The 112,359-nt window shown below is 68.1% G+C and carries 104 protein-coding genes and 2 pseudogenes; 53 read left to right on the top strand and 53 right to left on the bottom strand.

Annotated features, from left to right (window positions below):
• Window positions 1–241: 241 nt before the first annotated feature.
• Together CEG14_RS22640 and CEG14_RS22635 are read left to right on the top strand one after the other, a co-directional pair.
• Window positions 242–541, top strand: coding sequence for a type II toxin-antitoxin system RelE/ParE family toxin (locus tag CEG14_RS22640; protein ID WP_218831355.1), 300 nt, complete (start codon window positions 242–244; stop codon window positions 539–541).
• On the top strand, window positions 542–865 hold the full coding sequence (locus CEG14_RS22635) for a hypothetical protein (RefSeq protein ID WP_094828674.1): 324 nt from the start codon (window positions 542–544) through the stop codon (window positions 863–865).
• 137 nt (window positions 866–1,002) lie between these two features.
• Here the strand turns inward: CEG14_RS22635 and CEG14_RS22630 are convergent, their stop codons facing one another.
• The 4 genes from CEG14_RS22630 to dkgB form a co-directional block, all read right to left on the bottom strand.
• Window positions 1,003–1,401, bottom strand: a complete 399-nt coding sequence (locus CEG14_RS22630) for a YybH family protein (RefSeq protein WP_094828673.1) — start codon at window positions 1,399–1,401, stop codon at window positions 1,003–1,005.
• A 254-nt stretch (window positions 1,402–1,655) separates the two neighbouring features.
• Window positions 1,656–2,555, bottom strand: a complete 900-nt coding sequence (locus CEG14_RS22625; protein ID WP_094828672.1) for an alpha/beta fold hydrolase — start codon at window positions 2,553–2,555, stop codon at window positions 1,656–1,658.
• 121 nt (window positions 2,556–2,676) lie between these two features.
• Window positions 2,677–3,633 carry a TIGR03571 family LLM class oxidoreductase gene (locus CEG14_RS22620; protein WP_094828671.1) on the bottom strand — a complete coding sequence of 319 codons (957 nt, stop codon included), beginning with the start codon at window positions 3,631–3,633 and terminating at the stop codon, window positions 2,677–2,679.
• Between the two features lie 12 nt (window positions 3,634–3,645).
• Window positions 3,646–4,449: a 2,5-didehydrogluconate reductase DkgB gene (dkgB, locus tag CEG14_RS22615; RefSeq protein ID WP_094828670.1), complete on the bottom strand. Its 804-nt coding sequence runs from the start codon at window positions 4,447–4,449 to the stop codon at window positions 3,646–3,648.
• Between the two features lie 96 nt (window positions 4,450–4,545).
• Between dkgB and CEG14_RS22610 the strand changes: the two genes are divergently transcribed.
• From CEG14_RS22610 to CEG14_RS22600, 3 genes are all read left to right on the top strand, one after another.
• Complete coding sequence (locus CEG14_RS22610) at window positions 4,546–5,448, top strand: LysR family transcriptional regulator (protein ID WP_094828669.1); 903 nt, start codon at window positions 4,546–4,548, stop codon at window positions 5,446–5,448.
• A gap of 321 nt (window positions 5,449–5,769) precedes the next feature.
• Window positions 5,770–8,274, top strand: a complete 2,505-nt coding sequence (locus CEG14_RS22605; protein WP_094828668.1) for an AsmA family protein — start codon at window positions 5,770–5,772, stop codon at window positions 8,272–8,274.
• Entirely contained in the window at window positions 8,271–8,657 is a 387-nt protein-coding gene (locus CEG14_RS22600; protein WP_094828667.1) for an MOSC N-terminal beta barrel domain-containing protein, read from the top strand. The genes CEG14_RS22605 and CEG14_RS22600 overlap by 4 nt, the downstream gene beginning before the upstream one ends.
• 73 nt (window positions 8,658–8,730) lie before the next feature.
• Here CEG14_RS22600 and CEG14_RS22595 read toward each other — a convergent pair whose 3' ends face one another.
• The 4 genes from CEG14_RS22595 to rsmD form a co-directional block, all read right to left on the bottom strand.
• Window positions 8,731–9,942, bottom strand: coding sequence for a benzoate/H(+) symporter BenE family transporter (locus CEG14_RS22595; RefSeq protein WP_094828666.1), 1,212 nt, complete (start codon window positions 9,940–9,942; stop codon window positions 8,731–8,733).
• On the bottom strand, window positions 9,939–10,190 hold the full coding sequence (locus CEG14_RS22590; RefSeq protein WP_094828665.1) for a YfhL family 4Fe-4S dicluster ferredoxin: 252 nt from the start codon (window positions 10,188–10,190) through the stop codon (window positions 9,939–9,941). The genes CEG14_RS22595 and CEG14_RS22590 overlap by 4 nt, the downstream gene beginning before the upstream one ends.
• A gap of 97 nt (window positions 10,191–10,287) precedes the next feature.
• Window positions 10,288–10,797 carry a pantetheine-phosphate adenylyltransferase gene (gene coaD, locus CEG14_RS22585; RefSeq protein WP_094828664.1) on the bottom strand — a complete coding sequence of 170 codons (510 nt, stop codon included), beginning with the start codon at window positions 10,795–10,797 and terminating at the stop codon, window positions 10,288–10,290.
• Between the two features lie 58 nt (window positions 10,798–10,855).
• The gene (rsmD, locus tag CEG14_RS22580; protein ID WP_094828663.1) at window positions 10,856–11,449 is read right to left on the bottom strand and encodes a 16S rRNA (guanine(966)-N(2))-methyltransferase RsmD; all 594 of its coding nucleotides are present in this window, start codon (window positions 11,447–11,449) and stop codon (window positions 10,856–10,858) included.
• A 402-nt stretch (window positions 11,450–11,851) separates the two neighbouring features.
• Here rsmD and ftsY point away from each other — a divergent pair, with 402 nt between their 5' ends.
• The gene (gene ftsY / locus CEG14_RS22570) at window positions 11,852–12,970 is read left to right on the top strand and encodes a signal recognition particle-docking protein FtsY (RefSeq protein ID WP_179280665.1); all 1,119 of its coding nucleotides are present in this window, start codon (window positions 11,852–11,854) and stop codon (window positions 12,968–12,970) included.
• A 72-nt stretch (window positions 12,971–13,042) separates the two neighbouring features.
• Here ftsY and CEG14_RS22565 read toward each other — a convergent pair whose 3' ends face one another.
• From CEG14_RS22565 to phnD, 5 genes are all read right to left on the bottom strand, one after another.
• Complete coding sequence (locus CEG14_RS22565) at window positions 13,043–14,701, bottom strand: CYTH and CHAD domain-containing protein (protein ID WP_094828662.1); 1,659 nt, start codon at window positions 14,699–14,701, stop codon at window positions 13,043–13,045.
• A gap of 179 nt (window positions 14,702–14,880) precedes the next feature.
• Complete coding sequence (gene phnE / locus CEG14_RS22560; RefSeq protein ID WP_094828661.1) at window positions 14,881–15,702, bottom strand: phosphonate ABC transporter, permease protein PhnE; 822 nt, start codon at window positions 15,700–15,702, stop codon at window positions 14,881–14,883.
• Entirely contained in the window at window positions 15,699–16,565 is an 867-nt protein-coding gene (phnE, locus tag CEG14_RS22555; protein ID WP_094828660.1) for a phosphonate ABC transporter, permease protein PhnE, read from the bottom strand. Before phnE (CEG14_RS22555) ends, phnE (CEG14_RS22560) begins: the two co-directional genes overlap by 4 nt.
• On the bottom strand, window positions 16,553–17,323 hold the full coding sequence (gene phnC, locus CEG14_RS22550; protein ID WP_094828659.1) for a phosphonate ABC transporter ATP-binding protein: 771 nt from the start codon (window positions 17,321–17,323) through the stop codon (window positions 16,553–16,555). Before phnC ends, phnE (CEG14_RS22555) begins: the two co-directional genes overlap by 13 nt.
• A 2-nt stretch (window positions 17,324–17,325) precedes the next feature.
• Complete coding sequence (gene phnD / locus CEG14_RS22545; RefSeq protein ID WP_094828658.1) at window positions 17,326–18,330, bottom strand: phosphate/phosphite/phosphonate ABC transporter substrate-binding protein; 1,005 nt, start codon at window positions 18,328–18,330, stop codon at window positions 17,326–17,328.
• A gap of 390 nt (window positions 18,331–18,720) precedes the next feature.
• On the opposite strand from phnD, the gene CEG14_RS26720 reads away from it, so the two are divergent.
• Window positions 18,721–18,969 carry a hypothetical protein gene (locus CEG14_RS26720; RefSeq protein ID WP_256985928.1) on the top strand — a complete coding sequence of 83 codons (249 nt, stop codon included), beginning with the start codon at window positions 18,721–18,723 and terminating at the stop codon, window positions 18,967–18,969.
• Window positions 18,970–18,999: 30 nt separating this feature from the next.
• Entirely contained in the window at window positions 19,000–19,332 is a 333-nt protein-coding gene (locus tag CEG14_RS26715) for a pentapeptide repeat-containing protein (protein WP_256985926.1), read from the top strand.
• A 179-nt stretch (window positions 19,333–19,511) separates the two neighbouring features.
• On the opposite strand, the gene CEG14_RS22535 is transcribed toward CEG14_RS26715, so the two are convergent.
• From CEG14_RS22535 to CEG14_RS22505, 7 genes are all read right to left on the bottom strand, one after another.
• Window positions 19,512–20,156, bottom strand: a complete 645-nt coding sequence (locus CEG14_RS22535) for an HAD family hydrolase (RefSeq protein ID WP_179280656.1) — start codon at window positions 20,154–20,156, stop codon at window positions 19,512–19,514.
• A 205-nt stretch (window positions 20,157–20,361) separates the two neighbouring features.
• Window positions 20,362–21,576, bottom strand: a complete 1,215-nt coding sequence (locus tag CEG14_RS22530) for a CvpA family protein (protein WP_094828656.1) — start codon at window positions 21,574–21,576, stop codon at window positions 20,362–20,364.
• Between the two features lie 632 nt (window positions 21,577–22,208).
• Entirely contained in the window at window positions 22,209–23,414 is a 1,206-nt protein-coding gene (gene prpF, locus CEG14_RS22525; RefSeq protein WP_094828655.1) for a 2-methylaconitate cis-trans isomerase PrpF, read from the bottom strand.
• A 57-nt stretch (window positions 23,415–23,471) separates the two neighbouring features.
• Window positions 23,472–26,066, bottom strand: coding sequence for a Fe/S-dependent 2-methylisocitrate dehydratase AcnD (gene acnD, locus CEG14_RS22520; protein ID WP_094828654.1), 2,595 nt, complete (start codon window positions 26,064–26,066; stop codon window positions 23,472–23,474).
• A gap of 453 nt (window positions 26,067–26,519) precedes the next feature.
• Window positions 26,520–27,323 carry an aldolase gene (locus CEG14_RS22515; protein ID WP_094828653.1) on the bottom strand — a complete coding sequence of 268 codons (804 nt, stop codon included), beginning with the start codon at window positions 27,321–27,323 and terminating at the stop codon, window positions 26,520–26,522.
• Between the two features lie 9 nt (window positions 27,324–27,332).
• Window positions 27,333–27,983 carry a glutathione S-transferase family protein gene (locus CEG14_RS22510; RefSeq protein WP_094828652.1) on the bottom strand — a complete coding sequence of 217 codons (651 nt, stop codon included), beginning with the start codon at window positions 27,981–27,983 and terminating at the stop codon, window positions 27,333–27,335.
• Window positions 27,984–27,995: 12 nt separating this feature from the next.
• Window positions 27,996–28,916, bottom strand: a complete 921-nt coding sequence (locus tag CEG14_RS22505; RefSeq protein ID WP_256985925.1) for a Bug family tripartite tricarboxylate transporter substrate binding protein — start codon at window positions 28,914–28,916, stop codon at window positions 27,996–27,998.
• A 158-nt stretch (window positions 28,917–29,074) separates the two neighbouring features.
• On the opposite strand from CEG14_RS22505, the gene CEG14_RS22500 reads away from it, so the two are divergent.
• The gene (locus tag CEG14_RS22500) at window positions 29,075–29,602 is read left to right on the top strand and encodes a helix-turn-helix domain-containing protein (RefSeq protein WP_094828650.1); all 528 of its coding nucleotides are present in this window, start codon (window positions 29,075–29,077) and stop codon (window positions 29,600–29,602) included.
• Between the two features lie 47 nt (window positions 29,603–29,649).
• Entirely contained in the window at window positions 29,650–30,720 is a 1,071-nt protein-coding gene (locus CEG14_RS22495; RefSeq protein WP_094828649.1) for a hypothetical protein, read from the top strand.
• Window positions 30,721–30,780: 60 nt separating this feature from the next.
• Here CEG14_RS22495 and CEG14_RS22490 read toward each other — a convergent pair whose 3' ends face one another.
• Window positions 30,781–32,280, bottom strand: coding sequence for an FAD/NAD(P)-binding protein (locus tag CEG14_RS22490; RefSeq protein WP_094828648.1), 1,500 nt, complete (start codon window positions 32,278–32,280; stop codon window positions 30,781–30,783).
• 61 nt (window positions 32,281–32,341) lie between these two features.
• On the bottom strand, window positions 32,342–33,319 hold the full coding sequence (locus CEG14_RS22485; RefSeq protein ID WP_094828647.1) for a Bug family tripartite tricarboxylate transporter substrate binding protein: 978 nt from the start codon (window positions 33,317–33,319) through the stop codon (window positions 32,342–32,344).
• Window positions 33,320–33,521: 202 nt separating this feature from the next.
• Here CEG14_RS22485 and CEG14_RS22480 point away from each other — a divergent pair, with 202 nt between their 5' ends.
• From CEG14_RS22480 to CEG14_RS22460, 5 genes are read left to right on the top strand one after another with little or no spacing between them, the layout of a single operon-like run.
• Complete coding sequence (locus tag CEG14_RS22480) at window positions 33,522–34,688, top strand: CaiB/BaiF CoA transferase family protein (protein ID WP_094828646.1); 1,167 nt, start codon at window positions 33,522–33,524, stop codon at window positions 34,686–34,688.
• Complete coding sequence (locus CEG14_RS22475; protein WP_094828645.1) at window positions 34,685–35,401, top strand: enoyl-CoA hydratase/isomerase family protein; 717 nt, start codon at window positions 34,685–34,687, stop codon at window positions 35,399–35,401. The genes CEG14_RS22480 and CEG14_RS22475 overlap by 4 nt, the downstream gene beginning before the upstream one ends.
• Before the next feature lie 51 nt (window positions 35,402–35,452).
• Window positions 35,453–36,286: a CoA transferase subunit A gene (locus tag CEG14_RS22470; protein ID WP_094828644.1), complete on the top strand. Its 834-nt coding sequence runs from the start codon at window positions 35,453–35,455 to the stop codon at window positions 36,284–36,286.
• Window positions 36,279–37,013: a CoA-transferase subunit beta gene (locus CEG14_RS22465; RefSeq protein WP_094828643.1), complete on the top strand. Its 735-nt coding sequence runs from the start codon at window positions 36,279–36,281 to the stop codon at window positions 37,011–37,013. Before CEG14_RS22470 ends, CEG14_RS22465 begins: the two co-directional genes overlap by 8 nt.
• 21 nt (window positions 37,014–37,034) lie before the next feature.
• Window positions 37,035–38,537, top strand: a complete 1,503-nt coding sequence (locus tag CEG14_RS22460) for a class I adenylate-forming enzyme family protein (RefSeq protein WP_094828642.1) — start codon at window positions 37,035–37,037, stop codon at window positions 38,535–38,537.
• A gap of 39 nt (window positions 38,538–38,576) precedes the next feature.
• Here CEG14_RS22460 and CEG14_RS22455 read toward each other — a convergent pair whose 3' ends face one another.
• The 5 genes from CEG14_RS22455 to CEG14_RS22435 form a co-directional block, all read right to left on the bottom strand.
• Entirely contained in the window at window positions 38,577–39,326 is a 750-nt protein-coding gene (locus CEG14_RS22455; protein WP_094828641.1) for an IclR family transcriptional regulator, read from the bottom strand.
• A 136-nt stretch (window positions 39,327–39,462) separates the two neighbouring features.
• A complete protein-coding gene (gene argE, locus CEG14_RS22450) occupies window positions 39,463–40,638 on the bottom strand; it encodes an acetylornithine deacetylase (RefSeq protein ID WP_094828640.1) in 1,176 nt (391 codons plus the stop codon).
• Between the two features lie 22 nt (window positions 40,639–40,660).
• Window positions 40,661–41,638 (bottom strand): LysR substrate-binding domain-containing protein, encoded by a 978-nt coding sequence (locus CEG14_RS22445; protein WP_094828639.1) that lies wholly within the window; start codon window positions 41,636–41,638, stop codon window positions 40,661–40,663.
• A gap of 118 nt (window positions 41,639–41,756) precedes the next feature.
• Complete coding sequence (locus tag CEG14_RS22440; protein ID WP_094828638.1) at window positions 41,757–42,428, bottom strand: DUF1028 domain-containing protein; 672 nt, start codon at window positions 42,426–42,428, stop codon at window positions 41,757–41,759.
• 19 nt (window positions 42,429–42,447) lie between these two features.
• Window positions 42,448–42,861: a RidA family protein gene (locus CEG14_RS22435; RefSeq protein WP_094828637.1), complete on the bottom strand. Its 414-nt coding sequence runs from the start codon at window positions 42,859–42,861 to the stop codon at window positions 42,448–42,450.
• A 270-nt stretch (window positions 42,862–43,131) separates the two neighbouring features.
• Here CEG14_RS22435 and CEG14_RS22430 point away from each other — a divergent pair, with 270 nt between their 5' ends.
• The 3 genes from CEG14_RS22430 (at window position 43,132) to CEG14_RS22420 (ending at window position 45,926) form a co-directional block, all read left to right on the top strand.
• Window positions 43,132–44,157, top strand: a complete 1,026-nt coding sequence (locus CEG14_RS22430; protein WP_094828636.1) for an ABC transporter substrate-binding protein — start codon at window positions 43,132–43,134, stop codon at window positions 44,155–44,157.
• Window positions 44,158–44,248: 91 nt separating this feature from the next.
• Complete coding sequence (locus CEG14_RS22425) at window positions 44,249–45,103, top strand: ABC transporter permease (protein ID WP_094828635.1); 855 nt, start codon at window positions 44,249–44,251, stop codon at window positions 45,101–45,103.
• Window position 45,104: 1 nt separating this feature from the next.
• A complete protein-coding gene (locus tag CEG14_RS22420; protein ID WP_094828634.1) occupies window positions 45,105–45,926 on the top strand; it encodes an ABC transporter permease in 822 nt (273 codons plus the stop codon).
• A gap of 71 nt (window positions 45,927–45,997) precedes the next feature.
• Here CEG14_RS22420 and CEG14_RS22415 read toward each other — a convergent pair whose 3' ends face one another.
• The 5 genes from CEG14_RS22415 to CEG14_RS22395 are packed head-to-tail and all read right to left on the bottom strand — an operon-like array spanning window position 45,998 to window position 50,228.
• Window positions 45,998–46,957, bottom strand: a complete 960-nt coding sequence (locus CEG14_RS22415; protein ID WP_094828633.1) for a 2-hydroxyacid dehydrogenase — start codon at window positions 46,955–46,957, stop codon at window positions 45,998–46,000.
• Window positions 46,958–46,966: 9 nt separating this feature from the next.
• Window positions 46,967–47,422, bottom strand: coding sequence for a type II 3-dehydroquinate dehydratase (locus CEG14_RS22410; RefSeq protein WP_094828632.1), 456 nt, complete (start codon window positions 47,420–47,422; stop codon window positions 46,967–46,969).
• A gap of 5 nt (window positions 47,423–47,427) precedes the next feature.
• Window positions 47,428–48,054 (bottom strand): glutathione S-transferase, encoded by a 627-nt coding sequence (locus tag CEG14_RS22405; protein WP_094828631.1) that lies wholly within the window; start codon window positions 48,052–48,054, stop codon window positions 47,428–47,430.
• Between the two features lie 31 nt (window positions 48,055–48,085).
• Complete coding sequence (locus CEG14_RS22400; protein WP_094828630.1) at window positions 48,086–49,084, bottom strand: NAD(P)H-quinone oxidoreductase; 999 nt, start codon at window positions 49,082–49,084, stop codon at window positions 48,086–48,088.
• A gap of 28 nt (window positions 49,085–49,112) precedes the next feature.
• On the bottom strand, window positions 49,113–50,228 hold the full coding sequence (locus CEG14_RS22395) for an ABC transporter ATP-binding protein (protein WP_094828629.1): 1,116 nt from the start codon (window positions 50,226–50,228) through the stop codon (window positions 49,113–49,115).
• 344 nt (window positions 50,229–50,572) lie between these two features.
• Here CEG14_RS22395 and CEG14_RS22390 point away from each other — a divergent pair, with 344 nt between their 5' ends.
• Window positions 50,573–51,826: a flavin-containing monooxygenase gene (locus CEG14_RS22390; protein WP_094828628.1), complete on the top strand. Its 1,254-nt coding sequence runs from the start codon at window positions 50,573–50,575 to the stop codon at window positions 51,824–51,826.
• Window positions 51,827–51,859: 33 nt separating this feature from the next.
• Here CEG14_RS22390 and CEG14_RS22385 read toward each other — a convergent pair whose 3' ends face one another.
• A complete protein-coding gene (locus CEG14_RS22385; protein WP_094828627.1) occupies window positions 51,860–52,729 on the bottom strand; it encodes an IclR family transcriptional regulator in 870 nt (289 codons plus the stop codon).
• Window positions 52,730–52,734: 5 nt separating this feature from the next.
• Window positions 52,735–53,538, bottom strand: coding sequence for an HAD-IIB family hydrolase (locus CEG14_RS22380; protein ID WP_094828626.1), 804 nt, complete (start codon window positions 53,536–53,538; stop codon window positions 52,735–52,737).
• Between the two features lie 138 nt (window positions 53,539–53,676).
• On the opposite strand from CEG14_RS22380, the gene ribBA reads away from it, so the two are divergent.
• The 6 genes from ribBA (at window position 53,677) to CEG14_RS22350 (ending at window position 58,083) form a co-directional block, all read left to right on the top strand.
• A complete protein-coding gene (ribBA, locus tag CEG14_RS22375) occupies window positions 53,677–54,858 on the top strand; it encodes a bifunctional 3,4-dihydroxy-2-butanone-4-phosphate synthase/GTP cyclohydrolase II (protein WP_094828625.1) in 1,182 nt (393 codons plus the stop codon).
• A 9-nt stretch (window positions 54,859–54,867) separates the two neighbouring features.
• Window positions 54,868–55,401, top strand: coding sequence for a 6,7-dimethyl-8-ribityllumazine synthase (ribH, locus tag CEG14_RS22370; protein WP_094828624.1), 534 nt, complete (start codon window positions 54,868–54,870; stop codon window positions 55,399–55,401).
• The gene (gene nusB, locus CEG14_RS22365; protein ID WP_094828623.1) at window positions 55,370–55,879 is read left to right on the top strand and encodes a transcription antitermination factor NusB; all 510 of its coding nucleotides are present in this window, start codon (window positions 55,370–55,372) and stop codon (window positions 55,877–55,879) included. Before ribH ends, nusB begins: the two co-directional genes overlap by 32 nt.
• A 56-nt stretch (window positions 55,880–55,935) precedes the next feature.
• Complete coding sequence (gene thiL / locus CEG14_RS22360; RefSeq protein WP_094828622.1) at window positions 55,936–56,901, top strand: thiamine-phosphate kinase; 966 nt, start codon at window positions 55,936–55,938, stop codon at window positions 56,899–56,901.
• Between the two features lie 115 nt (window positions 56,902–57,016).
• Window positions 57,017–57,520 carry a phosphatidylglycerophosphatase A family protein gene (locus tag CEG14_RS22355; protein WP_176461548.1) on the top strand — a complete coding sequence of 168 codons (504 nt, stop codon included), beginning with the start codon at window positions 57,017–57,019 and terminating at the stop codon, window positions 57,518–57,520.
• Window positions 57,517–58,083 carry a CinA family protein gene (locus CEG14_RS22350; protein ID WP_094828620.1) on the top strand — a complete coding sequence of 189 codons (567 nt, stop codon included), beginning with the start codon at window positions 57,517–57,519 and terminating at the stop codon, window positions 58,081–58,083. Before CEG14_RS22355 ends, CEG14_RS22350 begins: the two co-directional genes overlap by 4 nt.
• 41 nt (window positions 58,084–58,124) lie before the next feature.
• Here CEG14_RS22350 and pyrF read toward each other — a convergent pair whose 3' ends face one another.
• The 3 genes from pyrF to CEG14_RS22335 all read right to left on the bottom strand — a co-directional run bounded on the left by pyrF (window position 58,125) and on the right by CEG14_RS22335 (window position 60,760).
• A complete protein-coding gene (pyrF, locus tag CEG14_RS22345) occupies window positions 58,125–58,943 on the bottom strand; it encodes an orotidine-5'-phosphate decarboxylase (RefSeq protein ID WP_094828619.1) in 819 nt (272 codons plus the stop codon).
• A gap of 31 nt (window positions 58,944–58,974) precedes the next feature.
• A complete protein-coding gene (locus CEG14_RS22340; protein ID WP_094828618.1) occupies window positions 58,975–60,291 on the bottom strand; it encodes an NAD(P)/FAD-dependent oxidoreductase in 1,317 nt (438 codons plus the stop codon).
• A 70-nt stretch (window positions 60,292–60,361) separates the two neighbouring features.
• Window positions 60,362–60,760: a diacylglycerol kinase gene (locus tag CEG14_RS22335; RefSeq protein WP_094828617.1), complete on the bottom strand. Its 399-nt coding sequence runs from the start codon at window positions 60,758–60,760 to the stop codon at window positions 60,362–60,364.
• 468 nt (window positions 60,761–61,228) lie between these two features.
• Here CEG14_RS22335 and CEG14_RS22330 point away from each other — a divergent pair, with 468 nt between their 5' ends.
• From CEG14_RS22330 to CEG14_RS22280, 11 genes are all read left to right on the top strand, one after another.
• Entirely contained in the window at window positions 61,229–61,984 is a 756-nt protein-coding gene (locus tag CEG14_RS22330; protein WP_094828616.1) for a FadR/GntR family transcriptional regulator, read from the top strand.
• Window positions 61,981–63,015: an L-idonate 5-dehydrogenase gene (locus CEG14_RS22325; protein WP_094828615.1), complete on the top strand. Its 1,035-nt coding sequence runs from the start codon at window positions 61,981–61,983 to the stop codon at window positions 63,013–63,015. The genes CEG14_RS22330 and CEG14_RS22325 overlap by 4 nt, the downstream gene beginning before the upstream one ends.
• Window positions 63,016–63,093: 78 nt before the next feature.
• The gene (locus CEG14_RS22320) at window positions 63,094–64,068 is read left to right on the top strand and encodes a sialic acid TRAP transporter substrate-binding protein SiaP (RefSeq protein ID WP_094828614.1); all 975 of its coding nucleotides are present in this window, start codon (window positions 63,094–63,096) and stop codon (window positions 64,066–64,068) included.
• A gap of 62 nt (window positions 64,069–64,130) precedes the next feature.
• Window positions 64,131–64,781, top strand: coding sequence for a TRAP transporter small permease (locus CEG14_RS22315; RefSeq protein ID WP_094828613.1), 651 nt, complete (start codon window positions 64,131–64,133; stop codon window positions 64,779–64,781).
• 43 nt (window positions 64,782–64,824) lie between these two features.
• Window positions 64,825–66,234, top strand: a complete 1,410-nt coding sequence (locus CEG14_RS22310) for a TRAP transporter large permease (protein ID WP_094828612.1) — start codon at window positions 64,825–64,827, stop codon at window positions 66,232–66,234.
• Window positions 66,234–66,980 carry an SDR family oxidoreductase gene (locus tag CEG14_RS22305; RefSeq protein ID WP_094828611.1) on the top strand — a complete coding sequence of 249 codons (747 nt, stop codon included), beginning with the start codon at window positions 66,234–66,236 and terminating at the stop codon, window positions 66,978–66,980. The genes CEG14_RS22310 and CEG14_RS22305 overlap by 1 nt, the downstream gene beginning before the upstream one ends.
• A gap of 22 nt (window positions 66,981–67,002) precedes the next feature.
• Complete coding sequence (locus CEG14_RS22300) at window positions 67,003–67,869, top strand: fumarylacetoacetate hydrolase family protein (RefSeq protein WP_094828610.1); 867 nt, start codon at window positions 67,003–67,005, stop codon at window positions 67,867–67,869.
• 29 nt (window positions 67,870–67,898) lie between these two features.
• A complete protein-coding gene (locus tag CEG14_RS22295; protein WP_094828609.1) occupies window positions 67,899–69,437 on the top strand; it encodes a UxaA family hydrolase in 1,539 nt (512 codons plus the stop codon).
• 44 nt (window positions 69,438–69,481) lie between these two features.
• A complete protein-coding gene (gene manD, locus CEG14_RS22290) occupies window positions 69,482–70,693 on the top strand; it encodes a D-mannonate dehydratase ManD (RefSeq protein ID WP_094828608.1) in 1,212 nt (403 codons plus the stop codon).
• Between the two features lie 5 nt (window positions 70,694–70,698).
• A complete protein-coding gene (locus CEG14_RS22285; RefSeq protein WP_094828953.1) occupies window positions 70,699–72,207 on the top strand; it encodes a mannitol dehydrogenase family protein in 1,509 nt (502 codons plus the stop codon).
• Window positions 72,204–73,253 carry an Ldh family oxidoreductase gene (locus tag CEG14_RS22280; RefSeq protein ID WP_094828607.1) on the top strand — a complete coding sequence of 350 codons (1,050 nt, stop codon included), beginning with the start codon at window positions 72,204–72,206 and terminating at the stop codon, window positions 73,251–73,253. Before CEG14_RS22285 ends, CEG14_RS22280 begins: the two co-directional genes overlap by 4 nt.
• Window positions 73,254–73,415: 162 nt before the next feature.
• Here the strand turns inward: CEG14_RS22280 and CEG14_RS22275 are convergent.
• From CEG14_RS22275 to CEG14_RS22265, 3 genes and pseudogenes are all read right to left on the bottom strand, one after another.
• Window positions 73,416–74,294, bottom strand: a pseudogene (locus CEG14_RS22275) (YihY/virulence factor BrkB family protein); the annotation flags it as partial.
• A 156-nt stretch (window positions 74,295–74,450) separates the two neighbouring features.
• Window positions 74,451–75,410, bottom strand: a complete 960-nt coding sequence (locus CEG14_RS22270) for a 2-hydroxyacid dehydrogenase (protein ID WP_094828605.1) — start codon at window positions 75,408–75,410, stop codon at window positions 74,451–74,453.
• A gap of 11 nt (window positions 75,411–75,421) precedes the next feature.
• Window positions 75,422–76,624, bottom strand: a complete 1,203-nt coding sequence (locus CEG14_RS22265) for a mandelate racemase/muconate lactonizing enzyme family protein (RefSeq protein WP_094828604.1) — start codon at window positions 76,622–76,624, stop codon at window positions 75,422–75,424.
• A gap of 137 nt (window positions 76,625–76,761) precedes the next feature.
• On the opposite strand from CEG14_RS22265, the gene CEG14_RS22260 reads away from it, so the two are divergent.
• Both CEG14_RS22260 and CEG14_RS22255 read left to right on the top strand, forming a co-directional pair.
• Window positions 76,762–77,457 carry a FadR/GntR family transcriptional regulator gene (locus CEG14_RS22260; protein WP_094828603.1) on the top strand — a complete coding sequence of 232 codons (696 nt, stop codon included), beginning with the start codon at window positions 76,762–76,764 and terminating at the stop codon, window positions 77,455–77,457.
• Between the two features lie 144 nt (window positions 77,458–77,601).
• Entirely contained in the window at window positions 77,602–78,612 is a 1,011-nt protein-coding gene (locus tag CEG14_RS22255; protein WP_094828602.1) for a Bug family tripartite tricarboxylate transporter substrate binding protein, read from the top strand.
• Between the two features lie 172 nt (window positions 78,613–78,784).
• On the opposite strand, the gene groL is transcribed toward CEG14_RS22255, so the two are convergent.
• The gene (groL, locus tag CEG14_RS22250) at window positions 78,785–80,434 is read right to left on the bottom strand and encodes a chaperonin GroEL (RefSeq protein WP_094828601.1); all 1,650 of its coding nucleotides are present in this window, start codon (window positions 80,432–80,434) and stop codon (window positions 78,785–78,787) included.
• Window positions 80,435–80,464: 30 nt separating this feature from the next.
• Window positions 80,465–80,752 carry a co-chaperone GroES gene (gene groES, locus CEG14_RS22245; RefSeq protein ID WP_094801319.1) on the bottom strand — a complete coding sequence of 96 codons (288 nt, stop codon included), beginning with the start codon at window positions 80,750–80,752 and terminating at the stop codon, window positions 80,465–80,467.
• A gap of 244 nt (window positions 80,753–80,996) precedes the next feature.
• On the opposite strand from groES, the gene CEG14_RS22240 reads away from it, so the two are divergent.
• The 4 genes and pseudogenes from CEG14_RS22240 to CEG14_RS26830 form a co-directional block, all read left to right on the top strand.
• Complete coding sequence (locus tag CEG14_RS22240; protein ID WP_094828600.1) at window positions 80,997–81,386, top strand: BlaI/MecI/CopY family transcriptional regulator; 390 nt, start codon at window positions 80,997–80,999, stop codon at window positions 81,384–81,386.
• Window positions 81,383–83,125: a M56 family metallopeptidase gene (locus CEG14_RS22235; RefSeq protein ID WP_094828599.1), complete on the top strand. Its 1,743-nt coding sequence runs from the start codon at window positions 81,383–81,385 to the stop codon at window positions 83,123–83,125. The genes CEG14_RS22240 and CEG14_RS22235 overlap by 4 nt, the downstream gene beginning before the upstream one ends.
• Before the next feature lie 50 nt (window positions 83,126–83,175).
• Window positions 83,176–83,949, top strand: coding sequence for a class D beta-lactamase (blaOXA, locus tag CEG14_RS22230; protein ID WP_094828598.1), 774 nt, complete (start codon window positions 83,176–83,178; stop codon window positions 83,947–83,949).
• 13 nt (window positions 83,950–83,962) lie between these two features.
• A pseudogene (locus CEG14_RS26830) lies at window positions 83,963–84,256 on the top strand (acyltransferase family protein); the annotation flags it as partial.
• A 540-nt stretch (window positions 84,257–84,796) separates the two neighbouring features.
• Here CEG14_RS26830 and CEG14_RS26825 read toward each other — a convergent pair.
• Window positions 84,797–84,985: a hypothetical protein gene (locus CEG14_RS26825; protein WP_143277266.1), complete on the bottom strand. Its 189-nt coding sequence runs from the start codon at window positions 84,983–84,985 to the stop codon at window positions 84,797–84,799.
• 276 nt (window positions 84,986–85,261) lie between these two features.
• Here CEG14_RS26825 and CEG14_RS22220 point away from each other — a divergent pair, with 276 nt between their 5' ends.
• Both CEG14_RS22220 and CEG14_RS26455 read left to right on the top strand, forming a co-directional pair.
• On the top strand, window positions 85,262–90,565 hold the full coding sequence (locus CEG14_RS22220) for a sacsin N-terminal ATP-binding-like domain-containing protein (protein ID WP_094828597.1): 5,304 nt from the start codon (window positions 85,262–85,264) through the stop codon (window positions 90,563–90,565).
• A 432-nt stretch (window positions 90,566–90,997) separates the two neighbouring features.
• Window positions 90,998–91,414: a hypothetical protein gene (locus tag CEG14_RS26455; protein WP_094828596.1), complete on the top strand. Its 417-nt coding sequence runs from the start codon at window positions 90,998–91,000 to the stop codon at window positions 91,412–91,414.
• Between the two features lie 312 nt (window positions 91,415–91,726).
• On the opposite strand, the gene CEG14_RS22210 is transcribed toward CEG14_RS26455, so the two are convergent.
• The gene (locus tag CEG14_RS22210) at window positions 91,727–92,299 is read right to left on the bottom strand and encodes a helix-turn-helix domain-containing protein (protein ID WP_094828595.1); all 573 of its coding nucleotides are present in this window, start codon (window positions 92,297–92,299) and stop codon (window positions 91,727–91,729) included.
• Window positions 92,300–92,771: 472 nt separating this feature from the next.
• Here CEG14_RS22210 and CEG14_RS22205 point away from each other — a divergent pair, with 472 nt between their 5' ends.
• Window positions 92,772–93,101, top strand: a complete 330-nt coding sequence (locus tag CEG14_RS22205) for a hypothetical protein (protein ID WP_143277265.1) — start codon at window positions 92,772–92,774, stop codon at window positions 93,099–93,101.
• A gap of 57 nt (window positions 93,102–93,158) precedes the next feature.
• Here CEG14_RS22205 and CEG14_RS22200 read toward each other — a convergent pair whose 3' ends face one another.
• The 4 genes from CEG14_RS22200 to CEG14_RS22190 form a co-directional block, all read right to left on the bottom strand.
• Window positions 93,159–93,554 (bottom strand): hypothetical protein, encoded by a 396-nt coding sequence (locus tag CEG14_RS22200; RefSeq protein WP_094828594.1) that lies wholly within the window; start codon window positions 93,552–93,554, stop codon window positions 93,159–93,161.
• A gap of 158 nt (window positions 93,555–93,712) precedes the next feature.
• Entirely contained in the window at window positions 93,713–94,078 is a 366-nt protein-coding gene (locus tag CEG14_RS22195; protein WP_256985918.1) for a hypothetical protein, read from the bottom strand.
• A 148-nt stretch (window positions 94,079–94,226) separates the two neighbouring features.
• A complete protein-coding gene (locus CEG14_RS26120; protein WP_143277264.1) occupies window positions 94,227–94,496 on the bottom strand; it encodes a hypothetical protein in 270 nt (89 codons plus the stop codon).
• Between the two features lie 279 nt (window positions 94,497–94,775).
• Window positions 94,776–95,027 (bottom strand): hypothetical protein, encoded by a 252-nt coding sequence (locus CEG14_RS22190; RefSeq protein WP_094828593.1) that lies wholly within the window; start codon window positions 95,025–95,027, stop codon window positions 94,776–94,778.
• A gap of 467 nt (window positions 95,028–95,494) precedes the next feature.
• On the opposite strand from CEG14_RS22190, the gene CEG14_RS22185 reads away from it, so the two are divergent.
• The gene (locus CEG14_RS22185; RefSeq protein ID WP_094828592.1) at window positions 95,495–96,586 is read left to right on the top strand and encodes a type I restriction endonuclease; all 1,092 of its coding nucleotides are present in this window, start codon (window positions 95,495–95,497) and stop codon (window positions 96,584–96,586) included.
• Between the two features lie 482 nt (window positions 96,587–97,068).
• Here the strand turns inward: CEG14_RS22185 and CEG14_RS22180 are convergent, their stop codons facing one another.
• Window positions 97,069–97,854 (bottom strand): SDR family NAD(P)-dependent oxidoreductase, encoded by a 786-nt coding sequence (locus CEG14_RS22180; protein WP_256985916.1) that lies wholly within the window; start codon window positions 97,852–97,854, stop codon window positions 97,069–97,071.
• Between the two features lie 9 nt (window positions 97,855–97,863).
• The gene (locus CEG14_RS22175; RefSeq protein ID WP_094828590.1) at window positions 97,864–98,850 is read right to left on the bottom strand and encodes a Bug family tripartite tricarboxylate transporter substrate binding protein; all 987 of its coding nucleotides are present in this window, start codon (window positions 98,848–98,850) and stop codon (window positions 97,864–97,866) included.
• A 243-nt stretch (window positions 98,851–99,093) separates the two neighbouring features.
• Here CEG14_RS22175 and CEG14_RS22170 point away from each other — a divergent pair, with 243 nt between their 5' ends.
• From CEG14_RS22170 to CEG14_RS22150, 5 genes are all read left to right on the top strand, one after another.
• Window positions 99,094–100,059, top strand: coding sequence for a Bug family tripartite tricarboxylate transporter substrate binding protein (locus CEG14_RS22170; RefSeq protein WP_094828589.1), 966 nt, complete (start codon window positions 99,094–99,096; stop codon window positions 100,057–100,059).
• A gap of 250 nt (window positions 100,060–100,309) precedes the next feature.
• Window positions 100,310–100,948 (top strand): DUF1294 domain-containing protein, encoded by a 639-nt coding sequence (locus tag CEG14_RS22165; protein ID WP_094828588.1) that lies wholly within the window; start codon window positions 100,310–100,312, stop codon window positions 100,946–100,948.
• A gap of 97 nt (window positions 100,949–101,045) precedes the next feature.
• Entirely contained in the window at window positions 101,046–101,558 is a 513-nt protein-coding gene (locus CEG14_RS22160) for a sigma-70 family RNA polymerase sigma factor (protein ID WP_094828587.1), read from the top strand.
• Window positions 101,555–102,535 (top strand): FecR domain-containing protein, encoded by a 981-nt coding sequence (locus tag CEG14_RS22155; RefSeq protein WP_094828586.1) that lies wholly within the window; start codon window positions 101,555–101,557, stop codon window positions 102,533–102,535. The genes CEG14_RS22160 and CEG14_RS22155 overlap by 4 nt, the downstream gene beginning before the upstream one ends.
• 154 nt (window positions 102,536–102,689) lie before the next feature.
• Entirely contained in the window at window positions 102,690–105,170 is a 2,481-nt protein-coding gene (locus CEG14_RS22150; protein WP_094828585.1) for a TonB-dependent siderophore receptor, read from the top strand.
• A 64-nt stretch (window positions 105,171–105,234) separates the two neighbouring features.
• Here the strand turns inward: CEG14_RS22150 and CEG14_RS22145 are convergent, their stop codons facing one another.
• Window positions 105,235–107,634 (bottom strand): mechanosensitive ion channel domain-containing protein, encoded by a 2,400-nt coding sequence (locus CEG14_RS22145; protein WP_094828584.1) that lies wholly within the window; start codon window positions 107,632–107,634, stop codon window positions 105,235–105,237.
• Window positions 107,635–108,006: 372 nt separating this feature from the next.
• On the opposite strand from CEG14_RS22145, the gene CEG14_RS22140 reads away from it, so the two are divergent.
• The gene (locus CEG14_RS22140) at window positions 108,007–108,738 is read left to right on the top strand and encodes an SDR family NAD(P)-dependent oxidoreductase (protein WP_094828583.1); all 732 of its coding nucleotides are present in this window, start codon (window positions 108,007–108,009) and stop codon (window positions 108,736–108,738) included.
• A gap of 24 nt (window positions 108,739–108,762) precedes the next feature.
• Here CEG14_RS22140 and CEG14_RS22135 read toward each other — a convergent pair whose 3' ends face one another.
• Window positions 108,763–110,865 (bottom strand): DUF4344 domain-containing metallopeptidase, encoded by a 2,103-nt coding sequence (locus CEG14_RS22135; RefSeq protein ID WP_094828582.1) that lies wholly within the window; start codon window positions 110,863–110,865, stop codon window positions 108,763–108,765.
• A gap of 366 nt (window positions 110,866–111,231) precedes the next feature.
• Between CEG14_RS22135 and CEG14_RS22130 the strand changes: the two genes are divergently transcribed.
• On the top strand, window positions 111,232–112,035 hold the full coding sequence (locus CEG14_RS22130) for a hypothetical protein (protein ID WP_094828581.1): 804 nt from the start codon (window positions 111,232–111,234) through the stop codon (window positions 112,033–112,035).
• A gap of 102 nt (window positions 112,036–112,137) precedes the next feature.
• Here the strand turns inward: CEG14_RS22130 and CEG14_RS26450 are convergent.
• The coding region (locus CEG14_RS26450) for a hypothetical protein (RefSeq protein ID WP_176461543.1) at window positions 112,138–112,359 on the bottom strand (222 nt) is incomplete at its 5' end.

Here is a 112,359-nt window from a genome sequence, read left to right as displayed (position 1 = left end):
CTGCCGGCCGTGACGTCGCGGTCCTTCCGGTCCCCCCGAGGTGGGGACCCGTCCTGATCCTGAACGACCGGCCACGCGCGCGAGGCGCGTGCGGTGATGATACGAGTCGCGATGCGCCACGCCTGTGCGTGGCCCGCATTCGACCGAGGCGGTTCATGGTGGGCATTCAGTATGCGTTCCATCATTGTCCGTGCCAGGTGTTCGTTGCTCGATATAGAGCAGAGCCCCCGGCCGGCTGACGATGGATGTGCTCGAAATTATCCAAAGCGATGATTTCAGGGCATGGCACGACAGGCTGAGTGACAAGATTGCGTGGGCACGAATCCATGCGCGTATCCGCCTTGCATCCTGTGGAAGTCTGGGCAACTGGCGACCGGTTGCGGGGCGAGTCTCCGAGATGCGCATCGATGTGGGGCCCGGCTACCGCGTGTATTTCATTCGTCACCACGCTGCCATCGTGCTGCTTTGCGGTGGCAACAAGCGCACTCAGGATATGGACATTAGAAAGGCCAGCGTTCTGGCCCGCATGTGGAGATTTTGAATGTCGAGCCTCGCTGCAGTTCACAGCCCACCCGCGGGATTTTCCCGGTGGGACGCCGCTCAGGCGCTCGAGGCGGATGAAGCCGCCGCGATGTACCTCGCCGCTTGCCTGGCCGAGGACCCTGGCGATGGCCGACTGGTGCACGCGGCGCTGGGCGACATTGTGCGCGTGCGCGGCCTGGACCGCGCTGCGCAGCAGATATGCGTCGCACCGGAAACGCTAGGGCGCGCGCTAGTCGCCCACGAGAGTCCGGCCTTCAATGCGATCCTCGCGCAGATACGCGTGCGCGGCCGCAGTCTTCGCGTCGACATCGCCGGCGCCTGACGGTGCCGATTCCATCGGGTGGCAGCGTCAACGCGCGCGCGATCCGCGCAAGCATGCGTTTCCTGAGCCTGCGGCCCAGCGGGCGGATCGACGGGGCCGCGGCAAGCGCACACGCATGACGTGCACGCCCGTGGCCCTCATTGCGCGCTCAACAAATCCGTCCCGTACGAGTTGTCCACCGTGCAGCGCCACTGGCCGTCGGGGTCGTGGCGGAAGACGTAGGTGGCGCGGCGGGTGATGTGGGTGGGCGTGCCGTCGGCGGCGGGGATCTCGAGGTGCGTCTCCATGATGACCAGCGCGGTGCCGGCGCCTTCGATCACCTGCATCTCGCCCTGCGTAACCTTGAGCTTGTGCTGGAAGTGGGCGGCGATGGCGATGAAGGCCTGGCGGATGCGGTCCTTGCCGTGCACGACGTGGCCGGGCTGGATCACCAGCGCGGCGTCGTCCGCGTAGTGGGTCATCAGGGTGTCGTAGTCGGCGGCGGTGATCGCGCGGTCGCAGGCTTCGATGACGTGGCGCAGGGTATGGTCGCTCATGCGGGGCTCCTCGTGGGAAACAGGCGCCAGAAGAACGAAAAAACCCGCCTTCTGGCGGGTTGGTGTCGTGCGCAGCCCGCCGTTCAGGGAATGGCGGTAATGATGCGGCGGGCGGGCGCGGTGGGCTTCATGTGCCTGACTATACGGGGCGTTGCAGCGCCCCGCAAGCGCCATGGCCCGGCGCGGTGCTGCGGCTGCAGGGCTGCCGCCAGCCCGCCGATCCTTGCGGGCACTCGCGATGCCTCTGCATCGGCTCAGGAACCCGGCGCCGCTTCGGGCGGCCGACGTCGTTGCGCGAACAACCAATCGCGCCAGGGCTGGCCGGTGAGCATGTCGGGCGGCACGCGATGGTCCATGCCGGTGTAGGTGTGGAACTCGAGCGGCGCGCCGGCGGCGCTGAGGTCGCGATACCAGGCCTGGCTGCCGGCATAGGGGTTCTCGTCGTCGGCGTCGCCGTGCACCAGCCACAGAGGGACGGCGGCCGTCGCGGCCGCGGCGGCGCGCTTGGACGAGGGCGGCACCGCCGCGATGGCGACGATGCCGGCGAACAGATCCGGCTTGGCGAGCGCGGCCTGCAGGGCGGCGCTGGCGCCCATGGAGAAGCCCACGGCATAGATGCGCTGCGGATCGACGGCGTGGCTGTCGCGCACGTAGGCGATGGCGGCGAGCACGTCGGCCAGCGCCGGGCCGGCCTCGGCGGTGACCACGCCATGGCTGTCGCGCGAGTAGCGGGCCGTGCGCGTGCGCGTCTGCGGCACCAGCACGTACGCGGGGTAGCGGGTGCGCAGGTCGGGCGCGGCCCAGCTGCGGGCGAGGCCGCCGAGCTGGCTTTCGTTGTCGTTGCCCATGCCGCCCGAGCCGTGCAGCATCACGACAAGCGGATAGCGTTCGCCCGTCTTGATCTGCGGCGGCGGCAGCAGCCGGTACGACAGGCGCACGCCGTTGGACGTGGTGTATTCCAATGCCTCGAACGGCGCGATGGGCAGGCGGGCGGCCGCGTCCGCCGCGTCCTGGCCCGCCTGCGTGGCGACGAAGGCGGTGGCCGTTTCGCCGGCCTGCGCGGGCGCCCACGCCAGGACGCTGCAGGCGGACAGCAGGCAGGCCAGCGTGCGCACGGCGCGGCGGGCGGATCGGAGAGGGAAGAACGGGGGCATCGGGACTCCGGCGGACGGCAGGTCGGTCAGGCCGCCGCGCGGGGCGGCCTCGAGACCGGATTCTAGAGGCCGCCGGGCCGCGACGTGTGAAGTTGTGTAGCAGAAGTGTGGGTATCTGCGTTCAAGCGGCCTCGGCCTCGGCCCCCGCGACCGCGGGCGCGCGCTGCACCACCGGCATGACTTCCTGCGCCAGCTCGTGCAACGTTTCCTCGAGCGGGCGGCGGTTGCGCCGCAGTTGCAGGCCGACGTGGGCCACGCCCGCCGCGCGCATCGCCTCCAGCTCCTCGATCAGCGCACGACGGCCGGTGCGGCAGCCGAAGCGGTAGCGCTGCAAGGGGGCGTCGGGATCCTCGGCGAGGTCGAGGTGGATGAAGCTCACGTAGGGCTTGGCGCCCGCCACCTCGCGCCACAGCGCCGCGCGGCGCACGTGGTCCTCCGGCGTGCCGGGATAGGCGAGCCAGCCGTCCATGTGCTGCCCGACCCATTCCGGCGTCTGCTGTGCCAGCCCCGCCACCAGCAGCGGCAGCGCGGCCTGCGCGGGGCGCGGCAGCACGTCGATGCCCTCGGGCAGCGCGCCGCGGCCGCCGCGCAACTGCGCCACCTGTGCGCGCAACGCGGCGCCGCGCGTATCGAAGTCGCGGCCGAAGATCGGGTATTCCACCGGCCGGTCGCCGCTGGCGATGCCGAGCAGCAGCCGACCGCCCGAGAGCTGGTCGACGCTGGCGGCCGCCTTGAGCGTGAGCACCGGCTCGCGCAGCGGCAGCACCACGGCCGCGGTGCCCAGCAGGATGTTGCGCGTCACGCCCGCGAGGTAGCCGAGGTAGGTGAACACCTCGTGCACCTGCGCCGCATCGCCGAACGCCGGGTCATAGACCGGCACGTCGCGCAGCCAGAGCGCGCGAAAGCCGAGCTGGTCGGCCAGGATCGCGAGCGCATTCTGTTGCCGGATGTCCGGCACGCCGAACGGCCGGCCGTCGCGCAGACGGCGGGCTTCGCCATCGGGCGACCAATCGTTGTCGAGCGGCAGCTCCAGGCCGAGGCTGAAGCCGCCCTGGGTCAGGCGTTGCAGGGCGGACATGGGGCGCTCCGCTCAGTCCCAGGCGGGCGCGAGCCCGTCGGGATTGGCCTGGCGTTCGCCGCGATCGAGCGTGGCGATGCGGGCCATGTCGTCGGCCGTCAGGCGCAGGTCCTGCGCCTTGAGGTTGCCGGCCAGGTTTTCGCGCCGGGTCGACGAGGGGATCACGGCGTAGCCCAGCTGCAGGGCCCAGGCCAGCGCCACTTGCGCGGGCGTGGCGCCGTGCGCGCGGGCGATGTCGTTGAGCACCGGCTCGCCCAGCACCTTGCCGTAGGCCAGCGTCATGTACGAGGTCAGGTGCAGCCCGCTCTCGCGGGCATAGGCGGCGAGCCTGGCGTTCTGCAGATAGGGGCTGATCTCGACCTGGTTGGTGGCGATCGCGTCGGCGCCGGCCAGCGCCCGGGCTTCGCGGCTCAGGGCGATGGTGAAGTTCGAGATGCCGATGGCGCCGGTGAGCCCCTGGGCGCGGGCCTCGGCCAACGCCTGCAGGGTTTCGGCCAGCGGCACGGCCTGGCCGGGCGAGGGCCAGTGGATCAGCGTCAGGTCCATGCGATCGGTGCGCAGGCGCTGCAGGCTGTCTTTCAGGCTCGGGATGAGCGCGTCGCCGGCCAGGTTGTCGGTCCAGATCTTGGTGGTGAGATAGAGATCGTTGCGCGCGACACCGGATTCGGCGATGGCCTGGCCGATGTCGGCTTCGTTGCCGTAGATCTGCGCGGTGTCGATGGCGCGGTAGCCGACCTCGAGCGCGTTGCGCACCGAGTCGATGACGGTCTGGCCCTGCAGGCGGAAAGTGCCCAGGCCGATAGCGGGGATGCCCATTGCATGCTCCTAGTTTCGAATGGAGGCCAGTATGCGGGCTTTACATTTGCCGAAAAAGTCGTCTATAAGCCAAATACATTTGCGCCGGAGTCAATAATGAAGACCACGCTGGACGAGCTGATCACGTTTATCGCCGTGGTCGACGCGGGTTCGATCTCGAAGGCGGCCGAGCAGCTCGGCCAGACCGTGTCGGGCGCGAGCCGCACGCTGTCGCGCCTCGAAGAGAAGCTGCAGACCACGCTGCTGCGCCGGACCACCCGGCGCCTCGAGCTCACCGGCGAGGGCGCCAGCTTTCTGGAGCAGGCGCGCCAGATCGTGGACATGGTCGAGGGCGCGGAGGAACAGATGGCGGCGCGGCGAGAGCGGCCCGCAGGTCGGTTGCGGGTCGACGCGGCCACGCCCTTCATGCTGCACGTGATCGTGCCATTGGTGGCCGGCTATCGGCTACGCCACCCGGAGGTCGAGCTCGAACTGATGAGCAACGAGGGCGTGATCGACCTGCTGGAGCGGCGCACCGACGTGGCGATCCGGATCGGCCGGCTCAAGGACTCCACCCTGCACGCGCGGCCCATCGGCGGCAGCCGGCTGCGCGTGCTGGCCAGCCCCGCCTATCTGGAGGCGGCCGGGCGGCCGCGCCGCGTCGAAGACCTGGCCCAGCACGTGCTGCTCGGCTTCACTCAGCCCGACAGCCTCAACGAATGGCCGCTGCGCGACGCCGACGACGGCCAGCTGCACATCACGCCCACGATACGTTCTTCCAGCGGCGAAACCCTGCGCCAGCTCGCGCTGGAAGGGGCCGGCATCGTCTGCCTGTCCGACTTCATGACGCGCGCCGACCGCCAATCCGGGCGCCTGGTGCAGCTGTTCCCACGCCATACGCTGGACGTGCGCCAGCCCATCAACGCGGTGTATTACCGCAACACGGCGCTGTCATCGCGCATCGCGTCCTTCGTGGATTACCTGGTCGAGCGGATCGGGCCGGACGGCTTCGAGGAATAGGCCGCCGGCGCGCGCGGCGCGCACGCTGATGCATGCTGTTGCGTCTCGCATGCTATTTGCCCGCCGCTCCGGGCCTTGGCGGGCCCCCGATTTGTTACGATAGCGTTATCCCGGGGTGGTTTGCCCGGACCTCTGGTTCACGGACGCTCCCAACTTTTGACCCGCCACGCTGGCGCCAGGGCCCACGGCCCGCTCCGGCAGGGGCCGCCACGCGGCCGGCGATGCAACACCCCACAGCGACGCATGGCGCTGTACACGCCTGACCGGTGCAACCGGCAGATTCACAGGATCCATCCAAGTCGAGTGATCGACGGGGCAGCAATGAAGACGTGGTTCAAGCGCATAGTGATCGGCTTGGTGGTATTGGTGGTCGTGGCCGTCGTCGGTCTGGCCATCTTCCTCCTTACCTTCGATCCCAACGCCTATAAATACAAGCTCGAAGAGATCGTCCAGGAGCGCTATCAGCGCACGCTGACCATCGACGGCGAGATCGAGCTGTCGCTGTTCCCGCGCATCGGCCTCGCGGTGCAGGGCGTATCGCTGTCCGAGCCCGACAGCACTGACGTGTTCGCCTCGATCGACAGCATGCGCCTGGCCGTGGCCGTGTGGCCGCTGCTGTCGAACAGCTTCGTGGTCGATCACGTCACGATCAATGGCTTCAAGGCGCGCGTGGTGCGCCACAAGGATGGCCACTTCAATTTCGAAAACCTCGTGGGCGGCTCCGTGCAGAACACCGCGGTGCCTGCCAACGCGGCCGAGGCCGGCGCGGGCGTCATCGCCGGTGCCACTCAGGCCCTGACGGGCGGCTCGCCGAGCACGCCGCGCAACATGCAGATCGACATCGCGGGCCTCGACCTGAAGGATGGCGAGCTGCAGATGCAGGATGCGATGAGCGGCATGGCCGTCACGGTCAGCCGCCTCAATGCCAACACCGGTCGGGTCACGTTCGACCAGCCCTTCGACGTGAGCATGTCGGCGCGTGTCGAGGGCGGCAATCCGCGCTTCGACGCCGGCCTCACCGGCCAGGGCCTGCTGCGGCTGAATCCCTCGGCCAAGCGCTATTCGGCGCAGAAGCTCGACCTGCGCATGGACGGGCTGATCCCCGGCGCGCAGGCCAAGAGCCTGGCCGCGCGCGGCAACGTGGCCTTCAACGGCGCCACGTCTTCGCTCGACGTCTCCGGCCTGGAGCTGCTGTTCCAGGGCGACATCACCGACCCGGCCGCCAAGATGACCGGCGTGGAGGCCAGCATGCTGGTGCCGCGCCTGGCGATCGATCCGCACAAGACGCAGCTGCAGCTCGAAAAGACCGCCGTGCGCCTGAAGGGCGCGATGCCGGATGGCCCGTTCGAGCTCGCGCTCGACGCGCCCGGCCTGGCGATCTCGCCGTCCGCGGCCAGCGGCGACGGCCTGACCGGCCGCGTGCGGGCGCAGGGCGTGGACGCCAGCTTCGGCCTGAACGGCATCGGCGGCAACGCCTACGAGCTCGACGTGAAAGAGGTCAAGTTCGACGGCACCTTCAAGCAGGGCGAGCGCGTGGTCAAGACCGTGTTCGCCTCGCCGGTGAGCCTGAACCTGCTCCAGCGCAGCGCCAGCCTGCAGGCCCTCAAGGGCGACGTGAACATCACCGACCCCGGCCTGCCCAAGGGCAGCCTGGCGATTCCGGTGATCGGCAGCCTCAGTGCCAACCTGCTGAAAGACCAGGCCAGCGCGCGCATCAACGCGGTGCTGGAAGGCGGCAAGTTCGACCTGAGCGCCGACGTGGCGAAGCTCTCGGCCCAGCCCGAGGTGAAGTTCGCGCTCGCCGTCGACACGCTCGACCTCGACAAACTCGTGCCGCCGATCGGCGTGGCGCCGGCCAAGCCCGCCACCGACGGCAAGCAGGATGAGTCGAAGGCCCCGGCCAAGCCCGCCGCGCCGGCCAAGGCCGACGACGACACGATCAATCTGTCGGGGCTGCTCAACAAGACCGCCACCGGCACCATCAAGGTCGGCCAGCTCGTCGTGCGCGGCCTGAAGGCCTCGGAAGTGGGCGCCGACATCAAGCTGGCCCGCGGCAAGCTCGATCTCTCCGCCCTCACCGCCGTGCTCTACGGCGGCAAGCTGGGCGGGGCGTTCTCGGTCGACGCGGCCGAAAACAACGCGATGGTCAGCAAGCTCAACCTGAGCGGCATCGCCATCGAGCCGCTGCTCACCGACGTGGCGCAGCAGCGCACGCTGTCGGGCACCGGCAACCTCGCGCTCGACCTCAAGACCGCCGGCGCCAATCCGTATGCACTGAAAAACAACCTGGCCGGCACGGTGCAGGTGCGGCTGCGCGATGGCGCGGTCAAGGGCATCAACATCGCCCAGGTGCTGCGCGACCTGAAGGCCACCTTCAGCGGCGAGGCCAACGATGCGGTGGTGGCTGCCAGCCAGGAGCGCCAGACCGACTTCACCTCGATGGAAGGCGACCTGCAGATTGCCAAGGGCATCGGCACGGTCAAGCGCCTCGACGTGCAGGCGCCGCTCCTGCGCATCAGCCAGGGCGACCCGGCCACGATCGACTTCGTCAACAGCGCGTTCAACTTCCTGGCGCGCGTGCGGGTGGTCAACACCTCCACCGGTCAGGACGGCAAGGACCTCGCCGAGCTGCAGAACGTGACCGTGCCGATCCTGCTCACCGGCACCTTCGACGCGCCGGTGTACACGGTGCAGTGGCGCCAGGCCGTGACCGGCGCGCTGCGCAAGACCCTCGAAAACAAGCTGAAGGAAGCCATCGGCGGCAAGAGCGGCGCGGGCGCCGCGCTGCCGATCGACCAGGCCATCAAGGGCATTCTGGGCAAATGAGCGACGCTTTCCAACCCATCGCCGAATGCGGCTTCGTGGCCGACGCACGCGCCGCCGACTATCACCGCCGCTGGCTCGTCGCCAACGACGCCGGCCAATGGCTCACGCGCGAGCTCGCGCCCAAGCTGGCCGAGGTCTCGCTCGAGCTGCGCCTGGGCTATCTCGTGATCCGCGCGCCCGGCATGCTGCGGCTCGACGTGCCGCTCGACGTGATCGAAGACGACGACAGCGTGCGCTACCAGATGCTGGTGCGTCAGCAGCCGGTGGACGTGGTCGACGAGGGCGAGCTGGCGGCCGCGTGGCTGTCGAACTACCTCAACGTGCCGGCGCGCCTGCTCAAGCTGCATCCCGACACGCCGCCGGTGCAGTGGCCGTCCGCGTGACGCCATTCCCCCGCCGCAACAAACAAGGCCGTCGATGCGACGGCCTTTTTCATGGGCGCGGGCGGACCGGGCGTCAGGCGGCGGGGCGGCGCAGGGTCACGACGGCATGCACCGCCAGGCCCGCCAGCAGGCCCCAGAAGGCCGATCCGATGCCGAAGAAGCTCATGCCCGAGGCGGTGGCCAGCAGGGTCACCAGCGCGGCCTCGCGCCGTTCGGCGTTGGCCATGGCGCTGGTCATGCCGCCCATGATCGGGCCCAGCAGCGCGAGCCCGGCGAGCGTGGCGATCAATGGCGCGGGCAGGGCGGCGAAGAACACCGCCACCGCGCCGGCCACGATGCTCAGCAGCACGTAGCTCAGGCCATAGGTGGCGGCCGCCACGTAGCGGCGCGCGGGATCGGGGTGCGACTCGGGACCGGCGCAGATCGCCGCGATGATGGCGCCCAGCGTGATGCTGTGCGCGCCGAAGGGGGCGGCCAGCGCGCCCACGATGCCGGTCAGGGTGATGAGGCGCGAGGCGGGCGGACGATAGCCCGCGGCCTGCAGGATCGCCAGGCCGGGGAGGTTCTGCGACGCCATGGCCACCACGAACAGCGGGATGCCGAGGCTGATGCAGGCCTGCCAGGTGAAGTGCGGCGTGGTCCAGACGAACGTCGTCAGGCCCCACTGCACGCCGCCGAGCTCCAGCAGCCCGAGCGCCGCGGCCAGCACCATGCCCACCGCCAGGACCGCCAGCACGGCGTAGCGCGGCACCCAGCGCTTGCACAGCAGGTAGGCCGCGCACATGCCCAGCACCAGCACGGGCTGCGCGCCGATGCTGCGGAACACGCCCAGGCCGAAGTTCAGCAGCACGCCCGCGAGCATGGCGCCCGCGATCTCGGCCGGGATGCGGCGCACGATGGGATCGATCCAGCCGAACACGCCGCAGACGATGGTGAGCAGCGCCGCGAGCAGGAAGGCGGCCACGGCCTGGTCGAACGGCACGCCCACCAGCGCGGTGACCAGCAGCGCGGCGCCCGGCGTGGACCAGGCGAACACCACCGGCACGCCGGTGCGCAGGCTGACCAGCGCGCCGCCCGCGCCCAGGGCCAGGCAGATGGAGCCGAGCCAGGAGCCGATATGAGCCGCGTCGAGGCCGCCGGCATGGCCGGCCTGCACCATCAGCACGGCGGTGCCGCCGAAACTCACCAGCACGGCCACGAAGCCGGCCACGAGGGCGGAGACGGAGAAGTCGCTTGCGCCGCGGCGGTGATCGGAAGTGAAAGCGGCGGGATCCCCGCCGCTCATGCCGCACCCGTGAGGCGGCGGTATTTCGCCATCAGGGCTTCCTGCCCTTCCTTCCATTGCGGATGCAGCTCGATGCATTCGACCGGGCACACCACCTTGCACTGGGGCTCGTCGTGATGGCCCACGCACTCGGTGCACAGGTCGGGGTCGATGACGTAGAACTCGTCGCCCATGGAAATGGCCTCGTTCGGGCACTGGGGCTCGCAAACGTCACAGTTGATGCATTCGTCGGTGATCAGGAGGGCCATCGTGGGGCGGGCGCGGGGCGCCAAAAGAAAATCGGCCTGCCCGACAAGGACAGACCGATCCATTGTAGCGCCAGCGGGCCGGGGGCCCGCCGCCGGCTCAGACGCCGCTGGGCCAGCTCTGTTCGCGGCGCTCCTTGGCCTTTTCCTGCAGCCAGCGCTCGACCGACGGGAACACGAACTTGGACACGTCGCCGCCCAGCTGGGCGATCTCGCGCACGATGGTGCCCGAGATGAACTGGTACTGGTCGGACGGCGTCATGAAGAGCGTTTCGACGTCTGGCAGCAGATGGCGGTTCATGCCGGCCATCTGGAATTCATACTCGAAGTCGGACACCGCGCGCAGGCCGCGCACGATCACGCGCCCGTTCTGTTCGCGCACGAAATCCTTGAGCAGGCCGCCGAAACTCTGCACTTCGACATTGGGATAGTGGCCCAGCACCTCGCGTGCGATCTCCACGCGCTCTTCGATGGCGAAGAAGGGCTTTTTGTTGCGGCTGTGCGCGATGCCCACGACCACCTTGTCGAAGAGGGCGGCGGCGCGGCGCACCAGGTCTTCGTGACCGCGGGTGAGCGGGTCGAACGTGCCAGGGTATACAGCGATGATCATGCGAGCTCCGAACCGTTGTTATGTGGTTTACACCATCCTCCGAAACCGGATTATTGATCTAATTGCGCAATGCAGCAAATTGGGCAATCCCGTAGTGGACGGCGCCGGCCTTGTCCTGGCGCAGCAGCGTCCAGCCTTCGGGCGGCGCCAGGGGCGCTTCCGACTCCACGTAGACCAGCCCGTCGGGCGTGAGCAACGCGGGCAGCAGCGGCCACAGGCGCTCGAGCCAGCCCTGGTTGAAGGGCGGATCGAGCAGGACCAGGTCGTAGCGCGAGGCGTCCATGCGCTCCAGCGCCTGCAGGGCATCGCCCGAATGGATGCGCACGGCGTCGGCGCCGAGCTTGTCACGCAGCGTCCGCAGCGCGGACACCGCGCCCCGGTCGCGCTCCACCATCTGCACCAGCCCCGCGCCGCGCGATGCCGCCTCCATGCCCAGCGCGCCGCTGCCGGCGAACAGATCCAGCACGCGTTTGTCGGCGTATTCGCTGGCCCAGAGGTGATTGAGCCAGTTGAACAGCGTCTCGCGCACGCGGTCGGGCGTGGGGCGCAGACCGGAAACGTCGGGCACCACGATCGGGGTGCGGCGGAACTGACCGCCCACGATGCGGATGGTCCGGCTGCCGGGGGCGGCGGCTTTCGGGGAGGATTTCATCGGAAATGCCAGAAAAGAAGGGGTTTGCGCGAATAGTAGCGCCCTCGGGCGCCGCCGCGGGGCGAGGCGGCGCGGGGCGGGCCGGTGGGGGACCGGTTCCGGAATATACTTTCGCCCATGTTCAGCTTCTTCAAGAAAAAATCCCCGCCGCCCGCGCCGACACCGGCCGAGGCGCCCGCGGTCGCGCCCGTGGCGCCCGAGCATGGCGTGGCCGAGGCGCCCGACGCCGCCGTGCCGCCCCTGCCGCACGAGGGCGCGCATCCGGTCCCCGAGATCCGGCCGCAGGACGTCGTCGGCGTGACAAGCGCGCCGGCTGCGGCGGCCCCGGCCGCGGCGCCCGCCGCGCCCGTGGCCCCGGCGGCGTTCGTGCCCACGCCGGCGCCCGTGCCCGTTGCCGAGCCGGTGGCTGCACCCGTTGCTGTTCCGGCGCCCGCGCCCGCGCCGCTTGCGCCCGTCGACGTGCCGGCCCCGGCCGCCGTTCAGGCCGCGCCCGCACCGGCTCCGATCGCCGCGCCGGTTGCGCCGCCCGCGCCCGCTGCTGCGCCCGTCGCTGCGCCCGTGCCGGCGCCCGTGCCGGCGCCAGAGGAAGCCGCCGAGGCCGCGCCGAAGAAGTCGTCGTGGCTGTCGCGCCTGAAGCAGGGCCTGTCGCGCACCGGCCAGAGCCTGGGCGGCCTGTTCGTCGGCGTGAAGGTCGATGAGAATCTGTTCGAGGAGCTCGAGTCGGCGCTGATCATGGCCGACGCCGGCATCGAGGCCACCGAAAAAATGCTCACCGCGCTGCGCGCGCGCGTGAAGAAAGAGCGCATCGAAGACCCGGCCAAGGTCAAGACCGCGCTGCGCGAGCTGCTCACGGATCACCTCAAGCCGCTCGAGCGCGGCTTCGACCTGCAGCGCGCCAAGCCGCTGGTGGTGATGATCGCGGGCGTGAACGGCGCCGGCAAGACCACCTCGATCGGCAAGCTCGCCAATGCCTTCCAGCGCCAGGGCGCCTCGGTGCTGCTGGCCGCCGGCGACACCTTCCGTGCCGCCGCGCGCGAGCAGTTGATGGAATGGGGCAGCCGCAACAACGTGACCGTGATCGCCCAGGAGGGTGGCGATCCGGCGGCGGTGTCGTTCGACGCGGTCAACGCGGGCCGCGCGCGCGGCGCCGGCGTGGTGATGATCGATACCGCCGGCCGCCTGCCCACGCAGCTGCACCTGATGGAAGAGCTCAAGAAGATCCGCCGCGTGATCGCCAAGGCCGACGCCAGCGCGCCGCACGAGGTGCTGCTGGTGGTCGACGGCAACACCGGCCAGAACGTGCTCACGCAGATCCGTGCCTTCGACGCCGCGATCGGCCTGACCGGCCTGGTCGTCACCAAGCTCGACGGCACCGCCAAGGGCGGCACGCTGGCCGCCGTGGCCGCGGGCAGCCAGGGCGTGCGCGCCGTGCCGGTCTACTGGATCGGCGTGGGCGAAGGCATCGAGGATCTCCAGCCCTTCGTGGCGTCGGAGTTCGCCGCCGCGCTGCTGGCCGACTGACCGCGCTCAGGCCACACCCACGCACAACGGGCCGTCATCGACGGCCCGTTGCGTTTTGGCGCGGTGCGCCGCTTACTTCCAGAACGGCTTGGCGTGCGCGAGCGCGTCGAAGGCCGGTTGCGCCTGCTTCACCAGCGTTTCGAGACGGGCCGAGATCCAGCCCAGCGCGAACCAGGCCTGCGGATGCGCGTCGGTCAGCGTGCGGTAGTGTTCGGCCGCCACCGCGAGGTCATTGATCTCGCCGAGCAGGTCCTGCACCTGCGCCAGCAGCTTGCGATAGCTGCGCAGGCGCGTGGCGGGCAGCAGCGACTCCGCGAACGACAGGCTGTAGCGCAGCCGCTTGCCGCGCTTGCGCAGCTCGTGGCGGCTTTCCAGATCGAGCTCGGTGAAACGCAGGCCGTCTTCGGCCAGCGACTTGTGCCAGCGCCGCAGGCGCCGCGCCAGCAGACGCGCGAGCTGCGGCCTGGCCGGCTCCGCGGCCTCGGGCGGCGCGGCGTTCAGGCCGATGATGGTGGGAACGATGCGATCGCCGATGGCGCCGTCGTCGTCGTCGTGGTCTTGCGCCTCGTCGGCGGGCGGCGTGTCGGTTGCGCCCGCAACCGGTTCGGCCGGCGCCGGCTGCACGTTCATGCTCCACTCGAACAGCTCGAGCAGCCAGGCCTGGAAGGCCGTGCTGCTGGCCAGCGCGCGCGCGTCGGCGCCACGCGCGACGGGCTCGGCCGGGATCGGCGGCATGCCGGCGCGTTCGAGCGCGGGGATGATGGTGTCGGCCAGCACGTCCTGGTCGCGGCTGGCGCCGAAGGCGCCGAAGTAATGGCGAATGCCTTCGTCGAGCGCGGGGGCGGGTGCGGCCACCCAGCCCTCGAACAGTTTCCAGGCCGACCGCAGGCGCCGCATGCCCACGCGCAGCTGGTGCACGTGTTCGGGGCCGCCGGCTTCGTAGATGCCTGCGGTGTCGACCTCGGCCAGCGCGGCGGCGTTGCGCACGATCTGTTCGAGGCATTCGCCGGCGACCACGGTCATGGCCTGCACGGCATCCAGGTCGGGATCGAGCTTGACGGCACGCGCGCCACGCGGCGACCAGAAGCGGCTCACGGCCTCCTGGCGCGCGGCCGCGGCGCCGTCGTCGTCGGGCAGGTTCGCCAGCGTGCGCGCCATCTCGGCCAGCGCGTCGCCGCGCTCGGACTTACTGCGCACGTCGAGCACCAGGCCATGGCGCTTCTGCCATTGCCGACCCACCGCGAAGATGGCCTCGGGGCGGCCCGACATCAGTTCGAATTCGACCTCGGAGATCGGCAGCTCGAGCGCGCCGGCGCGCAGCAGGCCGATGTCGAGCGCGACCTCGACGGTGCCGTAGCGGCTGCGCAGCTTGCAGAGCTGGCGCGACACGTCGGTTTCGTAGCGCACGCCGAGCTCGCCCTGGATGCGGGCGAGCGCGTCGCCGACCTCGGTGCCGGCGTAGAGCGACAGGTCGAGCACCGGGCCGGGGCGGGGGTGATTCAGTTCGATGCGGGTGATCGCGTTGGCGCCCGGCATCTTCACCGTCTGCACCCACTGCCGGCCTTCCTGGCGCAGGCGCAGCGCGATGCGGGCGTGCACCAGCTCGCGCTCGGGGGTGTCGAAGTACATGGCGCGCAGTCGCACGCGACTGGACTGGCGCTGGCCGAGCTCACGGCGGATGGCGGCGACCGCGTCGGCCGGCACGTGGAGCTTCAACTCTTGTTCTGACATGTCTGCACTGCCCACATACAAAAGTGCGGATAGTAATCATGCCATGCGTCATCTGTGATGACCGGTCATAAATCCGAAATATGGGCCGGCGCCGGATGCGGCCCTTGATTTTCCGCAATCCCCCTATGAAAAGCCGCTGCGGCCCGGATGGGCGGCAGCGGCGTCGGCGTTGCAAAGATTTACAGAATGCGGCGGCGGGCCTGGGTGATCACGATCTCGGCCACCACCACCACGGCGAAGATGGCGGCCAGCACGACCGCGACGCGGTCCCACTGGAACAGGTTCAACGCGGTATCGAGCGCCATGCCGATGCCGCCCGCGCCGACCAGCCCGAGCACGGCCGATTCGCGCACGTTGATGTCCCAGCGCAGCAGCACGATGGACCAGAACGCCGGGCGGATCTGCGGCCAGTAGCCATACCAGATCACCGCGCCCTTGCTGGCGCCCGTCGCGGTGAGCGCTTCGATCGGGCCACGCGAGGCGCCCTCGATCGCTTCGCCCACCAGCTTGCCGACGAAGCCGATCGACCGGAAGGCGATGGCGAGCGTGCCGGCCAGCGCGCCCGGCCCGAAGATCGCGATGAAGAGCAGGGCCCACACCAGCGAGTTCACCGAACGGCTCGACACCAGGATCAGCCGCGCGAACTGGTTAACGATGCGGCTGGGCGTGAGGTTGTGCGCGGCCAGCAGGCCCACCGGCACGGCCAGCACGATCGACAGCAGGGTGCCCAGCGTGGCGATGTGCAGCGTCTCCATCAGCGCGTCGTGCACGCCCTCGGGGTAGAAGCTCCAGTCGACCGGCCACATGCGCGACAGCAGGTCGCCCATCTGTTCCGGCGCGTCGTAGAGGAACTCCGGAATGATCTCCACGCTGCGCGCGGCCTGCACCACGGCCACCACCAGCACGAGGTAGAGCGCGAAGCGCAGCAGGCGCTGCCCCATCGTGTAGCGCTGCCAGGTGCGCGGCGCCGTCTGCGCCTGCATCAGGGTGCTCGCGTTCATGGCTTGCCTCCCGTGCTGCTGCCCAGCCCGCGCGCGGCCGCGATGCGGCGTTGCAGGATGCGGTCGAAGCCGAGGTTGTCGAGCAGGACCGCGCGCACTACGCCGGCCAGCACTTCGCCGAGCATGATGATGGCGATCAGCGTGAGCAGGATGGCCGATACGAAGTCATAGTCGAAGCGCTGGAACGCCGAAAACAGCGTGCCGCCCACGCCGCCCGCGCCCACGATCCCCACCATGGTGGAGTTGCGCAGGTTCGAGTCGAACTGGTAGGTGGCGAAGCCGACGAAGCGCGCGAACACCTGCGGCAGCACGCCGAAGGTGATCACGTTGGTGAACGACGCGCCGGTGGCGCGCACCGCCTCCACCTGCTTGAGCGAGATTTCCTCGATCGATTCGGTGAAGAGCTTGCCGATGAAGCCGATCGACGCCACGGTGAGCGCCAGGATCCCGGCCAGTGCGCCGAAGCCCACCGCCTTCACGAACAGGATCGCCACGATCACCGGGTGCAGCGAACGGCACAGCGCCACGATGGCGCGCGCCGGCCACGACACCCAGGCCGGCATCAGGTTGCGCGCGCCCAGCAGGCCCACGGGAAGCGCCAGGAAGATGCCCAGCACCGAGGCCAGCACGGCGATCTCCAGGCTCTCGACGATGCCCTTGATGAGCGTGTCGGGCTTCTCGAAGTTCGGCGGGAACATGCGCGCGAGAAAGGTGCCGGCGTGGTCGAGGCCGGCGCGAACGCGTGCGGGACTCACGTCGAGCTGCGCGGCCGCGTAGACCGCATACACCAGCACCAGCAACGCGATGGAGCGCGTCTGCCACGACAGCGCAAAGGGCCGGCGGGCCGGCCTCACTGCAGCCATGACTCGCCTCCGTAGATGGACTTGAGGATGTTCGCGTCCAGGCCCTGGCCGTCGCCGTCGTAGATCACCTTGCCGCCCGACATGCCGATGATGCGCGTGGCGTAGCGGCGCGCGAGCTCGACGTCGTGGATGTTGACCAGCACGGGGATGCCATTGGCGCTGCCCTGTGCGGTCAGCAGCTCCATGATCTCGACCGAGGTCTTGGGGTCGAGCGAGGAGGTGGGCTCGTCGGCCAGCAGCAGTTGCGGGCCCTGCATCAGCGCGCGGGCGATGCCCACGCGCTGGCGCTGGCCGCCCGACAGCGCGTCGGCGCGCTGGTCGGCAAAGCCGGCCAGGCCCACGGTGTCGAGCAACTGGTAGGCGCGTTCGATGTCGGCCGCGTCGAAGCGGCGCATCCAGGCTTTGATGGCCGAGGTGTAGCCGAGCCGCCCGGTGAGCAGGTTTTCCATGACGGTCAGGCGCTCGACCAGGTTGTACTCCTGGAACACCATGCCGATGCGGCGGCGCGCCCGGCGCAGCGCCTGGCCGCGCACGCGCGCCAGGTCCACCGCGCCTTCGGCGCCTTCGAGCACGATCTCGCCGCGCGTCGGCTCGATCAGCCGGTTCACGCAGCGCAGGAGGGTGCTTTTGCCGGTGCCGGAAGGCCCGATGATCGCGGTCAGGCCCTGGCCCGCCACGTGCAGATCGATGCCGTTGAGCACCGGCGTGCCGGCCCGGTATTCCTTCACCAGGCCGGTAATGCGGAGAGACGTTGCCATGCTTACTGCTTGCCCTTGCTCTTGGCGGTCTCACGATCGTAGGCCGCACGGTTGAACTTCTCGCCACCCGACTCGGCGACTTCGCGCACGATGGCCCAGTCCTTCTGGTAGGTCACCGGGTAGAAGCGGTCGGCGCCGTCGAAGGCCTTCTTCATTTCGTCGGGGAAGCGGTAGTCGTAGAAGCACTTGAGCATCTGGTCGCGGAACTTCGGCTCCAGGTCATGCGCGTAGGCGAACGACGAGGTCGGGAACTTCTCGCTGGTGTAGATGATGCGGAAATCCTCTTCCTTGACCTGGCCGCGCTGCACCATGCGGTGGAACACATCCGAGGCCACGGCGGCGGCGTCGTAGTCGCCCGAGTTCACGCCCATGACGGACTGGTCGTGCTTGCCCGAGAACAGCACCTTGTAGTCCTTGTCGGGCGTGAGGCCTTCGCGCGGGAACAGCGCGACCGGCGCCATGTGGCCGGAGTTCGACGAGGGCGAGGTGTGCGCGAGCTTCTTGCCTTTCAGGTCGGTGAGCTTCTGGTAGGGGCTGTCTTTCTTGACGATCACGATCAGGTTGTAGCCCTGGAAGCCATCGGCATAGCCCTTGACCGCGAACGGCACCGCGCCGGCGATGTTGACCGCGAAGGCGGTGGGGCCGGTGGAGAAGCCACCCACGTGCAGACGGCCCGAGCGCATCGCCTCGATTTCGGCCGCGTTGCTCTGCACCTGATAGAACACCACGCGCTTGCCCGTGCACTGCGCGAGGTGCTTGGTGAACGGCTTGAAGATGTCTTCGTACACGGCCGGGTCTTCGACCGGGGTGTAGGTGAACACCAGCGTGGACGGGGTCTTCTGTTTCGACGCATCGGTGGGCGTGTCCGCCACCAGGTCCTTGTTGGCATCGCAGAACATCGAGTCCAGGTCGCCGCGGTTGGCGCACGTGTCGGCGGCGTTTGCGGACTGCATGCCGAGGGCGAACGTGGTGAATGCGGCGGCTGCGAGCAGGCGCGAGGCTTGCATGAGTGTCTCCTCTTTGTGTCTTTTTGACAGATTTATGTCATGTCACCGCATTCAAACACAAACAAACGCGCAGCGAACCTGGGAAAACCCCTTTGTTTCTTTTCGGGTTTTGTTCGAAATGTTCGCTTTTCTTTCGTTTTAAGGAGGGCGACAGGTGCGAAGGAACGTGCTTCGGGATAAGGGGGCGGACGGGCGCGCAGTCGGGCCGGTGTCGAGCCGCTCGGGGCGGCCGGGCCAGTGCGGTTCGACAGGCCCAACAGCGTGTGTGGGCTTGCGTCAGCGGCAGGGCCGGGGCAGTGGCTTCGGGGCTGGCGTCCAGGGGCGGTTCTGCACGCGAAGTACCATGGGCTCCGACACCCGTTTCAATTACTGGCTCTCGAGGGCGTGGGAATGCAGGCAAAACAGGCACGTGGCCGATGGCAGACCGAGCAGTTGCGCGCGGTCGAAGAACGTCTTCATGAAGCGGCCCGCTCCATGCGGATGCGGCCGATGCCGGAGTCGCCCTTCGGATCGACCGAGGCGGGCTACGCGGACTATCGCGGGATAACGCTCGCCCAGCCCGTGCGCTACCTGGGGATCGAACGCGTCGACCTCTCCGATGCCGTGTTCAAGGACGGCGCGAGCATCAATGAGTCCTAGGCAAGAGCATGCCGGTTCGACCGCATCGATATGCGACGCGTGTTCGTCCGGCGGCGCTTCGAGGGCTGCAGTTTCGTCGGCGCGAAACTCAATGGCGCGCGTTTGGGCGTCGAGTTTGCGGGATGTGATTTCTCATCCGCGAACCTGTCCAGATCCTTCGCGACGGATTGCAGGTTCGTGAACTGCACGTTTGCCGAAGCCAATCTCTCGGATGTTCATTTCATCAGCTGCGTCTTCGAGGGGTGCGACTTTTCCGCGGTCAAATCCCTATCGGGCTCGGTCGCGCGCAGTCGGTTCGTGGGTGGCGTGGTGGCCCTGGCCCAGCTCGAGGCCTGCATCACCGACGGCGTCGTGATCCGCTGAGCGCGCTGGGTGCGCCGATCCATAAAGGTGTCAGACTGCATTTTTCCCAAAAGGTGTCAGACTACATTTTTTCGGTGCAGATCCGGTGATCACGGCGGCGCGCGTGGCGCCGTCCTTGCTCGTCCGGATGGCGTTCGAACGATAGTCGGATCGCGTGCATCGGCCGCCTGCGGTCGGCTTCACGCCAGCATGATGCCCACGTCCCGCAATCTGGCCACCAGGTCTTCCGCATTCACAAAATGGATGCCTTGCAGGCCCTCGCGCCGCGCGGCCTCGACGTTGCGCGCGCTGTCGTCGATGAACGCGGTCGCGGCCGGCTGAAGCTGGTAGCGCTCGATGATGAGCCTGAAAATCGCCGGCTCCGGTTTCATCAGGCGCTCGCGGCCCGAGACGACGATGCCTTCGAACCACTGCAGGAACGGAAACCGCGCCTCGGCGACGTGGAAGGTTTCTGCGGACCAGTTCGTCAACGCCAGCAGCCGGAAATTGCGCTCTCGCAACTGCGCCAGGACCGCCACCGTCTCGGTCATTTCTCCCGGGATCATTTCCGACCAGCGGTCGAAATAGGCGCGGATGTGAGCTTCATGCTGCGGATGCCGGGCGACGGCCTCGGCAATCGCGTCCTGCCACGGACGGCCGCGGTCCTGCTGCTCGTTCCACGCCGGCGAGCACACCTCGGACAGGAAGTGTTCCATGGCGGCCTCGTCGGAACCGAAGATTTTCCTGTACAGGAATCGCGGGTCCCAGCGGATGAGCACGTTGCCCAGGTCGAAAATGATCGTGTTCACGCCGTGGGCCGACGGTCGGAAATGGGAGGGATGCATTTTCGGAACGCTCCTTCTGGTTTGCTGCGACGGGAAATTATTGCAGGAGACGCGATGCACCAGAAACCATCTGGACGCAGCCGAAGGCCGCCACGACGACAGCCGGCGGGCGCGAGAAGCGCGGCGAGCAAGCCGTATTTTTGCGGGCGTCCGGGCGTCCGGGCGACCCCTGGCCACGATACCGGCGGGCTTCCGTGGGAGCCCTTCAGTCGACGATGCGTTGCACCGTCTGCGGGTTGTAGCTGGAAAAGGCGCCTTCGCACTCCGTAACGGCTTTGGCCGGGTCGGGGATGCCGGTGGTGCGCAGGGCGAGCGCATTCTTGGGCAGGCGGACTTCCTCGAAACGCTCCGCCGCCACGGTGCCATCCGGCAACACATAGAGCCGGACCCGGGCCATGCCCGCGCGTTTCGTGTCTGCCTGCTTGAAGGCGGGCACGGGGACGCTGGCTTCGTGCCAGCGTGCGGGCGCGTCGCTGGTCTGCCAGCGCAGTCGCAGCGCTTGGTTCAGGTGGACGAGCGCCGGGCCGGCGGTGTGGGCGGGGCTGCAGTTTCTGGCCGTTTGCGGCGGGATTGCGCGCTCGCCCAGGTCGTGGGTCTGGCCATTGATTTCGAGTCTGGCCAGCGCTTGGCCGCCGTGATTTTCCACGGTGAATATCGTGAGCCCCGGGATTTGCGCCGCTTCCATGTCTTGTTCGGTCATCCCAGAGAAGCGCGCGAGCGCCGGCGCGACTTCCACGTGATCCGGGTAATGGAAGTACTGGTAAACGACCAGCCCCGCCTCGCCGTATTTGTAGGCCTTGCGCAGGGCGTCGAACTGAGGATAGGGCAGTTGCCGCAGCGGCCGCACCGGGCCCGGGCTGCCATCGGGCAACGCATAACGATATTGCGCCACGTCGGATTTCAGCCGGGTGCCGTCATAGGGAAATTCGCCGCTCTCGGTGGCGCCCTGGGTCGGGTAGCGGCTGAAGCGGGCGAACCGGATTTCGTCGGCGGCGTTGGGCGCAAGATGCCGTTGCGCACCGGTGCTGGGCACGCTGCCACGCAGATCCAGCCAGAGGTCGCTGCCGGTGAAGTTGACGTGGGTTTCGACGATGGCCGGATGGGCTTCCTGGAACGCCTGCTGGCGGCCTTCTCTTACTTGCTCGCTCACCGGCACGATCGATACCGCGAGCAGGGTGGGCAGCAGCATCCAGGCATGCGCCCACGCCGGGATCTGCGCGCGATCGCGCAGCATGTAGGCGATCCACGTGACGGCCAACAGGACGGCCAGCGGTCCGCCGAACAAAATCGCGTAGCTCAGCAGCGCCGCGGCGCCCCAGCCGAGGTTGTCGCTGGAGATCGCGAAGAGGCTCAGCGCGCCGAGCCAGGCGGCGAGAATCAGGGAAACCAGGATGCCGAATCGGTAGGTCTTTTTATTCACTCGGGATCTCACGACAACCGCCGGCCAGTGCGGCGGAGTATGGCGGGCCTGTGCGCTGACGATGCTTTGCCGCGCGCTCGGGGGCCAGACTACCACTTCCCATCGGCATGAACGAAGGCGCCGCCCTTGCAGCCTCTACGGCACGGCCAGGTCGCGAAACCCAACAAAGGTGTCAGACTGCATTTTTCGGAACGCGTTGCCTCCGAACAAAGGTGTCAGACTGCATTTTTTCCGCCCGCTCAGGGTGATGTGGCATCCCCTGCGGGGGTGGGCAAGATGGTTGCTCGCCTTGATAAATGCAGTCTGACACCTTTGTTCGGGTCCGGGGCGTCCGCGAAAAATGCAGTCTGACACCTTTGTTTGGGTCCGGGGCGTCCGCGAAAAATGCAGTCTGACACCTTTGTTTGGGTCCGGGGCGTCCGCGAAAAATGCAGTCTGACACCTTTGTTTGGGTCCAGGGCGGCCGCGAAAAATGCAGTCTGACACCTTTGTTTGGGTCCAGGGCATCCACGAAAAATGCAGTCTGACACCTTTGTTTGGACGCCTTTGTTTGGGGCCGGCAGAAAGAGAAACGCGCAGGTGCCCCCGGGGAGGGCAGGCTGCGCGTTTTCTTTGGGGGCGAGCGGGGGAGGTCAGTCCAGGCCCTGGAGGGTTTCGGCGGGGACGCGGACCTGGCCTTCCATCAGGACCCGTGCGCTGCGGCTCATGATGGCTTTGGTGACGCGCCACTGGCCGTTTTCGAGCTGGGCCTGGGCGCCGACGCGCAGGGTGCCGGAGGGGTGGCCGAAGCGCACGGCTTCGCGCTCGCCGCCGCCGGCGGCGAGGTTGACCAGCGTGCCGGGAATGGCGGCGGCCGTGCCGATGGCGACGGCTGCGGTGCCCATCATCGCGTGGTGCAGCTTGCCCATGGAGAGCGCGCGCACGCGCAGGTCGATGTCGCCGGCCTTGACTGCCTTGCCGCTCGACGCGGTGTAGTCGGCGGGCGGCGCCACGAAGGCGATCTTGGGCGTGTGCTGGCGCTTGGCGGCGTCGGCGAGGTCCTGGATCAGGCCCATGCGCAGCGCGCCGTGGGCGCGCAGGGTTTCGAAGCGCGCCAGGGCGTCGGCATCGCCGTTGATCGCGTCCTGCAGCTCGCTGCCGCTGTAGCCGATGGCCTCGGCGTTGACGAAGATGGTCGGGATGCCGGCGTTGATGAAGGTGGCCTCGAGCTTGCCGAAGCCCGGCACCTCGAAGGTGTCGACCACGTTGCCGGTCGGGAACATCGCGCCGCCCGCATCGCCTTCGCCCTCGTCGGCCGGGTCGAGAAACTCGAGCTGCACTTCGGCCGCCGGGAAGGTGACGCCGTCGAGCTCGAAGTCGCCGCTCTCCTGCACCTCGCCGTTCACCATCGGGATGTGGCCCAGGATGGTCTTGCCGATGTTGGCCTGCCAGATGCGGATCACGGCGGTGCCGTTCTCGGGCACGCGGGCCGGATCCACCAGGCCCGCCGAGATCGCGAAGGCGCCCACGGCGGCGCTGAGGTTGCCGCAGTTGCCGCTCCAGTCGACGAACGCGCTGTCGATCGAGACCTGGCCGAACAGATAATCCACGTCGTGGTCGGGCCGCGTGCTGCGGTCCAGGATCACGGTCTTGCTGGTGCTGGACGTGGCCGCGCCCATGCCGTCGATCTGCTTGCCGTAGGGATCGGGGCTGCCGATCACGCGCAGCAGCAGCGCGTCGCGCGCGGCGCCGGGCTTCTGCGCCGCGGCCGGGAGGTCTTGCAGGCGGAAGAACACGCCCTTGCTGGTGCCGCCGCGCATGTAGGTGGCGGGAATGCGGAGCTGGGGAAGGTAAGCCATGTCGTTGCGTCCTTGCAGACTGCGGCGGCGCTCACGCGAGCGCCGCCGGGATGAGGTTCAAGCCGCCTGCGTCGATTCCAGGAAATCCTGCGCGAACCGCTGCAGCACGCCGCCGGCCTCGTAGATCGAGACCTCTTCGGCGGTGTCGAGGCGGCAGGTCACCGGCACCTCGGCGCGTTCGCCGTTGCGGCGGTGGATCACCAGCGTGAGCGTGGCGCGCGGCACGCGCGCGCCGATCACGTCGAACGACTCCGTGCCGTCGATGGCCAGCGTCTTGCGGTTGGTGCCGGGCAGGAATTCCAGCGGCAGCACGCCCATGCCGATCAGGTTGGTGCGATGGATGCGCTCGAAGCCTTCGGCCGCGATGGCCTCCACGCCGGCCAGGCGCACGCCCTTGGCGGCCCAGTCGCGCGACGAGCCCTGGCCGTAGTCGGCGCCGGCGATGATGATGAGCGGCTGCTTGCGGTCCATGTAGGTCTCGATGGCCTCCCACATGCGCACCACCTTGCCCTCGGGCTCGATGCGCGCCAGCGAGCCCTGCTTGATCTCGCCGTCGACCACCGCCATCTCGTTGATGAGCTTGGGGTTGGCGAAGGTGGCGCGTTGCGCCGTCAGGTGGTCGCCGCGGTGCGTGGCGTAGGAGTTGAAGTCTTCCTCGGGCAGGCCCATCTTCGCCAGGTATTCGCCGGCCGCGCTGTCGGCCATGATGGCATTCGACGGCGAGAGGTGGTCGGTGGTGATGTTGTCGCCGAGCACCGCGAGCGGCAGCATGCCGCGCAGGGTGCGCTCGCCGGCCAGCGCGCCTTCCCAGTAGGGCGGGCGGCGGATGTAGGTGCTCTGCGGGCGCCACGCGTACAGCGGATCGGTCTTCTCGCCGCTCGCTTCGGCGAACGTGAACATCGGCTCGTACACCTTGCGGAACTGCTCCGGCTTGACGCTGGCAGCCACCACCGCGTCGATCTCCGCATCGCTCGGCCAGATGTCCTTGAGCCGCACCGGCTTGCCGGCGGCATCGGTGCCCAGCACGTCGCGCTCAATGTCGAAGCGCACGGTGCCGGCGATGGCGTAGGCGATCACCAGCGGCGGCGAGGCGAGGAAAGCCTGCTTGGCGTAGGGATGGATGCGGCCGTCGAAGTTGCGGTTGCCCGACAGCACCGCGGTCGCGTAGAGGTCGCGATCGATGATCTCCTGCTGGATCACCGGATCGAGCGCGCCGCTCATGCCGTTGCACGTGGTACAGGCAAACGCCACGATGCCGAAGCCCAGCGCTTCGAGATCGGGCAGCAGGCCCGATTCCTCGAGGTAGAGCTGCACGGCCTTGGAGCCCGGCGCGAGCGAGCTCTTCACCCAGGGCTTGCGCGCGAGGCCGGCGCGGCGGGCGTTGCGCGCGAGCAGCGCGGCGGCGATCACGTTGCGCGGGTTGCTGGTGTTGGTGCAGCTCGTGATGGCGGCGATGATGACCGCGCCGTCGGGCATCTCGCCCGGCTTCTCTTCCCAGGCGCCGGCGATGCCGCGCGCCGCCAGGTCGGTAGTGGGCAGGCGCTTGTGCGGGTTCGAGGGGCCGGCCATGTTGCGCACCACCGTCGAGAGATCGAAGCCCAGCATGCGCTCGTACTCGGCGTGCTTCAGGTCGTCGGCCCACAGGCCCGCCTGCCGGGCGTAGGTTTCCACCAGCTTCACCTGCGCGTCGTCGCGGCCGGTGAGGGTGAGGTAATCGATGGTCTGGCCGTCGATGTAGAACATCGCGGCCGTGGCGCCGAACTCCGGCGTCATGTTGGAGATCGTGGCGCGATCACCGATCGTCAGCGCGCTCGCGCCTTCGCCCAGGAACTCGATGTAGGCGCCCACCACCTTCTCGCGGCGCAGGAATTCGGTGAGGGCCAGCACGATGTCGGTGCAGGTGATGCCGGGCTGCGGCCGGCCGGTGAGCTCCACGCCCACGATGTCCGGCAGCCGCATCCACGAGGCGCGGCCCAGCATCACGTTCTCGGCCTCCAGGCCGCCCACGCCGATGGCGATCACGCCCAGCGCGTCCACGTGCGGAGTGTGGCTGTCGGTGCCGACGCAGGTGTCGGGGAACGCCACGCCGTCGCGCACCTGCACCACCGGCGACATCTTCTCCAGATTGATCTGGTGCATGATGCCGTTGCCCGGCGGGATCACGTCGACGTTGCGGAACGCCTGCTTGGTCCAGTTGATGAAGTGGAAGCGGTCTTCGTTGCGCCGGTCTTCGACCGCGCGGTTCTTTTCGAACGCGTCCTTGTCGAAGCCGGGGTACTCCACGGCCAGCGAGTGGTCGACGATCAGCTGCGTCGGCACCACCGGGTTGATCTTGGCGGGGTCGCCACCGGCATCGGCGATGGCGTCGCGCAGGCCGGCCAGGTCGACCAGCGCGGTCTGGCCCAGGATGTCGTGGCACACCACGCGCGCCGGGAACCACGGGAAGTCCATGTCGCGGCGGCGCTCGATCAGCTGCTTGAGCGAATCGGTGAGCGTGGCCGGATCGCAGCGGCGCACCAGGTTTTCGGCCAGCACGCGCGAGGTGTAGGGCAGCGTGGCCCAGGCGCCGGCCTGGATGTCTTCGACCGCCTGGCGCGCGTCGAAATAGTCGAGCGACGTACCGGGAAGAGGCTTGCGGTAATTCGTGTTCATGGCAGAGATATACCCATAGCGGCAGGCATCGGCGCGTCGTCCGCATCGGGTGGATGCGGACGGCACGCCAGATCCGTGATCGGTTGCGTGTCCAGATCTACGTCGTCCAGTGTCTCCGGGCCAAGGTCCTTGGCGGCTGGATGCGTATTGTTCTTTTGCTGCGTTGCCCAAACAGGTGCCGGCGGGCTCGTCCGGCCAAGACCGGGCAGGCCCGCTGAATCGGGGCGCAGATAGTGTAGACCGGATGCGGGCAATCGGCCGCAGGGGTGGGATGGCCCCGGGGAAGACAGTCCGGGGCGCGGCCGGCCTGCCGGCGCCGGCCGCCGCGCGCGCCGGGGGCTGGCAGGCGTGCGGCGCGGGGAAACGCGGCGCCGGGCCGGTCCCGGTCAGTCCGGGCCGACCCCGATGAAGCCGGGCCGACCCCGATGAAACCGGGCCGGCCCTACAGCGACCTCAGGCGGTGCGGCCCAGGCAGTCGGCGTTCTTCGGATTCTTCAGCGCCCGGCGCGCGTAGTAGTCGAACGCAATGGCGTTGCGCTTGGGGCGCAGGATCCAGTCATGCGCCTCCTTGCCCAGCGCCGGGTCGATGGGCTTGACCTCGCCCGCGGCCATCGCGAGCAGTTGCATGCGCGCGGCGCGTTCGAAGGCGAGCGCCAGCACGCAGGCCTCCTCCACCGACGAGCCGGCGATCAGGAGGCCGTGATGCGACAGCATCAGCGCGCGCTTGCTGCCCAGCGCGCCGGAGATGAGCTCGCCCTCTTCGTTGCCCACCGGCACGCCGGGCCAGTGGCCGACGAAGGCCACGTCGTCGTACAGCACGCAGTTGTCCATGTGCGAGACCACCAGCGGCTGCTCCAGCATGCCGAGCGCGGCGGTGTGCGCCGCATGGGTGTGGATGATGCAGTTGACGTCAGGGCGGGCCCGGTAGACCCAGGAATGGAAGCGGTTGGCCGGATTCGGCATGCCGTCGCCTTCGAGCACGTTCAGGTGCTCGTCGACCACCAGCAGGTTGTCCTCAGAGATCTCGTCGAAGCCAAAGCCGAGCCGTTGCGTAAGGAACTGGCCCTCGACGCCGGTGCGGCTCGTGATCTGGCCGGCGAGGCCCGAGTCGTGGCCGTTGTCGAACAGGATCCGGCACGTGAGCGCGAGCTTCTGCCGCAGCGTGTAGGCGCTGTCGGCGAACTCGGCGTCCATCTTGCTCGTCGATTGGGAAACCAGCGTGGCCTTGTCCAGATTGAAGGTGTCGGGTTGGTTCATGGTGAAGCCTCAGGCGTGTTCCGCCGTGGAAAGATTGCGTTCGGGCTGGCCCGGGAAGAGCGCCTGGTAGCCGTCCAGGGCCTCCAGGCGGGCCAGCCAGTGCCGGATCGCGGGATAGGGGTCGAGCGCGATGCCGCCCATCGGCGCCATCCGTGTGTAGGGATAGAGTGCCACGTCGGCGATCGAGGGATGCGTCGGCGTGGCGACCCACCCGGCCGGACCCTGCCGTTCGAGTTGCGCCTCGAGCACGTCCAGCGCGGCGCGCGCCGCCGCGGCATGGCCGACGAACAGCGGGCTGTCCGGGTCGGCATCCCGATGCAGGGCCAGGTGCAGGCGCAACTGCGCGAGCGGCTTCATGTGGCGATCCTGCTCGAACCCCATCCAGCTCAGCACGCGCGCCTGGGCCACGGTGTCGGCGGGCCACCACGCGGTGCCCTGCGCCAGATAGAACAGGATGGCCTGCGATTCGGGCAGGTGCGAGCCGTCGGGCAGCTGCAGCACCGGCACGTGCGCCATCGGCGCCAGCGCGAGAAACTCGGGCCGGGCCAGGTCGCCGCGGTCGATCGACAGCGTGCGGCGCACGAGCGGCACGCCCGCCAGGCTCGCCATCAGGCGCACCTTCCAGGCGTTGCCCGAACGCAGGGTGTCGTACAGGATCATCGTCGTGCTCCTTCAGTCGAGGCGGGTGCCCGCGGCCTGGATGACCTTGGACCATTTTTCGGTTTCGCGCGCAACGTGTTGGCGATAGGCCTCCGGGCCGGTGGGCAGGGGTTCGATGCCCATCTCCGTGAGACGCGACACGACTTCCGGACGTTGCAGCGCGCGCGTCAGCGCCTGGTTCAACACCTCGACCCGGTCCGCCGGCGTACCGGCCGGCGCCACGAGCGCGTTCCACGAACCGATCTGGAAGTCGGGAATCCCTTGCTCGACGCTGGTCGGGATGCCCGGTTCCGCCGGGCTGCGTTTGGCGGCCGCGATGGCCAGCACCTTGAGGCGATTGGCCTTGGCCTGCGGCTGAATCACCGGAATCGCGTCGATGACGATGTCGACCTGTTTGCCGATCGCGGCGTTGACCGCCTCGGCGCCGCTCTTGAAGGGAATGTGCAGAATGTCGGTCTGGGTGGCGAGCTTGAACAGCTCGATGCCCAGGTGCGGCGAGCTGCCATTGCCGGCGGAGCCGAAGTTGAGCTTGCCCGGATTCGCCTTGGCATAGCTCACCAGGCTCTTGAGGTCGGTCACGCCCGGCACGTCGCCGATGGCCAGCACATAGGGCGAGTTGCTCACCAGCGAGATCGGCGTCATGGCCGCGGGGTCGTAGTTGAGCTTGGAATACAGCATCTTGTTGACCACCTGCGTGCCCACGGTGCCGAGCAGGATCGTGTAGCCGTCGGGCTTGGCGCCGGTCAGGGTCTGGGCGGCGATGGCGCCGCCCGCGCCGGGGCGGTTTTCCACCACCACCTGCTGCTTGAGCTCTTCGCCCAGGTACTGGCCGACCAGGCGGCCGGCGACGTCGGTGATGCCACCGGCGCCGAAGGGGATGATCAGCCGGATCGGCTGCGACGGGTAGGTATCGGCGGCCGCGATTTGCGGCATGGCAGCGCTGATGCTAAACAGGGCTGCGAAAATGAGCGGTTTGCAACGGTTTCCGAACGCCATGACATTTTCTCCAAGGGGGCAGTGTCGAATAGGAACTCTGTTGTTATTTAAGACACAAAAGCGATTCTAGGACACAAGTGTCCTAAAGGAAAGAAATGTCCGTCAAGCTGAAATTGCTCCGTGTGCAGTCGGGGAAAACCCTGGAGGAGCTGGCCCAGGCGACCGAACTGACCCGGAGTTACCTGTCCAAGCTCGAGCGCGGCGTGTCGACGCCGTCGATCAGCGCGGCGCTGCGGATCGCCAAGGCGCTGGGCGTGACGGTTGAGGAGCTGTTCGCCGAGGGCTCGGAAAGCGATCCGGTCGTGATCAACCGCGCGCCGTCCGGCAGGCATCGCGGCGAGCCGGGGCCGCGGCTGGTGTCCGGCACGCTGCCGGGCCACAAGATGGTGGCGTTCGTGCTGTCGCCCACCGACGAGCCCGTGCGCAACCATCCGATGAGCCATCACAAGGGCGAGGAGCTGCTGTTCGTGCTCAAGGGCAAGATCAGCCTGCAACTGGCGCGCCGCACCGAGCAACTGGGTGCGGGCGACAGCGCCCACTTCAATTCCAGCATTCCGCACAAGATCACTTCCGTCGGCACGCAGCCGGCCAAAGTGCTGCTCGTGATCGCGAGCGAAGAATAGGTTTTCGACCCGGCCGCTTCCCCACCCCTCACATAAGGAACCCCGTCATGCCGTTGCCCTCCCTGTTCGTCCGCGCGTGTCTGCTGGCCCTCGGCGCGCATGCCGCCGCACAGGCTGCCCCGCCGACCGCGCAGCGGTCGCAGCTCAAGCCGGAGTGGGCGGCGTCGATGGAGCGGTTTCGCGGCAGCACCGACCGGATGCTGGGCCACGCGCCGCAGGAGAAGATGGCGCTGCTCGTCATTCCCACGCTCAACCTGGATTCGGAGCCGCAGCGCGATTTCGATGACGAGGCCACGCGCGAGCGCTATTCGCGCCAGCGGAGCATGCTCATGCGTTGGCGCAACGCGGATAAGGCGCGGCCCGGCGCCGCGGTCGGACACGGCGCCGCCAGGCGCGATTACTCCGAGTTCGGCGCGGGATTCCAGACCGCCCGCGGCCGTTTGCTGTATCAGGTGATCTCGGTGGTGCCCGGCACATACCGGCTCAACACGATCACTTACAGCCAGATGAGCGGCGTCATGCCGCGCGGCAGGACCGCGTCGACGACCGAGCTGCTGGCAAAGCGCGGCCTGGCCACGCTCACCAAGTCCGTCGGCCGCGACATCGAAAAGACCGGGCCGTGGCCGGCCCGCGCAATGGGCCAGGACGATGGCTTGGGCGAGGGCTGCGAGGTGGTGCTGAAGTTTGGCGGCGGCTGCGACGAGGCGGCGCGCGAATACCGCTGGCAGGTCGCCGCGCGCAACGCGCTGAAGGAAAACAAGGCGGAGGGATCGCTGGTGCCGGTCCTGAACACCGAGCTCACCTTTGCGCCCATCGCGGAGATCACGCTGGAAGAGGGCGAGGTGGTGCTGACCGATGGTTTCGTGCTGCCCGACGACCAGCCCAGGATGGCCGATCTGTGCACGAACACGCGCGGGTCCAAGCAAATGTGTGCGATCGAATCGATGACCTTCGAACGCCTGCCCGCCAGCATCGCGGATTTTCGCCAGGCGCCCAGCGCCGGCAGCCATGGCCTGCCGTTGCTCGAAGAATCCCTGAAAGGCCTGGTGTATCGCGCGCCCAAGCTCACGCTCAAGCCGCTGCCCGGTGGTGCGCCGGAGATGCTGCTGGCGGATTGAGCGCCGGCATCGGCCGCGCGTGGCCTGACGCGCGGCTCGCGCCGGCCGGCCCGGGGTGGGTCAGGCGCTCACGCCGGCCCGCAGCTGTTCGGCGAGCCGCGCGGCCTGGCCCTGTGCGAGCCGGGCGTTCACCTCCATCGACGTGGTCCAGAAGTACGTGCCGGCGGCGAGACTGCCGAGTACCGACACGGCGTCCAGGCGCTCGCCCCGGGCATTGCGCAGGCAGCCCGTGTCGAAGTCCAGGTCGAAGCCGCCGAGCGCGTGCGGACGGGCGTGGCCCTCGTCGCACAGCTGCCTGACCAGCGGATCGGCGGTGGTGCCGACGTCGAGCGAGAAGCTGGTGGCGTTGATGAGCCAGGGCGCGCGCAGCTCGCCGGCACGCGTCTGCACGGCGAATTCGCCGCGCGCCGCGTCGTAGGCCGCGCTGCGGAAGCCGCCGTGCACGTGCAGGCGGCCGTCGCGCAGCAGGGCCTGCAAGGTGAGCGCGTTGCGCATCGGAAACGTGGCGCGGCGTGCCATCCAGAGCGTGCGCCAATCCCGGTGAAAGCGCGCCCGTTCGTCGGCGTCGAGCGCGTGCCAGATGTGTTCGATGCGATCGTTGGTGGCGGCGGCCACCGACTGCCAGGGCCGCGGCCCGGCCTGCGAGCGGCCGATCTCCTCGTCCAGCGCGGCGCGCGCGTCGCCTGCCAGGCCGAGGATGTCGTTCGGGTCTTCGGCGCCGCCGGCGGCGCGCAGGGCCCGCCTCAGGCTGTCGAGCAGGCCGTCGAGCGTGACACGGCCATCGGCCTCGGGCTCGGGCAGGGTGGGCAGGCGTACGCCCTTGTTGTGCGGACTGCGCACCGCCGGCAGGCGGCCGTTGCGCGACACGCAGTGGATGGCGCCGCGATGGCCGCCCGCCTGTAGCGCGGCGATGGCGTCGATCGCGCTCAGGCTGGTGCCGATGATGCAGACGGCGTCGTCCGGCGCGAGCCGCGCGTTCAGCTCGGCCACCGGATACGGGCTGTTGAAATAGCCGGGCAGCGCGGCGAGCCGGGGAAAGGCCACCGAAGGCAGGTTGCCGTTGCACAGCACCACGCGCCCGGCACGCACCCGGGTGCCCTCGGCGCCCGCCACGACGGCGTCGCCTTCGGCCTGCGGCCAGACGCCGATCACGCGCTCCGCGTGGCGCGTGACGGTGATGCCGCGGCGCGCGGCGAGCGCCAGCGCGCGCGCATACAGATCGCGCAGATACAGGCCGAATGCGGGTCGCGGCGCGAAGCCGCCCGGATCGATCGTGCCCATGCCCATGTCGGACAGGAAGCGGGCGTCGCGCTGCCGCAACCAGTCGAGGAAGCCATTGGGCTCGCTGCAGACCGCGGACATGCGGTTGACCGGGATGTTGAGCAGATTGCTGGCGGCATCGGCCTGGTAGGCCGTGCCCGGCCCCACCTCCGGCTGCGGTTCGAACAGCGCGATCGACAGCGCCGCATCGGCGGGCAGGGCCTCGATCAGCTGATACAGGAACGACACGGCGACGGAGCCGCCGCCGACGATGGCCACGTGCGCGCGGGATGCGGACATGCTGGAGTACTCCTTGGTGCGGGATGGGGCGGCCCGGCGCGCGTGCGGCCGGGCCGGGAACTCACTTCTTGGCCGTGCGGGTGGTGGAGCGGTGCACCACCGCGGCCCACTTCTCGATTTCGGCCGACACCACCTTGTCGGTGCCGCCCGGCGTAGTGGGCGTGGCCTGCGCGCCCAGCTTGGCCGCGCCTTCGCGCAGCTGCGGCAGGGCGCCGGCCTTCTGCATCGCCTGCGACATCTTCTCGATGGCCTGCGGCGGCGTGCCGTTGGGCGCGAGCAGCGCGTAGGTGGTGGCTACCGCGTAGCCCTGCACCCCTTGCTCGGCCAGCGTCGGCACGTCGGGCAGCGCGGGCGCCCGCGTGTCGGTGGTGACGCCCAGGATGCGGATCTTGCCGCTCGCCATCTGCGGCAGCAGCGCGGGCAGCGTGTCGATCACCATGTCGATCTGGCCGCCGAGCAGGTCGGTCACGGCGGGGCCGCTGCCGCGATAGGGCACGTGCAGGATCTCGGTGCCGGTCATCTGCTTGAACAGCTCGCCGGCCATGTGCTGCGAACTGCCGTTGCCGGCCGAGCCCATCGTGAGCTTGCCGGGCCGTGCCTTGGCCAGCGCGATCAGCTCCTGCGCCGACTTCGCCGGCACCGCGGTGTTCACGGCCAGCGCCATCGGCATGGTGATCGCGACGGATACGCCCTTGAAGTCCTTCACGAAACTGTAGTTCTGCTTGTCGAGCAGCGACGCGTTGATGGCGAGGCTGCCGAGCGCGCCCATGAGCACGGTGTAGCCATCGGGTGTTGCGCGCGCAACGGCCTCCGCGCCCACCTCGCCGCCGGCGCCCGCCTTGTTCTCGACCACCACGGTCTGCTTCAGGAAGTCGCCCATGTGCTGGGCGTAGAGCCGGGCGGCCACGTCGGTGGCGCCGCCCGGCGGGTAGGGCACGATCATCCGGATCGGCCGGTCGGGCCAGTCCGCCGCGTGCGCGGCGGCGACGAAGTTGCCGCTGATGGCAGCGGCGAGAAACAGCAGTAGGTACTTGCGCATGATGGCTTGTCTCCGTTGTGTTTTTGTCGCCGCAAGCTGCGCGGCCTGCTTCTTATGAATCCTAAAATATAGGAAGTGCATCCCAAATTAGGCTTAACAAGAATCCCACGCGGTGATATTCTGGTCAAGCAATGAACGAAATCTCAGGGTTTCTCTTGAGACTCGATTCACAAGAATCAGGATTCAAAAACAGCGAGGCGACATGGATCACAAGCAAGCATTGGCCGGCGTGCGGGTCATCGAGGTGTGCAATGTGGCCGCGGGCCCGTTCTGCGGCATGCTGCTCGCCGACATGGGCGCCGATCTCATCAAGATCGAGCATCCCGAGGGCGGCGACACCCTGCGGGCCTGGCCGCCGATGAACGCGGGCTATAGCGAAAACTTCGCTTCCCTCAATCGCAACAAGCGTTCGGTCACGCTCAATCTGAAGGACCCGGCCGACGCCGAGCTGGCGCGGCGCCTGATCGACGATGCCGACGTGCTGCTGGAGAACAACCGGCCCGGCGTGATGGAACGTCTCGGGCTCGGCTACGCGGCCCTGTCGGCGCGCAACCCGCGCCTGATCTATTGCTCGATCTCCGCCTATGGCCAGACCGGGCCGCGCTCGCAGGAGGGCGGCTTCGACCTCACCATCCAGGCCATGAGCGGCATCATGAGCGTCACCGGCGAGGCGGGCGGCGCGCCCGTCAAATGCGGCGTGCCGCTGGCCGACTTCACCGCCGGCCTCTACGCCGCCACCTCGATCTCGGCCGCGCTGCGCGTGGCCGAGCGCACCGGCCAGGGCACGCATCTCGACGTGGCCATGCTCGGCGTCACGCTCGGCATCGCGGCGCTGCAGACCTCGGAATACTTCGGCAGCGGCAAGGATCCGCAGAAGCTGGGCTCGGCCCACCCGCGCAACGCGCCCTACCAGGCGTTCCGCTGCCGCGACGGCTACTTCGGCATGGCGGCCGGCAACAATGCGCTGTGGCGCTCGGTGTGCGAGATCGTCGGCCACCCCGAGCTGGTCGAAGACCCGCGCTACGCCACCACCACCCTGCGTGCGCGCAACCAGGCCGAGCTGCGCGACTTCCTCGAGGCGCTGTTCATGCAGGACGACGGCGCCAACTGGCTGCGCAAGTTCCGCGAGCGAGGCGTGCCGTGCGCGCCGATCAACAGCTATTCCGAGGTGCTGGCCGATCCGCAGGTCGAACACATGGAGTGGGTGCGGCCGCTCACCCTGCCCAACGGCCAGACCACCCGTAGCGTCGGCGCGCCGGTGCGCATCGACGGGGCCGGCACGCCGATCCGGATGCGTCCGCCCGCGTTGGGCGAGCACACCGATGAAATCCTGGGCGCGCTGCGCGCCGCCGAGAAGGAGCCGGCATGAGCCTGGTCGACGTGAGCCACGATGCAGGCCTGTGCCGCATCACCCTGCAACGCGCCGACAAGATGAACGCGCTGTCGGCCGAGCTGGTCGATGCGCTGATCGCGGCGGTGGACGAGGCCCATGCGCGCGACAGCGCGGCCATCGTGTTCCGGGGCGAGGGCCGGAATTTCAGCGCGGGTTTCGATTTCGGCGGCTATGCCGAACAGAGCGAGGGCGACCTGTTGTTGCGCTTCGTGCGGCTGGAGCAGCTGCTGCAGAAGGTCGCGGCCTCGCCCGCCCTCACGCTGGCGCTGGCGCACGGCAAGAACTTCGGCGCCGGCGTGGACCTGTTCGGCGCCTGCCGCCTGCGCGTGGCCACGCCCGACGCGAGCTTTCGCATGCCCGGGCTGAAGTTCGGCCTGGTGCTGGGCACGCGCCGCTTCGCCGACCTGGTGGGCGCGCAGACGGCGCACGACGTGTTGATCCACACCCGCACGTTCTCCGCCGAGTCGGCGTTGCAGATGGGCTTTGCGACCCGCCTGGCGCACGTCGACGAATGGGCCGCGATCGCCACGGCGGCGCTCGACAGCGCGCGCGAGCTCAGCCCCGCCACGCGGGCGCAGCTGCATGCCGTGCTGGGTGGCGCGCAGCACGATGCCGACCTCGCCAGTCTGGTGCGATCGGCGGCGGCGCCGGGGCTGAAAGACCGCATCCACGCTTACCTGAATCCCTAGGTTCTGATGCCGACGCTGACAGCGAGCAGCGCGGCGTTTCTGGAGTGAGACATGACATCAGGCTTCAATCAACCGGGCAAGCAGATCGCGCTGTCGGCGCTGGCGGCCCGTATTCCGGACGGCGCGTCAGTGGCGCTGGGCGGCAGCTTCCTGCATCGCGGGCCGTTCGCGCTGGTGCGCGAACTGATCCGGCAGCAGCGCCGCGACCTGGAGATCATCAAGCAGTCGCCGGGCTACGACATCGACATCCTGTGCCGTGCCGGCGTGGCGACGCGTGCGCGCGCCGGCATCGTGGCGATGGAGGGCAACTTCGGCCTGGCGCCCTGGTACCGCAAGGCCATCGAGCGCGGCCAGCTCAAGCTCGAAGAACATGCCTGCGCCAGCCTCACCGCGGGGCTGCGCGCGGCGGCCTTCGGCGTGCCGTTCATGCCGTGCGGCGGCCTGCACGGCAGTGATCTGCCGGCGCTCAACGACTGGAAGCTGCTCGACGACCCGTATGGCAGCGGCGCCAGCACCTACCTGATTCCGGCGATAAAGCCCGATTTCGCGGTGCTGCAGGTTTCCGAGATCGACCGCCTGGGCAACGCGCGGGTGCACGGCACGGCGCACTGGGACCGCATCATGTCGCGTTCGGCCGGCACGGTGCTGGTGGTGGCGGAGCGGCTGGTCGAGACCGAGGTGTTCGAGGCCCAGCCCGAGGCCACGCTGCTGCCGTACTTCATGGTGGAGGCCTTCACCGTGCTGCCGGGCAGCGCCTGGCCGGGCTCGTGCACGCCGTACTACGACATCGATTATCCGGCGGTCGAGCGCTACATGGACACCGAACGGTCATTGGCGGCCCACATGGCCGAGGTGCCCGAGCTCAAGGAGGCCGCGCATGTCTGACGCATTTTCCCCCTTCGAACACGTGGTGCTGGGCCTGGCCCGCTTCATCCGCCCCAACGAGATCACGTTCAGCGGCGTGAACTCCACGCCGCCCATGCTGGCCTGCCTGCTCGCCAAGCAGGCCTACGATTTCGACTTCATCTACATCAACGTGGCCGGCGGCGTCGACCCGCGCCCGGCCTCGATCCCGATCTCCAGCTCCGACCCGCAACTGGCGGCCCACACCGCGTCGATCTTCTCGAATGAGGATTTCTACGACCTCTGCACGCGCGGCAAGATGGACCTGACCTTTCTCGGCGCGGCCCAGATCGACGGCGATGGTTGCGCCAACAACTCCTGCATCGGCGACTGGCACCAGCCCAAGGTGCGGCTGCCGGGCGGCGGCGGCGGCGCGGTGATGCTGCCCACCGCGCGGCGCGCCTGCACCTGGCGCACCGAACATTCGCCGCGCACCTTCGTGCAGAAGCTGGACTTCCGCACCTCCTGGGGCGGGTTCCACGGCGTGGTGACGCCGATCGCGATCTTCATCAAGCGCGACGGCAAGCTGGCCCTGCAGTCCTGGCATCCCGAGTCGAGCCTCGAGGAGGTGCGCGAGCGCACCGACTTCGCCTTCGACGCGCAGGGCGCGGTGCCCACGCCCATGCCGACTCCCGCGGAGCGCGCAGCCCTGGCCGCGCTCGACCCGCAAGGAACATTCGAACGCGACGCCAACGTGAAGCTGCGCTGAGGCGCGGCGCGGAGACAGGCCATGAACGCAATCCCGACCTTGCCGCAGACCTGGCAGGCAGTGTGGCGCGCGCCCGAGCTGCGCGATCGCCTGGCGCTCGTCACCGCCGGGCGCGTATGGACTTATCGGCAGCTCGACGACGCCGTGCGCGGCGCGGCCGGCGGCCTGCGCCGCGCCGGCGTGCAGCCGGGCGACTACGTGGCGCTGGCGCTGGAGCGTGGCCCCGCGCAGGTGATCGCGCTGCTGGCCTGCATCGCCGCCGGCGCCTGCCCGTGTCCGCTCGAGCCGCGCATCGCCGCCGAGGAAACCGCGCGCCGCGTGCAGGCGGTGGGGCTGCGCTGGATCGTGCACGACGGCGACAACGCCGCGTGCGCGGCCGCCTCCGGCCTGGCGTCCGCGCACCTGCTGGCCTGGGACGCCCTGCAGGATGCGCCGCCCTATTGGGCGGCAGACCCCGCGCCGGGCGACGCCGCGCTGCTGCTGTTCACCTCGGGCAGCACCGGCAAGCCCAAGGGCGTGCTGCTGTCGCACCGGGGGCTGGCGCGCAACACGGCCGGCATCCTCGCGCACACGGCGCTCGGCCCGCAGGACGTGCTGCTGCACCTGATGCCGCTGCACCACACCAACGCGATCAACAATCAGGTGTTCGCACCGCTGGCCTGCGGCGCCGCCATTGCGCTGGCCGAGCGCTTTCGCGCCGAGGCGCTGCCGCAGGTGCTGTCGCAGTTCCAGCCGACGATCCTGACCGGCGTGCCGACCATGTATGCGCGCATGCTGCAACAGACCTTCGCGCCCGACGCCTTTGCACGGCTGCGGCTGCTGCGCTGCGGCTCGGCGCCCATCACCACCACGCTGCATCGCGAGATCGAGGCCTTCACCGGCTGCGAGCTGGTGGTGTCGTACGGCCTGTCGGAGGCGACCTGCACCTCGACCATGAACCCGCCGGGCGCGCGCCGCATCGGCACGGTCGGCACGGTGCTGGCCGGGCAGGCGGTGGCGCTGCTCGATGCCGCGGGCAATCGCGTGCCCGACGGCGCGGAGGGCGAGATCTGCATCGGCGGCGACGCGCTGATGCTGGGCTATCTCGGCCACGATGGCGACGATCCGGTGCGCGACGGCTGGCTGCGCACCGGCGACCTGGGCCGCTTCGACGCCGACGGCTATCTCAGCATCACCGGCCGCATCAAGGAAGTGATCATCCGCGGCGGCGAGAACCTTTCGCCGAAGTTGATCGAGGACGTGCTGGTGACCTTGCCCGGCATCGCGGCGTGCTGCGTGGTGGCGCAGGCGGATGCCGACCTGGGCGAAGTGCCGGTGGCGGTGGTGGTGGCCGCCGCCGACACGGCGCCGCCGGCCGATGCCGACATCCGCGCGCTGGTGCAGGCGCGGCTCGGTCGCATCTATGTGCCGCAGGCGGTTTATCTGCGCGAGGCCTTGCCCGAGAATGCCGTGGGCAAGGTCGATCGCAAGGCGCTGGCGCAGTGGGTGCAGGCCCAGGCGGCCGAGCGCGCGCTGGCCGCGTGAAGTACGAGCGGGCCGACGGGCGCCGGCCGCGCCCGCCGTTCAGGGCTTCTTGTGGCCGAGCGCCGCCGAGATGTCGGCGGCACAGGTCTTGACCTCGACGGCCAGCTCCTTGGCGCGGCCCAGCGACAGACGATCCAGCGGGCCGGAGATGCCGATGGCGCCCACCACGTCGTCGAGGGCATTGAAGATCGCCACCGCCACGCCACCCACGCCGTCGCGCCACTCGCCGCGATTGAGCGCATAGCCGGCGCGCACCGCGCGCCGCAGGTCTTCCTTGAGCAGCGGCAGGGTGGTGATGGTGGCGCCGGTGTGGCGCGCCAGCGTCTCGGCGTAGGTTTCGAGATACCCCTCCGGCTGGTAGGCCAGCAGGGCCTTGCCGGTGGCCACCGCGTAGGCCGGCGCGCGGCCGCCGATCATGGAATAGGCGCGGATCGGCTGCGGGCTGTCGATCTTGTCGATATAGACCACCTCGATGCCGTCGAGCACCGACAGGTGCACGGTCTCGCCCGTGTCGGCCGCCAGCTTGCGCATGGCCGGCCCGGCGATGCGGCGCAGGTCGAGGTGACCGAGCTGGCGCGCGGCCAGCTCGAACAGCCGGATGCCGCCGCGATAGCCGGTGTCGTCGTCGCGCTCGATGTAGCCGGCGTGCATCAGGGTCTGCAGCGTGCGGTGCGTGTTGCTGCGTGTCAGGCCCACCCGCGCGGCCAGCTCCTCGATCGTGCGCGACGGGTGTTCGACGTCGGTCACGGCCTCCAGAACCGTCAGCCCCTTGAGCAGTGTCTTGTCCATGCAGCGTTCCTGAATGTTGGGAATCTCAGGCATTCTACACGCGCGTCAACGCCGAAATCTGCGGATTCGCCTCGAATTCGGGCGAATCAGCGTGTCCAGATTTCGTTATCGAAAAACCAAATATCGGGACCTGCGCTCAGGCGCAGAGATGCTCGGTGAGCCGCGCCATCATCGCATCGCAGGCCGCGATCTGTGCGATCTCCACGTACTCGTCGGCCTTGTGCGCCACCTCGATGCTGCCCGGGCCGCACACCAGCACGGCGGTCTGCTGCCACTGCTGGCGGAACAGGCCGCCTTCGGTGCCGAACGCCACCTTGGTGAGCGCGGTGTCGGGCGGCAGCATGGAGGCCAGCAGCCGCACGGCCGGCGCGTCGTCGGGCACCGACAGGCCGGGATAGGCGTTGACGAGCTCCACGGCGGGCGCCTGCGCCTCCGGCAGGGCGTGGGCCTCGCGCATGCGCGCGCGGGTGCGGTCGAGCACGCGCGCCAGGATCTCCGCGGGCTCGTCGGCCGCCACGTTGCGCACCTCGAAGTTCACTTCGCAGGCGTCCGGCACGATGTTGAGCGCGGTGCCGCCGTGGATCGTGCCGGCATGCACGGTGGAGTAGGGGATGGCATAGCCGTCTTCGCGGGCGCCATGCTCGGCCAGGTCGTGCTGCACGTCGCGCAGCGCCGCCACCAGGTCGGCGGCGGTGTGGATCGCGTTGATGAAACGCGGCGCGAGGCCCGAATGGCCGGCCTGCCCGCAGCACAACGCGCGATACGCCGCCTTGCCCTTGTGGCCGGTGCCGATCTTCATCAGCGTGGGCTCGCCCACCACGCACAGCATCGGCGGCGGGTCCATGTCGTCGAGCGCACGCAGCAGGTGCCGCACGCCCACGCAGCCGATCTCCTCGTCGAACGAGAGCGCGATCTGCAGGGGGCGCTGGAGCGGCTGGCCCGCGGCCCGTACCAGCGCCATCACCGCACAGGCCACGAAGCCCTTCATGTCGGCGGCGCCGCGGCCGTAGAGGCGGCCATCGCGCTCGACCGGCTCGAACGGCGGCGAGGTCCAGGGCTGGCCATCGGTGGGCACCACGTCGGTGTGGCCCGACAGCATGATGCCCGGCACGCCCGCCGGCCCGACGCTGGCGAACAGGTTGCAGCGCGACGGATCGGCGGGATCGGGCACGCGCAGCGACGCGATGCCCGCGCTCCCGAGCACCTCCTGCACGCGATCCATCAACGCGCTGTTGGGCTGGCGGGAGACCGACGGAATCGCGATCAGCTCGCGCAGCAGGTCGAGGCTGGTGGTCGGGAGGGGCAGGTTCATGCGCGGACTCGCGGAAGTAAGGTCAGGGCGCCGCATCGCGCGCGGCGCCGGAGATGTAGGGGTCGAAGAAGCTGGCCGCGCTCATGCCCGGGATGTATTGATCCGAGATGTAGGCGCGGCAGCGCTGCATGAAGGCCTGCGTGAGACGCGAGGGTTTCATGGGCTTGTAGGTCGCCATGCCGAGCAGCATGGGCCGTTGCTCGCCGGCCAGGCGCAGACGGACCAGGCGCTTGCCGTCGAGCGATTGGGTCGACTTCGGCCGCACGTTGAAGAGCGCATAGCCGATGCCATTGGCCACCATCGAGCGCACTACGTCTTCCGAGCGCGAGCGCGCCACGATGTTGGGCTCCAGGCCGGCCTTGACGAAAATCGACAGGAAGTATTCGCGGCTCATCGGCAGGTCGAGCAGCACCATGGGCTGGTGCGCCAGCTCATCGAGCGTGACGGCAAGTTGTTGCGCCAGCGGATGGAGCTCGCTCACCAACACATGCGGCGGCATGTGCGCCAGCGTTTCGAATGCGATTTCGTCGCCCAGCTGCAGGTCGTACGTGAGCGCCACGTCGATGTCCAGCGTGTGCAGCTTGTGGATCAGTTCCTGCTGGTCGCCCTCCGCCATGTGCAGTTCGACCTTCTCGAAGGCACGCGAGAAGCCGAAGATCACTTCGGGCGCGATCATGGCGGCCAGCGGCTGGAAGCAGCCCACCCGCAGCAGGCCCTGGATCGAATCGCCCGAGTTCGACGCGATCTCGTACAGCCGCGACGCGCGCTCCAGCAGGTCTTCGCATTCCTGCATGACCTGGGTGCCGAGCGGCGTGAGCGCCAACCCCTTGGAGGGATGGCGTACGAACAGCTGCACGCCCAGCTCCGTCTCGATGTGGGCGATCGCGGCCGAGATCGACGGCGGCGAAATGTGGATCTGCGACGACGCCGAGGCGATGCTGCCGTGTTTGGCAGTGGCCACGAAGTACTCCATCTGGCGCAGAGAGATGCGATTGAGCATGGTCACGCTCGAGGAAACAGGATCGGAACCGCGGCAGGCTTCCGTTCGGGAAGACCGGCCGTCGCGAGCCTGCAGTGTATCCACTCCACGCAGCCAGCGGGCCGCCGGCCTGGGCCGATCAGCGGTCGCCCGGCACGCCGAAGCTCGGCGCGGCGCGCGGATCGCGGGCTCGCGTGATGTAGGCATCGACCTGCGGCGCGTATCGCTTCCAGGTTTCGTACAGCGCCTCGACCGGATTCTCGTCGACCCAGTCCAGCCGCAGATCGACCATGGGCCAGTCCAGTTCGCCCACCACCAGCAGGCCGGCCGAGTGGACAGGGCCCTCTTCGCCGCCGGCGGCCTGGCCGGCGAGCAGGGCCTGCATCAGGCGCTCGGCCAGCGGGCCGTCCGCGTGCTCGAAGGCGGCCAGCATGGCGGCCGGCACGTCGCGCGAGGCCAGCATGTTGCCGGCGCAGGCGGCGTGTTCGCCCGTCGCGCTGGCGAGCGTGCCGAGCGCGCTGCTGCCGGTGTAGACCGCCGGCGGGTGGGTGGCGTCGATCGCCATCAGTTGGCGGTATTCGATGTGCGGGCGCTGGCGCAGCTCCGCCAGCGCCTCGGCCGGGGTGCGGCCGGCCTCGAGCAGGTCGAGCGCGAGTGGGCCGAGGGCCGGGTCGGTGATGTTCTGGCTGACCGCTGCGCCCACGCCCGCGCGAGCGTGGATGCAGCGCGCGGCCACGGCCGGCGACGAGGACGAGACGGCCGCGCCGAACTGGCCGGTGGCCGGGCAGCGCGCGAGGATCGAGAAGGTCATGGGGCGCCTCGGATCGGGGTCAGTCGGGAATCACGGCGGTGGCGTCGATCTCGACCAGCCACTCCGGGCGCGCCAGGGCAGACACCACGATGCCGGTCGAGACGGGGTAGACGCCCTTGAGCCAGCGGCCCACCACGCGGTAGACGGCTTCGCGGTAGCGCGGGTCGATGATGTAGATGGTGATCTTGCAGATGTCCTCGAGCTCGCCGCCGGCCTCCTTGAGCAGCATCTCGATGTTGGCCATGGCCTGTTCGGCCTGGCCGCCCGCGTCGCCGATGCTCACGCTTTCGGAGGTATCGAGGTTCTGCCCGATCTGGCCGCGCAGAAAGACCGTGCTGCCGCGCGCCACGACGGCCTGGCACAGGTCGTTGTCGAGGTTCTGTTCGGGGTAGGTGGCCTTGGTGTTGAAGGGGCGGATGCGCTTGTGTTTCATGGCGGCTCGGGTCGGTGGGGCCCGGACTGTCCCGGGCGCTGGGATGACACGCATGGTCGCGGCCGACGCGGGCCGCCGCCAATTTGTATTTTCCGCTGGGCGGTCTCGGAATTTCCGACCTGCCAGGGTTATCACCGACACCGCGCCGCGCCTCAGGAATTGCGAGCCATGCCTAAGGAAAAGGCGACTTGGCCCCTGGGGGGGCCGGCTTCCATCATCTGGGCTCCAGTCGGAAGCGCTCGGCGGATAAAACATCACAAGGGGTTTGCAATGATTCGAAAAATGATGCTGGCGGGGCTTGCCTCCAGCGTGCTTCTTTGCAGTGCGGCGCGGGCCGAGGACGCCCTGGTGATCAGCACCTGGGGCGGCAGCTTCCGCGACCTGATCGACGAAAACATCGGCAAGGAGTTCACGCGTCAGACCGGCGTGCCGGTGAAGTACATCACCGGCGGCACCATCGATCGCCTCAACAAGGCAAAGCTGGCCAAGACGCCCGAGAGCGACATCACCTTCACGACCTCGCACATCGGCTGGCTGTACGTGAACGGCGACCTGTTCGAGAAACTCGATACCGCCAAGCTGCCCAACTATTCGCATCTGGTGGAACGCGCCAAGATCAGCCCGTATCACATCGGCAGCTGGGCCTATGTGTACACCATCGGGTATCGCCCCGACCTGGTGCCCAAGGACATCAAGTTCGACAGCTGGAACGACCTCTGGAATCCGGCGCTCAAAGCCAAGCTGTCGGCGCCCGATTTCGACCCCAGCCACATCATCAACATCTCGGCGATGCTGTCGGGCGGCAACGCCGCCACCTGGGAAAAGGGCAACGACAAGCTCAAGGCCCTCAAGCCCAACTTCAAGGCCTTCTACACCAACGATGCCAACAGCCAGCAACTGATCGCCACCGGCGAGACACCGGTGCAGATCCTGCTGTCGATGAACGCCTACTACATGATCGGCCAGGGCGTGCCGATCAAGGTCGCCATGCCCAAGGAGGGCGCGGTGCTGGGCGTGGACACGATGGGCATCATGAAGGGCACCGGCAAGGCCGATCTCGCCTACAAATTCATGAACATCGCCCTGTCTTCCGAGGTGCAGTCCAAGATCGTCGCCTACAAGAAGGCCAGCCCGGTGGTCGACAACGCCAAGGTCTCGGCCGAGGACGCGGCGCTGCCCGGCGTCTTCACGACCAAGGAGCAGTGGGACACCCAGGCGATCGTGATCGACGACAAGCTGCGCGCCGAGAAGACGGCCGAGTGGCGCAAGTGGTTCACCGAAAACATCATGAACTGATGTCCGGCGGCGCGTGCCGCCGCCCGCGTCCTGGCCGGCTCGCCTGCCGGGACGCGGGCATTCTGTTTGGCTTGAACGGAAACACCGAGACATGAATACGCGTTCCAGTCTGAGGGGATGGCTGATCTCCCCGGCGGGCTTCGTCGCCCTGTGCATCTGCGTGTCGATGGCCGCCGTGCTGCAGTACAGCGTGCGCACCTTCATCCCGGGGTCGATGGAGGTGGGTGGCCTGACGCTGGCCAACTTCAGCGGGCTGGGAAAATCGATCTATCTCGACGCCTTCGCCAACACCCTGCTGCTCAGCATCGAAACCACCGTGTTCTCGCTGCTGGTGGCCTACCCGCTGGCCTACGCGCTGGTGCGCGTGCGCAACCGCCTGCTGAAGTCGTTCATCCTGATCGTGTCGGTCACGCCGCTGTTCCTGGGCGAGATCGTCCGCACGTACTCGTGGATCATCGTGCTGGGCAGCAACGGCTTCATCAACGCGACACTGCGCCAGCTCGGCCTGATCGAGACGCCGCTGAACCTGATGTTCACGCATCTGGGCGTGTTGATCGCGCTGGTCCACGTGACCGTGCCAGTGGTGGTGCTGATGCTGGCCACCGCGATCTCGCACATCGACCGCGACTACGAAAAAGCGGCGCAGAGCCTGGGCGCAGGGCCGGTGCGCACGTTCCTGACCGTGACGCTGCCGCTCTCGATGCCCGGCATCATCGCCAGTATCACCACCGCCTTCGCCTGGACCTTCAGCGCGTTCGCCACGCCGCAGATGATCGGCGGTGGCCGCGTGCCGACGGTGTCGACGCTGGTCTACCAGCTCGGTTTCTCGTCGCTCAATTTTCCGCTCGCGGCAAGTCTGAGCGTGGTGGGGTTGGCGCTCACCGTCGCCGCCCTGATGCTGCTGAGCCGCGCCACCCGGCGCCTGAAGGCCGTGGGAGGCCACTGACATGCACACCAAACACCCCCTGCCCTGGGTGCTGCGCGTCGGCGCCGCGCTGCTCATCGTGTTGATCCTGGCCTTCGTGCTGTTGCCGGTGGTCGTGGTCACGCTGGCCTCGTTCAACGACAAGGCGATTCTCACGTTTCCGCCGCAGGCGTGGTCGTGGCGCTGGTTCGAGCGCGTTTTCACCTATCCCGATTTCAAGCAGGGTTTCCGGGCCAGCCTGATCGTGATGCTGTGGGCCTCGTTCATCGCGCTGGCCGTCGGCACGGCGCTCGCGATCGCGGTCAAGCGCATGACGTTCCCGGGCAAGGCGCTGCTGCAGGCCGTGCTGCTGTCGCCCCTGGTGATCCCGCACTTCACGCTCGGGCTTGGGCTGCTGATCCTGGTGGCGCAGTTCGACCTGGACCGCGGCTACGGGCTGGTGATCCTGTGCCACGTGATGCTGGTGCTGCCGTTCGTGATGCGCAGTGTGTACGTCTCGATGGAGAACCTCGACGAGCGCCTGGAACAGGCCGCTGCCAGCCTGGGCGCGTCGCCGCTGAAGGTGATGTTCACCGTCACCGTGCCGCTGCTGGCGCCGGGCCTGTTCGGTGGTTGGCTGTTCGCCGCCATCATGTCGTTCAGCGAATTCACGGCATCGCTGTTCGTCACGACCCAGGCCACGCAGACGCTGCCGGTATCGATGTACAACTACGTGCGCGAGTTCGCCGATCCCACCTTGGCCGCGCTCTCCGTCGTCTACATCGTCGTGACGGCCGGCCTGCTCGCCTTTGCGAATTACTTCCTCGGGCTGGGCCGGATCCTGAATATCGAAGAGACGCACTGAGCCGCGCCAGGCCAAAGAAAAGGCGGCGCCGGATGAACGATCCGGCGCCGCCTTTTTTCGAGCGCAAGCGGTCAGTAGCCGCGGGCGGGATCGACCTGATGCAGCGGCGGCTCGCCGCGCGTGACGCGGGCGATGTTGTCGCCGATCTGGCGCGCGGCCGAGGCGGGAATGGCCACCGAGGCCAGGTGCGGGGTGATCAGCACGTTCTCCATCCGCCACAGCGGGTCGGTCGGGGGCAGCGGCTCGCGCTCGAACACGTCCAGCGTTGCCGCGCCGATACGTCCGCTCCGCAGCAAGTCGGTCATGGCTTCCTGGTCCACCAGTGCGCCGCGCGCCACGTTGATGAGCGCGGCCCCGCGCGGCAGGCGTTGCAGCCGCTCCCGGTCGAGCAGTCCGCGCGTCTGCGGCGTGAGGGGCAGCATCACGACCAGGATGTCGGCGCCGGCGATCACCGTGTCGAGCGTGTCCATGCCGGCGAGGCAGCGCACGCCGTCGATCCGGCGCGGACTGCGCGACCAGCCCGTGACCGCGAACCCCTGGCGCTGCAGTTCGTGCGCGGCGCAGGCGCCGAGCTCGCCCAGGCCCAATACGGCGACGCGGATGTCCTCGGGCGCGCGCGGGTGGCGATAGGCCCACTCGCCACGACGCTGGGCCTGTTCGAACCAGGGGATGTCGCGCGCATGGCGCAGCGTGGCGAACAGCACGTAGCCGGCCATCATCCGGCCCATGTTCGGGTCGGTGATACGGGTGATGGGCACGCCGGCCGGCAGGTCGCCCCGGCCGACCAGCGAATCGACGCCGGCACCCAGGTTGATGATGAGTCGCAGGTTGGGCATCGACGCGAAGAAGCCTTCGGGCGGCTTCCAGGCCAGTGCGTAGTGCACGTCGGCGGGGTTCTCGACCTCACCGGCGCGCACGATCTTCAGCGAGGGCAGGCAGGCCTGCAGGGCCTGCTTCCAGAGGGTGTAATCGTCGAACTCGCTGTAGAAAACCAGCGAGCCGGAGGGCGTGAGTGCGGAAGGCTGGGTCATCGGTCGGCCTCAGTCGGCTTGCGCGATCAGTTGCGCCATGGCCTCGATGGCCAGCGCGTAGCCCGCGCCGCCCAGGCCCGCGATCACGCCGTCGGCGGCCTTCGAGATGTAGGAGTGATGGCGAAATGGCTCGCGGCGCCAGATGTTGCTCATGTGGACTTCGATGATGCGGCCGGGGAACGCCAGCAGCGCATCCAGGATCGGGACCGACGAGTAGGTGAGTCCGGCGGCATTGATGATGAGCCCCTTCGACTCGCCGCGCGCCTGCTGGATCCAGTCGACCAGCTGGCCCTCCCAGTTCGACTGCACGAACTTCAGACCGAGGCCGAGGCTGGCGGCCTTGGTCTCGCAGCGCGCCTGCAGCACGGGAAAGCTCTCGCTGCCATAAGTCTTGTTGGCGTCCAGGCCATAGAGATTGGCGTTGGGGCCATTCAGGAACCAGATCGTTTCAACGGGTGCGGTCATGAGGATCAGCCTTGCGGGTCATGGGGAAGCGTGGCTTGCATCGGCGGCAGCGCGCGAAACGCCGCCTCCCAGTGCGCGGCCTGCGGATGGCGCGCGCGCCAGTCGAGCTCGGGAAAGCGGAAGTCCAGGTAGCCCAGCGCGCAGCCGAACGTGACCTCGCCGATGGTGGGGGCCTCGCGCGCCAGCGCGGGGGCCTGCGCATCGATCTCGGCCAGGCATGCCTCGACCTTGACGAGCTGGGCGTCGCGCCACGCGTCCCACTGCGATTGGGCGGGCCGCGCGGTGCGCTCGTAGCGCGCCAGCAGCGCGGCGTCGAGCAGGCCATCCCCGAGCGATTGGCGCGTGAGCGCTTCCCAGCGCACCGCGCCGGCGCTCGGGAACAGGCGCGTATCGCCGGCCAGCGCGGCCAGGTACTCGCAGATCACGCGGCTGTCGAACAGCGCCTGGCCGGTCTCCAGGATCAGGGTCGGCACCTTGGCCAGCGGATTGTGCGCGGCGATCCGGCCGTCGCGCTGCACCGGGTGGGCCGCGCTGGGCAGCCATTCGATCCGGTCGGCCAGTCCGCAGAAGTGGGCGCAGGCCATGACTTTGCGCACATACGGCGAGGTGGGGGCATGGAGCAACTTGAGCATCGTGAACGTCCTGGCGGGCGTGGGAAGGGGATCAGGGGCGCAACACCAGCTTGCCGAACACCTCGCCGCTTTCCAGCAGCTGGTGGGCGCGGCCGGCCTGCGCCAGCGGCAGGCCGTCGTGCAGGCGTGGCTTCACGCGGCCGGCGGCCACCAGCGGCAGCAGGTGCCGCGTGATGGCCAGCGCCATGCGGGCCTTTTCCGCCGCGCTTTGCGGCCGCATGGTGGAGGCATGCAGGCTCAGTTGCTTTTGCATCAGCACCAGCAGGTCGAGGTTCACCTGCGAGCCTTGCAGGAACGACAGACTGACGTGGCGGCCACCGAAGCCGAGCGCGCGCAGATTGCGTTCCACGTAGTCGCCGCCGACCATGTCCAGCACGACGTCCACGCCCCGTCCTGCGGTGAAGTCGTGGCAGGCGTCGACGAAATCGCGGTCGCGATAGCAGAGCGCCAGATCGGCGCCGAGCGCGCGCAGTCCGGGCAGTCGTTCGGCCCGGCCCGCGGTGGCGACGACGCGCGCGCCGGCGGCATGCGCCAGCGACAGCGCCAGGGTGCCGATGCCGCCCGCCGCGCCATGAACCAGCACGGTTTCGCCCATGCGCAGGCCGCCCAGCTCGAACAGGTTGTGCCACACCGTGAACAGCCCCTCGGGGAGCGCGGCGGCCGCGGCGTCGTCGAGGCCGTCGGGCACCGGCAGCGACAGCTCGGCGCGGGCGGTGCACCAGGGCGCGTACCCGCCGCCGGGCAACAGGCTCATCACGCGCCGGCCCAGCATGTCGGCGGGGACGCCGGGACCGCAGGCCACGACCTCGCCGCACGCCTCCAGCCCCAGCACGTCGGTGACCCCGGGCGCGGGCTTCGCCAGGCCCTGGCGCTGCATCACGTCGGGCCGGTTGACGCCGGCGGCCAGCACGCGCAGCAGGACCTCGCCCGGCCCCGGCGCCGGCACCGGGCGTTCGGCGAGGGTGAGGACACTGGCATCGCCCGGCGTGCGGGCGATGATGGCTTGCATGGTGGCGGGCAGGGCGGTCATGGCGGAAGATCGGGGCGTGGGGGGAGGCTCAGGCGTTGAACACGCTGATGCCGTCGTCGGGCAGGGCGAGGCCGGTCACGGTGCCGACCGGCCACTGCTGCTGCGCGCTCAGGCCGGCGCTGCGCACCATCACGCGCTGGCGTCCCGCCACCGGGACGTCCACGTCGATGTAGGTGTCGATGTGATCGCCCTGGAAGACGTGATTCACCACCGTTCCGCTCAATACCGAGCTGCCGTGCAGCGGCTCCAGGCGGATCTGCTCCGGGCGCACGTAGATGTCCAGGCGGCGGCCCTCGTGCGAGCCGCCGACGAGCCGCTCGCGATTGACCCGGACCAGGCCTGCGCCCAGGCGCAGCAGAATGCCGTCGGGGTCGGTGCCGTGATAGTGCGCCGGCAGGATGTTGACGTCGCCCAGGAATGAGGCCACGAACGGATCCTGCGGGTTGCGATAGAGCTCGTCGGGCGTGGCGATCTGGCGGATCGCACCGCCCGACATGACGGCGATCCGATCCGACATGGCCAGCGCTTCGCCCTGGTCGTGGGTCACGAATACGGTGGTGACGCCCAGCTTGCGCTGGATCTCGCGGATCTCGACCTGCATGGCGCCGCGCAGGCCCTTGTCGAGCGCCGAGAATGGCTCGTCGAGCAGTAGCACCTTGGGCCGGATCACCAGCGCGCGCGCCAGCGCCACGCGTTGCTGCTGGCCGCCCGACAACGCTTTCGGCTTGCGTTCGCCCAGACCGTCGAGCTTGACCAGCGCCATCGCCTCCTGCACGCGCTGCGCGATCTCGGCGGCGGGCATGCCGCGCATGCGCAGGCCATAGCCGATGTTGCGTTCCACGGTCATGTGCGGGAACAGCGCGTAGTTCTGGAACACGATGCCGATCTCGCGCTGATAGGGCGGCAGGTGGGTCACCAGCTGGCCGTCGATGAAGATCTCGCCGTTGTCGGCATCGGCAAAGCCGGCGATCAGGTTGAGCAGCGTGGTCTTGCCGCAGCCGGACGGACCGAGCAGCGTCAGGAGCTCGCCGCGCCGGATCTTGAGCGTCAGCTCATGCAGCACGGTCTGCTGGTGATACTTCTTCACGACGCCTTCAAGGCTGACCGCGCTGGACGATTCCGGTGACAAGGGGCTGTTCTGCATGGCGGCTCGCGGCAAGACGGGATTCGGGGAAACGCGGAGCGCGCGGCGCGGGCAGGGCGCGGCGCGAGGACTTGCGTCGAAGACTACGGGATCGGTCGGGCGCTGGCGCGTTGTCGATCTTGATGCGGGGCATCGGAAAAAACGAAAGCGTGCCCGCGCGGGCGCCGCGCGTGCGTCCCCGCGCGCGCCGGCCGAGTGATTTGCTTTTTCCTAAGTCCCGCGTCCAAAAAACGAAGTTATCAAGTCGCGGCATCTGGCTCACACTGCGCCGCATCCATGAGTGAGCGTGCTCATGACCATCGGCTGAAGACAGATCCGGTCTCGACCCTTCTTAGGAAATGCAAATGTCAGTAGAGAAAACCAATACGCTGGTGATCGGCGCCGGCCAGGCCGGCGTTGCGATGAGCGAGCACCTGGGCAAGCTCGGCATTCCCCATATCGTGCTGGAGCGCAATCGCATCGCCGAACGCTGGCGCTCCGAGCGTTGGGATTCGCTGGTCGCCAACGGTCCTGCCTGGCACGATCGCTTTCCCGGCCTGGCGTTCGACGACGTGGGCGCAGACGTGTTTCCGCCCAAGGAGCGCATGGCGAAGTACTTCGAGGATTACGCGGCCATGATCGGGGCGCCGGTGCGCACCGGGGTGAACGTGTTGAAGGTCACGCGCAACCAGAAGCGCCCCGGCTTCACGGTGACCACCTCCGCTGGCGTGATCGAGGCCCAGCACGTCGTGGCCGCGACCGGCGCGTTCCAGATTCCGAGCTACCCGCAGATCGTGCCGCAGCATGCCGGGCTCACCCAGGTGCATTCGTCGGCCTACAAGAATCCGGCCCAGCTGCCGGCCGGCGCCGTGCTGGTGGTGGGCGCGGGCGCGTCGGGTTCGCAGATCGCCGAAGAGCTGCGCCAGGCCGGCCGCACGGTGTATCTGTCGGTGGGCGAGCACTATCGCCCGCCGCGCTCCTACCGCGAACGCGATTACTGCTGGTGGCTGGGCGCGCTCGGCATGTGGGACGAGGTCAAGAAGAAGCCCAAGCGCGAGCACGTCGCCTTCGCGGTCAGCGGCTACGAAAACGGCAAGACCATCGACTTCCGCCGGCTGGCCCACAGCGGCATCCAGCTGGTGGGCATCACCGAACGCTTCGAAGACGGCGTGATGCATTTCCAGGAAGGGCTGGCGCGCAACGTGGCGCAAGGCGACGAAGACTACTTCGAGGTGCTGCGCGAGGCCGATGCCTACGTCGAGCAGAACGGCCTGGACCTGCCGCCCGAGCCCGAGGCCTGGAAGCTGCTCGACGACCCCGACTGCCTGACGCATCCGATCCTGAGCCTGGACCTGGCGCAGGCCGGCGTCACGGCTATCGTCTGGGCCACCGGTTTCAAGGTGGACTACAGCTGGATGGAAATCGACACCTTCGACGAGAAGGGCTATCCGATCCACAAGCGCGGAATCTCCACCGAGAAAGGCATCTACTTCCTCGGCCTGCCGAACCAGACCAACCGGTCGTCCTCATTCATCTGGGGGGTGTGGCACGACGCGAAATACATCGCCGACCACATCGGCATCCACCTGGATTACCTGAAGTACGAAAAGCAGCGCTGAGGCGCCGAAGCGCGGCGCCAGCGGGCGCCGCGTTCAGGGGCGGTAGCCCAGCTTGTGCGAGATCTCTTGCGCGCAGGCCATCAGCGGCCGCGCGATGGCGCCGTTCCAGGCCACGTCGAACAGGCCCGAGGGGCCGATGCTGGTGAGTGCCAGCACGATGTTGCCGGTGTTGTCGAACACCGGCACCGACAGCGCATCGACGCCGGGCAGGGGGTTGCCGACGGCGCGCGCCATGCCGTGCACGCGGATGTCGGCCAGCATGGCCTGCAGCGTGGTGGGGCTGGCGGCGGTGCGCGGGCTGTGGCTGGCGATCACGGCGGTGTCGCCCTCCTCGCGCGCGATGTAGTGCTCGGCCACCTTGGGCGGCAGCCAGGCCGCGAACACCAGGCCGGTGGCGGTGTGCAGCATCGACATCACCGTGCCCTTGCGCATGTTCACGTGCACCGGGTAACTCGCCTCGGTGATGTGGATCATCGTGGGGCCGTGCGAGCCCAGCACCGCGATGCCGAGCGTGTGGCCGATCTGGGTCTGCAACTGCGCGACTTCCGGCAGCGCCACGCGCACCGGGTCGAGGCGTTGCAGGCTGACCAGGCCCATCTGCAGCGCGAAGGGGCCGAGCTCGTAGTGGCTCGTGACGGCGTCCTGCTGCACCAGGCCCACGCGGGTGTAGCTCACCAGATAGGGGTGCGCCTTGGCCGAGGTCATGCCGGCCGCGGCGGCGAGGTCGCGCAGCGACAGCGGGCGCCCGGCATCGACCAGCGCGGCCAGCAGCGGAAAGCCGACCTCCACCGACTGGATGCTGCGGCGGCCGTCGTCCGCGGCCGCCGCCGCCGGGCGGGCGACGGCGTCGGATGCGGCGCCCTTGGCGACCTTGGCGGTCTTCGCGGTCTTGGTGGCGCTCATGGCAATCAGCGGTTGCGGCGCGCCGCCAGCAGGCGTTCGGCCATCTCGACGAAGCCCTCGCCGCCGCGCTCGCTCGCCACGAAGGCGGGACGATGCTTGATGCGGTGCAGTTGCGACTGGATGTTGGCCACGCCGACCGACAGCGGGAAGAACTTGAACATGGGTTCGTCGTTGGGCGAGTCGCCGATGAACAGCGTGGACTCCAGTCCCTGTTCCACCGTCTGGCCCAGTTCGCGCTCGAACAGCGTGCGCGTCATCGACAGCTTGTCGTAGTCGCCGAACCAGCCGTTGACGTGGATCGAGCTGACCTTGGCCTCGGCGCCGGCGTCGCGGAAGATCTGCACGATGCGGCTCACGTCCTTGTCGGACAGGGCCGGCACGTCTTCGCAGAAATCGATGGCGAGGTCGGCCACGCGATAGGCCTGGTCGCTCGCGAGCGCGCTGCCCGGCACCTCGGCCAGCACGCGGTCGCGGATGGCGTCCAGGCGCAGGCGGTCGGCCGCGCGCGTGGCGTCGTCGGCCCAATAGTGGGTTTTCATGCGGTGGGCGCTGCGGTCGTAGGCGAAGTAGAACGCGCCGTTCTCGCCGACCACGGCGCGCACCGGCCACATGCGCACGATGTGGTCGCACCAGCCGGCGGGGCGGCCGGTGATGGGCACGACGCGGATGCCCGCCAGCTCGAGCCGTTCCATGGCGGCGTAGGCGGCCGCGGGCAGGCGGCCGTCGGTGGTCAGGGTGTCGTCGATGTCCGTCAGGACGGTCCGTACCGAAGCTGCGACGGAGGCAGGCATGGCCGCCAGGGCTTGCATGGGGAGATTCCTTGTTATGCGTTTTCGTTCTGGGGGGCTTTCTCTGGCCGCAGTGTAACGTGCAGCGCGTCACCCGCGCGCCCGGGCGCGCGAGGCGGTAAAATCCGTGTTTTCCCGCCTGGCATAGCCCTGCATTCCATGTCTGCCCAGATTTCCCAAGTTGCCGCCGGTTCCGCGCCGGAATCCTTCGGCATAGCCTCCGTGCCCGAGATCATCGCCGAGCTGCGCGCCGGCCGCATCGTGATCCTGGTCGACGAAGAAGACCGCGAAAACGAAGGCGACCTGGTCATGGCCGCCGAATTCGTCACGCCCGAAGCGATCAATTTCATGGTCACGCACGGCCGAGGCCTGGTCTGCCTCACACTGACCGAAGAGCGCTGCCGCCAGCTCGACCTGCCGCTGATGGCCAGCCGTAACGGCACGCGATACGGCACCAATTTCACGCAGTCGATCGAGGCCGCCGAGGGCGTCGAGACCGGCATTTCGGCCGCCGACCGCGCCCGCACCATCCAGGTGGCGGTGGCGCGCGACGCCAAGCCGGCCGACCTGGTGCAACCGGGCCACATCTTCCCGGTGCGCGCGGTGCCCGGCGGCGTGCTGGTGCGCGCCGGCCACACCGAGGCCGGCTGCGACCTCACCGCCATGGCCGGCCTCACGCCCGCCGCGGTGATCTGCGAGATCCTCAAGCCCGACGGCACCATGGCGCGCCTGCCCGACCTGGTCGAGTTCGCCCGCGAGCACCACCTCAAGATCGGCACCATCGCCGACCTGATCCAGTACCGCAGCGAGCACGAATCGGTGATCGGCCGCGTCGGCGAGCGCCAGATGCAGACCCCGTGGGGCACCTTCAACGCCATCGCCTATCGCGACGACGCCACCGGCGCGCCCCACCTGGCCCTGGTGCATGGTAACGTCGAGGCCGAACGCGAGACCCTGGTGCGGGTGCACGAGCCGGCGTCGCTGCTCGACGTGCTCGACACCGGCGCCAGCGCGCACAGCTGGACCGTCGGCGCGGCGCTCGAGGCCATCGCGGCCTCGCCCGCGGGCGTGCTGGTCCTGATGAACTGCCAATCGTCGGTCGAGCATCTGTTCGGCCAGATCAATCATTGGTCCGATCCTTCGCACCGTCCGGCCCAGCCCGACGGCGAGCGTTTCGGCCTGCGCACCTACGGCATTGGCGCGCAGATCCTGCGTGATCTCGGCGTGGGCCAGATGCGCCTGCTGGCGCGGCCGCGCAAGATGCCCAGCATGGCCGGCTTTGCCCTCACGATTACAGGTTACGATTGCGCCCCTGCGCAAGCTTCCCGCAACAACGAATAAGGCCCACACATGAACCCCTATATCCTCACCCCCGACCTGAACGGCGAAGGGCTGCACATCGGTATCGTGTGCGCACGCTTCAACGAAGCGATCGGCCAGGCCGAACTCGCTGCTTGCCTGGAAGAGCTGGCCAAGCTGGGCGTCGACGAGCGCGACGTCATGGTCGCCACCGTGCCGGGCGCCCTCGAGCTGGGCGTGGCGCTGGCCCGCATGGCCGAGTCGTTCGAGTTCGACGCCCTGATCGCGCTGGGCGCGGTCATCCGCGGCGAAACCTACCACTTCGAAGTGGTCAGCAACGAAACGGCCACTGCAATCACCCGCATCTCCCTCGAAACCGGCATCCCGGTCGCCAACGGCGTCCTGACCGTCGACACCGACGAGCAGGCCCAGGCCCGCGCCGAAGGCAAGGGCCGCGATTGCGCCCAGGTCGCGGTCGAAATGGCCAACCTGTGCGCCGCGCTGGAGCCCGAGGAAGACGACGAAGACGAAGACGAAGACGAGGACGAAGATTTTGACGACGAAGAAGACGACGACCAGCGCTGATAGCGCGGTCCAGGCCCGCGCCAACGCGCGCAGCGCCCGCCGCCGCGCGCGTGAATTCGCGCTGCAGGGCGTTTACGCCTGGCTGCTGCGCGGTGGCGAAGGCACGCAGGACGCGGGCGAGATCGATGCTCATCTGCGCGACGCCGAGGATTTTTCCGAGGCCGATGCGCAGTGGTTCAAGACCTTGCTGCACGGCGTGCTGCGCGAGGCGCCCACCCTGCGTGAGCGCTTCACGCCCTACGTCGACCGTCCGCTGGCCGAGCTGTCGCCGGTCGAACACGGCATCCTGCTGATCGGCAGCTTCGAGCTGGTGCATCACGTCGAGGTGCCGTACAAGGTCGCCATCAACGAGGCGGTCGAGCTGGCCAAGTCGTTTGGTGGCACCGACGGCTTCAAGTTCGTCAATGGCGTGCTCGACAAGCTGGCCGCCGACGTGCGTCCGGCCGAAGTCGAAGCCGCCGCCAAGCAACGCCGCTGATCCGGTCCGGCCCGCCGGCCGGTTCTGGCCGGATCGGGCCCCCTCCCGGAGTCCGCGTGCCGTCCGAGTTCGATCTGATCGCGCAATACTTCACCCGCCCCGCGCCCGACGGCGTGCTGGGCGTGGGTGACGACTGCGCGCTGTTCCCGGTGCCGGCCGGCATGCAGGTGGCCACCAGCAAAGACCTGCTGGTATCGGGCCGCCACTTCTATCCCGACGTCGACCCGCGCGCGCTCGGCCACAAAGCGCTGGCGGTCAATCTCTCCGACCTCGGCGCCATGGGCGCGCGGCCGATCGGCTGCCTGCTCGGCCTGGCCCTGCCCACGGCCGAGCCCGCCTGGCTGGCCGGCTTCGCCGAAGGCTTCCATGCCCTGGCCGCGCGGCACGGTTGCGCGCTGATCGGCGGCGACACCACCCGCAGTCCCCACGATCTCGTCATCAGCGTCACGGTGTTCGGCGCGATCGACCCGGCGCGCGCGCTGCGGCGCGACGCCGCGAAGCCCGGCGACGACATCTGGGTCTCGGGCCGCCTGGGCGCGGCCGACGTGGCCTATCGCCTGCTCGACGGCCAGCTGCCGGCCGACCCGGCGCGGCTGGCGGCCACGCGCGGCGCGCTGGAATGGCCGGAGCCCCGCGTGGCGCTGGGCCAGGCGCTGGGCGGCATCGCCCATGCCGCCATCGACCTCTCCGACGGTCTGCTGCAAGACCTCGGCCACATCCTGACGGCCAGCAAGGCGGGGGCGCGCATCGACTACGCCGCGTTGCCGCTGGCCGACGCGCTCGCGGGCCTGCCCGAGCCGGTGCTGCGGCGCGCGGCGCTCGGCGGCGGCGACGTCTACGAGCTCTGCTTCACGGCCCCGCCCGAGGCGCGCGACGCCGTGCTGGCGGCGGGCGCGCGCACCGGCGCGCAGGTCGCCCGCGTGGGCGCGATCACGGCCGAGGCCGGCATCCAGGTGCGCGATGCGCAGGGCCGGCCGCTGGCCGATCTGCCCGGCGGTTTCGACCACTTCGGCCCCGCCTGATATGGCGTGCCGGCGAGCGCCGGCGCGGCATGCTTCCCTGATACCATCGCCCCACGGCGTGTGCCGTGTCGTCCACAGAGTCATGTCCTCCCCCTCCGATCCGCATTCCCCGTCCATGCGCGAACGCGCCCGCGCCCTCTATCCGTCGTGGCGCTGGGTGGCCAGCGATCCGCATCGCCTGCTCGCGTTCGGGCTCGGCAGCGGCATGCTGCGGCCGGCCTCCGGCACCTGGGGCACGCTGCTTGCTTGGGGCATCTGGGTCTTGCTCCCCGCCATGCCCGACGCGCTCACCGCGGCGCTGCTGGTGCTCACCTTCGCTTATGGCTGCTGGGCCTGCGACCGCGTGGGCCGGGAACTCGGCGTGTCCGATCACGTCGGTATGGTATGGGACGAGATGGTGGCGTTCTGGCTGGTGTTGTGGCTCACCCCCGCGACCCTGCTGGCGCAGGCGCTGGCGTTCGGGCTGTTCCGCCTGTTCGACATCGTCAAGCCGCCACCGATCAAGTTTTTCGACGCCCGCATGAAAGGGGGCTTCGGCGTCATGTGGGATGACCTGCTTGCCGCCGGCTATGCCCTGATCGTGTTGGCGATCCTCTTACGTACCGGAGTCATTGCATGAGCGTGCTCGACAACAATAACCACGACGGATTGGCGCCGGCCTCGGTGAGCGAGGCCACCCTGCTCGGACTGGCCGAGATGCTGGGACAGGCGCTGATGGAGCGCGACTGGATGATGGGCACCGCGGAATCGTGCACCGGCGGCCTGCTGGCCGGCGCGATCACCGCAGTGGCCGGCTCGAGCAACTGGTTCGAGCGCGGCTTCGTCACCTACTCCAACGAGGCCAAGGTGGAGCAGCTGGAGGTGTCGGCCGAAACGCTCGACCACTTCGGCGCGGTGAGCGAGCCCATCGCGCTCGAGATGGCGAATGGCGTGTTGCTGGCCAGCGCCGGCGCGCACGTGGCCGTGTCGACGACCGGCATCGCCGGTCCCGGCGGGGCGACCCCGGGCAAGCCGGTGGGCATGGTGTGCTTTGGTTTTGCGCTGCGCGCCGCGGGCGGCATCTCGTCGCGCGCGGTCACGCATGTGTTCAGCGGCGATCGCACCCAGGTGCGCCGCGCCGCGGTGGAATTCGCGCTGCGCGGGGCCCTGGAGCTGATCGGCTCGCCGGCCGACCGGCGCTGACGCGCCTGGGTCGACCCGTGCGTTGAAGCGGGCGGTGCGCCTCAGCGGACCGCGTTGATCGCGTCGCGCAGGCCCTCGGCGGCCTTGGCCGCCGCCTCGCGCCAGTCTTCGCCGTTGCTGGCGTAGATGATGGCGCGCGAGGAGTTGATCATCATGCCGGTGCGCGCCTGGTTGGCGCCCGCATTCACGGTGGCGTTGATGTCGCCGCCCTGCGCGCCGATGCCCGGCACCAGCAGCGGCACGTCGTCGCCGATGCGCTGGCGCACCGCGGCCAGCTCGTTGGGGAAGGTCGCGCCCACCACCAGGCCGCACTGGCCCTGTGCGTTCCAGCGGTCGGCCACCAGGCCGGCCACGTGCAGGTACAGCGGCTCGCCGTTTTCCATCTTGAGGAACTGCAGGTCGGAGCCGCCGGGATTGGACGTGCGGCACAGCACGATCACGCCGCGATCGCCCCAGGCCAGGTAGGGCTCGACCGAATCCAGACCCATGTAGGGGCTCACCGTGACCGCGTGCGCCTGGTAGCGTTCGAACGCCTCGCGGGCGTAGTTTTCGGCCGTGGAACCGATGTCGCCGCGTTTGGCGTCGAGCACGATCGGCAGCTCGGGATGCGCGCTGCGGATGTGATCGCACAGCGCCTCGAGCTGCGCTTCGGCGCGGTGCGCCGCGAAGTAGGCGATCTGCGGCTTGAAGCTGCTCGCATACGGCGCGGTGGCGTCGACGATGTCACGGCAGAACTGGAAGATGGCGTCGGGCTTGCCGTCCAGCTCGCGCGGGAAACGTTGCGGGTCCGGGTCCAGGCCCACCTGCAACAGCGAGTTGCGGGTGGTCCAGGCGTGGTCGAGTCGTTGTTTGAAATTCATGGGCATCGGGGGCGGGTTCGCCGGCTTGCGCTCAGTGCAGCTTGACGCGCGGGCGCGTGCGGCGCATCAGCAGGCGCGCCAGGGCGAGGGTGGCGGTACGCGAGACGCCGAGCACCGCGCGGTGGTGCATCAGGTGCAGGCTCATGTACATCAGGCGCGCCAGTGTACCGCTTACGAACAGGCCCCGTCCGGCCAGCTTGCCCATCAGGCTGCCCACGCCGGCGTCCTGGCCCAGCGACACCAGCGAGCCGTGGTCGTGATAGACGTAGGGCTTGTCGGTCTCGGGCTGGTTGCGCAGGCGCGCGGTGAGCTTGGCGGCGAGGTAGTCGGCCTGCTGGTGCGCGGCCTGCGCGCGGGCGGGCACGGTGCGGTCGCCCCACGGCGCGGCGCAGCAGTCGCCCAGGGCGAGGATGTGCGGATCGGGCGTTTCGAGACGCTCGTTCACGATCAGCTGGCCGGAGCGGTTGAGCTCCATGCCCAGCGTGCCCAGGATCGCGGGGCCCTGGATGCCGGCGGCCCACAGGCACAGCGTGGCCGGGAACTCGCGGTCGTCGGCGGTCTTCACCGAGTTTTCGGTGATCTCCGAGACGCGGCAGCCGGTCTCGACCTTGATGCCGAGCTCCAGCAGGCGGGTGGTGGCGGCCGCCGAGATCTTCTCGGGCAGGGCCGACAGGATGCGCGGCGCGCCCTCCACCAGCGTGATGGCCAGGTCGCGTTCGGCGCGGAAGTTCGGCAGGCCGTAGGCGCTCACCACGTGGCTCGCCTCGGTGAGCTCCACCGCCAGCTCGACGCCGGTGGCGCCGCCGCCCACGATCACGAGATCGAGGCGGGCCGCGGGATCGCGCACCTTGGCCTGGTCGACCAGTGCCATGGCCTTGAGCATCGTGAGGCGGAACTGCTCGGCGTTTTCGGTGGTGTCGAGCGTGACCGCGTGTTCGGCCGCGCCCGGGGTGTTGAAGAAGTTGGAGGTGCTGCCCACCGCCAGCACCAGCGTGCCGTAGGCGATCTGGCGCTGCGCCAGCACTTCCTGGCCATGCGCGTCTTTCACGGCATCGATGGTGATGCTGCGGTTGTCGCGGTCTACCGCGAGCAGGCGGCCCTGCGCGAAGGTGAAGTGCGCGAGGTGCGCCAGCATCAGGTAGGACAGGCCTTCCTGGTGGATGTCGAGGGTGCCGGCCGCCGCCTCGTGCAGCGAGGGTTTCCAGATGTGGAAAGGCCGGGCATCGACCAGGGTGACGCGGTCGCGTCCGTGTTTGCGGCCGAGCTGGGCTGCCAGCTCCAGGCCGCCGGCGCCGCCGCCGACGATCACGATACGGTCGGTGTTTGCAGGGGTCGCGTTGGGCATCATGAGACTCAGTATAAGAGGGCCGCGCGACAAAGGGGAGCATACGGAGGTGTGACCTCCGCCTCTCCCGAACTCAGTTCATGACGAAGCGGCTGACGGCGACGCCGACCCACACCGCAACGGTGAACAGCAGCATCAACATCACCGCGGCGCTGCCAAGATCCTTGGCGCGGCCCAACAGGGGATGGGTTTCGACCGACAGCGCGTCGGCCAGGGCCTCGATGGCCGAATTCAGCAGCTCCACCACCAGCACCAGCACCACCGAAGCGATCAGGAAGAACACTTCGTCCGTCGTGCGGCCCAGGAAGAACGCCGCCGGGATCAGCAGCACGGCCAGGGCCAGCTCCTGACGGAACGCCGCCTCGTACTTGATCGCGGCCTTCAGCCCCTGCAGGGAATAGCGCAGCGCATTGAAAATGCGGCGCAGGCCACCTGAGCTTTTGTAGGGCGAGGGGTGAGGCGTAGGCGTCATGGGCAGGAATATCAAAAGGCCGGGTGTGGCGGCTTTTTAACAGATATCCATGGCAGCCGTATGGGGCGCGCGGGCGGAATTCGGCGGGGGTGGGGCGGCGCGCGTAAGCGGCCATCGAGTCAGTACAAACCCTAATTGTGACCTATCTGCGCCAGAGCGCAAGATGCGGCAAATTGGTAAGGCCACTTTACCGAAACCTGAACATTTTCGCCGCGATGTGGTGCGGTTTCCGCCCCATCCCGGCCCGGTTCTTCCCGCATTCCGGGAGCGCGCCGCCCAGGCGTCTTTCCCCGCTTTCGCAGCACCGCAACACCGCCGTGCCGTCGTCCCCGCAGTCTGCCTTGCCGCTTTCCGTCGCACCGCAGTCCGCAGCACCCGCCAGATCCGCAATACCGCAACGCCAGTCCCGCATCGCCGCCTGTCCTGCCGTGCCGCTCGTCGTTCCGCGATTCCGCCCCATCCCTGTCCATGCCGATCCAGACCATCGAACCGCGCCGCCTCTACCGCCAGATTGCCGACCAGCTGCGTCTGCTGATCGAGGCCGGCGAGTTCCGCGAAGGCGCCCGCCTGCCGCCTGAGCGCGACCTCGCGATCAAGCTCGGCGTGTCGCGCCCGTCGGTGCGCGAGGCGCTGATCGCGCTCGAGGTGGAAGGCTGGGTTGAGGTGCGCATGGGCTCGGGCATCTACGTGAAGCGGCCGCCGGAGCGTGCGGCACAGACCAGCCTCGTGGCGGAAAGCCCGCTCGAGACGATCCGCGCGCGCCAGGTCATCGAGGGCGAGCTGGCGGCGCAGGCCGCCCAGGCCGCCCACCTGGCGGGCTCGGCCGCGGTCGAGGGGCTGCGCGAGGCGGTCGACACCATGGAAGACGAGGCCGCCGGCGGCCGGGTGCCGATCCGCGGCGACCGCCTGTTCCATCTGCGGGTGGCCGAGATGGCCAACAACTCGGTGCTGGTGCGCGTGGTGAGCGAGCTGTTCGACGAGCGCCACAATCCCTTGTCGGTGAAGCTGGGCGACTACTTCGAAAACCCCGCCAGCTGGGCCTCGGCCATTGCCGAGCACCGGCGCGTGATCGATGCGATCGCGCTGGGCGATCCGATCGGCGCGCGCGATGCGATGCGCCATCACCTGTCTTGTTCGCACGATCGCCTGACCGCCAACTGGGCCGCCGCGCCCGAAGGCGCCGGGGCGGCGGCGAGCCGTTCCCACGCGGAGTCGTCCTCATGAGCCTGACCTGTCGCATCCACGGCGCGCGCGACCTGCGCCTCGAAACCGACCCGGACGCCGCGCCGCTGGCGCCGCACGAGGTCGAGCTGCGGCTCGGCGCGGCCGGCATCTGCGGCTCCGACCTGCACTATTTCCTGCACGGCAAGGTGGGGGCGTTCGTGATCCGCGAACCGCTGATTCCCGGCCACGAGGCCTCGGGCATCGTGATGCGCGTGGGCGAGGCCGTCACGCGCGTGCAGCCCGGCATGAAGGTCGCGATCAATCCCTCGCATCCCTGTGGCCACTGCGACTACTGCCGCGGCGGGCGCGACAACCTCTGCCGCAACATGCGTTTCCTGGGCAGCGCCAGCGTCTATCCGCACGTGCAGGGGATGTTCCGCGAGCGCTTCGTGATGGGCGAGCGCCAGCTCACGCCGGTGAGCGAAGACATCTCGCTGGGCGAGATCGCCTGTGCCGAGCCGCTCTCCATCGGGCTGCATGGCGTGAACCGCGCCGGCCCGCTGCTGGGCAAGACCGTGCTGATCACGGGCGGCGGCACCATCGGCTGCATGAGCGTGATCGCGGCCCGGCTGGCGGGGGCCGCGCACGTGATCGTGAGCGACATCGCCGATCGCGCGCTCGAGATGGCCGCCGCGGTCGGGGCCGACAGCACGGTGCGCGCCGACCAGGCGCCGCCCGATGCGCTGGCCGACGTGGCCGACGTGAGCATCGAGGCCGCCGGCAGCCCGGCCGCGCTCGCCACCTGCCTGGCCGCCACGCGCCGCGGCGGGCGCATCGTGCAGGTGGGCACGCTGCCGGCCGAGGGTGTGCATTTCCCGGCCAACAACATCATGGCGCGCGAGCTCGACTACGTCGGGGCGTTTCGCGCGGGTATCGAGTTCGACTGGGCCGTCACCTGCCTGCGCACGCGCAGGGTGGATGTGCGGCCGTTGATGAGTGCGCAACTGCCGCTGGACCGCGCCGCCGAGGCGTTCGAACTGGCGGCCGACCGCACTCGCAGTACCAAGGTGCAGCTTGTATGTGAATCATGACCCCAGCCGGGCCGGCGGGCCATAACGACCCATCAAGGGCAACCCGCCGCGCTCCACCACCTCAGGAGAGGAGACAACATGAAACGAGGCAACGCCGTCAAGGTGCTGTTCGCTGCCGCCACGCTGGCCCTGTCGGGCAGCGCCCTGGCGCAGAACAAGTTGAAGTGGGCGCACGTGTACGAAACCTCCGAGCCCTTCCATACCGCATCGGTGTGGGCGGCGCAGGAGATCGAGAAGCGCACCAACGGGCGCTATCACATCGATGTGTACCCGGCGTCGCAGCTGGGCAAGGAAAACGACATCAACCAGGGCCTCACCCTGGGCACGGTCGACATGATCATCTCGGGCTCGAGCTTCGCGGCCAAGAGCTTCCCGCGCATCGGCGTCACCTACTACCCCTACATCTTCCGTGACCCGGCGCACCTGCTGGCCTACACGAAGAGCGACGTCTACAAAGAGCTCACCAAGGGCTACGACGAGAAGAGCGGCAACCACATCGTCGCCACCACCTATTACGGCACGCGCCAGTCGACCTCGAACCGGCCGTTCAAGACCTGCGCCGAGATGAAGGGGCTGAAGATGCGCGTGCCCGACGTGGCGGCCTATCTCGCCATGCCGCGCGCGTGTGGCGCCAACACCGCGCCGATCGCGTTCGCCGAGGTCTACCTGGCGCTGCAGAATGGCACGGTGGAGGCGCAGGAGAACCCGCTCACCACCATCGAGGCGAAGAAGTTCTACGAGGTGCAGAAGAACATCATCCTCACTGCGCACATCGTCGACCATCTCAACACGGTGATCTCGGGCAAGCTCTGGAAGAGCCTGTCGGATGAAGACAAGAAGATCTTCACCGAAGTGGCGCAGCAGGCCGCCGAGAAGGCGTCCAAGGAAGTGGCCGACAACGAGACCAAGATGGTGGCGGTGTTCAAGCAGCGCGGCCTCAACGTGACCGAGGTCGACATCGAGGACTTCCGCAAGACGGTGCTCGAGAAGGTGCCGTTCAAGCAGTACGGCTACGAGAAGTCCGACTGGGATCGCATCCAGGCCATCAAGTAAGGCGCCGCACGGCCGGGGGGCGTTCGCGCACCCCGCCGGCGCCATGCCTCCAAGGGGGAGCCATGTACTCCAATGCCAAGACCGCCGGGCTGCCCGGCCACGAGCCGATGCGCGCCAGCGCGGCGGCCGAGCCCGCGCCGCAAGGGCCGGCGCACCAACCGGCCTCGGTCAGCGAGATCGTGCAGAGCTTCGAGGAAGCCGACGAGCACCAGCGCGTGGACCTGTCCGGCTATCACTTCGAAGACTGGCTCTGCCTGGCGCTGTTCTGGGCCATGGGCGGGCTGGTGTTCCTGCAGTTCTTCTCGCGCTACGTGATGAACGACTCGTTCGCCTGGACGGAGGAGCTGGCGGTCTACGCCCTGATCGGCGTGGTGTTCCTCGGCGCCGCCATGTGCGTGCGGGCATGCCGCCACATCCAGGTCGACTTTCTGTACCGCTACCTGCCCAGGCCGCTCGGGCGCCTGTTCTCGACGCTGGTCGACCTGATCCGCACGGCGTTCTTCGGCTATGCGGTCTGGCTGGTCTACCGCTACATCACGCTGGTGGGCGACGAGCCCATGACCACGCTGTTCTGGAACAAGGCCTATGTGTATTGGGTCGCGCTGGCGGGCTTCGTGATGATGTTCGTGCGTTCGGTCCAGGTCTCGGTGCAGAACTGGCGACAGGGCTATTCCATCCTCGAAAACCCCTCGGCCTACGAGTCGCTGGACTGAGCGCGGCCGCGCTCACCCATTCGGTGCCATTGCGGAGCAAACCATGGGCATTCTGATCGGTGCATTTCTATTGCTGATGATTTTCGGGGTTCCGGTCGCGGTGGCGATGGCCGGATCGGCCCTGCTGTTCGTGCTGGTGTCGGGCAGCGTGCCCGACGTGGTGGTGGCCCAGCGCATGATCGCGGGCGTGGAGTCGTTTCCGCTGCTGGCCGTGCCGTTCTTCATCCTGGCCGGCAACCTGATGAACATCGCCGGCATCACCGGCCGCATCTACAACTTCGCCGTCGCGCTGGTGGGCTGGATGCGCGGCGGGCTGGGCCAGGTCAACATCATCGGCTCGGTGGTGTTCGCCGGCATGTCCGGCACCGCCATCGCCGACGCGGCCGGGCTGGGCACCATCGAGATCAAGGCCATGAAGGATCATGGCTACGAAACCGAGTTCGCCGTGGGCGTGACCGCGGCCTCGGCCACGCTCGGCCCCATCATCCCGCCGTCGCTGCCCTTCGTGATCTACGGCATGATGGCCAATGTCTCGATCGGCTCGCTGTTTCTCGCCGGCCTGATCCCGGGCGCCGTGCTCACCCTGCTGATGATGCTGACCGTGGCCTACTACGCGCGCCGCAACAACTGGGGCGGCGACGTGGCGTTCAACTGGAAGCGCCTGGGCGGGGCGTCGCTCGAAGTCCTGATCGTGCTGTCGTTTCCGCTCTCGATCTGGATCATGGTGGAGGCGGGCGTCACGCCCAACATCGCCACCGGCATCGCGTTCGCGGCATTGCTGATCCTCGACTGGACCTTCAACTTCTCGGCGGTGATGGCGCTGATGGCGCCGGTGATCCTGATCGGCGGGATGACGCTGGGCTGGTTCACGCCCACCGAGGCGGCCGTGGCGGCGGTGATCTGGGCGCTGTTCCTGGGCCTGGTGCGCTACCGCTCCATGACGCTGCGCACGCTCGCCAAGGCCACCTTCGACACCATCGAAACCACGGCGTCGGTGCTGTTCATCGTGACCGCGGCATCGGTGTTCGCCTGGCTGCTCACCACCACGCAGGCCGCGCAGACGCTCACCGATGCGATCCTGAGCGTGACGCAGAACAAGTGGGTGTTCCTGCTGATGGCCAACCTGCTGATCCTGATCGTGGGCTGCTTCATCGACACGATCGCGGCCATCACGATCCTGGTGCCGATCCTGCTGCCCATCGTGCTCAAGCTCGGCATCGACCCGATCCATTTCGGGCTCATCATGACGCTCAACCTGATGATCGGGCTGCTGCATCCGCCGCTGGGCATGGTGCTGTTCGTGCTGGCGCGGGTGGCCAAGCTGTCGGTCGAGCGCACCACCATGGCCATCCTGCCGTGGCTGGTGCCGCTGTTCGTGGCGCTCATCGCCATTACCTACATCCCGCAGATCACGTTGTGGCTGCCGAACGTCATGGGCATGGGAGTGAAATGATGGCCAAGAGGCTGCAAGGAAAGAGAGCGCTCGTCACGGCTGCGGGCCAGGGCATCGGCCGCGCCACGGCGCTGGCGTTCGTGCGCGAGGGCGCCGAGGTGGTGGCCGCCGACATCGACCCCGCGTTGCTGGCCGAGCTGCCGGGCTGCGAGACCCGCGTGACCGACGTGACCGACGCCGGTGCGATCGAGGCCCTGGCGCGCGCGGCGGGGCCGATCGACGTGCTGTTCAACGGCGCGGGCTACGTCCACGCCGGCACGATCCTGGAGTGCGACGACCGGGCCTGGGACTTCTCTTTCGAGCTGAACGTGCGCGCGATGTACCGCCTGATCCGCGCCTGCCTGCCCGGCATGCTCGAGCGCGGCGGCGGCTCCATCATCAACATGGCGTCGGCCGCCTCCAGCGTGAAGGGCGTGCCCAACCGCTTCGTCTACGGCACCACCAAGGCGGCCGTGATCGGGCTCACCAAGTCGGTGGCGGCCGACTTCGTGGCACGCGGCATCCGCGCCAACGCGATCTGCCCGGGCACGGTCGAGTCACCGTCGCTGCGCCAGCGCATGGAAGCGCAATCCGCGGCGTCCGGCCAGCCGCTGGCCGCGGTGGAGGCCGCCTTCGTGGCGCGCCAGCCCATGGGCCGCATCGGCCGGGCCGAGGAAATCGCCGCGCTGGCGGTGTATCTTGCCAGCGATGAATCCGCATTCACGACAGGCACCGTGCAACTGATCGACGGTGGCTGGTCCAACTGATCTTGTCGAAGGAGAGCTGTACATGAAGTTGCTGCGACATGGCCCCAAGGGCCAGGAAAAACCCGCCTTGCTCGACGCCCAGGGCCGCGTACGCGACCTGTCCGGGGTGATCGCCGATCTCAACGCGGCCGGCCTGAACCGGGCCGCGCTCGAGAAGCTGCGCGCGCTCGATCCGGCCAGGCTGCCGCTGGTGGAGCGCCCCGGCCGCATCGCGCCGCCGTGGTCCGGCATGGGCAAGTTCATCTGCATCGGCCTGAACTACGCCGATCACGCGGCCGAGTCGGGCCTGCCGGTGCCGGCCGAACCCGTGGTGTTCATGAAGGCCTCTTCCGCGCTGGTGGGCGCCAACGATGCCGTGGTGCTGCCGCAGGATTCGGTCAAGACCGACTGGGAAGTGGAGCTGGGCGTGGTGATCGGCGAGCGTGCGCGCTACGTGTCGGAGGCCGACGCGCTGTCGCACGTGGCCGGCTATTGCGTGGTCAACGACATCTCCGAGCGTGAGTACCAGATCGAGCGCGGCGGCACCTGGGACAAGGGCAAGGGCTGCGACACGTTCGGCCCGGTCGGGCCGTGGCTCGTCACCGCCGACGAGGTGCCCGAGCCGCAGGCGCTCGACATGTGGCTCGAGGTCAACGGCAAGCGTTTCCAGAACGGCAGCACGCGCACCATGGTGTTCAACGTCGCGCAGCTGGTGAGCTACGTGAGCCGCTTCATGACGCTCAACCCGGGCGACCTGATCAGCACCGGCACGCCGCCCGGCGTGGGCATGGGCCAGAAGCCCGCGCCCATCTACCTGAAGGCGGGCGACGAGATGAAGCTCGGCATCGCGGGGCTGGGAGAACAGCACCAGCGCGTGTATGCCTGGGATCCGGCGCGCATCGACGGCTGACATCCCCGGCGCGGGTGGAAGGAGACAGCATGACTACGCAGAACCAGGCCGCCGTGATCCGTATCCACCCGGCCGACAATGTGGTGATCGCCCGGCGCCAGCTGGTGTCGGGCACGCGCCTCGACGAAGAGGGCGTGACCGTGGCCGGTCTGGTGCCGCCCGGCCACAAGGTGGCGGTACGCGCGATCCCGGCCGGCGCGCCGGTGCGGCGCTACAACCAGGTGATCGGCGTGGCGCGCCAGGACATCGCGCCCGGCCAGCACGTGCACAGCCACAACCTGGAATTCTCCGATTTCGAGCGCGACTACGCGGTGGGCGCCGACGCGCACGCCACCGACTACGCGAAGACGGCCGCGACGTTCGAGGGCATCGTGCGCGCCGACGGGCGCGTGGCCACGCGCAACTACATCGGCATCCTCACCAGCGTGAACTGCTCGGCCACGGTGGCGCGCGCCATCGCCGATCATTTCCGCCGCGACATCCATCCCGAGGCCCTGGCGCGCTATCCCAACGTCGACGGCGTGGTGGCCCTCACGCACGGCGCGGGCTGTGCGACCGGCAGCGAGGGCGAGCCCCTGCGGGTGCTGCGCCGCACGCTGGGCGGCTATGCGCGCCATGCCAACTTCGGCGGCCTGATGGTGGTGGGCCTGGGCTGCGAGACCAACCAGATCGGCGGCCTGATGGCGCAGGAGGGGTTGCGCGAGAGCGGCCTGCTGCACACCTTCAACATCCAGGACACCGGCGGCACGCGCAAGACCGTGGCGCGCGGGATCGAGCTGGTCGAAGGCATGCTGGCGGCGGCCGACCGGGTCGAGCGCCGCACCGTGCCGGCGCGCCATCTGGTGGTGGGCCTGCAATGCGGCGGCTCCGACGGCTATTCCGGCATCAGCGCCAACCCGGCGCTGGGCGCGGCGGTGGACCTGCTGGTGCGCCACGGCGGCACCGCCATCCTGTCGGAGACGCCGGAGATCTACGGCGGCGAGCACCTGCTCACGCGCCGCGCGCAGAGCCAGGCGGTGGCCGACAAGCTGCTGGCGCGGGTGCGCTGGTGGGAAGACTATTGCGCGCGCAACGAGGCCGAGATGGACAACAACCCCTCGGCCGGCAACAAAGCGGGCGGCCTCACCACCATCCTGGAGAAGTCGCTTGGCGCCATCGCCAAGAGCGGCACCACCAATCTCACCGACGTCTATGAGTACGCCGAGACCGTGAGCACGCCGGGCCTGGTGTTCATGGATACCCCGGGCTACGACCCGGTGTCGGCCACCGGCCAAGTGGCGGGCGGGGCCAACCTGATCTGTTTCACCACGGGGCGCGGCTCGGCCTACGGCTGTGCGCCGGCGCCGTCGCTCAAGCTGTCGACCAACACGGCGCTGTGGCAGCGCCAGGAAGACGACATCGACATCAACTGCGGCGAGGTGGTGGACGGCACCCAGAGCGTGGCCCAGATGGGCGAACGCATCTTCGATCTGATGCTGCGCACCGCGTCGGGACGGCGCAGCAGGAGCGAGGAACACGGCTACGGCCAGAACGAATTCGTGCCCTGGGCCCTGGGCGCGGTGATGTAGGCATCCGGGCGGCAGGCGCGACCCATTTCATTCCGAGGCGGAACATGAAGATTACCCAGGCACGTGTCATCGTTTGCAGTCCGGGCCGCAATTTCGTGACCCTGAAGATCGAGACCGACGAGGGCCTCTCCGGCATCGGCGACGCCACGCTCAACGGCCGCGAGCTGGCCGTGGCCGCCTATCTCACCGAGCACGTGATCCCGTGCCTGATCGGGCGCGACCCGCACCAGATCGAGGACATCTGGCAGTACCTCTACCGCGGCGCCTACTGGCGGCGCGGGCCGGTCACGATGGCGGCCATCGCGGCGGTCGACACCGCGCTGTGGGACATCAAGGCCAAGGCGGCCAACATGCCGCTGTACCAGTTGCTGGGCGGCAAGAGCCGCACCGGCGTGATGGTGTATGGCCATGCCAACGGCCGCGACATCGACGAGACCGTGCAGGAGGTGCTGCGCTATCGCGAGATGGGCTATCGCGCGATCCGCGCGCAGAGCGGGGTGCCGGGCCTGAACGCCGTCTACGGCGTGGGCCGCGGCCGCATGTTCTACGAGCCGGCCGACGCCGACCTGCCGTCGGAACACGACTGGTCCACCGAGAAGTATCTCGATCACGCGCCGAAGCTGTTCGAGGCGGTGCGCGAGGCGGTGGGCTGGGACACGCACCTGCTGCACGACGTGCACCACCGGCTCACGCCCATCGAGGCGGCGCGGCTGGGCAAGTCGCTCGAACCCTACCGCCTGTTCTGGATGGAGGACGCCACGCCCGCGGAGAACCAGGAGGCGTTCCGGCTGATCCGGCAGCACACGGTCACGCCGATCGCGGTGGGCGAGATCTTCAACACCTTGTGGGACTGCAAGGACCTGATCCAGAACCAGCTGATCGACTACATCCGCGCGACCGTGGTCCATGCCGGCGGCATCACGCACCTGCGCCGCATCGCCGACCTCGCGGCGATCTACCAGGTGCGCACCGGCTGCCATGGCGCCACCGACCTCTCGCCGGCCTGCATGGGCGCCGCGCTGCATTTCGACCTGTGGGTGCCGAACTTCGGCGTGCAGGAATACATGCGCCACACGGAGGAGACCGACGCCGTGTTCCCGCATGCCTACACCTTCGAGGACGGCATGATGTACCCGGGCGACGTGCCCGGCCATGGCGTGGAGATCGACGAAAAGCTGGCTGAGAAGTATCCCTACCAGCGCGCCTACCTGCCGGTGAACCGGCTGGCGCACGACGGTACGCTCTGGAACTGGTGAACGGCATGCCCGCCCGACTGCAGCCACAGGCGCTGTCGCTGTTGCCGGCCGCCGTGGGCCGCCCGGCCTACGATCGCGCGCGCCTGCGAGCCGGCATCGTGCACCTGGGCATCGGCGCCTTCCATCGCGCGCACCAGGCCGAGATCACCGATCGTGTGCTGGCCGATCCGGCGCAGTCGGCGTGGGGCATCGTCGGTGTGTCGCTGCGCCAGCCCGGCACGCGCGACGCGCTGGCGCCGCAGCAGGGGCTCTACACGCTGGCGCTGCGCGACGCGGGGCCTGATGGTTCGTTGCGCGAGCAACTGCGGGTGGTGGGCGCTGTGCTGCAGGTGCTGGTGGCCAGCGAAGACCCGCAGGCGGTGCTCGAGCGCATCGCCCACCCCGACACGCGCATCGTCAGCCTCACCATCACCGAGAAGGGCTACAGCCACGACCCGGCCACGGGCGCGCTGCGCTGGGACGACCCCGACGTCGAACACGACCTCGCGCGACCCGATGCGCCGCGCGGCGCACTCGGCATGCTGGTGCACGGGCTCGCGCTGCGGCACGCGCGCGGCATGGCGCCGCTCACGCTGCTGTCCTGCGACAACCTGCCGGCCAACGGCGACACCTTGCGCGGCCTCGTGCTGGCCTTCGCCGATCGTGTCGATCCGGCGCTGGCGCGCTGGATCGGCCTGCAGTGCACCTTTCCCAACAGCATGGTCGACCGCATCGTGCCGCGCACGAGCGACGCCGACCGTGCGCGCATCGCCACGCAGCTCGGCATGGCCGACGCCTGGCCGGTGGTGGGCGAGCCGTTCCTGTCGTGGGTGATCGAAGACCGCTTCGCGCAGGGCCGGCCGGCCTGGGACCGCGTCGAAGGCGTGCGCTTCGTCGCCCGGGCCGCGCCGTACGAACGCATCAAGCTGCGCATGGTCAACGGCTCGCATTCCACGCTGGCGTACCTGGGCGCCATGGCCGGGCTCGAGACGGTGCCCGAGGCCATGGCCCAGCCCTGGCTGCACAAGCTCGTGGAACGGCTGTTGCGCGACGAGGTCGAGCCCACGCTGGCCGACGCGGCGGATTTCGACGCGGCGGCGTTTCGCGCGCAACTGTTGCAGCGCTTCGCCAACCCGGCGCTGCCGCATCGCACGCAGCAGATCGCCATGGACGGATCGCAGAAGGTGCCGCAGCGCCTGCTCGACACCGTGCGCGATCGCCTGCGCGCGGGCGGCACGATCGAGCTGCTGGCGCTCGCGGTGGCGGGCTGGCTGCATTATCTGCGGGGCTACGACGAGCACGGCGCACGCTATGCGATCGACGATCCGCTTGCCCGGCCGCTCGCGGAGCGGCTGGCCGAGGCGGCCGCGCATGCGTTGGCGGGACCGCAGGCCGAGGCGGCCTGCCTGGTCGCGTTCCGGCCGGTGTTCGGCGATCTCGAGGGCAACCCGGCCCTGATCGCGGCGGTCACGCGGCATCTCGGCCTGTTGCGCACGCGCGGCGTGGCCGCGACCGTCAAGGAGGCGCTGGCATGAACCTCTCCGCACCGCGCCGCATCGACGCCGCGGGCCTGACCCGCTGGGCCGTGGCCTGCCTGCGCGCGCAGGATCTCGACGCCGGCGATGCGCAATCCCTGGCCGACAGCCTGGTGCAGACCAGCCTGTGGGGCATCGATTCGCACGGCATCGCGCGCCTGCCGCACTACCTCAACCGCCTCTCGCACGGCTCGGTGCTGGCGCGGCCGCAGATGCGCGTCCAGCAGACGGGGCCCGCGACCGCGCAGGTGCACGGGGGCCAGGGCCTGGGCATCATCGTGGCGCATCGCGCCAACGCCGAGGCGATCCGGCTCGCGCGCGACGCGGGCGTGGCCGCGGTCGGCGTGAGCGACGCCTCGCACTGCGGCGCCGTGGGCCTGTACAGCCGCGCCGCCGCCCGCGCGGGGCTGATCGGCCTGGCCTTCACGCATTCGGATTCCATTGCGGCGCCGTTCGGCGGACACGTGCCATTCTTCGGCACCAATCCGATCTCGATCGCGGTGCCGCGCGCGGGCGGCGAGCCGGTCTGCCTCGACATGGCGAGCACCTCGATCCCCTGGAACCGCGTGATGAACGCGCGCCGCGAGCAGGCCGCGCTGCCGCCCGGCGTGGCGCTCGACGCGCAGGGCGGCGACGCCACCGATGCGCAGGCGGTGCGGGCGCTGCGCCCGCTCGGCGGTCCGGAGTATGGCTACAAGGGCTACGGGCTGGCGATGATGATCGAGCTGTTGTGCGGGCCCCTGAACGGCAATCCGTTCGGGCCGCATATCTCGCCCATGTACGAGCGCCTCGACGAGCCGCGCCGGCTCGGGGCCTTCTTCATCGTGATCGACCCGGCGCGCTTTGCGGGCGGGGCGATGCTCGCGGCCGTGGTGGCCGGCATGGTCGCCGAGTTGCGCGCGCAACCGGGCGCGCCCCTGGCGCCCGGCGAGCCGGAGGCACGCGCCGAGCGCGACCGCCTCGCGCACGGAATCCCGGTGGAGCCGGGGCTGTGGCGCGAGATGCTGGACTGGAGCCAGCGGCTGGGCGTGGCGCCGCCGGCCTGAGGCGGTCGATCAGCCCGGCGGGTGGCGCGCCGGCGCGGGCACGCCGTTCGCGTCCAGCGTGATGTCGGGCGCCTGCGCGGGCGCGGCGGACGGCGCGGGGGCCTGCGCGGGCACGGCGTCGGCGGGCGCAGCGGGGGCGGGCGTGCCGTCGGTCGATTCACCGCGCTCGAGTCTTTCGGCGCGCAACGAATACTGGCGCGTGAACACCGCGCCGAAGAAGAAGATCTGCGCCGAGTAATAGATCCAAAGCAGCAGCGCGATCAGCGATCCCGCCGCGCCGTAGGCCGAGGTCACGCCGCCGCCGCCGAGATACAGGCCGATGCCCCACTTGCCGATCAGAAAGAGCGCCGCCGTCACGACCGCGCCCGGGATCACGTGGCGCCAGATCACGTTGGCGCTGGGCAGCAGCTTGAACACCACGGCAAACAGTGCGGTCACCACGGCAAAGGAGAACAGGCTGGAGACCCATTCGCCGATCACCGCCACGTAGGAATTGTTCCAGAGCTCGCCGTAGTAGCCGCGCGCCACGCCCATCGCCGCGTTCACCGCCAGCGACAGCAGCAGGAACAGGCCCAGCACCAGCACCAGGCCGAACGACAGCATGCGGCTGCGCACCATGCCCTGGATGCCGCTGCTCTTGTCGGGGTCGACTTCCCAGAGCTCGTCCAGGCTGGCCTTGAGCTCGGCGAAGGCGGTGGTGGCCGAGAAGATCAATACGAAGATCGAGATCAGCGCCGCCACCCAGCCCTTGCCGGATTCGTGCGCGCTGGCCAGCACGGTCTGGATCACTTCGGCCCCGCGTTCGCCCGTGAGGTCGCGCACCTGGCCGAACAGCTCGGAGCGCACCGCTTCCTCGCCGAAGAACGCGCCCGCGACGGCGATCACCAGGATCAGCATCGGCGCCAGCGAAAACACCATGTACAGCGCCAGCGCCGCCCCTTTGCTGGAGGCGCGGTGGCGCGACCATTGTTGGGCCGAATCGAGCAGCAGCCCCCAGAGTTGCCGGGGATGCAGGAAGCGCAGCAAGGTGGGAAATCGCATGGGTTGAACAGGTCCGTGTGTGGCTCGGGAGGGCGGACGGGAAGGTCGCCCATTCGGGAACCTTACCCCAACCGCGCCCGTCGTCCCAGCATGACCCGTGCCTGGCGGGGCGCCGACCCCGGGGACAACGCGCCCCGCGCCACGGCGGCGCGGGCGTCAGCGCGGCGGGCGCACCACGCCGGCGAGCGCCCGCCCGGCCGCGAGGGCGCGGATGTTGTCCGCCATGAAGGCGTAGCGCCGCTCGAGCAGCCCCGGCGTGAGTGCCGACACGTGGGGCGTGGCGCGCACATTGGGCAGCGCATGCAGGGGCAGGCGCGCAGGCGTGACCTCCGTCTCGCCCGCGGCCGGGTAGCGATACCAGACATCCAGCACGGCGCGGCCCAGCGTGCCGTCGCGCAGGCAGTCGTACAACGCCTGCTCGTCGGCCACTTCGGCGCGCGCCACGTTCACCAGTAGCCCCTCCGGGCCCAGCGCGGCGAGCGCGTCGCGGCCGACCCGGCCCCGGGTGGCATCGGTGAGCGGGCAGCACAGCACCAGGGCGAGGCAGCGCGGCAGGACGCGCTCGAGCTCGGCCGCGGTCACCACCTCGTCCGGCGCGGTGGCGGCATCGACCTTGCCGCTGCGCGTCACCGCGATGACGCGCATGCCGAGCGCGCGCACGCGCCGCGCGATCTCCTCGCCGATGTGGCCGTAGCCCAGGATCGCCACCGTGCGGCCGTGGGCCTCGGTGTGATACGGCCGGTCGGCGTAGATGGCCGGCCAGGCCTGGGCATCGAGCCGCGCCGGCAGGCGCCACGGCTGCAGGCAGTGTTCGAGCAGCGCATGCACCACGTATTCGGCGATGGGAATCTCGTGGCCGTGCACGTTGCACACCGCCGCGCACGAGGGCAGGGCATCGAGCGCGATCGCATCGGTGCCCGCGCCGGGCACGTGCACCAGCCTGCCGCCGAAACGCGCGGCCTCGCTCGCGCTCAAGCGATTGGTGATCAACACGTCGGCGTCGATGGGCCCCTCGGCGGCCAGGGTCTTGGCGGCGTGCACCGCGAAGTCCGGGCCGAGCAGGGCGGCCAGGCGCGGCGCGTTGGGGGCGTGCAGCCCCGCGACCAGGATTTGCATGGCGGATGTCCTCAGGAAGGGGTGCTGGTGCGCACCTGCAGATCGGTGCGCGCCTTGAAGGCGGGAGACAGACGGGTGCCCAGGCCGTGGCCGCGCGGCGGTTGCGCGAGGCCGGCGTGGATCTCGGGCAGATCGGTGACCAGTTCACGATACCAGGTGGCCAGGGTGGCGCGCACCACCTCCTGGTAGATCGCGGTGGGGGCGTGCAGGGCCAGGTGCAGGCCGGCCATCAACGCGACCGGGCCGGTGCAGTCGTGCGGCGCGAGCGGCTTGGCATAGGCCTGCGCCAGCGTCGCGATCTTGCGGGCGGTGGTGATGCCGCCGCACCAGCCCAGATCGAGCATCACCACGTCGAGCGCATTGGCGGCCAGCGCATCGCGAAACACCGGCAGGCCGGCAAGGGACTCGCTGCCGCAGATCGGCGTGCGCGTGCGGCTGCGCAGGTCGGCCAGGGTGTGGATGTCGTCCATCTTGGCGATCGGATCCTCGGCCCAGAACACGCCGTGGTCTTCCAGCGCCTGGCAGATGCGCAGCGCGGCGTGGTTGCCCCACAGGCCGTGCAGCTCGCACATCACCTCGATGTCGTCGCCCACCGCCTGGCGGATGCGCCTGAAGGGTTCGAGGCCGGTCTTCAGGTCGGTCAGGCTGATGGTCTGGCCCTGCGTCCTGGGTGCGTAGATGTCGAACGGCCAGATCTTCATCGCGCCGTAGCCCTCTTCGCGCAGGCTCTGCGCCAGCGCGCCCGCGTCGCGCATGAAGGCGACCTGGTCGTCGTAGGGCCCGGCGGCGACGTCGTCGCTGCCGATGTCGCGCCGCTTGCCGCTGCTGTTGAAGGCATAGCCGGCGCAGGTGTTGTAGACCGGGATCTGCTCGCGCGCCGCGCCGCCGAGCGCCTGGTAGAGCGGTACCCGCTGGCGCTGGCCGGCGAGATCCCACAGGGCGATGTCGACGGCGCTGGCCGCGCGGATCTCGGCGCCCGAGGCGTTGTAGCCCACATAGGGCTGGGTGAGCAGCGCGTTGAGGCTTTCGATGGCGCTGGCGTCGCGCCCCAGGAGCTGCGGCGCGATCTCGGCATGGATCATGGTCTCGACCGTGGCGGCGCCGCGGAAGGTCTCGCCCAGGCCGGTGAGGCCCTCGTCGGTATCGATCTCCAGCCAGATCAGGCTGGGTCGGTCGGGGCTGCGATAGGTGCGCAGGGCGGTGATGCGGGACATGGGCAGGCCTTGGTAGGGGCGGGAGGACGAGTTAGTTTGGACAAAGCTGTAAAATCTGTCAATCGTGCCGAGGGCCGGACACGGGCCGCAGACCTTTGCCTTGCCGGTCCGGGCCCCATGCTGCAAACTCCCGCCCCATGAATCACGCATCTCCCGATCGCCGTCTGAGCGACATGGTCTACGAGCAACTGCTGGCGCTGCTGGGCAGCGAGGGCTTCGAGATCCACGCGCGCCTGCCCGGCGAGATCGAGCTGGCGCGCCGCTTCTCCGTGTCGCGGCCGGTGTTGCGCCAGGCCCTCGCGCGCCTGCGCGCCGAAGGGCGGATCTCGGCACGCAAGGGCTCGGGCAACTATGTCGAGGCGCTCAAGCCGCAGGCCGAGATCGTGGAGTTCGGCGCGCTCAGCAGCATCGCCGACATCAAGGCCTTCCTCGAATTCCGCTGTGCCACCGAGGGGGAGATCGCCGCGCGCGCCGCGGCCCGCGGCGATGCGGCGGCCATCGCGGAGGTGGAGCGTCGGCATGCCGAATTCGAGCGTGCGCTGCAGGCGGGCAACCCCGGCATCGACGAGGACATCGCCTTCCATGCCGCGGTCGCGCAGGCCTGCGGCAACCGCTTTTTCGCGATGACGATCACCGCGCTCGCGGCCCAGACGCGCTTCAGCATCGATCTGGTGCGGCAGCTCTCCGGGCCGGTGCCGGCCGAGCGGCGCCAGCGCGTCGTGGCCGAGCATCACGCCATCGTGCAGGCTATCGCCGCCGGCGATGCGGCGGCGGCCCGGGCCGCCATGGTGGCGCATCTGCAGGGCGGCATCGCGCGCCTGTTCGGGCAGTGAGCCCGATTCGATCTAGGGTTTATCAGCTATTGACAGATTTTACAGGATAGGCGGAAGATGTCTCCGCCCAGGCAGCCACTGCCGGGCGCGGGCGCATGCCGTCTCTGGTTGTCGGCCTGCTTCGCACAATGACAAGGAGACATCATGCTTTTCCCCTATCCGCCCGCGTCAGCGCGGGGCCGGCGTCGCGCCCTGGTCCGCCTGGCGGTCGCCGGCCTGGCCGGCCTGATCGGCGGCGCCGCGCACGCGGCCGACGACGCCGCCCGCTATCCCGACAAAGTCATCCGCATCGTCGTGCCGAACCCGGCCGGCGGGGCTTCCGACGTCATGGCGCGGCTGCTCGGCAAGAAGCTCACCGAGAAGTGGGGCCAGCCAGTGGTGGTCGAGAACAAATCGGGCGCCAACGGCAGCATCGGCGCGAGCTACGTGGCCAAGTCCGATGCCGATGGCTACACGCTGCTGTTGATGGATTCGGGCAGCCTGACGATCTCGCCCAGCATCATGAAGCTGAACTACAGCCCCACCAAGGACCTCGCGCCGGTCTCGATCGTGGCCTATTCGCCGCACATCCTGGTGGTGAGCAACAAGCTGCCGGTGCACAACGTGCAGGAGCTGGTCGACTATGCGAAGGCCAACAAGGGCCGGTTGAATTTCGGCGAGACACCCGGCTCGATCACCCACCTGGCCGGCGTGCTGTTCGCCAGCCAGAGCGGCATCGAGTGGAACTACATCGGCTACAAGGGCGGCTCGCAGGTCCTGTCGGATCTCGCCGGCGGCCAGATCGACGTGGCGATGAACAGCTTTCTCGCGACCTACCCGCTGGTGAAGGGCGGGGCGATCCGCATGCTGGCGGTGGCCAGCCCGCAGCGCTTCGGCGCCATCCCCGATACGCCCGCGCTGTCGGAGCGCCTGCCCGGATTCGTGACCGGTTCCTGGCAGGCCCTGATGGCGCCGGCCGGCACGCCGCCCGCCGTCGTGCAGAAACTGCATGCCGCCATTGCCGAGATCACGGCCGAGGCCGACACCCGGCAGCGCTTCGCCGAGCTGGGCTCCGAGCCGGTCAGCATGACGCCGGCCGAGATCGCGGTCTGGCTGCGCAAGGAGACCGACCACTGGGCCAAGGTCGTGAAGGACGGCGACATCAAGGTGTTCTGAGCGCCGCGCTCCGCGGTCGAACGACGCCCCGGCGGGCTGACCGCGCGGGGCGTCTTTCATGGGCCCGGCGCGCGTCACGCCCCAAAAGAAAAACCCCGCAAGGCGAACCTTGCGGGGCTTTTTAGCAGGGTGGCCCCCGGTGAGGCGGGGGCGCCGGCTGGGACGGGACTTCTTAGAAGTCCATGCCGCCCATGCCACCCATGCCACCCATACCGCCCGGCATGGCCGGGGCAGCGGGCTTGTCTTCCACCAGCTCGACCACGGCGGCTTCGGCCGTGAGCAGCAGGCTGGCCACCGAGGCGGCGTTCTGCAGGGCGGTGCGGGTCACCTTGGTGGGATCCAGCACGCCTTGCTCGACCAGGTCGACGTACTCGCCGCTGGCGGCGTTGTAGCCGTAGTTGCCCTTGCCGTTCAGCACGTTGTTCACGACGACGCTGGCTTCTTCACCGGCGTTCGACACGATGGTGCGCAGGGGCTCTTCGACAGCGCGCAGGATCAGCTTGATACCCGCGTTCTGGTCGGGGGTGTCACCCTTCAGACCGGCGATGGCTTGCTTGGCACGCAGCAGCGCAACGCCGCCGCCAGCCACAACGCCTTCTTCCACTGCAGCGCGGGTGGCGTGCAGGGCGTCTTCGACGCGAGCCTTCTTTTCCTTCATTTCGACTTCGGTGGCAGCACCGACGCGGATCACGGCAACACCGCCGGCCAGCTTGGCCACGCGCTCTTGCAGCTTTTCACGGTCGTAGTCCGACGAAGCTTCTTCGATCTGGGCACGGATCTGCTTGACGCGCGCTTCGATCGAGCGGCCGTCGCCGGCGCCGTCGATGATCGTGGTGTTTTCCTTGGCCACTTCGATGCGCTTGGCTTGACCCAGTTCTTGCAGGGTGGCCTTTTCCAGCGACATGCCGGTTTCTTCGGAGATCACGGTGCCGCCCGTCAGGATGGCGATGTCTTCGAGCATGGCCTTGCGGCGGTCGCCGAAGCCAGGCGCCTTGACGGCGGTGGTCTTCAGGATGCCACGGATGTTGTTGACCACCAGGGTCGCCAGGGCTTCGCCCTCGACGTCTTCGGCGATGATCAGCAGCGGACGGCTCGACTTGGCGACTTGCTCCAGCACGGGCAGCAGGTCACGGATGTTGCTGATCTTCTTGTCGTAGATCAGGACGAACGGATCGTCCAGGGCGGCAACTTGCTTTTCGGGCGAGTTGATGAAATAGGGCGACAGGTAGCCGCGGTCGAATTGCATGCCTTCGACGACGTCCAGCTCGTTTTCCAGCGACTTGCCGTCTTCGACGGTGATGACGCCTTCCTTGCCGACCTTGTCCATCGCGTCAGCGATGATCTGGCCGATCGAGGTGTCGCTGTTGGCCGAGATCGAGCCAACTTGCGCGATTTCCTTGCTGGTGGTGACCGGCTTGGAGATCTTTTGCAGCTCGGCGACAGCGGCAGCCACGGCCTTGTCGATACCGCGCTTCAGGTCGATCGGGTTGAAACCGGCGGCAACGTACTTCAGGCCTTCCTGAACGATGGCCTGAGCCAGCACGGTGGCGGTGGTGGTGCCGTCACCGGCGTTGTCCGAGGTCTTCGAGGCCACGTCCTTGACGAGCTGGGCGCCGATGTTTTCGAACTTGTCCTTCAGTTCGATTTCCTTGGCGACGGAGACGCCGTCCTTGGTCACGGTCGGGGCGCCGAACGAGCGCTCCAGCACGACGTTGCGACCCTTGGGGCCCAGGGTGGTCTTGACAGCGTTGGCGAGGACATTCACGCCACGCACGATGCGCACACGGGCGTCATCGGCAAACAGAACTTGTTTGGCAGCCATTTAGCTTCCTTTCTTGAATCGGTTTCGCAGTTACTGGATCACGGCGAGGATTTCTTCCTCGCGGATGACGAGCAGCTCTTCGCCATCAACCTTCACGCTTTGGCCGGCATACTTGCCGAACAGGACCTTGTCGCCGACCTTCAGGTCGACCGGCAGGACCTTGCCGTCTTCAGTCTTCTTGCCGGGGCCGACGGCCACGACTTCGCCCTGATCAGGCTTTTCAGCGGCGCTGTCCGGAATGACGATGCCCGAGGCGGTTTTGCGCTCGTTGTCCAGGCGTTTGACGATCACGCGATCGTGCAGGGGACGCAGGGCCATGAGGAACTCCTGTTTCTAAAGAAGAGAGAAATGATCGGTAGTTGGCGCGGGAGCGTTGTTAGCACTCACCGGCGACGAGTGCTAATTATAGGGATGAGTTCTGACGGTTCAAGGGGAGGGGCCGGCGCTGTTACATATTCGATGCGTGGGATATTGGGGCCGCATTAAGGCGGGAGGCGGTGAAGTAGACAGTTTATTCTAGAACATTTATTCTAGATCGATCCTTTGTCGACGTCCTTTCTTCATGATGAGCAATCACCCTGTCCGCGCCAAGCCGACCAGCGCCGAACTGGCCGTGTTGCAGGCGCTCTGGGAGACCGGTCCTGCCACGGTCAAGCAGGTCCACGCCGCGATGGCGGCCGGGCGCGACGGCCTGACCTACGCCAATGTGTTGCGGCTGATGCAGATCATGCACGGCAAAGGCCAGTTGACGCGCGATGAAAGCCAGCGCTCGCATGTCTATGCCGCCGCCCAGAGCCAGAAGGCGACGCAGGGCAGCCTGGTCAGGGATCTGATTGGCAAGGCCTTCGCCGGTTCGGGCAAGGCGCTGGTGCTGGCGGCGCTGCGCGAAGGCCATGTGAGCAAGAAGGACCGCGCTGAAATCGAAGCGCTGTTGCGCGACGACAAGCTGTGACCGACTTCCTGCTCTCTGCGGCCTGGACCCTCGGCGCCAGCCTGCCGGCGGCTGCCTGGAAAATCCTGTGCCTGCACGCGGCCACGCTGGCGCTGCTGTCGCTGGCGCGTCCCGGCAATGCCCGGCTGCGCTACACGCTGCTGGGTGCGGCCTTGCTCGGCAGCGTGGCCATCGGTGCGACGGATGTGGCGCTCGCCTGGCACGGCTTGCCCGCCGCGGGCGCGTCGCCGCCGGGACCGGCCGTCAGGAGCTGGCCGCTGTGGCTGGCGCTGGCTTGGGCGGTGGGCAGCGTGCTCGCGGCGGCCAGGCTGCTGATGGGACTGGGCTGGCTGCGAGGCGTGCTGCGCGCCAGCCAGCCCTGGAACGATCCCGCCTGGCAAGCGCGCGTGGCGGACATGGCTCGCCGCCTGCGGCTGTCGCGCGCGGTCGGCCTGCGCGTGGTGCGCAACCTGTCGTCGCCGGTCACGGCGGGTTGGCTCAAGCCGGTGATCCTGGTGCCGGCTTCGCTCGTCACCGGCATGCCGGCGGATCTGCTGGCAGCGCTGCTGGCGCATGAACTGGCGCATGTGCGGCGGCACGATTACCTCGTCAACCTCCTGCAGCACGCCGCCGAGGTGCTGCTGTTTTTCCACCCATCGATCTGGTGGTTCTCGCGCCGCTTGCGGATCGAGCGCGAACGCATCGCCGACCAGATGGCCGCCGCCCTGATCGGCAGCCCCATGCCGCTGGCACGCGCCCTGCACGCCCTGGAGCGAGGCGCCGCCGATGCGCCAGCGCCGGTGGCGCCCGCTGCGCGAGACGGCGACCTGCTCGACCGGATCCGCCGCCTGGTGCGTCCCGACACGCTCGCCGGTCGCCGCGTGGTGGCGCTGCCCGTGCTGGCGATGGCCTGGGCGTTGGCCGGCTTCGGCGCCTGGGCTGCGCTCACGGCCCAACCGATGCCGCCGCTGTCGGCGCAGGAAGCGCAACGTCTGATGGCGCGGTTGCCGGCGGTCCAGCGCCTGATCGAGTCCAGTGGCGCAGCCCATGTATTGGTGCTGGACACGCGCTCGGGCGTCACGCTGCTCGGCCGTGCCGAGAACGACGTCGTGCCGATCGCTTCGTTGACCAAGCTGATGACCGCCATGGTGGTGCTGGACACCGCGCCGGACCTGTCGCGCCTCGTGCGCATCGACGAGCGCGACGCGCGCGCAACGTCCTCCGGCGCCCCGTCGTCGCTGCCGGTGGGCGCCCGCGTGACGCTGGACACCTTGCTCAAGCTGGCGCTGATGGCGTCTGACAACCGCGCCGCCCACGCCCTGGCGCGCACTTATCCCGGCGGCGAGGCGGCCTTCACCCTGGCCTTGCACCAGAAGACCGCCGCGTTGCGCCTCACACACACCACACTGGAAGAGCCCACCGGGCTGTCACCCGCCAACCGCGCCAGCGCAGCCGACATCGGGCGGATCGTCAGCGCGGCCGCGGGCTACCCCCAGATCGCCCGCGACACCACCTCGGTCGTGGAAACGGTCGATACGGCCGGCAACCGGATCCGGTATCACAACACCAATCCGCTGGTCGGCGCGCAGGGCTGGGACATCCTTCTATCCAAGACCGGCACCTCGACCGAAGCCGGGCGCTGCCTGGCCATGCGCGTCCGTATGGACGACCGCGATCTGACGCTGGTCCTGCTCAACGGCCACCCGAGCGCGCCCGAGCGTTCTTCTCTGATTTCCTCCACTACGCTTCATCTATCTTGACCTTCCGACTCTCTTTGCGGGCCCTCGGCGCAGCCCTTTCCCTGTCCGCGATGGCCGGCCCCGCTGCGCAGGCTGCCGTCCTCTGCTCCGTGGTGGCCGATGCCACCGACGGCCGCATCGTGTTCCAGCAGGGCACGCAACAGGCCTGCGCCGCGCGCTATACGCCGGCCTCGACCTTCAAGCTGGCCATCGCCCTGATGGGCGCGGACGCCGGCGTCCTGAAAGGACCGCACGAGCCGGTCTGGAACTACCGGGCCGATTATCCCGATTGGGGCGGCGATGCCTGGCGCGAGCCCACGGATCCGGTGCGCTGGATCAAGTATTCGGTCGTCTGGTACTCGCAGCTGATCGCGCGGGCGCTGGGGCAGGAAAGGTTCCAGCGCTATACGTCCGCGTTCCGCTACGGCAACGAGGATGTCTCGGGCGAGCCCGGCAAGCACAACGGCACGGACGGCGCGTGGATCATCTCGTCGCTGCGCATTTCGCCGCTGGAGCAGCTGGCGTTTCTGCGCAAGGTGGTCAACCGGCAATTGCCGGTCAAGACGGCGGCTTACGAGCTGGCCGAAAACCTGTTCGAGGTCGGCGAGGTCGGAGGCTGGCGCCTGTATGGCAAGACCGGCACCGGCTCGCCCGGCAGCAACGGCGTCTACACGTCTGCCAACGCCTACGGCTGGTTCGTGGGCTGGGCCCGAAAGGACGGCCGGCGGCTGGTGTTCGCGCGCTTGGTGCAGGACGAACGGACCACCAAGCCCAATGCCGGCCTGCGCGCTCGCGACGAACTGATGCGCGACTGGCCCGCCATGGTCGATGCGCTGCGCAAGTAAGCCGGCGCGGACCATGAACGTGGCGACGCGCGATGACCGCATCGACATCATGCGCGGGCTGTCGATCCTGCTGGTGCTGCTGCATCACTTCAATATCGCGTATCCGCTGCGCGATATGCCGCTGGTGCATGCCGTGGCGCGCAATGGCAATTACGGCGTGACGATCTTCTTCGTCATCTCGGGTTTTCTGGTCACCCGCAACGCGCTCGAGCGCTGGGGCGGCCTGCGCGCCATCGCACCGGCCTCGTTCTGGCTGCTGCGTCTGGCGCGGATCGTGCCCACGCTGGTGCTGACACTGGTGCTCGTGTTCGCGCAGCGCGCGCGCCTCGTTTCCGCTGAGCAAGCGCTGCAGAAGAAGGTGACTAAGAAAGCAGAGAATGACCTACGCATTGCCACGAAGAAGATCAAGCGCGCGTTGGAAAAGTTGGGAAGTTTGAAGAGCGTGGGGCAGCAGCTGGCAGACAGCCGCATCTTTCCGGGAACCTATGCGCCCGTCATTGTGGAAAAATCCGGCGAGCGGCTCATTCGGCCGATGCGCTATCAATGCCGTCCCGAGGGGGGGCCAGCAAAGTTTGACATTCAGTACCCCGGAACCTACAACGCTCGCCGAAACAACTGGAAGGGTTCTGGGGAAGGATGTTCGGCTTCAAGCACGGCATCATTGTTGTCAGCAAGTTCTACGAGCACGTCGCCAAGCACGCGCTCGAGGGACGGGAGCTCGCGCCCGGTGAAAAGCAGGAGAACGTCATTCTTGAGTTCTCGCCCGAGCCCGCCCAGGAGATGCTGATTGCTTGCCTATGGGCTGAGTGGAAGGGGCCGGAAGGACGGCTTCTTTCATTTGCTGCGATCACGGACGAGCCGCCCCCCGGAGGTGGCCGCGGCTGGCCACGATCGCTGCATCGTGCAGATCAAACCCGAGAATGTTCACGCCTGGTTGAACCCAGACCACCGCGATCTTGCTGCCTGTTACGCGATTCTCGATGATCGGCCGCGCGCGTACTATGAGCACAGGCTTGCCGCCTGAACCAAATTCCATGAGTACGTCGATTCCCTGACCAGGATGAGAGTGCTGCCTGGATGTAGCTTCCTACGGTTAAATCCCGTCCCAGGCTTCAAGCGTCAGGCATGGCTTGCCAATTCCTGGGCCCTCTGTCGCCTTCACCAACCGCACATCACGCGTTTCGCACTGCAAGCCTGAGGCGCGAATGATCGGCGTGCTCTCATCGCGCTACGAGTCCCGTAGGCAACATCGGAATTTCGCTTCCGTCTCGCGGAGTGTTGTCTAATCGGGTCAAACCAAAAAGGGGCGAGCATGGATGAAGTGGTGACGCAAATGGAAGACGGCTGCACCGAGGAGTTGATGGATGCGGCTGCAACGCAGCTCGCGTCTGCCGCGGAGCTTATCGGTGGTATCACTCGCTCGCAGCTTGAACACGCGTTGGACGCACAGCGGCGCGGCCTGAGGGTGTACGAAAGTCTAAGGAGCCTGAATGAGGTCATCGGTACGCAGTATGGCGACCGAGTTCTCTTCGAGTTGCTTCAGAACGCCCACGATGCGCACGCCGAAGGCGAGGAGGGCGAGGTCGCCATCGACCTCGTGGTCTCCAACGACCGTACGGGCGTACTACTCGTCGCCAACAAGGGGCGTCCCTTCTCCGGCTCGAACTTCGAGGCGATCCGCAACATCGGAACAAGCGATAAGGAAATCGGCGAAGGAATCGGAAACAAAGGTCTCGGCTTCAGAAGCGTCGAGGCGCTTACCAACGATGTCCACATCTTTTCCGCTGGCGCTCAGATGCCGGCGCCCACGTTCGACGGCTACTGCTTCCGATTTGCGTCCACTGAAGAGATCGCAGCACTCTTGGAGGAGATTGGGGCTTCTCCGGAGGTGGCCGCTCAGGTGGCCGACAACATCCCGCGCTACCTTGTCCCCGTCCACGTCCCCGTCAGCGAACAGACGGAGGAGGTGCGCCGCCTTGCCGAGCGGGGGTATGCGACGGTCGTTTGCCTGCCACTGGCTTCCCCGCGGGAGGTTGATCTGGCTGAGAGGCAGGTGGCCGCGCTGGCCGACGCAGAAGTGCCAGTCCAGCTCTTTCTCGATCGCCTTGCGTCACTGGAGATCTCGATCGTTCAGTCGGGCTCCGAGGTAAAAAGGGCTTCGCTATCCCGCAGGGTGGAATCACTCTTAGGGGATCCGTCTTCGAGCATTCGAATGCAACGCGTGAAGCTAGGCGACGGAAGCACGTTCCTCATTGCCAGCCAGACGCTGGAGAAGGGCGCTGTGTTAGCGGCGGTAGAAAGGAGCATACCGGCGGCACCGCCGCTTAAGCGTTGGCTCGCCTGGAAGGGTGATGCGGTCGTTTCGATAGCCGTTTGCCTGGACAAGGCAATAGCACCGCGCTTGTACAACTTTCTTCCGATGGACGATCACGCGGTCTCGCCTATGGCTGGCAACATTGATGCGCCGTTCTTCGCGGATATTGATCGGCGCACCATCAAGGGCGACTTGCCGTTGAATCAACTCCTAATCGAGGCCGCAGCCGACACCGCGGCGAAGGCTTGCTTGGCGATCGTTGATGAGGGCTTGGCATTACCGCCGAGCGCCGTCGTCGACATGGCCGCCTGGTCGGGGCCGCTCATTTCCAAGATCGTCGCCGCGTTTCAGAAAAACGGGCGACCGCTCTACAGAGCTGCCGTTTGGCCCGCCGCGTCCAACATTGGCGTCCACTGGGCTTCGTTCCAGACCCTCTACGCATGGCCGGACATCCGGACCAAGCAGATCTTGCCGGCGCGTCTTCGGTCACTCGCTGAGGCTGACATCCTGTTCGGCGTCTCTGAGGGGCAGCTCGCGCGGGTCAGGGCACTCGCTGCCGCCGTCGGGCATCCGCTCGACATGAATGGGACGCACCTGGCCCGATGGGTCGAGGCGACGGCCGAACACCTCGCAAAGAAGACCAAGCCTGGCGCGACCGCATGGCGAGACTTGTACGCGGACGCGCTCGCGTTGTTCGCCGCTTCCAATATCAGCCTGGAGGAGTTAGTGGGCAGGAAGGTGCTTCTCAGCGATGAGAAGAAGCTTCTCGTCGCGACAGCGGATACGCGGGGAGACGCCCCTCCGGTGTTCGCGCGAAGGGCAAGCGCACGCGGCAGGCGCGGCGAGGGCGCGCCCAACCCGCCTTCAGCTGTCGCTCGCAAGTTTCGCTTCCTCAACCAAAACGCCGGAATCCCCGAAGATGTAGTGCAGAAGTTCGTGAGAGCGGGCCTTTTGCGGCACTACGACCCCGTCGAAGCGCTGAAGGCCTTGAAGGGCGCGCTGGGATCCGCGACAGAGAATCAGCGGCACGAGGCCTTGACGTGGGCCTTCCGCGTGTGGCTTACCGACAGGGACAAGACTGTCGAAGCCGTGTTGAACGAAGCCGACCTGATGGTGCCGTGCTCGGGCGGTTGGATGCGCGCCAGAGAGGCACTTATGTCCGCGTCTTGGAGCGCTCTCGGTGGCACGCTTGAGCAGTACTTCGATGAGGCGGCAGCTACGTCCAAGGACTGCAGGGACCAGCGCAAGCGCCTCCTCGTCGCCTTCTCCAGTTGGCCCAAGGTGGGCGGCAACCACCGCCGCGAAGACTGGGCGGAGTTTCTGACGATACTAGGAGTAAGAGACGGACTTGAACCCATGCCCGCGACGATGCGGCGCATTGGCACCCCAAACGGATACTGGAACCAGCTTCTCCGGTACGGAAAAGCCGACCAAGGGTTCGACGCGAACTGGACCGAGATCATCTCCCACAGAGATTTGCTCTACCCGCAGACCGATTACAACATGCGCGGGGAGGCTTGGAGGATACCGGGGCAGCTCGAGCACGAGCATCTTCCGGAGTCGGCGAAGGAGCTTCTTTCAAATCTTTTGGTTACCTACCTGAAGGCCCACGGCGACGCGCACTTCCAGTTCAGCGTTCACCACAAGCGCGAACAGCAATCCGTCACCCTTCCGACCCCCCTTTACGTTTTCCTGCAACATGGTCGATGGCCTGCGAGCACTCGCTTGGACCAGGTCGTCTTCGCACGACCTTGCGACAGCTGGTCTACGACCGCGCCCCGTCTGCATCCCCCCCGCTTCGTGGCGCGGTTCAAGTCCTCGCCCGGCATCCGCGAAGAACTCCCTTCAATTCTCTTCGACGTCAAAATTGGCCTTCGCGACTGGTCAGACCCGTCTAGCGCGCCCGGCCGGCTGGCGTCGCTCGCTGCGGCGCTCCCGGAGCTGTCGGCGGCCGAAAGACGCGACTTGCGCGACCAAGTCCGCCGCGCGTGGGATGACGTCGCAGAGCGGCGCAGCGTGCTGCCCTCCTCGCTTCAATTGATCGTTGAGCGCTCGGGAAGCCTCGAAATTCTGCAGGGTCGCGAGCAGGGTCCACCGATAGTCTATGTGACGAGCGAGCCTCAGGGCTTCGCCGCACGCTCGCTCAGCGACGCAGGCGAGGCGGTGCTCGACGTGGGGGAGACGGATGCCACTCTGATTTGCGATCTGCTCAAGGAGACTGGCCGCTATTCTCCTCGACTGACGAACTCCGGCGAGGTGCAACTGGTGGTCGATGGCGTTCTTTTCGAGGCCTCGCCCGACGACCCGCCGTTGGTGGCCGGAGAGCTGTCGTGGCTGTGCGACCTTGCCATTCTTGCGCACGAGCACCTCGGGGACCCGCTGGAGACGCGGACTTTGCCCCCGGACGAACTCGACCGTCGGCTTCGCGCGATACGCGTCAGGCGCTGCGGTGGATTTGCCCTTACCATCTCGGGGCTCAATATACCGGTGCGCGGAAGGGAGCGTGTCCACGCCGTGCAGGACGCACGTGCCCCGACGCTGCTCGTGAAGACGGTCGACTCCATCGACCTCTCCCTACTGCTCGAGGCGTCGCAGGCTCTCACCAAGATGCTCGGGTCGCGGCGCAACACACTCGAGCTTATGCTGGGAAGGTTGCAGCGAGACGGCTACGACGGCGGAGCGGTAGGGCCGTCCGAGGAAATGCTGGCCAGGGCTATTGGCAGAGACGTCAGCGTTGTGCACGAGTACTTCGCCGCGACCAAAGGTGGCGTGCAGCGCCGCGTCGAGGGGGTGCTACCTGCTTTGGCGTTCCTCAAGGGCCTAGATGCCGCTGAGCGGCTTCGGGACAGGCACGCACAGCTCGGCCCCGCTCTGCAGCTTCGGTCCTGGCTCGCGGGCGAGCTGCCCGAGAGGGTGGTCAACCAACTGCTCGAGGTTGTCGCCGAGACAGACGATCAGAAAGCAATCTGCGCGCGGCTCAACCTGGACTTCGCGGCCTTCGGCTGCACTCTCGCCGAGCTCGGCTATCCGCCGATGAACGATGAGGCGGACTTCCGCCGCCTGTTCAGCGCATACCTCGCCGAGATGGCCTCCTCGATACGCGCTCGGCTGAGGCGGGCCTTTCTGCCCGCCTGGCGTGGCGCTGCACCACTTGACGAGTACGTGACCCTGCGAACGCTCGAATTCGTCCAGTTCGACTCGCAGTGGCCGCGACAGTTTGAGGAGCTTGATCGAGCCCACGTCGTTTCCCACGTGGAACAGGTGGTCGAGGCAAGGCTTGGGGCCGACGACCCCTCCGTTGAGCTTGAGGCCCTGGAGGTTGTTGCGGCGGCCAACCGAAGGCTGGTCACGGCGCGTCATGCGGACCTGACGAACCTGGTGCGCGCCTGGTGCAGGAAGAATTGCATTCAACAACCGACAGGCGTGGGCTCGGCCGATGCCCAGCAACTGGTGCGCGAACTGGACCGGGCGGGCCTGCTGGACTTCGAGGTGATCGCACCTGGCGCGTTGCCGACGTTGTTGCTCCGGCAAGGCTGGTGGCCGACGAGTATGCCGACCACCGAGTCCCTGAGTGATCTAGGCCTGACCGGGGAAGACTTGAAGCACGAGGAAAAAGAGGTGTTGGAACTCCGTCTGAAGTCCGAGGTTGCTCGCCGCAGCGTCTCCTTCGCCGGACGCTCGCTGGACACGGGAAGCCCTGGATTCATCCAGGAGTTCGAGAGCATTGCTGACACGGCGATCGCTCAAAGCGACGAGTGGTTCACTCGCAGTCGCGTCGCTCGCCTGCTTCAGCAAGAGGAAGCAGGCAAATCGTGGAAGGGGGCGGGCGGAGGCGGCGGCGGCAGAACCTGGCGCAACCAGCCGTCCGACGCAACGCGCACGACCATGGGCATGGTGAGCGAGTGGCTAGTTTGGAAGCTGCTCTTCCGGCGCCACCCGAAGGAGATGTCCGACGAGTGCTGGGTTTCGTCAAACCGCGAAAAATTCTGCACCGGCCCGGAGGGCGACGACTCCTTGGGCTACGACTTTCGGGTAGTGACTGCGCGGCACGAATATCTCTACGAGGTCAAGTCGGCGCTCGACGTCGGCGGCGAGTTCGAGCTGACGGCACGAGAGCTCGAAGTCGCCGGGAGTGCAAGAGAGGATAACAAGCGCAGATACCGCATCCTGTACGTGCCGTTCGTGTTTGATCCGACCCGCTGGATGGTGATGACCCTGCCAAACCCGGTTGGCACAAGAACGCGCGATCAATTTCGAGTCGTGCGAAGTGGCTCCGTTCGGTACCGCTTTGAGCAGCGCTAGATCAGTCGCTGCCGTCGACGCTTCACGGCGTAGGACTTCAGCAAGTGCTGAACTGAGAACTAATGTATGTGCGGGAGCAGTCCCCGTGTCGAATTCTATTCAACTCGAGATGTGGTCCACTGAAGTTGGCCGTATCCTAGGAGGAAATTGGCTCGAGCCGGCCGGCCATGTCGAACATCACCGGCACCGATCTCTACTGCGTCTGCAAATCAACGACCTATGCATGGGCGCGCCATTCAGTTTTGGATCGGACGTTCACCTAAGATGGTGATTTTGCGAGGATAACGTCGCTTAATTTGGAATTCTGCATCAACGACAGTAGCGGAGACACAGGATCAGTCGCGCTTGCTCGGCCAATGCCTGTACTGGTTGCGTTGTCGCTGACTGGTCGTGACGGCAAAATCTGAACCTGACACCGACTGAGGATCGCCGATGCCCAAACCTGCCGACCAAGCCCAGCTCAATGCCTCTAACGCCGACTTGTGGGCCCGGCTGACTGACTCGCTGTCCCACTACGACGGCGAAGCGGCCGCCGACAGCTTTATGGAAGCAGAAGGCCTGATCGACACCTACCTAGAAGCGGTCGCGGCGCAATCGACCAACCTACCGGATCGACAGGCGCTCGCCTTGGCGTGCGCGCATTTGCTAGTCACCATGCGAACGATGACCGAGGACGACTTGGCCACACTAGTGCGGCTCAATGCCACGAGCCTCGGCGTTTCCCTGTACGCCCTCGCACCTACAGTGGCCGAGATGAAGCAGCGCGCCTTGGCCGGCCTGCAGGTGATGGCCCAGCCCCACGCGGGACCGGCGCGGACGCCAAGCGTCGATTTTGATTCGCCGTTTTGACGGACGCCCCACGCTGGCGCCGCTCCCAGCATGTAGATGAGCACGTGCGCGGTAGATCTGCGGCTCGCGCTGCAAGAGTGTGGTTGATGGCGGCCTGCGCCGATGACCAGTCTCCCGAAAAGGTACTCGGATGGGTACCGTCCGCGATTTCGCGTGCCTCAGCGGCAAGCCATCCCGCGTCTGCTCGGGTGTGCCAGGTGGCCATTGCCTCGCAATACCGCCGCCAGGTCTTTGCGCGCAGGCGGCCGCGGCGCTGCGTCTTGGGGCGACGATTTTCAGGCGCGATCTCGTAGTCCATGGCGAATTCCCCTGCTACGCCTGGTCGCTGAACAGGTGCGCCGGCAGGCGCTGCTCCACATGCAGGACATTCCGCAACGAGAAGGTCACCTTTTCGCCCAGATAAAAGCCACCGAATTCCTGGCCAGCCTCCGGCTCTCCGGGAAAATCGACGACCGTCCCGCCGTAGGAGTTGTCGTCGATGAGGCCATCGGTCCTATCCAGCCAGATCATGACCTGGATCAGAGTGCCGTCCTGGATCGCTTTCAGGTGGACCCGATCACCCTTGAGGATGGTATCGCGCCGCTTGTCACGCTCGAGGTCCCAGCCGCGAGAGGGGCTATATATGGCCAGCTCGAAATCGGCTGGGAAGTGCTGCCCGCAGCTCATGGTAAAGGTACGCCAGACGCCAGGGGGCATGTCCTGCTCGCCAGCCTCCCAGCGCTGCAGCTGGCGTTCGCTCACACGCAGGATCTGCGCGACCTGACTTTGGGTTCGCCCGGACTTCAGGCGTGCGTCGCGGATCTCCCCGCCGGCCGGGGAGCGCCAGAGCGGATCAGCAGCGCCCTGGTCAATTTGCCCTGTCGGGCACTCGGAGTGGTGGCTCATGGAGTTGCTCCTTTGCGATACGACATTTTGTCGTGCAAAGGTTAGCACGACAAAATGTCGTCAAGAAGGACGAATCTGCGGGATAGGCGATTCGAACCTCTCGCAACAAAACTGGGCCGGAGCCTCCAAATGTAGAAGCTCATTGAAGATGCAAATTTGGTCAATAGTTACGTTTCAGGTTCGTTAAGGGGCTCGCAAGCAATGAAATCTAGGCTGTTAAGGGGTTATCCGTAGGCTGCTGGAAATCGCTAACCGTGAAAACCCCTGAAATGGGACCATCTAGATTGAATTAGATGACGAAGAATTCGTCTAAGTTGACACACAGGATGTCTCTTGGTTGCGCGCAGGTTATTGCACGGTTTCGGCGCGCAGGGCAGCCTGCACGGCGGGCCGCGCCCCTACTCGCTTCACATAGACCAGCAGCGCAGGCCAGAGGCCGATCAGCCAGAGCAACGTCCTCGGCGCCAGCGCGATGGCGCTGGGCGCGGCGCTGCTGCTGCTTGGCGCAACCACGGTCTCCCCCTCGTCGACCAGTCTGGTCCGGCGCCTGCTCGGCCGCTGCGGCCGCGACTGCTATGAGATCTACCTGCTGCACTTGCTCGTGCTGGGCCTGTTGCGAACATGGTTGCCGCCGGCCCAATGCCAGGGTGTTGGCCGGGTCGGCTTGCTATGCGTGTTCATCGTGGGCTCGTCTCTTCTGGGCGTGCTGGTGTCGCGCGGATATTCCACGCCGCTGAACCAGGGTCTACGGCGATGGCTGCGCCTGGCGCCGGCCGGCCGTGAAGCGAACGGCAGGCCCTGAGCGGTCTGCCGTTCCGTGTTCCCCAGTCATGGCGTTACAGCATCGTGTCGGCGGTCATCAGGGCCGCGAGCCCAGCGCGCCGCGCACGGTTTCGAGGTCCAGCTTGCGCGCCGCGGCCGAGAGCGTCGGTGCCGCCAGGCCGCGGCCGATCCAGTCGAGTAGGGTGTCGGGTTCGGCGCCTTCCGCTACCGCCTCGGCCTCCGGGCGGGGTACCGCGATGACCAGGCCGAGCTGTTCGCGCGCGGCCTGGTAGCGGCCCTTGGCATCGAAGCCGTTGGCGCCGTGCTCGGTCACGCTGCCGCCGATCCACAGCGAGAGATCGAGCGTGGCGAGGCCGGGCACCGCGAGCGGCGCGAGCGCGGCCTTGAGCCGCGACCGGCATTGCACGATGGCGGCGAGGTAGCGCACGCCGGTTTCCGGGCCGCCCATGACGCCGTGCAACGTGACTTCCATGCTTTCTCCTTGTGGACGCGGATTGTTCTATTGGCTGCGCGGCGCAACAAGACCATTGCCGATACGGGTATCGGCAATGCCCCCACGGTGCGCCAGGTCGGCGCGCCAGTCGGATCAGCGCGTCCGAGGCGATGTCAACGCGCTTTCGCGCTTTCGCGTTACAGCGTCGGCTCGGGAATCGGCGTGTCGGCCGGGACCGAGCCGGAGATGCGCGCCGGGCAATCCGAGATGCCCCACTTGGTCACCATGCCGTTCTCGATCATGAATTTTTCGACGCACACGTGATACGCCGACATCGGGCCCCAGATGTCTTCGTACGAAACGATTTTGGCGCCGTTCTGCAGCGTGTAGCTCTTCTTGGGCGGGCCCCACTTGGAAATCAGCTGTTCTTCGGAGCTGCCGACCCACACCGCATTGACGTCGTTGTAGGTTTTGTTCCGCTTGCCCGTCAGCATGCTCATCTGCGCGGACGTACAACCCGCGAGCAACGCCGGCAGGACGACAAACAGTGCGATTTTTTTCATTTTTTCGTGGGTCCAGGTTGAGTCAGTGAAAGGGATTGCTTCAACGTCACGTGCGACCGCAAACGATCGATCTGCGCGGGCCTTGCCGGCCTTTGGTCATGCCGGACGTCGATGTAGCGCAAGCGCTGCGGGCGGCCGTCGGCTCGCCTCAGCGCACCGAAAACCCGTCGCCGCGCAGGCTGCCATTCATGCCGCAGAACGGCGGGCCGAAGCCGTCGTCCTCGACGCCCGGGGGCGGGATGACGCCGACCGCCACCCGCGCACCGCCTTGTACTGCTGCGCGACCGCCGCGTCCGGGTTGCCGAGATCGATGCTGCCGCGCAGGGACTTTTCCATCGGCGTGGCGGCCTTGGCGCAATCGACCGACGGCGCTGCCGGTCACGGTCAGGAATGCCGCGAAGACCAGATGACGGAACATGGGGGTGCTGCTCTCCAGGGGGTGTGCGCGACGGGCCAGGGCGGCGGCGCCGCAACAAGCGCGCAGTTTACCGGGGGGATTGTCAGAAATCGTTGCGAGAGTGTTGCAGAATCCGAGGAGATCTGCGAAGTGGGTTTAGTCGTTGCGAGCACAACATATCTGCGGTGCGTGTCGGTATTCGCTCGGTCCCGCGCGGTCAATCACCGTCGATGAAGCCTCAGTAAATAAGCGGAAGAACCTGCGCGACCCGTTGGGCTACGGGAGACGGGGGATGGGGAGTCAATTGCTGTTGATCCAGTCCTGCGTGTCCTGGATGAACCAGGGCAGATTTAACTGCTCCCCTTCCCCTGACTGAATGGTCAGGCGCTGCCCCGTCCTTCCAGTCTCGCTGCTCCGATCAGACGTTGCCGCAGAGGGCGAACTTTGATAGTCCATACCTGTTCGTTTTGGCGGATTGTCCGCGCAGCCGACGACCGATGCGCATGCGATGCAGGAAAAAGTGAAAAGAAAAAATGGTCGGGCAACGGACATATTTATGGTTCCAACGGGCAGCAGAGCACGGATGCCGGAGAAGGATTCACCTTACTAGACCCTTCGGGTTTGCGGCGGGTTAAAGGCTACCGACTGTTGGAAATCAGTTTAGACCACCGCAACTGCTCAACCTTGCACGCCCTGCATAACAGCGTTCTGGCGGCGCTCGTCGGCTCACGACGAACGTAATTCATTTCTGCAGGAGCGTAGTCGAAAGCCTTTGCTCCCGCAGAGGGTGTGAAGTAGTATCAGGTTACATCGGTAGCATGCCGTAGTGAATAGCGAAGGAAGTTCGATTCACTGCGGTAGACGAGTCGATTGAGGTGGCTTGACTAAGCGGCTGGCGATTGACGTGCAGTGCCGCGCGGTCGAACTGGCAAGTGCCTCCAAGTCGACCAGCCGTGTTCGTGTCTTGATTGCCCTTAAGTCCGCGCGAGCGATGGCTTGTGCACCTATCGGAGTAGAGCATGGAGTTGATGGAGAAACTCAGAAGTCTTTCAGAGAAGATTCGCCAGCAAGGCCCGGCGATCAAAACTGAGGAGGCGACAAAGAACGCGTTCGTCATGCCGTTCATTCACAACATTTTGGGATACGACGTATTCGATCCCAATGAGGTGACACCGGAATTCATCTCCGACGTGGGAACCAAGAAGGGTGAAAAGGTCGACTACGCCATCCTTTTGAATTCGGAGATTCAAATACTGATTGAGTGCAAGAAGTTCGGAGACCCGCTGCACATCAATCATGCATCGCAGTTGTTCCGTTACTTCCACGTCACCACTGCTCGAGTCTCCATTCTGACGAATGGGCAGAACTACCAGTTCTTCACTGATCTGGACGCACCTAACAAGATGGACCAAAAGCCATTCTTGGAACTTGACCTGCTCGACATCGACGACTATGTCGTGCCGGAGCTTAAGAAGCTTACCAAAGGCGCGTTTGACCTGGATTCGGTCATTAGTGCCGCTGGCGAACTGAAGTATCTCAGTCAAATTAAGAAGGTCGTAGCCAATCAGTTCGTGGCCCCCGAGGAAGACTTCGTAAGACTCTTTGCCTCCCGTGTTTATGACGGTGCCATCACACAACGCGTTCGAGATCAGTTCTCGGCGCTGACAAAGCGCGCGTTGAGTCAATTCTTGAATGATCAGATCAACGAGCGCCTGAAGTCGGCCATGAGCAACAACGCAGTCGCGTCAGTAGTTGCCGAGACGCCAGAGGCGGAAGACATTGCCGACACCGCGGACGATTCCATCACTACTACACTGGAGGAAATCGAGGGCTACCACGTTGTAAAGGCAATTGTGCGGGCGGTCGTGGACGTCAAGCGAGTCGTTCAGCGAGATACCCAAAGCTATATGGGCATACTTTTGGACGACAACAACCGCAAGCCTATATGCCGCCTTCATTTCAATCGCGCTCAGAAGTACGTGGGCATCTTCGACGAAAACAAAACTGAGACACGTCACCCGATTTCGTCGATTGATGAGATATACAGCTTCTCCGACGCCCTTCGTAAAACCGTCGGTTTCTATGGCGGTGAGGCCGGAGCGGCAAGCTAGAGAGCCCCATCGCTTTTCGAAAAAGAGGGTTCTTGGTTCTAATCTTGGGAGGAAAGATGCGCTACACGCTTCGATTCATTTTTGCCGTTTGCGCTCTGACGTTTGGCGGTTCTGCGCTTGCGCAGTATTACGGGGGAAACGCTTACGGTTCGGCTTCGAGCCGCGGAAGCGGATACTCGGCGCCATCTGCGCCGCGGACCCCGATGCCAAGCTATGGCACGGGCTCTAACTGGAACAGCACGACAGTAGACGGGTATACGCGCCGCGACGGTACGTATGTGGCGCCACATCAGCGATCTATGCCTGATGCTTCGCAGAACAACAACTGGTCGACGAAGGGAAACCAAAATCCATATACCGGCCGCGCCGGGACTCAGCCCGGCAACGGATATCGCTGAAATCCCTGACGCGGCACAGCTTTTTCGAAACCTCGTCGCGCGCAGAAGTCTTGGGTGTGCCTAGCTAGGTTCAGCCCGCGCGCCTCACCCCGCGTACAGATTGCTCAGCGATGCCTTGAGAAAGCCGCCGTCGACCACGATGTCCTGCCCGTTCAGATACTGCGAGGCGTCGCTGGCCAGGAAGCCCACGGCGCCGGCGATGTCGGCGGGCAGGCCGATGCGTCTCGCGGGGATGTGGGCGATGCGCTTCTGCAGCACGTCGTCGTCGTGATAGTGCTTCTCGGAGAGCGGCGTGCGGATCATGCCGGGGCTGATCGAGTTGGCGCGGATGCCGCGCGGCGCCCATTCGACGGCCATCTGGCGCGTGAGCGCCTGCAGCGCCGCCTTGGAGGTGCCGTAGGCGCCGAGCCGCGTGGGGGCGTGCGCGGAGATCGAGGCCACGTTGATGATGCTGCCGGCCTGCCGGTCGCGCATCAAGGGAAACACGGCCTGGGCGCACAGCAGCGCGCCGCGCAGATTGATGCGGAGTATCCGGTCCCACAGATCGAGCGGGAAATCTTCCAGGCCCACCGGCGCCGCGCTGACGGCCGCGTTGTTGACGAGCACGTCGCAGCGGCCGTAGCGCTCCCGCACCGCGCGGGCCAGTGCCGCGACCGACGCGGGATCGGCGATGTCGCAGTGCAAAGTCAGGAGGCCGGCCGAGTCTGCGGCGGCGTCGGCGGCGTTCAGGTCCGCCTGCACCACCGTCGCGCCCATCGCGCGCAGGTGCGTGCAGATGGCCAGGCCGATGCCGCCGGTGGCGCCGGTGACCACGGCCACGCGGCCGTGCAGCGCGTCGGCGGCGTAGGCAAAGCGGGGTGCCGTTTCCATGGTCATCGCCTACTTGTTCTTCAGGTCGGCGACTTTCGCCAGGCCCTGCCAGATGACGGCATCGCGCTTGATCGATGCGGCGAAGTCCTGTGCTGACATGTTGGCCGGCACGATCATGTTCTGGCCTTCGATCTTTTCGCGCACGTCGGGGGCGTGCTGGGCGCGGTAGATCTCGGCGTTCAGCCGCGTGACGATCGCGGGCGGCGTGCCTGCCGGCGCGAACACGCCGTACCAGCCGTCGGCCTCGAACGTGTAGCCTTGCTCCGCGAGCGTGGGCACGTCCATCGAGGCGGGCCAGCGGCGCGAGCCGGTCTGGCCCAGCGCAACCAGCTTGCCCGCGCGCATGTGCGGAATCGGCGAGGCGATGTCCATGAAGCCGACGCTGATGTTGTTGGCGATCAGGTCGGTGCTCTCGGTGACCAGCTGCTTGTAGGGCACGTGCGGCATGTCGAGGCCGTAGTGGGCCTTGATGCCTTCCATCGCCAGGTTGCCGGACGAGCCGGTGCCCCACGAACCATAGGCGAGCTTGCCGGGATTGGCCTTGGCATACGCGACCATGTCGGCCAGATTCTTGAAGCCGGTGCTCGGATTGGCGACCAGCAGGATCCCGGCCGCGCCGACCTGCGCGATGGGCAGCAGGTCTTTCTCCGTGTCGTAGGGCAGCGAGGGCAGCACGACCGGGTTCAGCAGGATGGCGGACGAGGGCGCGAACAGCAGCGTGTAGCCGTCGGGCGTGGCCTTGGCCACCGTCTCGCAGGCGATCATGCCGTTGGCGCCGGGCTTGGCCTCCACGACCACGGGCTGGCCCAGCGCCTTTGCCAGCGGCGCCGCCACCAGCCTTGCGAAGATGTCGCCGCCCGCGCCGGACGAGCCCGCGACCACGAGGCGGATGGGACGGTCGGGCCAGGTGTCGGGGGCGGCAACGGCGTTGATGCCCAGGCCCATGAGCATGGCGCCGAGCAGCATCGCCCGTCGCTTGGGCAAGGGATGGGTCATGAGCGTCTCCAGGATGTTTGAATTATGGGAAGCTCTAAATTCTAGGAAGCGCCGTCGGGTTGGCTATAGCTGATTGCGCAGATCAGAACTGCACGAATCGAAGGAGTGGGCCGACACGGCCGCAGCGCGTGGCGCGCGCCGCCTGCTGCGTTTTCTGCAGAAGAGTTCTCCGGAATTTGGCGCAATCCCGTGGCGGCGCGATCGATACACTTTGGCGGGAGACAACTGCAGAAGAACAACGCCATGCCCATCGCCCTTCGACGTCGCCTGCTGCTGGGTGGCGCGCTCATCAGCGCGTTGTTGTCCGTGACGGCCGCCGCGCAATCGAACTACCCGACCAAACCCGTCCGGCTCGTCGTGCCGTATCCGCCGGGTGCCGCCACCGATGCCATCTCGCGCGCCTTTGCGCAGCAGCTCGGCGCCATCATGGGACAGCCGGTGGTCGTGGAGAACCGGCCCGGCGCGGGCTCGGCCATCGGCATCACGGCGGTGAACAGCCGGCCGGCGGACGGCTACACGCTGCTGGTCCATGCCGAGGGCTTCTACAGCGCCAAGTTCACCACGCCGGGCGCAGGCTATGAATTCTCCGATTTCGAGATCCTGGCGCCGCTGGCCCAGAGCAGCTACGCCTTCATCGTCCCGGCCGACCGCGGCTGGAACCGGCTCGAGGATCTCAAGGGGGTGAAGCGCGAACTGGACATCGGCATCGCCGACCTGGGCGTGGGCACGTACTCCATGCTGGCCACGAGACTGGCCGCCGGGCTGGGCGTGCACTACCGCCCGATCCCGTTCAAGGGCGGTGCCGAGGGCCTCACCGCCATACTCGGCGGCCAGATCGACGGCTATTTCACCACCCTCGGCACGACCCAGAGCGTCAAGGACAATCCCCACGTCAAGGTGCTGGCCTATACCGGCCGGCCGGGCAGCACCAGCCATCTGCCCGGCGTGCAGACCTTCGCGGCGCTCGGCGTGCCGGACATGGTGTTCCACAGCAGCTACAGCGTGGCCGTGCGCACCGGGATCCCCGAACCGGTGCGCGCGCAACTGGCCGCCTTCGTCAGGCAGGCCGCCTCATCCGAAGCGATGGACAGGGCGCGGCGGGATCTCTTCCTGGACGGCTACGACGGCACGCTGGACGATTACAAGCGCGAGCAGCTGCGCCTGGCCGATGCGTTCGAGGCGAGCGCGAAGGCGCGCACGCGCGAGTAGGGCGGACAGCGCCGAGCTCGGGCGTGCGCGGGCTCAGCCCGCAGCCTGCACGATGGCCTTTTTCTGCAGCACGCGTCGGCAGCGGTCGGCGGCCTTGGCTTTCGACCCGGGCTGGCATTGATGGCACACTGCAGGACCCGATCAACGGGAAGCACGGGTCGACCTCTGGCGCCGAGGTGGCCGGGCTTTCCACGATGCCATCGTTGCCGACACGAACACCCATGAATCCATCCGACCCGAGTCTTCCCCTATGAAAGGCCTCAAAGAAGGCCGGATCCGGCGTTGGGATGATGCGCGTGGCTTCGGCTTCATCGCGCCGGACGATGGGGGCGAGGGGGTGTTCGTGCATATCTCCGCCTTCGAGTCGGGGCGACCGGACCTGGCGCAGCGGGTGCGGTTCTTCGTCGAGGCCGGCAAGGACGGTCGGCCCCGGGCGCGGCAGGTGCGTCTGCTGGATGCGGCGCAGGGCGCGCCGGCACCGGCGCGCGGACGGGTGGTGCACGGGCTGGGTGCGAAAACGGCGCTGTTTCTCGGGCTGGTCGTGGCGGGGCTGGTCGCGGCGATCGCGTTCGGGGCGCTGCCGCTCTGGCTAGGGCTGGTGTATGCGGGGATGAGCGTGCTGGCGTTCGTGGTGTACGCCGCGGACAAGTCGTCGGCGCGCGCCGGGGTGCGGCGGATTCCCGAGAGCACGCTGCACATGCTGGCGCTGGCCGGCGGGTGGCCGGGCGCGTTGGTGGCGCAGCAGATGCTGCGCCACAAGTCGTCCAAGCCGTCGTTCCTGGCCGTGTATTGGCTCACGGCGCTGCTGAACGTGGCGGCCTGCGTGTTGCTGACGCAACCCATGGTACGCAGCTGGCTGCTGGCCTGGGTACAGCGGCTGGGCGCTTGAGCGCTGGCGTGCCGGCGGCGGGCGGCACGGCGCCCTCGCACGGAATGATCGTCTACAATTAGAAATCATTCCCATTACCGTTTGATCGGAAAGTCCCGTGCGCCCTGTCGACTTTGCGTCCTCTGACGAGTTCGTCAGCCTGTATCGAGAGCATCACGGCTGGCTCGTGCAGATGTTGCGCCGCCGGCTGAGCGGCAATAGCGAGAACGCGGCGGATCTGGCGCACGACACGTTCGAGCGCGTGATGCGCAGCGAGTCGCGCGCGGCGTTCGCGGAGCCGCGCGGTTTCCTGACGACGGTGGCCAAGCGGCTGTTGATCGATCAATCCCGCCGCCGCGCGATCGAGCAGGCCTACCTCGAGACGCTGGCGGCGCGTGCCGAAGAGGTCGAGCCGGGGCCCGAGACGCATGCGCTGGTGGTCGAGGCGCTGGACGCGGTGTGCCGCATGATGGAGCAGTTGCCGCCGCGCGTGCGGCAGGTGTTCGTGCTGGCGCAGGTGGAAGGGCTGCCGTATCTGGCGGTGGCCGAGCGCCTGGGCGTGTCGGTGGCGGCGGTGCAGCGCGACATCGTGAAGGCCTGGCAGCATTGCTACGCGGTGCTGTACGCATGAGCGCCCTGCACAGCGAGCGGCTGCATCCCGACATCATCGCGCAGGCCGCCCAATGGATGATGCGCACCGGCGATGCGCCCGACGCGGCCACGCAGGCGGCCTGTGCGCGCTGGCGCGAGGCCGACGCGCGGCACGAGCTCGCGTGGCAGCGGCTGCAGGGCATCAGCCAGGACGTGGGCGCCGCCACCGGCCGGAACCTCTCCGGCGGTGCCGCGGGCCAGACCATCCTGCGCTATTGCGAGCAGCGTACGCGCCGCAATGCGATGAAGTGGGCGGTCGGCGCCGTGGGGCTCGGCACGCTGGGATGGCTGGGCGCGCGCCAGGGCCTGTGGGACGGCGCCAGCGTGTATCGCACGGCCACCGGCGAGCAGCGCCAGATGACGCTGCCCGACGGCACGCTGCTCACGATGAATACCGGTTCGGTGGTGGCGCTGCGCTACGACGCGGGGCAGCGCCGCGTCGAATTGCGCAGCGGCGAAATCCTGATCGCCACGGCCGCCGACGCGGCGGGCCGGCCGTTCGGGGTGATGACGCCGAACGGGCTGCTCACGCCGCTGGGCACCCGCTTCGCGGTGCGGCAGATGGAGGCGGACAGCCACGCCACGCACCTCGCGGTGTACGAAGGGGCGGTGCGGGTAGAGCCCGCGCGCACGCAGGCGGCGCGCGTGGTGCATGCCGGCGAGCAGGCCTCGTTCGACGCGGCCGCGGTGTCGGCCGCCACGCCCGCCGAGGGGCAGGGGCCGGCCTGGAGCGAGGGCATGCTGGTGGCCAACCGCATGCGGCTCGACCGCTTCCTGGTCGAACTGGGGCGCTATCGCCCGGGCCTGCTGCGCTGCGACGACGACGTGGCAGCGCGCGAGGTGACGGGGGCCTTCCGGATCGACGACACCGACAGGGCGCTGCAGGTGCTGGCCGGCGTGCTGGACCTCAGGCTGCGCTATCGCACGCGTTATTGGGTGAGCGTGGGCCGCGCATGAGGGCGCACGGATGCCGGGCCCGGTCCGGATCGGTTGCCGCCACAACGAATTTGTAACGCCGTCGAAGATTCCCGATTCTGGCGCGTTAGACATAGAGACAGGCCCCGAGGCGCACGGGGCCTGGCCATTCTGTCGAACGAACCAGGAACCCGTCATGGCACTACGCCAGTCCTCACTCTCTCCCGCCTTCGCCGCGCGGCACGGCCACCGGCCCGCCGCGCTGCGCCTTGCCGTTCATCTCGCGCTCGCCGCGGCCTTGCCGTTGGCCGCGCCGGCCGCGTCCTGGGCGCAATCCGCCGCCGCGGGCGGCATCACGTTTGCGATCGCACCGACCACGCTGGACGAGGCGCTGGGCCAGTTTGGCGTGGCGGCCCGGATCACCGTGGCGGCATCGCCCGCGCTGACGCGCGGCGTGCGGACCCAGGGGGTGTCCGGGCGCTACACCGCCGAGCAGGGGCTGGCGGCGCTGCTGGCGGGCACGGGCCTGGAGGCGGTCGCCAATGCCAACGGGGAGGGCTATCACCTGCGCCGCGCGCCGCAGGCCTCGTCGGGCGTGTCGACGCTGGCGCCGGTCATGGTGACGGGCCTGTCGGAGGCCACCACCGAAGGCACCGGCAGCTACACCAGCCGCACCGTGACCATCGGCAAGGGCCAGCAGACCCTGAAGGAGATCCCGCAGTCGGTTACCGTGGTGACGCGCCAGCGCATGGACGACCAGAACGCCAACACGCTGGACGACGTGCTCGCCAACAGCACCGGCATGACGCTCTACAAGAGCCCGATGGGCGGCAACTACGTGTACTCGCGCGGGTTCCGCGTGGACAGCTACCAGTTCGACGGCGTGAACCGCGCGTTCTACTACCCGCAGGCCAACAGCTTCACGAGCACCACCGTGATCCTGGACCGGGTGGAGATCGTGCGCGGCGCCACCGGCCTGCTGCAGGGCGCGGGCTCGCCCAGCGCGGCGGTGAACCTGGTGCGCAAGCGCCCGCTCGCCGAGAACCAGCTCCAGGTGATGGCCAGCGGCGGCTCCTGGAACAACTACCGCGCCGACATCGACGCGACGGGCCCGCTGAACGAATCGGGCTCGCTGCGCGGCCGTGGCGTGGTCAGCTACAACGATCGCGACTATTTCTACGACACCGCCAAGAGCCGCAACGGCGTGCTGTACGGCGTGCTGAGCTATGACTTCGGGCCCGACACCACGCTGACGGGCGGCATCAGCTATGAGGAGCTGCGCTCGACGCCGTTCTTCCATGGCCTGCCGCACTACGTGAACGGCGACGACATCGGGCTCAAGCGCTCGACCTCGCTCGCGCAGGACTGGAACCGCTGGAACGGCAAGCAGACCTCCGTGTTCGCGGAGCTGGCGCATCGCTTCGACCAGGACTGGTCGCTGCGCCTGACCGCCACGTCCACGCAGGAATCCAACGATTCCAAGTACGCCTTCACGGAAGGCGCCGTCGATCCGCAGACGCTGCTCGGCCCCACGATGTACGCCGGCATCTTCGATCTCTCCACGCACAACAAGGCGTTGAACCTCGACGTGGACGGCGCTTTCGAGGCGCTGGGCCGCAAGCACAAGTTCAGCGTGGGCGGCAGCGTCAACGAGCTGGTCAGCAAGAACGACTTCTCCACGGCGCGCCTGAACCGGGCCATGAACGTGTTCGACCCGGATCACCATGTGCCGGAGCCCTCCGACGCGTGGCTGCGCGAGAACGCCTACCGCGGCGCCGCGACCATCGTGCGGATGAAGCAGACCGGCGTGTACGGCGTGGGCCGCTTCAGCCTGGCCGATCCGCTCACGCTGGTGGCCGGCGCGCGCGTGAGCTGGTATGAAAACACCGGCCGCTATCGTGACGGCGGTGCGCCCTATACCGATCCCTACAAGGAGAACGGCGTCGTCACGCCGTACGGCGGCCTGATCTACGCGTTCGATCCGCAGTGGTCGGGCTACGTGAGCTATGCCGAGATCTTCGAGCCGCAGAACGCGCTCGATGCCTCCGGCGCGCTGCTCGATCCCATCGTGGGCAAGAACTACGAGGTGGGCATCAAGGGCGAGCTGATGGACGGGCGGGTGAACACCTCGCTGGCGCTGTTCCGCATCGACCAGAAGAATCGCGCGCAGCAGGACATGGTGAGCGCGTGCCGCGTGGGCGACATCTGCTATCTGTCGAGCGGCAAGGTGCGCAGCCAGGGCGTGGACGCCGAGATCAGCGGCGAGATCGCGCGGGGCTGGCAGCTCTTCGCGGGCTACACCTTCAACACTTTGAAGTTCCTCGACGACACGGAGGTGTCGACCACCAACTTCGGCCGCACCGTGACGCCCAAGCACATCCTGCGCCTGTGGTCCGACTACCGGTTGCCCGGCGCGCTGTCGGCGTGGACGCTGGGCGGGGGCGTGAACTTCCAGTCGGGCAGCTACACCGACACGCGCAATGTCCGGGTGTCGCAGGGCTCCTACGCCATCTGGAACGCGCGCATCGGCTACCAGTTCAACAAGCACTGGTCGGCCGCGCTGAACGTGAACAACCTGCTCGACAAGAAGTACTACCAGACCATCGGTGCGCCGGGCTGGGGCAGCTTCTACGGCGATCCGCGCAACGCCACCCTGACGCTGCGCGGCACCTTCTGACGCGTCTGACAGGACCGCGCCGGGGCGGGCAGGCGCACGCGCCACCCGCGCCGGCGCGAGGCCATCAGGCGGGCTTGGGCGGGGGCGTGTCGCCCTCGCTTTCGCCTTCTTCGCGGGCCTCGAGCTCGTTGCCGAGCACCTCCGCGGCGTCGCCGCCGCCGCTATCGACCTGCAGCGGACGGCGGGTGTGGCCGGCGGCGCGGGCGTCCTCGCCCTCGTCGGCACGCTCGGCCTGCATGACCACGTTGGCCGCGGGCGCGTAGCCGCGCTTGTCCTGGCCGAAGTACACCACCGTGTGCGGGTAGGGCAGCTCGATGCCGGCGGCGTCGAAGTGCTTCTTGAGCAGGCGGTTGTAGCCGCGCTGCACGGCCCATTGCATGCCGGGGGTGGTCTTGATCAGGATGCGGATGGTCACGCCCTTGTCGTTGACCGCGGTCACGCCGGCCACCGTCATCTCCTCGAGGATCTCGGGGCCGAGCACCGAGTCGGTCATGAGCTCGGCGAAGGCCGCGCGCAGGTGCACGATCGCGTCGTCCACGCTCTCGCGGTGCGCGATGGTGTATTCGCCCAGGTGGTAGGAGAAGTCGCGCATGTGGTTGGCCACCACGTCCACCGACGAGAACGGTACCAAATGGTAGCCGCCGTCGAGCGTGCGGATGCCGACCGAGCGGATGGTCATCTTCTCGACCGTGCCGAACACGCCCGCGACCTGCACCACGTCGTTTTCGTTCATGCCGTTTTCGAGCTGGATGAACACGCCGGTGATGATGTCCTGCACCAGCTTCTGCGCGCCGAAACCGATGGCCAGGCCGACCACGCCGGCACCGGCGATCAGCGGGCCGATGTCGATGCCGATCTGCGACAGCAGCACGAGCAGCGTCATGGTCACGATGACGATCAGGGCCGCGTTGCGGAACAGCGCGAGCAGGGTGCGCTCGCGCGCGCTCGGCATGCCGCGCCCCTCGCTCTGGCTCAGGCGATGCTCGATGACGCTGGCGATGACGGTCCAGGCCAGCGCCGCGATCAGCAGCACGATGACGACGTTCAGCACCACCTTGATCGCGGCGGCGCCGGCGTCGGAAGCGAGCCAGCGCGACAGGTCGAACGCATGCCAGGCATCCAGGATCAGCAGCACGATGACGATGCGGATGATCCAGCCGACCAGCTTCAGGGCGGCGGGCACGTAGGCGTTCACGCGGGCCTCGAGCAGGGGCAGGCGGCGCCGCACGTCGGCCGGCAGCTGGATGGGCTTGGCCAGCACGGTGTTGAGCAGCAGGATCAGCAGGCTGCCCACGCCGATCACCAGCAGCGTCTGGATCGTGGCGCGCGCCATGAAGGGCAGGGCGTTGGTCGGGTCGACCTGGCTCACCACCAGCAGCACGGTGAAGTAGGCGATGCCCAGGACGTGCCAGATGCGCGACAGGAAATGCAGGCGCGAGCCCATGAAGGTGGCCGCGCCGGCGGCACGGCGATTCATGTGGTCGCGCACCGACTGGCGGTTCTGCCAGATCACGCTCACCGCATACACGTACACGGCCAGCATGATGAGCATGCTGGTGAGGCGGCCGAGCGCGGGCGAGAGCGAGGCCGAGATCACCGGGTCGATCAGCAGCGTGCCGTAGCCCGCGGCCGCGACGATGCGCACCAGCCAGCCGTTCCAGTACCGGGCCAGCGCATCGGACATGGGCAGCAGGCGCAGGTGCGGATGCCGCACGGCGAACACCGTGCGGATCAGCACCTTGGCGATCTCCACCGCCACGAAGGCCTGCAGGAACAGCGCCGCGAGCGTGTCGACGTTGCCGCGTCCCGGCGTGTTCCAGAGCGCGGCGGTGCCGCCCGCCATGGCCGCGAGCAGCACCACGCCCACGTCGATGGCCAGCGCGCCCACGATGGCGCCCATGCGCCGCGCCAGGGCGCGCATGGAGGCGGGCGCGCCGCGCCGGGCCTGCGGGTCGGGCTCGGCGCCGTGCACGGCCACCCAGCGGTCGATGCGCGAGTAGATGCGCATGGCGATCATGCGCAGCACGATGAACGCGATGATGGTGGCGACCGCGGCCAGCAGCAGGGGCAGCAGCGCATTGCTCGCGGTGCCGCTGTCCATGCGCAGGCTGCCGCCGGCGGCCAGCACGCGCAGATCGTCCACGCCCTGGCCCATGTCGGCGGCCACGCCGGTGAGAAAGCGCTGCACGCCGTCGGCCATGCGCTCCTGCAGGCCGGGTTCCGTGGGCTGCGCGGGCTGGCTGGCCGCGCCCGCCGCGCGGGGCGCCGCCGCCGCGCCCTCGCCGGACGATTGCGCGCGCAACTGCTCGATCAGTGTCTTGCGCATCTCGGGATTGTCGAGCATGTCGGCCAGCGCGGCCGGCGTGAGCGCCGGTGCCTGGGCCTGGGCCGAGGTGTCCGGCGCGGCCTGGGCGGGCGCCGCCACGGCCGCGCCCTGCCAGAGGATGGCCAGGCAACTCAGCATCGCCGCCAGCAGCAGGGCTGCCAGCCAGGGCCTCTCGCGGCGCAGCCGCCAGAGGCTGGCGGCATGGATGCGGGGCGGGGAAGAATGCGATGCTGTCGTTGCGGATCGAACCACTAATAAATCTCCTCTACGAGCCGGGAAACCCGCGGCGCGGCGGCGCCGTGGCTGTCCTAGATGATAAAGCCCCATGCCGCCGATGCCGAATCCGCGGGGCAGGCGCCCGTGCCGGGCCCGATGCGCGCCCGGTCACGGCGCGCGATATACCCGGTGATTCGTCGGGTCATCGCCTTGTGCGCGCGCTGCCGCCCCTACACTGGCGCATCGTCGACCCGGCGCCCGGCCGGGCCTGACCGACTCACGGGAGGACGCATCATGGCGCGCATTTTCATCACCGGATCCACCGACGGGCTGGGCCTCGCGGCCGCCCGCGCGCTGGTCGCGCAAGGACACGAGGTGCTGCTGCATGGCCGCAGCGAACAACGCCTGGCCGACGTGCGCGCGGCCTTGCCCGCGGGTGCGCGCGCGGTCGCAGGCAATCTTGCCGACCTGGCGCAGACACGCGAGCTGGCGCGCCAGGTCGAGGCGGCCGGGCCGCTCGATGCCGTGATCCACAACGCGGGCGTGTTCACCGGTGCGGCGATCCTGCCGGTCAATGTGGTGGCGCCCTACGTGTTGACCGCGCTCATCCCGCGGCCGCGCCGGCTGGTGTTCCTGAGCAGCGAGATGCACTACGACGGCCGCCCGGCGCTCGACGGCATGGCGTGGGACGGTGCCCGCGAGAGCGCCTCGTATTCGGACAGCAAGTTGTTCGTGACGGCGTTCGCGGCGGCGCTCGCGCGCCGCTGGCCCGAGGTGGAGAGCCAGGCGGTGGACCCGGGCTGGGTGCCCACGAAGATGGGCGGCCCGAACGCGCCGGACGATCTGAGCCTCGGGCATGTCACGCAGGCCTGGCTCGCGACCCGTGATGATGCGCAGGCGCTGGAGAGCGGGGGCTACTGGCATCACCAGCAGCGGCGCGATCCGCATCCCGCGGTGCATGACGCGGCCTTCCAGGCGCGCCTGATCGCCGCTTTGCAGGACGCCACCGGGATCGCGTTGCCGTGATCCCGGCTGGAGGGAGCTGCGCGCTTACTGCTGGGGCGCGTCCTTCCGGCTCTTGAGCGGCACGGTCGTGCCGCCGTTGGCCTTCCAGGCCTGCATGCCGCCGCGATACCAGTAGGTCGGCCAGCCCAGCGTCGCGGCGCGCAGCGCGGCGTTGTAGGAGGAGCGGTCGTTCAGGCCGGCGCCGAAGAACACCAGCGGCGCCTTGCGGCCCTCGCCGGCGGTCTTGGTGAGCCAGGCGTCGAGCGCGGATTGCAGCGAGTCGGTCACGCTGCCGTCGGAGCCGGCGTCGGCCAGCGAAATCGCGCTCGGGATGGTCTCCATCTGGCCGCTGGTGTCGATCAGCAGCATGTCGCGATGGTTCTTGGCGAGCACGAGGAAGTCTTCGGTGCGGATGATCTGGGCGTTGAAGTGCTTGTTCGGCGTCGGGCCCTTGTAGGGCGAGGAGAACAGCAGCGCGGTGGCGGGGATGCCCATGTCCTGCAGCTCGTCGATGGCACGCGGCGGCGCGGCGCCCTGGCCGGCGCCCTGTCCGGCGCCCTGTCCCGGCGCGCCCTGCTGGCGGGCGGGCTGGGCCGCGGCGTCGCCCTTGGGCATGCCGCCCACGGTGCCCATTTCGATGTCGGAGATCATCACCGCCAGGTGCTCGAGCAGCTCATAGCACATGGTCACCGAGCCCGCGCGCGGGTCGTACCAGGCGTTGAGCGTGCCGCAGTCCTTGAAGGTGACGTTGACCGGACGCGGCAGCACGTAGGTCTTGCCCAGCTGGCTGAAGTTCTGCGCCAGCGGTTCGGCGAAGTTGTTGGCGAACAGATTGCCGACCTTGCTCTTGGACGGTTCGAACACCACGTTCACCGGCGCGCCGGGCGCGTTGGCCGGCTGCTGGCCGTCGGGCGACCAGGTGCCCACGCGGGTGTGCGGCGCGAGGATCTTGCGCCAGGCGCGGTTCTGCTTGTTGAACTCGTCGGTGCAGCGGCTGCGCGTGCGCCCGTCGAGCTCGACCGCGTTGGCGAGCGAGGCGAATGCCGCGGTGTTGCCGCCGTACATGATGCAGAACATGTTGCGGAAGCGCTTGAGATCGCCGGTGTGCTCGTCCTGCCAGGGCGACTCGCCGGCGCCGCGCGCCTCGGCCAGCTTGCCGCTGTAGAACCATTGCAGCGCGGCATACACGGCCGCGTCGCGCACCATGTCGTTCTCATCGGCGTTCTGCGACGGATACATGGTGGGCTCGACGATGCGCAGCGCCGAGTAGATGTCGACGGCGTCTTCCTCGGCGCCGGTGGAGGGCAGCTCGAGCTCGCCGATCAGGGCGTGGCCGAACTCGTGCAGGAAGATGCTGCGCACCAGGCCGATGTACACCGAGGTGGTGCGCTTGCTGTCGCCACCGAACAGCGGCAGCGGGCCGGTGCCGGCCACGCTGTTGCCTGCGCCGCCTGCGCCGCCGCTTTCGCGGCGCGGCGGGGGCGAGTTGGGCGCGGGAGACCCGGTGCGCGGCGGCTGCGCGCCCGGCGCGGGCGCGGCCGCCGGACGGCCCCGGTCGAGGTCGTTGTCGATCGTGAACTCGGCCAGGCCGAAGGTGCCCACGTCGTAGGCCATGATGCCGATGTCGCCATCGAGCGCGGGCGTGTCCTCGATGTCGCCGACCTTCTGGCCATTGAGAAGGAAGCGCGCGGCGCCCGGCACCTCGATCACGCGGATGCGGTCGGAGCCGTCGAGCTTGGCCGAATTCGGCACGGTGGCGACTTCGCGGCGCTTGCCGTTTTCCAGACAGAACAGGTGCGTGCTGCGGTCGGCCGTGATCTCCATCAGGCACAGACTCTTGCGCTGCTGATTGTTCAGCATCACGCCGATGGCCGCCTTGGGATGCTCCGATCGCACGACCACATTGAGATTGGTCACGCGGCCCGATTCGGGCGGCGGCCCCACGCGCACCAGCAGGGTCTGCTCGCTCTCGCGCTGCTTCGCGTTGTAGAGCGTGAACCAGCCATCCTGCACGCTGGCGGTCCAGCCCTGCATGAGCTGTGGCCGCACCGCGCCCGCGAGCGGGCCGAGCTGTTGTTCAAACTCGGCGTGCGCGGGCGAGCCGAACACACCGAGAACCACGAGCAAAGCAACGGCACGTAGACGCATGCGGGTTCTCTTGGCCAGAGTGAATTTGAAGGGGGACGCGTCGCCGCCGCGGGACGTGAGCCGGCGCGGTGTCGGACCCCGGGCGCGGCGGCAACGGCAAAGATCAGCAATATATCCCCATGCCCCGCAAGGGGATGGGCGATTTGTTAACGGGCTATACCAAGCCAATAAAAGTCTTACCAAATATGGCGCGGGGCGCATGGCGAGGCGTCCGCGGCCGACGGCCTCGGGGACAGGCGGGCGGGCGACGGGTTTGATCGGCGTCGCGTGAATCCATACAATATTCCAAAAAATCCATACATGATTTTCGGCCGCGACTGCATGGGTTTCGATCGACGCGGCGTTCCCCTTCGCCGGGAGTCTCTCTTGCGCTTCAAGCGTTTCATGGAAAACCTGCCGCCCGGCGGGTACTCGACCATCTCCGACCTGCTGGTGGGCACGGACGATGGGCCGGTATTGCAGCCGCCCGCGTTGCGGCTGTTCTGCGGCACGGAGATGTGCGATGGACTCCAGCGCTTCGAATGTGGCGACGAGGCGCCGCGCGTGGGCGAGGCGCCGCTCTATCTGCATCTGCGCTACCGCTGCACGCAGTGCCGGCTCACGGAGAAAGTCTATTCGCTGGCGGTGCGCCGCACGGGCAAAGGGCCGGGCGGGGCGTTGCGCAAGATCGGCGAATATCCTCCCTTCGGTTCCGGCGCGTCGGCGACGCTGCTGGCGTTTTTCGGCGCCGACAATGCGCACATCGACAAGGCGCTGGCGTGCGAGCAGGCGGGCTTCGGGGCCGCGGCGGTCGATTACTACCGGCGCGCCTTCGAAGCGCAGTGGCCGCAGGTGCTGCACCAGATGATGAGCGTGGGGGGATGGCTGGGGCTGTCGCAGACCCATCGCGACGTGTTGCAGCAGGCGGCCGCGCAGCCGGGTGTGCGCCAATCGATCGCGCAGGCGCGCGGCGCGCTCGATGCCCACCTTGGGCGCGACGGGCTGAATCCGCTCGACCTGTTGAGCGCCTTGCTCTACGCGCCCGACATCGATCGCAAGCCGGACGCCGATCTGCTCGCTGACGCGGCGTCGATCCGGGTGCTGCTCGAGGGGCTGGGCGGCACCTTGCGCCGCGTGCCGAAGGCGCCGGTCCGGCACGCGCCGATCTTCGACAGCGCGCCCGCCCATTGAAAACGGCCGGCAGGGCGCCGGCCGCGATGTCCTCGCCGACCGCCCTTGCGGGCCATCGGGTTGCGGACCCGGCCGGGCAGGGCGCCCGGCCGGCTTGCCTCGTCAGAAGGCGTAGCGCACGCGCAGGTCGCCGGTCTGCGACGTGTAGCCGCTCGCCGCTTCCAGCGTGTAGTTCAGGCCGATGGTGAGGTTCTTGTGGGTCGCCAGCGTGGCGCCCAGCACCAGCACGCCGGTGTCCTTGATCGGCGTGGCGCCGAGCGAGGTGAAGCTGGTCGAGCCGGTCGGGTCGGCCGCGAAGCTCGCCGCCGTGCGCACGCGCGAATC

Source organism: Bordetella genomosp. 1 (assembly GCF_002261335.1).
In the GTDB taxonomy this organism is placed as follows: Bacteria; Pseudomonadota; Gammaproteobacteria; order Burkholderiales; family Burkholderiaceae_B; genus Bordetella.
This window is presented reverse-complemented; position numbering and strand designations above follow the sequence as displayed.

Coding starts and splice junctions, on each gene's coding strand:
- CEG14_RS22625 (WP_094828672.1), bottom strand. CDS start 2,555: ATGCCCCCGTTCTTCCCTCTCCGATCCGCCCGCCGCGCCGTGCGCACG.
- CEG14_RS22605 (WP_094828668.1), top strand. CDS start 5,770: ATGAAGACGTGGTTCAAGCGCATAGTGATCGGCTTGGTGGTATTGGTG.
- CEG14_RS22210 (WP_094828595.1), bottom strand. CDS start 92,299: ATGAGCCACCACTCCGAGTGCCCGACAGGGCAAATTGACCAGGGCGCT.
- CEG14_RS22305 (WP_094828611.1), top strand. CDS start 66,234: ATGGCCAAGAGGCTGCAAGGAAAGAGAGCGCTCGTCACGGCTGCGGGC.
- CEG14_RS22280 (WP_094828607.1), top strand. CDS start 72,204: ATGAACCTCTCCGCACCGCGCCGCATCGACGCCGCGGGCCTGACCCGC.
- CEG14_RS22435 (WP_094828637.1), bottom strand. CDS start 42,861: ATGAAACACAAGCGCATCCGCCCCTTCAACACCAAGGCCACCTACCCC.
- CEG14_RS22165 (WP_094828588.1), top strand. CDS start 100,310: ATGAAAGGCCTCAAAGAAGGCCGGATCCGGCGTTGGGATGATGCGCGT.
- CEG14_RS22170 (WP_094828589.1), top strand. CDS start 99,094: ATGCCCATCGCCCTTCGACGTCGCCTGCTGCTGGGTGGCGCGCTCATC.
- manD (WP_094828608.1), top strand. CDS start 69,482: ATGAAGATTACCCAGGCACGTGTCATCGTTTGCAGTCCGGGCCGCAAT.
- CEG14_RS22205 (WP_143277265.1), top strand. CDS start 92,772: ATGGCGCTGGGCGCGGCGCTGCTGCTGCTTGGCGCAACCACGGTCTCC.
- CEG14_RS22460 (WP_094828642.1), top strand. CDS start 37,035: ATGAACGCAATCCCGACCTTGCCGCAGACCTGGCAGGCAGTGTGGCGC.
- CEG14_RS22255 (WP_094828602.1), top strand. CDS start 77,602: ATGCTTTTCCCCTATCCGCCCGCGTCAGCGCGGGGCCGGCGTCGCGCC.
- CEG14_RS22490 (WP_094828648.1), bottom strand. CDS start 32,280: ATGTCCGCATCCCGCGCGCACGTGGCCATCGTCGGCGGCGGCTCCGTC.
- rsmD (WP_094828663.1), bottom strand. CDS start 11,449: ATGAAATCCTCCCCGAAAGCCGCCGCCCCCGGCAGCCGGACCATCCGC.
- ribBA (WP_094828625.1), top strand. CDS start 53,677: ATGTCTGCCCAGATTTCCCAAGTTGCCGCCGGTTCCGCGCCGGAATCC.
- CEG14_RS26720 (WP_256985928.1), top strand. CDS start 18,721: ATGCAGGCAAAACAGGCACGTGGCCGATGGCAGACCGAGCAGTTGCGC.
- CEG14_RS22620 (WP_094828671.1), bottom strand. CDS start 3,633: ATGTCCGCCCTGCAACGCCTGACCCAGGGCGGCTTCAGCCTCGGCCTG.
- CEG14_RS26120 (WP_143277264.1), bottom strand. CDS start 94,496: ATGTTCCGTCATCTGGTCTTCGCGGCATTCCTGACCGTGACCGGCAGC.
- CEG14_RS22330 (WP_094828616.1), top strand. CDS start 61,229: ATGCCGATCCAGACCATCGAACCGCGCCGCCTCTACCGCCAGATTGCC.
- CEG14_RS22265 (WP_094828604.1), bottom strand. CDS start 76,624: ATGTCCCGCATCACCGCCCTGCGCACCTATCGCAGCCCCGACCGACCC.
- CEG14_RS22535 (WP_179280656.1), bottom strand. CDS start 20,156: ATGCATCCCTCCCATTTCCGACCGTCGGCCCACGGCGTGAACACGATC.
- CEG14_RS22420 (WP_094828634.1), top strand. CDS start 45,105: ATGCACACCAAACACCCCCTGCCCTGGGTGCTGCGCGTCGGCGCCGCG.
- CEG14_RS22400 (WP_094828630.1), bottom strand. CDS start 49,084: ATGACCGCCCTGCCCGCCACCATGCAAGCCATCATCGCCCGCACGCCG.
- CEG14_RS22395 (WP_094828629.1), bottom strand. CDS start 50,228: ATGCAGAACAGCCCCTTGTCACCGGAATCGTCCAGCGCGGTCAGCCTT.
- CEG14_RS22485 (WP_094828647.1), bottom strand. CDS start 33,319: ATGCGCAAGTACCTACTGCTGTTTCTCGCCGCTGCCATCAGCGGCAAC.
- CEG14_RS22445 (WP_094828639.1), bottom strand. CDS start 41,638: ATGCTCAATCGCATCTCTCTGCGCCAGATGGAGTACTTCGTGGCCACT.
- prpF (WP_094828655.1), bottom strand. CDS start 23,414: ATGGCTTACCTTCCCCAGCTCCGCATTCCCGCCACCTACATGCGCGGC.
- CEG14_RS22410 (WP_094828632.1), bottom strand. CDS start 47,422: ATGACCGCACCCGTTGAAACGATCTGGTTCCTGAATGGCCCCAACGCC.
- CEG14_RS22335 (WP_094828617.1), bottom strand. CDS start 60,760: ATGACGCCTACGCCTCACCCCTCGCCCTACAAAAGCTCAGGTGGCCTG.
- acnD (WP_094828654.1), bottom strand. CDS start 26,066: ATGAACACGAATTACCGCAAGCCTCTTCCCGGTACGTCGCTCGACTAT.
- CEG14_RS22260 (WP_094828603.1), top strand. CDS start 76,762: ATGAATCACGCATCTCCCGATCGCCGTCTGAGCGACATGGTCTACGAG.
- CEG14_RS22240 (WP_094828600.1), top strand. CDS start 80,997: ATGATGAGCAATCACCCTGTCCGCGCCAAGCCGACCAGCGCCGAACTG.
- blaOXA (WP_094828598.1), top strand. CDS start 83,176: ATGGCCGGCCCCGCTGCGCAGGCTGCCGTCCTCTGCTCCGTGGTGGCC.
- CEG14_RS22510 (WP_094828652.1), bottom strand. CDS start 27,983: ATGATCCTGTACGACACCCTGCGTTCGGGCAACGCCTGGAAGGTGCGC.
- phnE (WP_094828660.1), bottom strand. CDS start 16,565: ATGGCTGCAGTGAGGCCGGCCCGCCGGCCCTTTGCGCTGTCGTGGCAG.
- CEG14_RS22300 (WP_094828610.1), top strand. CDS start 67,003: ATGAAGTTGCTGCGACATGGCCCCAAGGGCCAGGAAAAACCCGCCTTG.
- CEG14_RS22285 (WP_094828953.1), top strand. CDS start 70,699: ATGCCCGCCCGACTGCAGCCACAGGCGCTGTCGCTGTTGCCGGCCGCC.
- phnE (WP_094828661.1), bottom strand. CDS start 15,702: ATGAACGCGAGCACCCTGATGCAGGCGCAGACGGCGCCGCGCACCTGG.
- pyrF (WP_094828619.1), bottom strand. CDS start 58,943: ATGAATTTCAAACAACGACTCGACCACGCCTGGACCACCCGCAACTCG.
- CEG14_RS26455 (WP_094828596.1), top strand. CDS start 90,998: ATGCCCAAACCTGCCGACCAAGCCCAGCTCAATGCCTCTAACGCCGAC.
- CEG14_RS22515 (WP_094828653.1), bottom strand. CDS start 27,323: ATGAACCAACCCGACACCTTCAATCTGGACAAGGCCACGCTGGTTTCC.
- CEG14_RS22635 (WP_094828674.1), top strand. CDS start 542: ATGTCGAGCCTCGCTGCAGTTCACAGCCCACCCGCGGGATTTTCCCGG.
- CEG14_RS22455 (WP_094828641.1), bottom strand. CDS start 39,326: ATGGACAAGACACTGCTCAAGGGGCTGACGGTTCTGGAGGCCGTGACC.
- CEG14_RS22610 (WP_094828669.1), top strand. CDS start 4,546: ATGAAGACCACGCTGGACGAGCTGATCACGTTTATCGCCGTGGTCGAC.
- CEG14_RS22150 (WP_094828585.1), top strand. CDS start 102,690: ATGGCACTACGCCAGTCCTCACTCTCTCCCGCCTTCGCCGCGCGGCAC.
- CEG14_RS22340 (WP_094828618.1), bottom strand. CDS start 60,291: ATGATGCCCAACGCGACCCCTGCAAACACCGACCGTATCGTGATCGTC.
- CEG14_RS22135 (WP_094828582.1), bottom strand. CDS start 110,865: ATGCGTCTACGTGCCGTTGCTTTGCTCGTGGTTCTCGGTGTGTTCGGC.
- dkgB (WP_094828670.1), bottom strand. CDS start 4,449: ATGGGCATCCCCGCTATCGGCCTGGGCACTTTCCGCCTGCAGGGCCAG.
- phnC (WP_094828659.1), bottom strand. CDS start 17,323: ATGGCAACGTCTCTCCGCATTACCGGCCTGGTGAAGGAATACCGGGCC.
- CEG14_RS22480 (WP_094828646.1), top strand. CDS start 33,522: ATGGATCACAAGCAAGCATTGGCCGGCGTGCGGGTCATCGAGGTGTGC.
- CEG14_RS26715 (WP_256985926.1), top strand. CDS start 19,000: ATGCGACGCGTGTTCGTCCGGCGGCGCTTCGAGGGCTGCAGTTTCGTC.
- CEG14_RS22180 (WP_256985916.1), bottom strand. CDS start 97,854: ATGGAAACGGCACCCCGCTTTGCCTACGCCGCCGACGCGCTGCACGGC.
- CEG14_RS22415 (WP_094828633.1), bottom strand. CDS start 46,957: ATGACCCAGCCTTCCGCACTCACGCCCTCCGGCTCGCTGGTTTTCTAC.
- groL (WP_094828601.1), bottom strand. CDS start 80,434: ATGGCTGCCAAACAAGTTCTGTTTGCCGATGACGCCCGTGTGCGCATC.
- CEG14_RS22195 (WP_256985918.1), bottom strand. CDS start 94,078: ATGAAAAAAATCGCACTGTTTGTCGTCCTGCCGGCGTTGCTCGCGGGT.
- CEG14_RS22590 (WP_094828665.1), bottom strand. CDS start 10,190: ATGGCCCTCCTGATCACCGACGAATGCATCAACTGTGACGTTTGCGAG.
- CEG14_RS22320 (WP_094828614.1), top strand. CDS start 63,094: ATGAAACGAGGCAACGCCGTCAAGGTGCTGTTCGCTGCCGCCACGCTG.
- CEG14_RS22430 (WP_094828636.1), top strand. CDS start 43,132: ATGATTCGAAAAATGATGCTGGCGGGGCTTGCCTCCAGCGTGCTTCTT.
- CEG14_RS22495 (WP_094828649.1), top strand. CDS start 29,650: ATGCCGTTGCCCTCCCTGTTCGTCCGCGCGTGTCTGCTGGCCCTCGGC.
- CEG14_RS22385 (WP_094828627.1), bottom strand. CDS start 52,729: ATGAGCGCCACCAAGACCGCGAAGACCGCCAAGGTCGCCAAGGGCGCC.
- CEG14_RS22350 (WP_094828620.1), top strand. CDS start 57,517: ATGAGCGTGCTCGACAACAATAACCACGACGGATTGGCGCCGGCCTCG.
- CEG14_RS22355 (WP_176461548.1), top strand. CDS start 57,017: ATGCGCGAACGCGCCCGCGCCCTCTATCCGTCGTGGCGCTGGGTGGCC.
- CEG14_RS22190 (WP_094828593.1), bottom strand. CDS start 95,027: ATGTCCGTTGCCCGACCATTTTTTCTTTTCACTTTTTCCTGCATCGCA.
- phnD (WP_094828658.1), bottom strand. CDS start 18,330: ATGCAAGCCTCGCGCCTGCTCGCAGCCGCCGCATTCACCACGTTCGCC.
- CEG14_RS22270 (WP_094828605.1), bottom strand. CDS start 75,410: ATGCAAATCCTGGTCGCGGGGCTGCACGCCCCCAACGCGCCGCGCCTG.
- CEG14_RS22145 (WP_094828584.1), bottom strand. CDS start 107,634: ATGCTGAGTTGCCTGGCCATCCTCTGGCAGGGCGCGGCCGTGGCGGCG.
- CEG14_RS22565 (WP_094828662.1), bottom strand. CDS start 14,701: ATGTCAGAACAAGAGTTGAAGCTCCACGTGCCGGCCGACGCGGTCGCC.
- groES (WP_094801319.1), bottom strand. CDS start 80,752: ATGGCCCTGCGTCCCCTGCACGATCGCGTGATCGTCAAACGCCTGGAC.
- CEG14_RS22505 (WP_256985925.1), bottom strand. CDS start 28,916: ATGCCGCAAATCGCGGCCGCCGATACCTACCCGTCGCAGCCGATCCGG.
- ribH (WP_094828624.1), top strand. CDS start 54,868: ATGAACCCCTATATCCTCACCCCCGACCTGAACGGCGAAGGGCTGCAC.
- CEG14_RS22405 (WP_094828631.1), bottom strand. CDS start 48,054: ATGCTCAAGTTGCTCCATGCCCCCACCTCGCCGTATGTGCGCAAAGTC.
- CEG14_RS22295 (WP_094828609.1), top strand. CDS start 67,899: ATGACTACGCAGAACCAGGCCGCCGTGATCCGTATCCACCCGGCCGAC.
- CEG14_RS22310 (WP_094828612.1), top strand. CDS start 64,825: ATGGGCATTCTGATCGGTGCATTTCTATTGCTGATGATTTTCGGGGTT.
- CEG14_RS22440 (WP_094828638.1), bottom strand. CDS start 42,428: ATGACCTTCTCGATCCTCGCGCGCTGCCCGGCCACCGGCCAGTTCGGC.
- CEG14_RS22220 (WP_094828597.1), top strand. CDS start 85,262: ATGGATGAAGTGGTGACGCAAATGGAAGACGGCTGCACCGAGGAGTTG.
- CEG14_RS22425 (WP_094828635.1), top strand. CDS start 44,249: ATGAATACGCGTTCCAGTCTGAGGGGATGGCTGATCTCCCCGGCGGGC.
- CEG14_RS22390 (WP_094828628.1), top strand. CDS start 50,573: ATGTCAGTAGAGAAAACCAATACGCTGGTGATCGGCGCCGGCCAGGCC.
- CEG14_RS22380 (WP_094828626.1), bottom strand. CDS start 53,538: ATGCAAGCCCTGGCGGCCATGCCTGCCTCCGTCGCAGCTTCGGTACGG.
- CEG14_RS22315 (WP_094828613.1), top strand. CDS start 64,131: ATGTACTCCAATGCCAAGACCGCCGGGCTGCCCGGCCACGAGCCGATG.
- CEG14_RS22325 (WP_094828615.1), top strand. CDS start 61,981: ATGAGCCTGACCTGTCGCATCCACGGCGCGCGCGACCTGCGCCTCGAA.
- CEG14_RS22630 (WP_094828673.1), bottom strand. CDS start 1,401: ATGAGCGACCATACCCTGCGCCACGTCATCGAAGCCTGCGACCGCGCG.
- CEG14_RS22185 (WP_094828592.1), top strand. CDS start 95,495: ATGGAGTTGATGGAGAAACTCAGAAGTCTTTCAGAGAAGATTCGCCAG.
- CEG14_RS22470 (WP_094828644.1), top strand. CDS start 35,453: ATGACATCAGGCTTCAATCAACCGGGCAAGCAGATCGCGCTGTCGGCG.
- CEG14_RS22595 (WP_094828666.1), bottom strand. CDS start 9,942: ATGAGCGGCGGGGATCCCGCCGCTTTCACTTCCGATCACCGCCGCGGC.
- CEG14_RS22600 (WP_094828667.1), top strand. CDS start 8,271: ATGAGCGACGCTTTCCAACCCATCGCCGAATGCGGCTTCGTGGCCGAC.
- argE (WP_094828640.1), bottom strand. CDS start 40,638: ATGAACCTGCCCCTCCCGACCACCAGCCTCGACCTGCTGCGCGAGCTG.
- CEG14_RS22465 (WP_094828643.1), top strand. CDS start 36,279: ATGTCTGACGCATTTTCCCCCTTCGAACACGTGGTGCTGGGCCTGGCC.
- CEG14_RS22140 (WP_094828583.1), top strand. CDS start 108,007: ATGGCGCGCATTTTCATCACCGGATCCACCGACGGGCTGGGCCTCGCG.
- CEG14_RS22475 (WP_094828645.1), top strand. CDS start 34,685: ATGAGCCTGGTCGACGTGAGCCACGATGCAGGCCTGTGCCGCATCACC.
- CEG14_RS22640 (WP_218831355.1), top strand. CDS start 242: ATGGATGTGCTCGAAATTATCCAAAGCGATGATTTCAGGGCATGGCAC.
- CEG14_RS22155 (WP_094828586.1), top strand. CDS start 101,555: ATGAGCGCCCTGCACAGCGAGCGGCTGCATCCCGACATCATCGCGCAG.
- CEG14_RS22500 (WP_094828650.1), top strand. CDS start 29,075: ATGTCCGTCAAGCTGAAATTGCTCCGTGTGCAGTCGGGGAAAACCCTG.
- coaD (WP_094828664.1), bottom strand. CDS start 10,797: ATGATCATCGCTGTATACCCTGGCACGTTCGACCCGCTCACCCGCGGT.
- CEG14_RS22175 (WP_094828590.1), bottom strand. CDS start 98,850: ATGACCCATCCCTTGCCCAAGCGACGGGCGATGCTGCTCGGCGCCATG.
- CEG14_RS22200 (WP_094828594.1), bottom strand. CDS start 93,554: ATGGAAGTCACGTTGCACGGCGTCATGGGCGGCCCGGAAACCGGCGTG.
- CEG14_RS26825 (WP_143277266.1), bottom strand. CDS start 84,985: ATGGAATTTGGTTCAGGCGGCAAGCCTGTGCTCATAGTACGCGCGCGG.